Annotated in this window: 101 protein-coding genes and 1 riboswitch (1 of these 102 running past the window's edge); of the genes, 50 read left to right on the top strand and 51 right to left on the bottom strand. The window is 67.0% G+C overall.

The features are described from left to right. Positions 1-107 precede the first annotated feature (107 nt). Positions 108-929: an IclR family transcriptional regulator gene (locus JL37_RS13270; RefSeq protein WP_052097166.1), complete on the bottom strand. Its 822-nt coding sequence runs from the start codon at positions 927-929 to the stop codon at positions 108-110. Between the two features lie 123 nt (positions 930-1052). Here JL37_RS13270 and JL37_RS13275 point away from each other — a divergent pair, with 123 nt between their 5' ends. Beyond that, the gene (locus JL37_RS13275; RefSeq protein ID WP_231570339.1) at positions 1053-2234 is read left to right on the top strand and encodes a thiolase family protein; all 1182 of its coding nucleotides are present in this window, start codon (positions 1053-1055) and stop codon (positions 2232-2234) included. Between the two features lie 14 nt (positions 2235-2248). After that, complete coding sequence (locus tag JL37_RS13280) at positions 2249-2641, top strand: Zn-ribbon domain-containing OB-fold protein (protein WP_043544949.1); 393 nt, start codon at positions 2249-2251, stop codon at positions 2639-2641. Positions 2642-2735: 94 nt separating this feature from the next. Here JL37_RS13280 and JL37_RS13285 read toward each other — a convergent pair whose 3' ends face one another. The 6 genes from JL37_RS13285 to JL37_RS13310 are packed head-to-tail and all read right to left on the bottom strand — an operon-like array spanning position 2736 to position 9437. Then, on the bottom strand, positions 2736-3926 hold the full coding sequence (locus JL37_RS13285) for an iron-containing alcohol dehydrogenase (RefSeq protein ID WP_043544613.1): 1191 nt from the start codon (positions 3924-3926) through the stop codon (positions 2736-2738). A gap of 16 nt (positions 3927-3942) precedes the next feature. Then, positions 3943-5127, bottom strand: coding sequence for an acyl-CoA dehydrogenase family protein (locus JL37_RS13290; RefSeq protein WP_043544614.1), 1185 nt, complete (start codon positions 5125-5127; stop codon positions 3943-3945). 24 nt (positions 5128-5151) lie between these two features. Beyond that, complete coding sequence (locus JL37_RS13295) at positions 5152-5928, bottom strand: enoyl-CoA hydratase/isomerase family protein (protein WP_043544615.1); 777 nt, start codon at positions 5926-5928, stop codon at positions 5152-5154. 42 nt (positions 5929-5970) lie between these two features. Next, positions 5971-7176, bottom strand: a complete 1206-nt coding sequence (locus JL37_RS13300; protein ID WP_043544616.1) for a CaiB/BaiF CoA-transferase family protein — start codon at positions 7174-7176, stop codon at positions 5971-5973. Continuing rightward, the gene (locus JL37_RS13305) at positions 7173-8411 is read right to left on the bottom strand and encodes a CaiB/BaiF CoA-transferase family protein (protein WP_043544617.1); all 1239 of its coding nucleotides are present in this window, start codon (positions 8409-8411) and stop codon (positions 7173-7175) included. The genes JL37_RS13300 and JL37_RS13305 overlap by 4 nt, the downstream gene beginning before the upstream one ends. Positions 8412-8459: 48 nt before the next feature. After that, the gene (locus tag JL37_RS13310; protein ID WP_052097168.1) at positions 8460-9437 is read right to left on the bottom strand and encodes a tripartite tricarboxylate transporter substrate binding protein; all 978 of its coding nucleotides are present in this window, start codon (positions 9435-9437) and stop codon (positions 8460-8462) included. A gap of 291 nt (positions 9438-9728) precedes the next feature. Here JL37_RS13310 and JL37_RS13315 point away from each other — a divergent pair, with 291 nt between their 5' ends. Further along, positions 9729-10748, top strand: a complete 1020-nt coding sequence (locus JL37_RS13315) for a D-2-hydroxyacid dehydrogenase (protein ID WP_052097170.1) — start codon at positions 9729-9731, stop codon at positions 10746-10748. A gap of 86 nt (positions 10749-10834) precedes the next feature. On the opposite strand, the gene JL37_RS13320 is transcribed toward JL37_RS13315, so the two are convergent. From JL37_RS13320 to JL37_RS13330, 3 genes are all read right to left on the bottom strand, one after another. After that, positions 10835-11845, bottom strand: coding sequence for a tripartite tricarboxylate transporter substrate binding protein (locus JL37_RS13320; protein ID WP_052097173.1), 1011 nt, complete (start codon positions 11843-11845; stop codon positions 10835-10837). A gap of 80 nt (positions 11846-11925) precedes the next feature. After that, positions 11926-13113, bottom strand: a complete 1188-nt coding sequence (locus JL37_RS13325) for an acyl-CoA dehydrogenase family protein (RefSeq protein ID WP_043544618.1) — start codon at positions 13111-13113, stop codon at positions 11926-11928. 21 nt (positions 13114-13134) lie between these two features. Beyond that, positions 13135-14496, bottom strand: coding sequence for an MmgE/PrpD family protein (locus JL37_RS13330; RefSeq protein WP_052097174.1), 1362 nt, complete (start codon positions 14494-14496; stop codon positions 13135-13137). A gap of 214 nt (positions 14497-14710) precedes the next feature. On the opposite strand from JL37_RS13330, the gene JL37_RS13335 reads away from it, so the two are divergent. Continuing rightward, a complete protein-coding gene (locus tag JL37_RS13335; protein ID WP_043544619.1) occupies positions 14711-15505 on the top strand; it encodes an IclR family transcriptional regulator in 795 nt (264 codons plus the stop codon). A 156-nt stretch (positions 15506-15661) separates the two neighbouring features. Continuing rightward, positions 15662-19027, top strand: coding sequence for an autotransporter outer membrane beta-barrel domain-containing protein (locus JL37_RS13340; protein ID WP_052097177.1), 3366 nt, complete (start codon positions 15662-15664; stop codon positions 19025-19027). A 21-nt stretch (positions 19028-19048) separates the two neighbouring features. On the opposite strand, the gene JL37_RS29730 is transcribed toward JL37_RS13340, so the two are convergent. The 6 genes from JL37_RS29730 to JL37_RS13370 form a co-directional block, all read right to left on the bottom strand. Then, positions 19049-19858: a hypothetical protein gene (locus tag JL37_RS29730; protein WP_156124303.1), complete on the bottom strand. Its 810-nt coding sequence runs from the start codon at positions 19856-19858 to the stop codon at positions 19049-19051. 165 nt (positions 19859-20023) lie between these two features. After that, the gene (locus tag JL37_RS13350) at positions 20024-23245 is read right to left on the bottom strand and encodes a hybrid sensor histidine kinase/response regulator (RefSeq protein WP_231570340.1); all 3222 of its coding nucleotides are present in this window, start codon (positions 23243-23245) and stop codon (positions 20024-20026) included. A 57-nt stretch (positions 23246-23302) separates the two neighbouring features. Beyond that, positions 23303-24532, bottom strand: coding sequence for an EAL domain-containing protein (locus JL37_RS13355; protein ID WP_043544621.1), 1230 nt, complete (start codon positions 24530-24532; stop codon positions 23303-23305). 2 nt (positions 24533-24534) lie between these two features. Further along, entirely contained in the window at positions 24535-27303 is a 2769-nt protein-coding gene (locus tag JL37_RS13360) for an ATP-binding protein (protein WP_043544957.1), read from the bottom strand. A 150-nt stretch (positions 27304-27453) separates the two neighbouring features. Then, positions 27454-28104: a response regulator gene (locus JL37_RS13365; RefSeq protein WP_043544622.1), complete on the bottom strand. Its 651-nt coding sequence runs from the start codon at positions 28102-28104 to the stop codon at positions 27454-27456. Positions 28105-28229: 125 nt separating this feature from the next. Then, on the bottom strand, positions 28230-28475 hold the full coding sequence (locus JL37_RS13370) for a hypothetical protein (protein WP_043544623.1): 246 nt from the start codon (positions 28473-28475) through the stop codon (positions 28230-28232). Between the two features lie 198 nt (positions 28476-28673). Here JL37_RS13370 and JL37_RS13375 point away from each other — a divergent pair, with 198 nt between their 5' ends. From JL37_RS13375 to JL37_RS13430, 12 genes are all read left to right on the top strand, one after another. Further along, positions 28674-29798: a cupin domain-containing protein gene (locus JL37_RS13375; RefSeq protein WP_043544624.1), complete on the top strand. Its 1125-nt coding sequence runs from the start codon at positions 28674-28676 to the stop codon at positions 29796-29798. 88 nt (positions 29799-29886) lie between these two features. Next, positions 29887-30798 (top strand): fumarylacetoacetate hydrolase family protein, encoded by a 912-nt coding sequence (locus tag JL37_RS13380; protein WP_043544625.1) that lies wholly within the window; start codon positions 29887-29889, stop codon positions 30796-30798. Between the two features lie 51 nt (positions 30799-30849). Beyond that, positions 30850-32034 carry an ABC transporter substrate-binding protein gene (locus tag JL37_RS13385; RefSeq protein WP_043544626.1) on the top strand — a complete coding sequence of 395 codons (1185 nt, stop codon included), beginning with the start codon at positions 30850-30852 and terminating at the stop codon, positions 32032-32034. Beyond that, entirely contained in the window at positions 32031-32945 is a 915-nt protein-coding gene (locus tag JL37_RS13390; protein ID WP_043544627.1) for a branched-chain amino acid ABC transporter permease, read from the top strand. The genes JL37_RS13385 and JL37_RS13390 overlap by 4 nt, the downstream gene beginning before the upstream one ends. Continuing rightward, entirely contained in the window at positions 32942-33928 is a 987-nt protein-coding gene (locus JL37_RS13395) for a branched-chain amino acid ABC transporter permease (RefSeq protein WP_043544628.1), read from the top strand. Before JL37_RS13390 ends, JL37_RS13395 begins: the two co-directional genes overlap by 4 nt. Further along, entirely contained in the window at positions 33918-34688 is a 771-nt protein-coding gene (locus JL37_RS13400) for an ABC transporter ATP-binding protein (RefSeq protein ID WP_043544629.1), read from the top strand. Before JL37_RS13395 ends, JL37_RS13400 begins: the two co-directional genes overlap by 11 nt. Continuing rightward, complete coding sequence (locus JL37_RS13405; protein WP_043544959.1) at positions 34675-35367, top strand: ABC transporter ATP-binding protein; 693 nt, start codon at positions 34675-34677, stop codon at positions 35365-35367. Before JL37_RS13400 ends, JL37_RS13405 begins: the two co-directional genes overlap by 14 nt. A 98-nt stretch (positions 35368-35465) precedes the next feature. Further along, positions 35466-36239 carry a GntR family transcriptional regulator gene (locus JL37_RS13410; protein WP_043544630.1) on the top strand — a complete coding sequence of 258 codons (774 nt, stop codon included), beginning with the start codon at positions 35466-35468 and terminating at the stop codon, positions 36237-36239. Then, positions 36232-37116: an alpha/beta hydrolase gene (locus JL37_RS13415; RefSeq protein WP_043544631.1), complete on the top strand. Its 885-nt coding sequence runs from the start codon at positions 36232-36234 to the stop codon at positions 37114-37116. The genes JL37_RS13410 and JL37_RS13415 overlap by 8 nt, the downstream gene beginning before the upstream one ends. 31 nt (positions 37117-37147) lie before the next feature. Continuing rightward, positions 37148-38062 carry a LysR family transcriptional regulator gene (locus JL37_RS13420; RefSeq protein WP_043544632.1) on the top strand — a complete coding sequence of 305 codons (915 nt, stop codon included), beginning with the start codon at positions 37148-37150 and terminating at the stop codon, positions 38060-38062. Between the two features lie 154 nt (positions 38063-38216). Further along, positions 38217-39206 carry a tripartite tricarboxylate transporter substrate binding protein gene (locus tag JL37_RS13425; RefSeq protein WP_043544633.1) on the top strand — a complete coding sequence of 330 codons (990 nt, stop codon included), beginning with the start codon at positions 38217-38219 and terminating at the stop codon, positions 39204-39206. A gap of 43 nt (positions 39207-39249) precedes the next feature. After that, positions 39250-40194, top strand: a complete 945-nt coding sequence (locus JL37_RS13430) for a succinylglutamate desuccinylase/aspartoacylase family protein (RefSeq protein WP_043544634.1) — start codon at positions 39250-39252, stop codon at positions 40192-40194. A 184-nt stretch (positions 40195-40378) separates the two neighbouring features. On the opposite strand, the gene JL37_RS13435 is transcribed toward JL37_RS13430, so the two are convergent. The 3 genes from JL37_RS13435 to JL37_RS13445 all read right to left on the bottom strand — a co-directional run bounded on the left by JL37_RS13435 (position 40379) and on the right by JL37_RS13445 (position 43485). Next, positions 40379-40897, bottom strand: a complete 519-nt coding sequence (locus JL37_RS13435) for a lipocalin family protein (RefSeq protein WP_043544635.1) — start codon at positions 40895-40897, stop codon at positions 40379-40381. Between the two features lie 90 nt (positions 40898-40987). Continuing rightward, positions 40988-42559, bottom strand: coding sequence for a glutamate--cysteine ligase (gene gshA / locus JL37_RS13440; protein WP_043544636.1), 1572 nt, complete (start codon positions 42557-42559; stop codon positions 40988-40990). A gap of 32 nt (positions 42560-42591) precedes the next feature. Further along, the gene (locus tag JL37_RS13445; RefSeq protein ID WP_197064611.1) at positions 42592-43485 is read right to left on the bottom strand and encodes an alpha/beta hydrolase; all 894 of its coding nucleotides are present in this window, start codon (positions 43483-43485) and stop codon (positions 42592-42594) included. Positions 43486-43543: 58 nt separating this feature from the next. On the opposite strand from JL37_RS13445, the gene JL37_RS13450 reads away from it, so the two are divergent. Then, complete coding sequence (locus JL37_RS13450; protein WP_043544638.1) at positions 43544-44083, top strand: hypothetical protein; 540 nt, start codon at positions 43544-43546, stop codon at positions 44081-44083. Here JL37_RS13450 and JL37_RS13455 read toward each other — a convergent pair. Beyond that, the gene (locus JL37_RS13455) at positions 44073-44300 is read right to left on the bottom strand and encodes a helix-turn-helix transcriptional regulator (RefSeq protein ID WP_043544639.1); all 228 of its coding nucleotides are present in this window, start codon (positions 44298-44300) and stop codon (positions 44073-44075) included. The two genes, JL37_RS13450 and JL37_RS13455, sit on opposite strands and share 11 nt — an antisense overlap. Before the next feature lie 121 nt (positions 44301-44421). On the opposite strand from JL37_RS13455, the gene JL37_RS13460 reads away from it, so the two are divergent. Next, positions 44422-45318 (top strand): AEC family transporter, encoded by an 897-nt coding sequence (locus JL37_RS13460; RefSeq protein WP_043544640.1) that lies wholly within the window; start codon positions 44422-44424, stop codon positions 45316-45318. Between the two features lie 42 nt (positions 45319-45360). On the opposite strand, the gene JL37_RS13465 is transcribed toward JL37_RS13460, so the two are convergent. The 5 genes from JL37_RS13465 to JL37_RS13485 all read right to left on the bottom strand — a co-directional run bounded on the left by JL37_RS13465 (position 45361) and on the right by JL37_RS13485 (position 50029). Then, positions 45361-46368, bottom strand: coding sequence for an Ldh family oxidoreductase (locus tag JL37_RS13465; protein ID WP_043544641.1), 1008 nt, complete (start codon positions 46366-46368; stop codon positions 45361-45363). A gap of 10 nt (positions 46369-46378) precedes the next feature. Next, positions 46379-47335 (bottom strand): hydroxyacid dehydrogenase, encoded by a 957-nt coding sequence (locus JL37_RS13470; RefSeq protein ID WP_043544642.1) that lies wholly within the window; start codon positions 47333-47335, stop codon positions 46379-46381. 14 nt (positions 47336-47349) lie between these two features. Continuing rightward, positions 47350-48363, bottom strand: a complete 1014-nt coding sequence (locus JL37_RS13475) for a tripartite tricarboxylate transporter substrate binding protein (RefSeq protein WP_043544643.1) — start codon at positions 48361-48363, stop codon at positions 47350-47352. Between the two features lie 180 nt (positions 48364-48543). Next, a complete protein-coding gene (locus JL37_RS13480) occupies positions 48544-49719 on the bottom strand; it encodes a UxaA family hydrolase (RefSeq protein WP_043544644.1) in 1176 nt (391 codons plus the stop codon). Between the two features lie 28 nt (positions 49720-49747). After that, positions 49748-50029: a UxaA family hydrolase gene (locus tag JL37_RS13485; protein WP_043544645.1), complete on the bottom strand. Its 282-nt coding sequence runs from the start codon at positions 50027-50029 to the stop codon at positions 49748-49750. A 180-nt stretch (positions 50030-50209) separates the two neighbouring features. Here JL37_RS13485 and JL37_RS13490 point away from each other — a divergent pair, with 180 nt between their 5' ends. From JL37_RS13490 to JL37_RS13505, 4 genes are all read left to right on the top strand, one after another. Continuing rightward, entirely contained in the window at positions 50210-50965 is a 756-nt protein-coding gene (locus JL37_RS13490) for a GntR family transcriptional regulator (RefSeq protein WP_043544646.1), read from the top strand. Positions 50966-51054: 89 nt separating this feature from the next. After that, positions 51055-51136, top strand: a riboswitch (SAM riboswitch). Further along, complete coding sequence (locus JL37_RS13495; RefSeq protein ID WP_043544647.1) at positions 51126-52385, top strand: homoserine O-acetyltransferase; 1260 nt, start codon at positions 51126-51128, stop codon at positions 52383-52385. Its footprint overlaps the riboswitch before it by 11 nt. Then, positions 52382-52996 (top strand): methionine biosynthesis protein MetW, encoded by a 615-nt coding sequence (gene metW / locus JL37_RS13500; protein WP_043544648.1) that lies wholly within the window; start codon positions 52382-52384, stop codon positions 52994-52996. The genes JL37_RS13495 and metW overlap by 4 nt, the downstream gene beginning before the upstream one ends. Positions 52997-53139: 143 nt before the next feature. Further along, complete coding sequence (locus JL37_RS13505; RefSeq protein ID WP_231570341.1) at positions 53140-54351, top strand: muropeptide transporter; 1212 nt, start codon at positions 53140-53142, stop codon at positions 54349-54351. A gap of 200 nt (positions 54352-54551) precedes the next feature. Here JL37_RS13505 and JL37_RS13510 read toward each other — a convergent pair whose 3' ends face one another. Beyond that, positions 54552-55421, bottom strand: a complete 870-nt coding sequence (locus JL37_RS13510; RefSeq protein ID WP_043544650.1) for a universal stress protein — start codon at positions 55419-55421, stop codon at positions 54552-54554. 223 nt (positions 55422-55644) lie between these two features. Here JL37_RS13510 and JL37_RS13515 point away from each other — a divergent pair, with 223 nt between their 5' ends. Beyond that, a complete protein-coding gene (locus tag JL37_RS13515) occupies positions 55645-56283 on the top strand; it encodes a trimeric intracellular cation channel family protein (protein ID WP_043544651.1) in 639 nt (212 codons plus the stop codon). Between the two features lie 61 nt (positions 56284-56344). Continuing rightward, positions 56345-57088, top strand: coding sequence for a GntR family transcriptional regulator (locus JL37_RS13520; protein ID WP_052097216.1), 744 nt, complete (start codon positions 56345-56347; stop codon positions 57086-57088). Here JL37_RS13520 and JL37_RS13525 read toward each other — a convergent pair. The 4 genes from JL37_RS13525 to JL37_RS13540 are packed head-to-tail and all read right to left on the bottom strand — an operon-like array spanning position 57073 to position 60042. Beyond that, positions 57073-57852 carry a LamB/YcsF family protein gene (locus JL37_RS13525; protein WP_043544653.1) on the bottom strand — a complete coding sequence of 260 codons (780 nt, stop codon included), beginning with the start codon at positions 57850-57852 and terminating at the stop codon, positions 57073-57075. The two genes, JL37_RS13520 and JL37_RS13525, sit on opposite strands and share 16 nt — an antisense overlap. Before the next feature lie 13 nt (positions 57853-57865). Continuing rightward, positions 57866-58858: a biotin-dependent carboxyltransferase family protein gene (locus JL37_RS13530; protein WP_043544654.1), complete on the bottom strand. Its 993-nt coding sequence runs from the start codon at positions 58856-58858 to the stop codon at positions 57866-57868. Beyond that, a complete protein-coding gene (pxpB, locus tag JL37_RS13535; RefSeq protein WP_052097183.1) occupies positions 58855-59586 on the bottom strand; it encodes a 5-oxoprolinase subunit PxpB in 732 nt (243 codons plus the stop codon). Before pxpB ends, JL37_RS13530 begins: the two co-directional genes overlap by 4 nt. 24 nt (positions 59587-59610) lie before the next feature. Beyond that, positions 59611-60042 (bottom strand): VOC family protein, encoded by a 432-nt coding sequence (locus JL37_RS13540; RefSeq protein WP_043544655.1) that lies wholly within the window; start codon positions 60040-60042, stop codon positions 59611-59613. Between the two features lie 141 nt (positions 60043-60183). Here JL37_RS13540 and JL37_RS13545 point away from each other — a divergent pair, with 141 nt between their 5' ends. Next, positions 60184-61065: a LysR substrate-binding domain-containing protein gene (locus tag JL37_RS13545; RefSeq protein WP_043544961.1), complete on the top strand. Its 882-nt coding sequence runs from the start codon at positions 60184-60186 to the stop codon at positions 61063-61065. Here JL37_RS13545 and serA read toward each other — a convergent pair. The 8 genes from serA to phoB form a co-directional block, all read right to left on the bottom strand. After that, positions 61060-62259, bottom strand: coding sequence for a phosphoglycerate dehydrogenase (serA, locus tag JL37_RS13550; protein WP_043544656.1), 1200 nt, complete (start codon positions 62257-62259; stop codon positions 61060-61062). The genes JL37_RS13545 and serA overlap by 6 nt on opposite strands. Positions 62260-62397: 138 nt before the next feature. Then, positions 62398-62856, bottom strand: coding sequence for a DUF411 domain-containing protein (locus tag JL37_RS13555; protein ID WP_081955065.1), 459 nt, complete (start codon positions 62854-62856; stop codon positions 62398-62400). Between the two features lie 32 nt (positions 62857-62888). Beyond that, positions 62889-63872 (bottom strand): copper resistance protein B, encoded by a 984-nt coding sequence (locus tag JL37_RS13560; RefSeq protein WP_043544657.1) that lies wholly within the window; start codon positions 63870-63872, stop codon positions 62889-62891. 3 nt (positions 63873-63875) lie between these two features. Beyond that, complete coding sequence (locus tag JL37_RS13565; RefSeq protein WP_043544658.1) at positions 63876-65645, bottom strand: copper resistance system multicopper oxidase; 1770 nt, start codon at positions 65643-65645, stop codon at positions 63876-63878. 204 nt (positions 65646-65849) lie between these two features. Continuing rightward, positions 65850-67250, bottom strand: coding sequence for a heavy metal sensor histidine kinase (locus JL37_RS13570; protein WP_043544659.1), 1401 nt, complete (start codon positions 67248-67250; stop codon positions 65850-65852). Then, positions 67247-67966: a heavy metal response regulator transcription factor gene (locus tag JL37_RS13575; protein WP_043544660.1), complete on the bottom strand. Its 720-nt coding sequence runs from the start codon at positions 67964-67966 to the stop codon at positions 67247-67249. Before JL37_RS13575 ends, JL37_RS13570 begins: the two co-directional genes overlap by 4 nt. A gap of 54 nt (positions 67967-68020) precedes the next feature. Beyond that, a complete protein-coding gene (gene phoR, locus JL37_RS13580; protein WP_043544661.1) occupies positions 68021-69319 on the bottom strand; it encodes a phosphate regulon sensor histidine kinase PhoR in 1299 nt (432 codons plus the stop codon). 12 nt (positions 69320-69331) lie between these two features. Then, positions 69332-70030 carry a phosphate regulon transcriptional regulator PhoB gene (phoB, locus tag JL37_RS13585; RefSeq protein ID WP_006227196.1) on the bottom strand — a complete coding sequence of 233 codons (699 nt, stop codon included), beginning with the start codon at positions 70028-70030 and terminating at the stop codon, positions 69332-69334. 161 nt (positions 70031-70191) lie between these two features. On the opposite strand from phoB, the gene ubiE reads away from it, so the two are divergent. The 6 genes from ubiE (at position 70192) to rfaE2 (ending at position 76572) form a co-directional block, all read left to right on the top strand. Continuing rightward, complete coding sequence (ubiE, locus tag JL37_RS13590) at positions 70192-70968, top strand: bifunctional demethylmenaquinone methyltransferase/2-methoxy-6-polyprenyl-1,4-benzoquinol methylase UbiE (RefSeq protein WP_043544662.1); 777 nt, start codon at positions 70192-70194, stop codon at positions 70966-70968. Between the two features lie 179 nt (positions 70969-71147). After that, entirely contained in the window at positions 71148-72146 is a 999-nt protein-coding gene (locus JL37_RS13595) for a Tim44 domain-containing protein (protein WP_043544663.1), read from the top strand. 183 nt (positions 72147-72329) lie between these two features. Beyond that, positions 72330-72968: an SCP2 domain-containing protein gene (locus JL37_RS13600; RefSeq protein ID WP_043544664.1), complete on the top strand. Its 639-nt coding sequence runs from the start codon at positions 72330-72332 to the stop codon at positions 72966-72968. Positions 72969-72971: 3 nt separating this feature from the next. Further along, positions 72972-74525, top strand: coding sequence for a ubiquinone biosynthesis regulatory protein kinase UbiB (ubiB, locus tag JL37_RS13605; protein ID WP_043544665.1), 1554 nt, complete (start codon positions 72972-72974; stop codon positions 74523-74525). A gap of 181 nt (positions 74526-74706) precedes the next feature. Continuing rightward, the gene (locus tag JL37_RS13610; RefSeq protein WP_043544666.1) at positions 74707-75582 is read left to right on the top strand and encodes a ferritin; all 876 of its coding nucleotides are present in this window, start codon (positions 74707-74709) and stop codon (positions 75580-75582) included. A 501-nt stretch (positions 75583-76083) separates the two neighbouring features. Further along, entirely contained in the window at positions 76084-76572 is a 489-nt protein-coding gene (gene rfaE2, locus JL37_RS13615) for a D-glycero-beta-D-manno-heptose 1-phosphate adenylyltransferase (protein WP_043544667.1), read from the top strand. On the opposite strand, the gene JL37_RS13620 is transcribed toward rfaE2, so the two are convergent. The 6 genes from JL37_RS13620 to JL37_RS13645 form a co-directional block, all read right to left on the bottom strand. After that, positions 76569-77900: a TolC family outer membrane protein gene (locus tag JL37_RS13620; RefSeq protein WP_043544668.1), complete on the bottom strand. Its 1332-nt coding sequence runs from the start codon at positions 77898-77900 to the stop codon at positions 76569-76571. The genes rfaE2 and JL37_RS13620 overlap by 4 nt on opposite strands. 79 nt (positions 77901-77979) lie before the next feature. Further along, on the bottom strand, positions 77980-78660 hold the full coding sequence (locus JL37_RS13625) for a protein-L-isoaspartate O-methyltransferase (protein ID WP_043544965.1): 681 nt from the start codon (positions 78658-78660) through the stop codon (positions 77980-77982). Positions 78661-78761: 101 nt separating this feature from the next. Beyond that, positions 78762-79604, bottom strand: coding sequence for a bifunctional hydroxymethylpyrimidine kinase/phosphomethylpyrimidine kinase (gene thiD / locus JL37_RS13630; protein ID WP_043544669.1), 843 nt, complete (start codon positions 79602-79604; stop codon positions 78762-78764). Continuing rightward, positions 79601-80416 carry a thiazole synthase gene (locus tag JL37_RS13635; RefSeq protein ID WP_043544670.1) on the bottom strand — a complete coding sequence of 272 codons (816 nt, stop codon included), beginning with the start codon at positions 80414-80416 and terminating at the stop codon, positions 79601-79603. The genes thiD and JL37_RS13635 overlap by 4 nt, the downstream gene beginning before the upstream one ends. Before the next feature lie 150 nt (positions 80417-80566). Next, a complete protein-coding gene (locus tag JL37_RS13640) occupies positions 80567-81469 on the bottom strand; it encodes a cobalamin-binding protein (RefSeq protein WP_081955067.1) in 903 nt (300 codons plus the stop codon). 54 nt (positions 81470-81523) lie between these two features. Next, entirely contained in the window at positions 81524-83569 is a 2046-nt protein-coding gene (locus tag JL37_RS13645; protein ID WP_043544671.1) for a TonB-dependent receptor, read from the bottom strand. 448 nt (positions 83570-84017) lie between these two features. Between JL37_RS13645 and metH the strand changes: the two genes are divergently transcribed. Then, entirely contained in the window at positions 84018-87791 is a 3774-nt protein-coding gene (metH, locus tag JL37_RS13650) for a methionine synthase (RefSeq protein ID WP_043544970.1), read from the top strand. Positions 87792-87847: 56 nt separating this feature from the next. Here metH and iaaH read toward each other — a convergent pair whose 3' ends face one another. Both iaaH and JL37_RS13660 read right to left on the bottom strand, forming a co-directional pair. Further along, positions 87848-89311: an indoleacetamide hydrolase gene (gene iaaH / locus JL37_RS13655; RefSeq protein ID WP_043544672.1), complete on the bottom strand. Its 1464-nt coding sequence runs from the start codon at positions 89309-89311 to the stop codon at positions 87848-87850. A gap of 94 nt (positions 89312-89405) precedes the next feature. Then, entirely contained in the window at positions 89406-90176 is a 771-nt protein-coding gene (locus JL37_RS13660; RefSeq protein WP_043544673.1) for a class I SAM-dependent methyltransferase, read from the bottom strand. Between the two features lie 118 nt (positions 90177-90294). Between JL37_RS13660 and JL37_RS13665 the strand changes: the two genes are divergently transcribed. Next, complete coding sequence (locus tag JL37_RS13665) at positions 90295-91116, top strand: helix-turn-helix transcriptional regulator (RefSeq protein WP_052097184.1); 822 nt, start codon at positions 90295-90297, stop codon at positions 91114-91116. 7 nt (positions 91117-91123) lie between these two features. Here JL37_RS13665 and JL37_RS13670 read toward each other — a convergent pair whose 3' ends face one another. After that, complete coding sequence (locus JL37_RS13670; RefSeq protein ID WP_043544674.1) at positions 91124-91801, bottom strand: GntR family transcriptional regulator; 678 nt, start codon at positions 91799-91801, stop codon at positions 91124-91126. A gap of 166 nt (positions 91802-91967) precedes the next feature. On the opposite strand from JL37_RS13670, the gene JL37_RS13675 reads away from it, so the two are divergent. The 9 genes from JL37_RS13675 (at position 91968) to JL37_RS13715 (ending at position 101136) form a co-directional block, all read left to right on the top strand. After that, the gene (locus JL37_RS13675; RefSeq protein WP_043544675.1) at positions 91968-93695 is read left to right on the top strand and encodes an acetolactate synthase catalytic subunit; all 1728 of its coding nucleotides are present in this window, start codon (positions 91968-91970) and stop codon (positions 93693-93695) included. Continuing rightward, entirely contained in the window at positions 93692-94447 is a 756-nt protein-coding gene (locus JL37_RS13680) for a 3-oxoacyl-ACP reductase (protein ID WP_043544676.1), read from the top strand. The genes JL37_RS13675 and JL37_RS13680 overlap by 4 nt, the downstream gene beginning before the upstream one ends. A 41-nt stretch (positions 94448-94488) precedes the next feature. Further along, positions 94489-95445, top strand: coding sequence for a tripartite tricarboxylate transporter substrate binding protein (locus JL37_RS13685; protein ID WP_043544677.1), 957 nt, complete (start codon positions 94489-94491; stop codon positions 95443-95445). 66 nt (positions 95446-95511) lie between these two features. Then, positions 95512-96396, top strand: coding sequence for a branched-chain amino acid ABC transporter permease (locus JL37_RS13690; RefSeq protein WP_043544678.1), 885 nt, complete (start codon positions 95512-95514; stop codon positions 96394-96396). Next, on the top strand, positions 96393-97394 hold the full coding sequence (locus JL37_RS13695) for a branched-chain amino acid ABC transporter permease (protein WP_043544679.1): 1002 nt from the start codon (positions 96393-96395) through the stop codon (positions 97392-97394). Before JL37_RS13690 ends, JL37_RS13695 begins: the two co-directional genes overlap by 4 nt. After that, positions 97387-98106, top strand: a complete 720-nt coding sequence (locus JL37_RS13700; RefSeq protein WP_043544681.1) for an ABC transporter ATP-binding protein — start codon at positions 97387-97389, stop codon at positions 98104-98106. Before JL37_RS13695 ends, JL37_RS13700 begins: the two co-directional genes overlap by 8 nt. Then, positions 98093-98803 (top strand): ABC transporter ATP-binding protein, encoded by a 711-nt coding sequence (locus JL37_RS13705; protein ID WP_156124304.1) that lies wholly within the window; start codon positions 98093-98095, stop codon positions 98801-98803. Before JL37_RS13700 ends, JL37_RS13705 begins: the two co-directional genes overlap by 14 nt. 46 nt (positions 98804-98849) lie before the next feature. Then, positions 98850-100106, top strand: coding sequence for an ABC transporter substrate-binding protein (locus JL37_RS13710; protein ID WP_052097187.1), 1257 nt, complete (start codon positions 98850-98852; stop codon positions 100104-100106). 10 nt (positions 100107-100116) lie between these two features. Beyond that, positions 100117-101136, top strand: a complete 1020-nt coding sequence (locus tag JL37_RS13715) for a cyclase family protein (protein WP_043544682.1) — start codon at positions 100117-100119, stop codon at positions 101134-101136. A 21-nt stretch (positions 101137-101157) separates the two neighbouring features. On the opposite strand, the gene mutY is transcribed toward JL37_RS13715, so the two are convergent. Beyond that, positions 101158-102228 carry an A/G-specific adenine glycosylase gene (mutY, locus tag JL37_RS13720; RefSeq protein WP_043544683.1) on the bottom strand — a complete coding sequence of 357 codons (1071 nt, stop codon included), beginning with the start codon at positions 102226-102228 and terminating at the stop codon, positions 101158-101160. A gap of 169 nt (positions 102229-102397) precedes the next feature. On the opposite strand from mutY, the gene JL37_RS13725 reads away from it, so the two are divergent. Then, complete coding sequence (locus JL37_RS13725; RefSeq protein ID WP_043544684.1) at positions 102398-106018, top strand: indolepyruvate ferredoxin oxidoreductase family protein; 3621 nt, start codon at positions 102398-102400, stop codon at positions 106016-106018. Positions 106019-106259: 241 nt separating this feature from the next. Here the strand turns inward: JL37_RS13725 and glpK are convergent, their stop codons facing one another. Together glpK and JL37_RS13735 are read right to left on the bottom strand one after the other, a co-directional pair. Beyond that, positions 106260-107786, bottom strand: coding sequence for a glycerol kinase GlpK (gene glpK, locus JL37_RS13730; protein ID WP_043544685.1), 1527 nt, complete (start codon positions 107784-107786; stop codon positions 106260-106262). Continuing rightward, positions 107773-109227: a DHA2 family efflux MFS transporter permease subunit gene (locus JL37_RS13735; protein ID WP_043544687.1), complete on the bottom strand. Its 1455-nt coding sequence runs from the start codon at positions 109225-109227 to the stop codon at positions 107773-107775. Before JL37_RS13735 ends, glpK begins: the two co-directional genes overlap by 14 nt. Positions 109228-109325: 98 nt before the next feature. Between JL37_RS13735 and JL37_RS13740 the strand changes: the two genes are divergently transcribed. The 4 genes from JL37_RS13740 to JL37_RS29735 all read left to right on the top strand — a co-directional run bounded on the left by JL37_RS13740 (position 109326) and on the right by JL37_RS29735 (position 111786). Next, a complete protein-coding gene (locus JL37_RS13740; protein WP_008165355.1) occupies positions 109326-109514 on the top strand; it encodes a DUF3460 family protein in 189 nt (62 codons plus the stop codon). Between the two features lie 16 nt (positions 109515-109530). Next, the gene (locus tag JL37_RS13745) at positions 109531-110421 is read left to right on the top strand and encodes a ScpA family protein (protein WP_043544688.1); all 891 of its coding nucleotides are present in this window, start codon (positions 109531-109533) and stop codon (positions 110419-110421) included. Positions 110422-110465: 44 nt separating this feature from the next. After that, entirely contained in the window at positions 110466-111320 is an 855-nt protein-coding gene (panC, locus tag JL37_RS13750; RefSeq protein ID WP_043544689.1) for a pantoate--beta-alanine ligase, read from the top strand. A 115-nt stretch (positions 111321-111435) separates the two neighbouring features. Beyond that, on the top strand, positions 111436-111786 hold the full coding sequence (locus JL37_RS29735) for a response regulator transcription factor (RefSeq protein WP_052097189.1): 351 nt from the start codon (positions 111436-111438) through the stop codon (positions 111784-111786). A 128-nt stretch (positions 111787-111914) separates the two neighbouring features. Here the strand turns inward: JL37_RS29735 and JL37_RS13760 are convergent, their stop codons facing one another. After that, on the bottom strand, positions 111915-112685 hold the full coding sequence (locus tag JL37_RS13760) for a copper resistance protein NlpE N-terminal domain-containing protein (RefSeq protein WP_043544690.1): 771 nt from the start codon (positions 112683-112685) through the stop codon (positions 111915-111917). 202 nt (positions 112686-112887) lie between these two features. Between JL37_RS13760 and JL37_RS13765 the strand changes: the two genes are divergently transcribed. Next, complete coding sequence (locus tag JL37_RS13765; RefSeq protein ID WP_043544691.1) at positions 112888-113736, top strand: A24 family peptidase; 849 nt, start codon at positions 112888-112890, stop codon at positions 113734-113736. A gap of 52 nt (positions 113737-113788) precedes the next feature. Further along, positions 113789-114224, top strand: partial view of a dephospho-CoA kinase gene (gene coaE, locus JL37_RS13770; protein WP_043544692.1) — the 5' portion only. Its footprint extends 188 nt past the window's final position; the window shows 436 of its 624 coding nt (coding positions 1-436); the start codon lies at positions 113789-113791; the stop codon falls past the right edge of the window.

The following is a 114224-nucleotide window of genomic DNA, read 5'->3' on the forward strand; positions in this document are numbered from 1 at the left end:
CGGCACCAGCACCTTCATGCAATAGCTCCTTGCTCAAATGAACCCCAGGCCGCGATGCCGGCAGGGGGATGATTCCTCGACGCCGATACCGGCCGCCAACTGCGGGCTTACGCCTCGCCTTCTTTCGATTCCGCCTGCAGCTCGGCCTGGATATCGCGCAGCGTGTTGGTCAGTATCTCGATCTTCTCTCGGAGAAAACTGCCTGCCAGGCGCTTTCTCAAGGCCGAAATGCTCAATGCTCCGACGGGCAAGCCATGCCGGTCGAAGATCGGCATGGCCAGCGACAGGATTTCCTGCACTTCGAGCACTTCATTGATGAAGTAGCCCTTCTTGCGGGCATGCGCGATGTGCTCCCACATGGTGGCGACATCGAACCTTGGATAGTCGCGCTCCAGCCGCAGCTTGTTTGCCTGGTAGATGCGTTCGATCTCGTCATCCTCGAAGCAACTCAACAAGGCAACCGCGCCGCCGCCTACGTTCAAGGGCCGGTGCCGGCCGACGTCCGTAACGAAGGCCTTGACCGGGTACGCGCCTTCGGCGCGCGCCGCGCAGACGCCGTCGAAGCCTGACCGTATGGTCAGGAAGACCGTATCGCCCGTCGCTTCGGCCACCCGCTGCAGAAAGGGCAGGCAGACGTCCCGCAGGTCGAACTGCGGCGCCGCCGCCAAGCCCATTTCGTAGACCAGCGACCCCAGGAAGTACTTCTTGGTCCGGCTGTCCTGGCGGACCAGGCGTTCCGTGACCAGGGCCTGCAAGATCCTGTGCGCGGTCGGGCGCGAGAAATCGGCGGCCTTGTACAGATCCACCAGCCGCATTCCCGTGCGATTGTTCGTGGTGATCAGCGTCAGCAGCTTCGCGCAGCGATGGATCATCTGCGTGCCGGTGCGTCCCTCATCGATGACCGCATTATCGTCGAACCCTGCTTCCATTGCACTCTCCTGAATCTCACTTTGTAGACTTTCGCTTGTGGTCAAAACCCGCGAAGCGCCTAGATAATGGCGGAACAATATCCAGTTTTCAAAAAATAGTCCACATTGAGGGAGATTGATCAGGTGGCAACCGATACCTTGGACACCAGCACATCCGGCATTTCAGCCGTGGTGGGCATAGGCCACACCGATTGGGTGGAAGACTACAAGCGCGTGCGCAACGGCGAAAAGCCGCATGATTCCTATGGCTACGCGGCCCTGGCATTCAAGCGGGCGCTGGACGATGCCGGCATTTCGCGCGACGAGGTCGATGGCCTGATCGTCGGCCCCACGACGGCCTATGAGCGCATGGGAGAGATCCTGAACATCGATCCCCGCTGGGGCGGGCAGGCGGACGCCGTCCAGGCCGTGTTCCAGGCGGTCATGGCGATCAAGTCGGGCATGGCCGAAGTCGTGGCCCTGGTATACGGCAACGACCAGCGCTCGGCCGCGGTCCAGTACGGCGGGCCGGAAGCGATGGGCGGCGGGTCTTTCCTGTCGTACGTCTATCACAGCCCCTGGGGCCTGACGTCGCAGGGTGCGCTGTATGCGCTGATGTTCCAGCGCTACAAGCAACTGCACGGCATCGGCGACAGCGATCTCGGACAGGTTGCCGTGGGCCAGCGCCAATGGGCCAGCCTGAACCCGAACGCGATCATGCGCAACAAGCCGCTAAGTCTGGACGACTACCTTGCAGCGCCGTACATCGCCGAGCCGCTGCGTATGAACGACTACTGCCTCATCAATGACGGCGGTGTCGCGCTCATCATCATGGAAGCGAGCCGAGCACGGCGCCTTGCCAATAACAAGGCGGTGACCATCCACGGCCTGGGCCGCAGCGACCTCAACCATCACGCCACCAGCCTCGGGCCGCGCCTGATGGACTTCTATCTTCCGGCGCAACGCGGCGCGGCCGAGCAGGTATACGCAGCGGCGGGCGTGGGTCCCAAGGACATCGATGCCTTGATGGTGTACGACAGCTTCAGTCCTCACATCTTCTTCGCGCTGGAGGGCTTCGGCTTCTGCAATCCCGGCGAAGCGGCCAGGTTCATCGCCGACAACGGCATCGGCGTGGGCGGCAAGCTGCCCGTCAATACGCATGGCGGCCACATCTCGGAATCGTACATGCAGGGCTGGAACCACCAGATCGAGGCGGTGCGGCAGGCGCGGGGCAACGAGGGGAAGCGGCAAGTGCCTGACTGCCGCTTCGTGCAGTACGTATCGGACGTCGCTGGCAAGGCCATGTCCATTATTTATGGACAGTGAAGGAGGCCCGCACCATGAAAAAGAATCCCCGCTTGTACTCCCCCTATGACGCGCCCATGTGGGAAAGCATCGCCGAAGGCCGGATGAAGTTGCAGCGCTGCCCGGAATCCGGCGTATTCCGCTACCCGCCGGGTCCGATGTGTCCCGTCAGCCTCAGCATGGAGTATGAATGGACGCCCATCTCGGGCAACGCCAAGATCATCGCCTGGACGGTGTTCCATCGCCAGTACCTGCCGGCCTATCCCGCGCCTCACCTGGTGGTTGCGGTGCAGCTCGAGGAGGGCCCCATCATGGTGTCGTACATGGACCATGCCGACCTGGACAGGATCAAGCTGGATGCTCCGGTCAAGATGGTCTACGCCGATCATCCGGACGGCTACCGCGTGCCGAAATTCACGCTGAACTGAGGGCGCGCCAAACACAGGCCCGCCGCGCGTTTTGAACGCGTGGCGGGCTTTTTTTCGTCTGGAAGCCCAGGCTCTATTGCATGGCGCCGCGGGATCAGGCCGATTCCAGAAGAATGGCTTGAAGCCGATCCCGGTACAGGCTCAGTTCGCGCTTGCGATCGGCATTGAAATTGAACAGAGAAGAGGCCAGCGCCTGTTCGCGATCCTGCGCCGACACGCCTTCCAGCCGGTCGGGCAGGCCCAATTCCCGCGTCAGCGATTGCACCGCGTCGATCACGCGTTCGGGCCTGGCGGCATTCGCCGCGGGCAGACCCAACGCCACGCCCATCTGTTCGACGGCATCCGGGCACAGGTCCGCAAAATGCCGGATCGCGGAAGCCGTCATCAGTACGTGGGTGGCCCCCTGGTCCAGATGGGGGACGCAATTGAACAGGGCCGCGCCCAGGGCATAGACGGCACGGGCGATCCAGTGCGCGTCGAAGGGGCGGCCGCCGTCGTCTTCGTCCCGGTTCTGCAGCAGGGCCGCGGCGCACATGTCCAGGCGCGCCTGGACATCGTCGGGGTCCCGCAGGCGCGGCAAGGCGGCGCGCGACAAGGCATACGCGTGCAGGCGCGAAGCCTGGACCAGCGGATTGGCCTGGCGTACCGCTCCGATATTCATCAAGGCGCGCCAGTAGACGCCCAGCCCCGTCGACAACGCCAGGGAGGGCGGCGCGCTGGATAAGGCCTGGGTGTCCCAGAAGATCGCGGCGGGGCGGGTCTTGGGGTCGAAGAATTCCAGGCGCGGCCCCCCATTGCCGCGCCGCAGCGCGGCGCCGGCCCGGTGCTGGGCCGAGGTCGCGGCGGTCAGCACATTGAAGATCGGCGGCTTGGGCCGCCGCAGCCGGGGGCTCACGGGCGCGCCATGTTCCGGATACTGCGTGGCGAGCTGCGCGAGGTCTCCTCCTTCGCCCAGCGCCATGGCGATAACGCGCGTGCCCTTGAGGACGCTGCCCGCGCCGACGGCGACGAGCAGGTCGGCCTGGCACGCGGCGGCCTGCCGGACGGCCTCTTGCACGTCTTCCAGCGGAGCGTCCTTGCCCATGCGGGTGTATGCCCCCGCATAGCGATCGCCCAGCAGGTCGCGGATCCTGGCCAGCAGGGGCGTGCGCGTGGCCACGGAGTTGCCGCATACGACGAAGGCGCGTTGCGCGCCCAGCCGGGCGGCCTCGCGCGGCAACAGGCTCAGCGCGGCATCTCCCGAGTGAACGCGAACCGCGGGAGAAATGGAAGAGAATTCCGCCATGGCCGCCCCTTCTCCATCAAGCCGAGGGAATGCCGTTGCGCAGCAGTTCGCGCGCCACGACCCAGCGGTGCACTTCGCTCGGACCTTCCACGATGCGCATGACCCGGCACATCCGCGAGATGTATTCCAGCGGCAGTTCCTTCGATACTCCCATGCCGCCGAACAGCTGCATGGCGCGGTCGACCACCCGGGTAATCATCTCGGTTCCCTGCACCTTCACCATCGATCCATCGAGGCGGACGTCCTTGCCGGAGTCCATCTTCCAGGCCATCTGGTAGACCATCAGGCGGACCATCTCGATTTCCTGGTAGCTGTCCGAGATCCACCACTGCACGGCCTGCCGGTCGGCCAGCGGCGCGCCGAAAGTCTGGCGCGTATTGGCCTGCTCGATCATCATGCTCAGGCACCGCGTGGCCAGGCCCAGGCAGCGCGAGGCGATCTCAAGGCGGCGCACGCCCAGGCGCTTGGACAGGGGCGCGAAACCCGCGCCCACTTCGCCCAGCACCTGGCTGTCGTCCAGCTCGACGTTGTCGAAAACCACCTCGTAGGGGTGATATTCGCCGATCATCGGGAACGACGTCGGGATGCTCAGGCCTGGCGTGCCCTTGTCGACCAGGAATGCCGTGAATTTGGCGCGTTTGTCGGCCGCCGCGTCCGTCACGGCCATCACGATCATGAAATCGGCCCGGCGCGCGCCGCTGATCCACAACTTGGTGCCGTTGAGCACCCATTTGCCATTCTTGCGCTCGGCGCGCGTCTTGATGGCGGCGGCGTCGGAGCCCGCGCCGGGTTCCGACAGGGCCAGGCAGCTTTTCTTTTCGCCGCGCGAATACGGAAGCAGGTAACGGTCCACCTGATCGCCCTTGCACAATTCCTTGAGCATGAACAGATTCGGGCTTTCCGGCGGCAGCACGAACGGCACGATGCTGTTCTTGAGCTGCTCGATCACCAGGCACTTGGTCAGCATGCCCAGGTCCTGGCCGCCGAATTCCTCCGGCACGTCGATGCCCCAAAGGCCGATGCTGCGCGCCTTTTCCTGCAGCGTGGCTTCCAGCTCGGGCGGAATGAGGGCGGTGTCGGCAAAGCCGCGCTCGGCTTCGCGGCGGATGATCAATGCTTCGTGGGGAACCAGTTCCTCCTGGACGAAGCGCGCTACGGTATCGCGCACCATGCGCGACGAATCGGGTAATTCAAAATCCAATTTCTTCTCCTGGTGTTCTTTGGTCTAGCGGCCTTGGTAGACGGGCGGACGCTTCTCCTGGAAGGCGCGCCGTCCTTCGATGCGGTCTTCCGTGTCGCGCAGCAGGCCAAACACATAGCGTTCGTTGTCCAGCGCGGCCGGCAGGGGCATGTCGGCGCCGCTGGTAACCAGGCGCTTGATCGACCGCACCGACAAGGGCGCGTTCCGCGCAATGCGCAGCGCGATCTCGCGCGCCGTGGGCAGCAACTCCGCGCGGCTGACCACCTTGCTGACCAGGCCGGTGCGCAGGGCTTCGGCCGCATCCACGCGATCTCCGGTCAGCAGCATCAGCATCGCGTTGGATGCGCCGATCGCCCGCGGCAGGCGCTGCGTGCCGCCGGCGCCCGGGATGCTGCCGATGCGGACTTCGGACAGCGCGAAAATCGCGTTGTCCGAGGCGACGCGGATATCGCAGGCGAGCGCAAGCTCCATGCCGCCGCCCATCGCATAACCGTTGATGGCGCAGATCAGGGGCTTATCGGTATCCAGGCCTTCCAGCAGATGGTCGGAGTACGCGCGGCCGAACGTCAATTCGGCGAAGCTCTCCTTGGGAGGCATGGTCTTCTTCAGGTCGGAGCCGGTGCAAAAGGCCTTGTCCCCGGCGCCGGTCAGGATGGCGACTCGGATGTCGTCGTCCTCCTTGATGCGCTTCCAGGCCGCGTGCAGCTGGTTTCGCATTTCGGGGTCGATGCTGTTCATGGCCTCGGGGCGATTCAGGGTCAGCGTGGCGATATGGTCCTGGACGGCAATATCTAGTGCCATGGTCTATCCTCTTTGTGTATACGTTCAAATGGAGGCGCGGCCTCAGGCCAGCACGCCTTCCGCGCTCAATTTCTCGATCGCCGCATCGTCCAGCCCCAGCAGCTCCCGGCAGATTTCGGCTGTGTGCTGGCCCAGCAGCGGGGCGGGGGAAGACGGTTCGGAATACGCGTGCGAAAAGCGGTAGGGTGGCGAGTTATAGGTGCTGGGCCCCATTTCCGGATGGTTCAGCGTCACCCAGTGGCCGCGGGCGTCCAGTTGCGGGTCGTTCACCACGTCGCGGGCGTCGTAGACGGCCCCGGCCGGCACGCCGGCGTCCTGCAAGGCCTGCGTGAGGCCCGACATGTCTTGCGTTGCCGTGCGCTTCGCCACTTCGGCGTCGATGGCTTCGCGCTGCCGCAGTCTCCCTTGCATGGTGGCCCAATCGGCCTCTGCGGCAAGGCCCAGCACCGACGCCAGCCCTTGCCATTGGGCGTCGTCACAGACTTCGATGGCGATCCAGCGATCGTCTCCGGCGCAGGGATAGACGCCGCTGGGGGCATGGCCCGGCCTTGCATTGCCGTGGCGGGAGTCGATGGCGCCGTTGACCAGGTAGTTCATCAGGGAAGGCCCGATGAAGGCCAAGGTAGGCTCCATCTGCGCCAGGTCTATGAACTGGCCGCGTCCGGTCCGGCGCTGATGGCGCAGCGCCGCCAGGATGGCGAACGCCGTGTGGCCGGGATTGGGAATGTGGTCGGGATAGTTCGTGCCGGTTCCGGCAGGCTCGCGGTCGGGCAGGCCCGTCATGTGCTGTAACCCCGTCAGCGCGGCGATCGTCAGGCCGTAGCCCAGATCGGCCTTTTCGGGGCCCTCGGCCCCTTGCATGGACATCGAGGCATATACGATGCGTTCGGACAGGGACCGGACCACTTCGTAGCCCAATCCCAGCTTGTCCATCACCCCGGGAGTGAAATTGTTCGTCACCAGGTGGGCGTCGGCGATCAGGCGCCTGGCCATGTCCAGGCCGCGCGGATCCTTGACGTTCAATGTGATGCTGCGCTTGCTGGAATTGCGGTCCGCGAAATAGCCGCTGCGGTTGACGCCGGGCTTGCCGTCCTTGAACGGCTTCGTCACCCGCAGCGTATCCAGGCGCTGGGAGGATTCGATCTTGATCACGTCCGCGCCCAGGTCGGCCAGGATCTTGGTCGTATACGAACCCGCGCCTATCCACGAAAAATCGATGACGCGCACACCTGCCAATAATGATCTCATTGCACTGCTCCCTGCTGCCGCAGCGCCTGCTGCTGGTCCTGGGTGAATCCGGCCCAAGCCAGGACCTCCTGGGTATGTTCGCCAAGCTGAGGCGCCCGCTTGCGCAGCGCCCACGGCGTTTCGGATAACTTGTAGGGCGCTCCGGGCATGCGCAGCGTGGCGCCATGGGCGTCCGCCACGTCCACGAAGTACCCGCGGTATTCGCGTTGCGGGCTCTGGCAGATATCACGGGTATCGGAGATGGGCGCCAGGGGGATGCGGCGCTCGCGGCCCTTGGCGTGGAGCTCGGATTTCGTCAGCGAGCGCGCGAAGGGCGTGAAGATCGCGCCAAAGCGCTGCTTGGCCTCGTCCGTGACGAGAAACGCCTGGTCCAGCCAGCAAGGCTCGCGGAATTGTTCCGCGCCGGCCACGCCCTCGGCGATCAGCCAGTCGGTCGTTACGGCCCAGAACTTATTGCTGCCCACTCCGCCGGCCATCAGGTAGATATAACCATCGCGGCATTCGAAAACGCCGGTTCCCGCCAGGCGCTGCGTGCCCGCGTTGCGCTTGCGGATGGACCCTTCCAGGTCATAGAACTGGACCGCGTTCTCCATGCCCAGCACCACGCATTCCTGCATGGACACGTCGACGTGCTGCCCCGTGTTGCTGATCTCGGCGTCATATACCGCGGCCATCGAGGCCACGCCGGCGAAGACGTTGGCCGCGCCCACGGCCTGTTCGCCGCAAGCCACCATCGGCGCCGTGTCGGGATAGCCTGCCAGGTACATCATGCCGCCCATGCCCATGGCCGTGAGGTCGGTCGCCAGCCAGTGCGAGAACGGCCCTGACTGGCCGAACGCCGTAATGCTGGTCAGCGTCAGCGATGCATTGAGCTTGCTCAGCTCGGCAAAGCCCAGGCCGCGCCGGGCCATCACGCCAGGCTGTTCGCTTTCGATGACCAGGGAAGCCTGGCTGGCCAGCTTGCGGAATACTTCCTGGCCGGCTTCGGTATCCAGGTCCAGGGCGATGCTTTCCTTGTTCGTATTCTGGTACTGGAAGGTCAAGCTGGAGTCCGGGTCGTTCCGGCTGGCGATCCGAGGCTCGATGTGCCGGGTAGGCGCGCCTCCAGGGGGTTCGACCAGGATGACCCGGGCCCCCAGGTCAGCAAACAGCTTGCCGCAGTAATTCCCCAGGGGGCCCGCGACGTCAAGTACGGTGATGCCCGCCAGCGCGGCGGCATTTGGCGTCGATGTCATGTGATGTGTCCAGCTATGCGGAGGTCTTGCTTAAAGGCGTGGAAAAAATCATTGAACGTGGTAGATGCCGGCCTTCTTGGCGACGTCCGCCCATTTCTTGAGGTTGTCCTGGATGTTCTTGCGCTGTTCTTCAGGCGAGCTCGCGACGACGTCGTAGCCCAGCTCTTCGAGTTGCGTCTGGCGCTTCTTCAGGGACCTGACGATGGCCGCGCTGAGCGTTTCGACGATCTTCGGATCGGCGTTGGCGGGCATGTTGAAGCCGTACCAGGTATCGGAGTCGTAGCCCTTGAGGCCGATTTCGTCCAGGGTGGGGATGTTGGGGAACTGCTTGTTGCGCTGCGGGCTGCCGATGGCCAGGATGCGGATTTTCCCGGCGTCGACGAGTTGCTTGGCCGAGGCCGACTGGACGAACATCATGCTGATCTGGCCGCCCAGCAGGTCCGTCATGGCGGGTTCGCCGCCACGGTAGGGCACATGGAGAATGTTCACGCCGGCCATGCTTTTCAGCAGTTCGCCCGCCATGTGCTGGGAGCTGCCCAGGCCGGCCGATCCATAGCTCAGGCCTTCTGGGTTCGCCTTGGCGTGGGCGATCAGTTCCTGGGCCGTCTTGAAGGGGGAGTCCGAGCGCACGACCAGCACGATAGGCGCATTGACGGCGATCGACAGCGGCGTGAAGTCCTTGAGCGAGTCGTAGTTCAGCTTTTTGTAGATGGCGGGATTGACGGCCATGATGCCGTCGGTCGTAAAGCCGAACGTATAGCCGTCGGCAGGCTGGCGGCGCAGGAAGTCGGCGGCGATCGTTCCGCCCGCTCCGGGCCGGTTCTCGATGATCACCGGCTTCTTGAATTCCTCGCCCAGGTCCTTGCCCACCATGCGCGCGAGAGAGTCCGTGCTGGCGCCGGCGACGTACGGCACGATCAGTTTGATCGGTTCGGCGGGATAGGCGTCGGCCGCGGCCGCCTGGGCGGCGGATGCCAGGCAAACCGTTCCGAACAAAAGTTTCATCCAGTGCTTGATGGAAAACATCAATGTCTCCTGTTTTTTTGTTGAATTCACAAATGGACTGCTTATGACGATTGCACGCTCAGGCGCGAGCCGCGAAGCGTATAGATGTTAGGTAGACATCAACACACAAGCAATGTCTAAAAGACCACGATATGAACTAACAGACAAACGTTTTAGAAGAAACTCAGGAGAGGCGTGATTCGTTAATCTCACATAGCAGACTAAATTGGCGGGCGGCGTATGGACGTCGGATGGGGTCCTCGCTCAGAATCGATGGCTTCCCGCAACAGAACTTCCATCACGGAAACAGACATGTCGAAGCCCGTTCTCCCCTCGAAAGCCCGCGTGCTGGTTTCCGCGCACATCAAACGACAGGGAGGGGAGGCGATTGCCGGGCTGGCCGCCTCCAACGGCAGCGAGGTAACGCTCGTCGCGGCCGCGCCCGGCCTCGGCGCCCAAGAGCTGGACGGCATCGACGCGGCCTTTTTCAGCCGGGATATCCACGCCATGCCCGGACGTCCGCCCTCCAATGAAGAAACCCGCTCTTTCTTCCGCCTGCTGGATGCGTGCCCGAACCTGAAGTGGCTGCACATTTTTTCCGCGGGCTCGGACGGAAATGCATACCGGAAGCTCCAGGCCCGGGGCGTGGCGGTATCCACCAGTCCGGCCGCGAGCGGCAAGGCGGTGGCCACCAGCGCCCTGGCGGGCATCCTGGCACTGAACAAACGGCTGCCTTGGCACTATGCCAATCAACAGGCGCGGGCGTGGCGGGCCATGCCGGACGAGCTCAGTCCTCTGCCGCTGGACCGTCAGACCGCGGTGCTCGTCGGCACGGGGCACGTCGGCACGGTGCTGGCCACGTGCCTGCAGGCGCTGGGCATGCGCACGATCGGCGTCAACCGCAGCGGCAAGGCGGTCGAGGGTTTCGACGAAACCATGCCGCTGGGACAGCTGGACGGCCTCATCGGCTTGGCGGACTGGCTGGTCATCTGCTGCCCCTTGACGGATGAAACGCGTAACCTCGTCGATGCCGGTAGGCTGGCTGGGCTGAGGCGCGAGGCGCACCTCGTCAACGTGGGACGAGGCGGCATTGTGGACGAATCCGCGCTGATCGCAGCGCTGCGCGCGAAGCGCATCGCGGGCGCCTATCTCGACGTCTTCGAGAACGAGCCGTTGCCGGCCGAATCCGAAATCTGGACGCTGGACAACGTCATCGCCACGCCGCATTCCGCCGCCCGGATTTCGGATTTCAACGACCGGGTATTTGCTTGCTTTCTCGACAACCTGAGGCGCTGGCTGGCCGGCCGGCCGCTGGCGAACATCGCGGGGTGAGCCGGGGCCGCCGCAACGCGGCTGCCCGGCCACCCTTGGCGGCCAGGAACGCAGGGGGCGAAAAGCACGGCCGTCCCGGCACCGGTTCAATGGTCCAGCGAGATGTTCTTGAGCTTGATCACTTCGGCCCACATCTTCCGGTCGGCCTGGATCAGCGACGCATAATCCTGCGGGCTGCTCTTCTGGGGAAGCACGAATCCCAGATCGCTGAACTTCTGGCGGAACGCCGGATCGGCCAAGGCCTTGTTCATCGCGCCCGACAAGGTGGAGATGCGGTCGGCCGGCGTTGCGGCGGGCGCCATGAATCCATAGCGGACCGTCACGACGAAGTTCGGATAGCCGAGTTCCGCGAAGGTCGGAACATCCGGCAGCAAGGCCAGCCTTTCCTTGGACGCAACGGCCAGGGCGCGCACATTGCCAGCCTTGATCTGCGGCAGCGCCGATCCGACCACGCCGAACAGCGCCTGCACCTCCTTGGACACCAGCGCCTGCATGGCGGGCGCCCCGCCCTTGTAGGGCACGTGGGTCATCTGCACGCCGGCCATCTGGTTGAACAGCTCGCCCGAGAGGTGGAACGTGCCGCCGGTGCCCGTGGACGAGAAGTTCAGCTTCCCCGGATGCGCGCGCGCATACTCCACGAACTCCTTGAGATTCTTCACGGGCAGCGATGCGTTGATCAGCATCACCAGCGGCAAGTCGCTCACCAGCCCGATGGGAGTCAGGTCCTTGTCCGGGTCGTAGGACAGTTTCTTGTACAGCAAGGGATTCAGGACCGCCGTGGAGTCGGATGCCAGCATGAACGAATATCCGTCGGGTTTGGACCGTGAGACATGGAGCGCGGCAATAATGCCGTTCCCTCCGGTCCTGTTTTCCACCACGACGGTCGAATCCAGTTCGCGCGCCATGCGTTCGCCCATGGCGCGCGAGATCAGGTCCGTCGTTGCGCCCGGTTCGTAGGGCACGGTCAACGTTATGGGACGGCTGGGGAAGGTATCGGCGACTGCCGTTGCCGCGTACCCATATCCGAGCATCACCCCGGCGGCCAGACCCACCAGCCGCCGAATCCCCCTGGATTGCCAGGACCACTTCTTATGCATTGTTGTCTCCTTCAAAGCGTGGCCGCCGCATGCCTCCGCCGCGGAAGGCCACAAAAAAGCCACCAGGCGAGGGGCCCGTTTTATTGTTGTGGAAGGCCGTTGCGCAGCAGGTCCCGCGCAATCACCCAGCGATGCACTTCGCTGGGCCCCTCGACGATGCGCAACACCCGGCACATGCGGGCGATGTATTCCAGCGGCAGTTCCTTGGACAGGCCCATGCCGCCGAAAAGCTGGATGGCCCGGTCGGCCACGCGCTGGATCAGCTCGGTGGCCTGCACCTTGACCATGGAGCCGTCGCGCCGGAAGTCGGCCACGCCCTGGTCGATCTTCCAGGCGAGCCGATGGATCAGCAGGCGGACCATTTCGATTTCCTGGTAGGTGTCGGAAATCCACCATTGGATCGCCTGCTTGTCCGCAAGGGGAGATCCGAAAGTCTGGCGCGTGTTGGCCTGTTCGATCATCATTTCCAGGCACCGGCTGGCCAGCCCCACGCAACGCGAAGCGATATCCAGGCGGCGTATGCCCAGCCGGTTGGTGAGCGGCACGAATATGTTCCCCACTTCACCCAGGACCTGGCTGTCTTCCAGCTCCACCTCATCGAAGAACACCTGATAAGGATGGAATTCGCCGATCATGGGATAGGAAACGGGGATGCTTACGCCGGGAGTCCCTTTGTCGACCAGGAATGCCGTCATGCCGCCCCGCGATCCGAGCTTGGGATCCGTGACCGCCACGACGATCATGAAATCGGCGCGGCGGGCATGGCTGATCCACATCTTGGCGCCATTGAGCACCCATTTCCCATTCTTCCGCTCTGCCCGCATCTTGATGTTGGCCGCATCGGAGCCGGCGCCGGCCTCCGACAGCGCGATGCAGCTCTTTTTCTCGCCGTTGGCGTAAGGCAGCAGGTACTTGTCGATCTGCGGCCCTTTGCACAGCGCTTTCAACAGATGGAGATTGGGGCTGTCGGGGGGCGGAACGAAAGGCACGATCGAATGCTTGAGCTGTTCGATCACCACGCACTTCGCCAGCATGCCGAATTCCTGGCCGCCGAATTCCTCGGGCACGTCTATGCCCCACAGGCCCACCTCGCGCGCCTTTTGCTGAAGCGTGGCTTCCAGCTCGGGCGGAATCAACGGATCGTCTCCCATGCCGCGCTCGGCTTCGCGCCGGATGATCAGGGCCTCATGCGGGATGAGTTCGCGCTGGGTAAAGTTCCGGACCGTGTCTTGAATCATCCGGGTGGTGTCGGGCAACGTGAAATCCATATCTGTTCCTAGCTCCATGCCTCATGCTTGAATTTGGTCTTCCTGGCGTCCGATCGAGAGAAAATCCTCGATCCGAGCCTGCGGGCCCGAGGCGATCGCCAGCTGCGCGGCCACATCTGCCTGCATGCCGGCCCAGCCGTAGCAGTCCGTGGCCTTGGCCATGAGCGCCTCGTCCGTCAGGGGCAGGGCCGCCGAGCCGCGCAATGCGTCGACCTTGCGCTCGATACGCTTGCCGTCGCGGGTATGCAGGCGCACCAGCGCCCAGCGCGGAAGGATCGAGTCGCCTTGCGTGCTGCGTCCTTGCACATGGGGCAGGAACTCCTGGATCGCCGGGCGCTGCACGCTCTCGTCCGTGAAGGTGGCCAGGCCGATATGGCCATCCAGCAGCGCGGCGGCAACCGCGTATTCCAGGCTGAACTTGCCCTGCAGCCCCGTCGTCGGCCGGTGATGGATAAGCGGAACCAGCGCGCCGGGGCTGGTTTCGATTTCCACGCGCTCCACCTCCGGCAGCGCGATGCCAAGCTCGGCATGCAGGTCCAGCAGGCCGTCCAGGGCCCTGTGGGTCGCATAGCACAAGGGATATTTCTTGACTTCCAATCCGCTCGAGGCCAGTTCCAGCGGGGCCTCGCCCAGCGCCGCCAGCGCCGCCGAGAGATTCTGCCCTTGCCCGTAGAGCGCGGCGTAGCCTTGCTGGGCGTCCATGGCGTCGGGCGACGAGGTGAAGCCCGCCTGCGCCAGCCGGGCGGCGCGTATCGCCGCTGCGTTGGCATGGCCGGCCTGGAACGACTTCGCGTCCGAGCCGAAATTCGCGCGCGTGCCGGCCGCCTGGGCGACCGCGATGCCGATGGCGTGCGCGGTCTGTTCCGCGTCCAGCGCCAGCAGATGGGCGCACGCGGCCGCCGCGCCGATGATGCCGATGCTGGCGGTGACGTGCCAGCCTTTTGCGTAGGCGTCGACGGCGGCGGCCTTGGCCAGCTTGCACATCACCTCGAAGCCCACCACATAGGCGGATTGCAGCCGCCCCATGGCGATGCCGTCGGCCTGCGCCAAGGCGGTCAGCGCCGGCCACAGGACCACGCTGGGATGGCCTCGCAACGGCGAGGTCACGTCGTCGTAATCGAGCACATGGGCGGCTACGCCGTTGTAGAACGCCGCCGCTTCCGGCGCGGCGCGTCCGGCGCACCCCCACAACGACGCGCCGCTGCCGGCGCCCAGCGTTGCGAGATAGGCCAGGGCGCGCACAGAAGCGGGTTCGTTCTTGCCGGCAACGCCCACCGCATAGGTATCCAAGAGGGAGCGCGCGCAATCATGGCGCAGCGCCGGGGTCAGGGCTTCGGCGTCAAATGCCGCGGCGAATGCCCCAATCTGTTCAGAAGGCGTCATGCAGATCTTTCCTGGTGTCCAAGCCTTCGGCCGGTATCGGGCCGAGGCGTCTTCGTCATTCGCTCCGCGTACAGGCCCCACGAAGAAAGGCGCGGCGGCATATATCGCAGTAGTCCATAATTTGGACTACTTTGGACTGGCTAAGCATTTACTCTACCCAATACGAGCGGATAGGTCGCATAATTGCTCGGCCATAAGGTCCATATAGTGAAAAATGTCGAACCACACCGAGCGCGGCGCCAATAGTGGTACCCAGGTCCTGCAGCGGGCAGCCGCGCTGTTGCGCCTGATCACGGCGAACAACCGCCTGGGAATGCGCTTGACGGACCTGCACGCTTCGAGCGCCATAGAAAAGCCCACGGCCCACCGCATCCTGCAGGGGCTCATCGCCGAACAGATGGTCCGGCAGGACAATGCGAACAAGCGCTATTACCTGGGGCCGGCCATGTATGAAATGGGGCTGGTCGCGGCCCCCAGGGTTGCGTTGCGCGACATCTGCCTGCCTCATCTCCAGGCGATTGCGGAGCAGACCGGCGACACGGTATTCCTGACGATACGCTCGGGGTTCGATGGCTTATGCATCGATCGGGCCGAAGGCGGCTTTCCGATCAAGGCGTTCGTCCTGGACATAGGCCGGCGGAGGCCGTTGAACGTGGGCGGGGGCAGCCTGGCAATACTGTCGACGCTGCCCGAGGCCGAAATCCAGCGCATATGCAGCGCCAACGCCGATCGCGTCAAAGCGAACTTCCCACGCTACAACACCGCGGACCTGCTGCGCGACATTGCGGCGTCGCGCGCGCGCGGCTACGCCCTCAAGGATGTGCTGGAGATACCCGAGGTGCGTTCCGTCGCCGTGCCGATATGCAGGCAAGACGGGGAAGCCATCGCCGCCATCAGCGTAGCCACCCTCAAGGCGCGCCTGGACGATGCGCGCGCGGCCACCGTGGCGGGCTGCATCGCGCAGGCCGTCGCGCAAATAGAAAAGCGGCTGGGCGACGGGCACCCATGAATCTTTTTAAGAATATTCCTATGGTTTACGTCCTACGCGGCCAGCACCATGAAGGCTATTGCAACGTACTGCTACCATCCGGTGCGTAAATAGTCCACTTCAGGTTGTCCTGGATTTGTATGGGCCCGGCTCGGATGGGAGCCAAGGAAACCCTCCATGCAAATCAAGCTCAGCCCCATCATGATGGGCCTGCTCGCTGCTGCCCTGCCTTCGGCGCTCTGGGCGGCGGAGCGGGGCCAGGTCCTTGTTTCAGACCCCGCCGGCGCGACCCACGTCACGCTGGATCCCGGCGATACCGTCACCTACGCCGACACCGGCGCGGCGATTGACGTCTCCGGCGCCGGCAACACCGTGAGCGGCGGCCAGATCACGATCACGGCCGGTTCGGCATCGAAGAACACCGTGGGCGCGCGGGCGAAGTCGGGGGGATCCATCACGCTGACCAAGAGCGTCATCAAGACCCTGGGCACCGGCCAGTATGCCCACGCGCTGCACGCGCAGGGCGCGGGCAGCGTGATCGAGGCCACAGACGCCGAGATTTCGACGCAGGGCGGATACTCCTACGGCGCCTATGCAGAGAATGGCGGCAAGGTCATCCTGGACGGAGGAACCATCGCAACGGCCGCCCATGGCGCCTACGGGCTTGCCGCCGAGGGCGCGAGCGCCAGCGTCGCGGCCAGGAACCTGGGCATCACCACGACCGGTCTGAACACGCACGGCGTCCATGCGGGCAAGAACAGCACGGTCACGCTGGAAAACGTGAAGATCAAGACCAATCCCAGCGGCTATGGACACGGTTTGTACACCAGCGGCGCGGGATCGCTCATTTCGATTCGCGACACCGAGGTCGATGTCGGGTCCGGCATGGGCGTGCAGATGGATGGCGGGCGCTTCGAAATGGACGGAGGAGCGCTGCGCACCACGGGCGGATATGCCGTCATGCTCAGCGGGTTCTATGGCGCGCCGGCAGCCACTGCGACCATCCGCAACGCCACGCTCTCCGCCACTGGCGGCTACGTCTATGGCATCAATATCAATGGCGAGGGCACTTCGGCCACGCTCGAAAACGTTTCGGTTTCCGCCGCCGGCACCACCGGTGGCACCGGCGTCTGGCTGCCCGCCGTCGGCACCTCCCTGACGGCGCGGCGCTTCGACATCGCGGCATCCAATCTGGGCATCGACACACGCGCGGGAACGGTAATCCTGGAGGACGGCTCCGTGACGACGCAGCGCGGCAATGGTCATGCGCTCTATGCGTCGCGGGAGTATGGCAGCACTGCCACGGTCACGGGCAGGAACGTCAGGATCGAGACGTTCGGCAATAGCGCGGTAGGCGCGCTGGTCAGGGCCTCCGGCGCCGGAATATCGCTGGATGGCTCTTCCGTTACGACGCATGGCGAAGGAGCCTATGGCCTGTTCGCCAGCGGCAACGGCGCCTGGCTGTCCACGCTCAATACTTCCGTGACCACCGAAGGCGCTTCCGCCACCGGCTTGTCCATGAGCAACCGCGCCGAAGTCACGCTGGACAGCACCCGCATTTCTGTTTCCGGCGCCAATGCGCGCGGCATCTGGAGCTACACCACCAGCACGGGGGTCGACAACGCGGTCACGCTGAAGAACGGTACGCAAATCAGCACCCAGGACGGGGCCGGCTTGCTGGCCAGCGGCGGCGGCCATACGTTCACGATCGAGGATTCGGGCGTCACCGCGCGCGCGGGCGGCATGGAGGAGGGCGGCATGCTGCTGCATGGGCGCGCCGTCACCATCACCAGCGGCGGCGTTTCGACCGTCATCGAGACCGAGCAGGTCAAGCTGGATGCCACCAACTCCGTGCTGACGGGCGATATCGTCATGGAAAGCGGCATCGCCGACATCTCCCTGAAGAACGGTTCAGTACTGACGGGCGCCTCGCTCGAACGCGACGCCGGCCGGGTCAACAGCCTGTCGCTGGATGGCTCCAGCTTCTGGAACGTCCGTGGAGATTCGTCGCTGGGCACGCTGAACAACGCCGGCACCGTGGCTTTCTCCGCGCCGGCGGGCGGCGCCTTCAAGACGCTGACCGTCAACAACTACGCGGGCGGAGGAACGCTGGTGCTGAACACGCGCCTGGGAGACGACAGCTCGCCCACGGACCGGCTCGTGATCGACGGCGGTACGGCCTCCGGCAACACCGCGCTGCGCATACTGAACGCGGGCGGAACGGGCGGACAGACCCAGCAGGGCATCCGCGTGGTCGAGACTATCAATGGCGGCACCACGGCGTCGGACTCGTTCCGGCTGGACGCGGGGTCGACCGGCTACCGCTCCAGCTCCGCCACCCTGGCCTTGAACGGCTACGACTACAGCCTGGTGCGCGGCGGCAACGGCGGAGCGGAACCCGACTGGTACCTGACGTCGGAATACACGCCACCCGTGGAGCCGCCTGTAAAACCTCCCGTGGAGCCTCCGGTGACCCCTCCCGTCACGCCTCCCGTCACGCCGCCGGTCGGCCCCATCGCTCCGCCGGAAATCCTGCCTCCGCCGGTGGCGCCCGCTTTTCAGAACGTATCGCCGGAAAGCGGCGCCTACCTGGGCAACCAGCGCGCCAGCACCCGCCTGTTCACGCATAGCCTGCGCGACCGCGCATCGGCCTATCGCGGCGCGCCCGATGGGACGTCCGACGGCCGCGGCGTCTGGGCGCGGGCACAAGGCCGTCACGATGGCGGGATGAGCATGCGGCAGGGCCAGGTCGACATCGATACCGACAGCGGCATCCTGCAGCTGGGCGGCGATCTGCTGCGGGCGCCTCTCGGGCAGGGCGGCGCCGCGTACGCGGGTTTCATGGCGGGTTATGGCGAAGCGCGCACCCGGTCCATGTCCACGCTGATGCTGCCGGGTTCAGGCGCCAAGACGCACGCCCGGGCGCGCGGAAAGGTGTCGGGCTACTCGGTGGGCCTGTACGCGACGGTGTATCAGGATGACGCGAGCCGTCTGGGCGCTTACGCGGATACGTGGTTGCAGTACGGGCGCTATTCCAATCAGGTGAGCAGCGAACTGGGCTCCACGCGCTATCACTCCGATGTGTGGTCGGCGTCGCTGGAATCGGGCTATGCGCTGGCTCCCTTCCCCAAGGACTCCGCCCTGGGCGGCCTGGTGGTGGTGCCCAACGCGCAAGTGGTCTACAGCCGCTATGACGCGAACGACGCCACGCTCCAGGGCACGCGCATGCGCAGCGGCAGCGACAACGCCTGGACCACGCGGGTGGGGGTGCGCCTGACTCCAGGCGCGAAGCCCGGAGAGGCGGCGCCCGCGGTGCGCCCGTTCCTGGAAACCAACTGGCTGCACGGCAATGGAGATGCGTCGGTCCGTATGGGAAACAGCACGCTGGACGCGGTGCCGTCGCGTAATGCGCTGGAGCTCAAGCTGGGCGCGGAGGGCCAGGTCGGCAAGGCAGTGCAGGTGTCGGGCCACGTTTTTGGCCAGGCAGGCAATGATAGCCAGCGCGGCTACGGCGGCATGTTGAACGTGCGCTACAGCTGGTAGCGGCCCTTTGCGGCGGCCCCGCTAGGGATAGCGGGCGCCGACCCGGAACGTGCGCCAGTTGTCTCCGCCGAGGGTGAGCAGGGCCTTCAGGCTGCTTGAGCCCATCGGCGGAGACAGCACGCTGCCCAGGATGCGCAGGTCTGGAAACAAGCGCATCCAGTGCAGATCGTGAGCATGGTTCACGTTGGAAACCAGCAGGGGAAGCTTGGCGACTTCGGCGCGTTGCACCAGCTCGATGAACCGGCTGCGCAAGGAAGAGAATTCGGAAAAATCAGGGGGAGCCTTGACGTGCAGGCCCGTGACCTGCAAGGCGCCGTGCGCGCTTGGCCCGCCCCGGGCCATGGTGGGGGTCAGCCTGATGCGCAAGCCGATATTGAATTCAGCGTAGCAGGAGAACAGGTGCGACCGCGCATGCAGATGGGAAACCAGCGGTGCATGGAAGGTGACGAGCCTTGCGGGGTACGCGGCATTGGCGCCGAAGCGTTCTTCCTGCGCCGGGTTGGGGTTGGCGAGCAGTTCGGTTCCGTCCAGGGCCAGGCCGCTTGACGCGCACAGCTCCGCCGCGGACCAGCTTATGCTGGAAAGGTCGCCGCCGCAGTCCAGCGTAAAGGGTATGTGCTCGTGGAAAGAGCGAAAGAACGCAAAGGCTTCACGGGCGAGGCGCGCAGGCCGGCCGGGTATGTGGCGCCGCCACGCATGGCGGGGGCTGGCGACAGCGTACTCGAGCACCAGGCCGTCGGCGGAGAATATCGGTTGGAAGCTCAGCCCTTCCATGGCAGGGCCTGCCGGGGACTCCGCCGTGGCGGCATAGTGGTGCACTAGGGATTCCATTGATCGCATCTGCCAGCAACCGATCGGTTATGGATGATGCCGCGACCGCGGCACGCATGCGATACAGGAGGCTGAGCACGTGGGAAATGAAAATTCTAGTAACCGTGGGCTTGCCCTTCTATGGGAATATTCTCAATCTGGGGCCAGGCATGACGGCGCGCGGAGTCACACCGCCGCCAGCATGGCTTTCATGTCCGCGATCAGCGCCGCCAGGCTCTGTTGGGCCGCGGCGCTGAGGCCGTCATTGCGCAACTGGTTCTCCACGCGCTCGGACTGGTTCTGCAGCTCGGTGAGCTCTACCGCGGCCAGGCCGCCGCGCATGCGGTGCAGCACGGCGCGCAGGTCGCGTTCGCTTGCTTCGCCGGCCGCCTTTTCCAGCTTGTCCAGGTCCTGGTTCATGGTTTCCAGGAAAATCGCGCGATACCTGGCGGGGATGGAGGGCGCCTTGCCGGGGGCGGCAGGGGACGTCTCGGCCGCTTCGGCCGCCTGCGGAGAGGCGGCGGGCTGGGCCTGCGCATCGGCGTGGGGACGCAGGCGGCGCCATAGAGAGCGGAGTTCTATCGGCTTGACCAGCCAGCTGTTCATGCCGGCGGCCATGCAGCGCGTTTCCTCTTCCTTCATGGCATTGGCCGTCACGCCGATGATGGGCACGGTAACGCCTCGCGAGCGCAGCGTGCCAGCGAGATCGTAGCCGTTCATGCGCGGCATGTTCACGTCGGTCAGCACCAGATCGAAGGGCTCGATGCTCCACATGGCGAGCGCCTCGGCGCCGTCCGGAGCGATCACAACCCGGCAGCCCAGCTGTTCGAGCTGATCGCGGATGGTGACCTGGTTGATGGGGTTGTCCTCGGCCACCAGTACGCGCAGGTTCAGGGGCGTGTAGGCCGCCGGGCCGGAATCCTGCGGCTCTTCGGCGGCGCCGGACATCAGGCGCTCGATGGCCTGGCCGATGCCCAGCATAGAATGCCGGTCCGCTTGCGGGCGATGCTTGCCCAGCGTATCCGCGCCGCCCGCGACGATGAGCGGACCGGCCCACTCCGCGGGCCTGGCATGGCTGGTCAGGAGCACGTCGACAAGCACGCCGTCCAGGCCGCCGTCAGGGTAGGCATCGGCCGGCACGATCGTCGTGTGGGCTCCCCAGCCCGTCAGCCATTGGCAGATGTTCTCGCTCAATTCCTTGCGCGGGCTGCGCACGTGCACGTTGAGGCCTTGCAGTTGGGGCGGGTTGGAGGCGGGCGGCTCCGCTTTTTCCAGTTCGATCTCTACCGAAAAGCTGCTTCCCAGCCCCGGCTCGCTGGTGACATTGATCGTGCTGCCCATGAGCTCCGCCAATTTGGCGCAGATGGACAGACCGATGCCGGCCCCCCGGATGGTGTGAGAGCCGCTGTCGATCTGGTAGAAGGGTTCGAACAGGCGGACCTGCTCTGCGGGGCCGATGCCCACGCCGCTATCGACCACCTGCAGGCCGAGCCGTGCCTTGCCGCCGGGAATCTCCTCGGCCCGCAGCCGGGCAATGACGTGGCCGGATTCCGTGAACTTGATGGCATTGCTCAGGAGGTTGCTGAGGATCTGGCGTATCCGACCGCCGTCGCCTTTCACGCATTCCGGCACCGCCGTGTCGACACAGCTGTAGATGATCAGGTCTTTCTGTTCGGCCATGCTGGCATAGGACGCCACCGTGCCCTGGAAGAGTTCGCGCGGGTCGAAGGTGTCGATTTCCAGGGCCAGCTGGCCGGACTCGATCTTGGTGATGTCGAGGATGTCGCTGATCAGTTGCTGGAGGATCACGGAGGAAGTCTGTATGCGGTCGACGTGACGCCGCTGCTCTTCGCTCAGAGGCGTCATGGCCAGCACCTCCAGCGTGCCGAGCACGCCGTACAACGGGGTGCGGATCTCGTGGCTCATCGTGGCCAGGAAAGTGGATTTCGCCTCGCTGGCCTTGTCGGCCTGCTCCTTGGCCAGGGCCAGGGTGCGCTCCATTTCGGCGCGCGCGCTGATATCGGCGAAGGCGCACAGCACCACGTCCTGCTTTTTGTAGCGGGTAGGCGCGAAGGTGACGAACAGCGGTCGGCCGTCGTAGGCGAGAAAGGTCTCGATGGTGCCGGCCGCGCCGGATCCCAGCGCCTGGCGCAGCAACTGGTTGGCGTCGGGCGAGTTGTGCAGTTCGCCGCCCGGCTCGATGCCCAGCCATTGGGAGGCCAGCGCGTTGCTGAACACTACTTTTCCGTCGGGGCGGGACAGCACGCAGAGCGCGACGGGGGCCGTGCCCAGCACCGCGCGGTTGAATTCCTCGTTTTCGACGATCTCGCGATGCGCCGCCTCGGCGGGCTGGAGGACCCGCCGGTTGTACCAGCGCAGGTAGGCTGCGCTCAGGGCCAGGCCCAGGATGAGCAGCAGCAGGGCGCCGACGGGCAGCCACATGTTGGCGCCGAAGAAGCTGCCGTACGTCAGCTTGTAGTAGCCCGTCCAGGTTCCGGATCTATCGGTGATCTTGAGGACGAGGCCGTCGGAGAAGTAGTGCAGGCCGTCGCCCTCGGGCAGGGGCGGCGGGGTCTTGCCGATCAGCAAGCCGCTGCCTTGCCGGGCCAGCCAGAACTCGTCGTACAGGGGCTCGTTCAGGACTCTTTCGGAAATGTTGATGCGATCCCTGTTGAGCAGGGTCGCGGCGTAGACGTTGCGCCGGGTTTCCGGCGCCTCGTTCGCCAGGCCCAGGGGCAGGCTGCTGGGCATCATGCCTATCATGGCATTGGGCAGCTCCGGGTCCTGGATCCATTCGATCCGGCCCGGCGTATCGAGCCGCGATTCGTCCGGGTCCGCGCCGCCCGCCTTGGCCATGACCGCGTCGACCACGGTCATGAAGGCGCGGCGCGTGAGAGGCTCGTAGCCCGAGTCCGTGGCCACTGCGGGGACGCTGAGGCTCACCCCCTGGCTGGGCGAGATGACGAACACCGGCGCCGCGGGGAAATACGACGCGGCCCAGTGGCTGGAGTAGAAGTCGGACAGGTAGGGCCCGATGCCTTGGAAAACGCCATTGCTGACGGGGCAGGCGTCCGGCCGTTGGCAAAGCAGCGAGAACGGCATGGACGCCAGCGCGTGCTGGCCTTCGAAGAAGCGCCACGCTGGAGGATCGAACCCGGCGGCCTCGCTGACGCTGGTGGAAGACACCAGATCATGGGAGTCGGGCCGCCTCGTCTGCGTGTGCAGGACGCGCAGCATGCGCTCCTGCGCGTTGATGTAGCCGACGAGAATCGAGAAATCGATGCGGAATTTGTCTTCTTCTTCCTGCAGGATGCGCTGGCCGCCCCAGTACAGGGCGCCGGCCAGCACTATCACGAGCGGCAGGATGCCGAACAGCGCGGTATTCAAGCGGCGGGAAGCGCGCGTCACTTTTCTTAGCGGCGTATCCAGTTTCATAGATGATGTGGGCCGATCTCGCGCTAGGGTTTAGTGGGGCGGAGTGCAAGTGGAAAAGTAGGGGTTGGGCTCGTTGGCCAGCAAGCGGCTGAATGCCGACACGTCGACGGCGGCGGAAATCAGGTAGCCCTGCGCATAATCGCAGCCGATCTGGCGCACGAATTGCAGGTCCTGCATGGTTTCCACGCCCTCCGCCGTCACTTGCAGGCCCAACTGCCTGCCCAGCTGCACGGAGGATACCAGCGCCGCCGCCCTGACTTCATCCTTCGCCGCGCCGCAGACGAACGCGCGATCTATTTTCAGTTCCGTGAAGGGGGTTGAGATAAGGCTGTACATCGTACTGTAGCCTTTGCCGAAATCGTCTTGCGACAATCCGAATCCCTTCAGCCGCAAGCGGCTGGTGCCCATATAGTATTGCCCGGCGCCGACCGTCATGTCGTCTTCCAGAAGCTCGAACGTCACGTCTTCGGCCGGAAGCCCGGAGTTGGTGACCATATAGTAGAGCTCGTCCGGCAGTTGCGGCCTGTCGAGCAGGGAGGTGGGAAGGTTGATGGAAATGGGGATGCGATACCCCTGGCCCCGCCAGGTGCGATAGGCCTTCAGCCCGTCTTCCAGCATGCGGATCAGCAGGTCGTGGTCCAGGCCGTAGTCGCGCAGGGTTTTCAGGAACGACGAGGGCATCATCAGCCCCAGTTCCTGGTGCTGCCAGCGCACCAGGGCTTCGGCGCCCACGATCTGCCCCGACGACAATGATTTCTTGGGCTGGAACCACGCCCGGATGCTGCCGTCGCGCAGCGCGCTTTCCAGGCTGTGCCTGTCGAGCAGGCTGCTGGCACAGTCCGTGCGGGGAGCGCTGAAGTGGGCGCCGGCGGGAGTTTTGCGCAGCAGGCCGGCGGCAAGGCTGTCGATCTGCTCGTGCGAAACAGGCTTGACGAAGGCGCCCAGCACGGCAAGGCCTTTTTCCTTCGCCATCAGGCTGATGCTGTTGGCCATGCGCCGGGAGCAGCCGGTCACGATGGCGAGCATGGGGGTCAAGTCCTGGCGGGCGAGCTCATGGATGAACTGGGCGCCGTCCATGACGGGCATGTTCACGTCCATAACGACGAGGTTGTAGCCGTCGTCCCGGATGCTCCGCAGGGCATCGCCCGCGCTTTGCAGGGTGTCCACGTGGCTGAATCCAGCCTCTTCCAGCATGTCCTTCAGGTGTGCGCACTGAAAAGCATGGTCATCCAGAACGAGCACTTTGTAGGCAGACAACATATTCAGTTCAGATCCTCAGCTAGGTCATGCAATGTTTGCGCCAGGACGAGGATGGGCAGGGGCTTGAGCAGCACCCGGTCCATGCCCGCGTCCAGGCCCAGGCGGGCGGCTTCGGGCGCCGCGCTGGCGGTCAGGCCAAGGATGGCGCCGGCGTAGCCGAGCTTGCGCAGCGAGCGCGTAAGCTCGTAGCCGCCCATCATCGGCATGTTGAGGTCCGTGAGGACGACATCGTGGTCCAGGGCCTTCCAGTGCCTCAGGGCTTCGTTGCCGTTGGAGACCATCGTCGCCGTGCAGCCGAGGTGCTCGAGCTGTTCGCGCAGGATGATCTGGTTGATGACGTTGTCCTCGACCACCATCACGCGCAGACCCAGCGAAATGCGCTGCACGTGGGCCTGGCCCAGCGCGGGCCGTTCGATGCCATCCTGGGCCATGCGCACGGCCCGGCCTATGCTGACCGGATTGAAGGTGCTTGCGATGCCGGTCTTGGACACCGCGGCGACGAGGGTTTCGTGGCCGGAGCCCGGCGCCAGCACGCGCACCCGGCCATGCTTCCAGCGGGGCTCCTGCGGCGCGGGAGGCCAGGCCTGCACGAGCACGGCGTCCTCGCATTCGAGCGTGTCCGCGTATCCGCGGTAGGGCATGGCCACCGCGCCCCATTGGTTCAGCCAGGCGCACAGGTTGGCGACGACCTCGGGGACAGCTCCGTCGACATAGACCGGGCGCCGCCGCAAGGCGACGGCCGCCGCCGAGGGCGGCGCATCGAGCGTCAGGGTGAAGACGATGCTGGTGCCCAGGCCTTCCTCGCTGACGACGGAGAGGGAGCCTCCCATGAGGTCGGACAGCCGCCTGCAGATCGCCAGGCCCAGGCCCGTGCCGGAGATGTCGTGCTCCAGGCCGGCGTGGGCGCGGAAATAGGGTTCGAAGAGTTGGGCCTGGGACGAGGCGGGAATGCCCACGCCGGTGTCCGCGACCTGGAACCGGAGCGAGATGCGGCCATGGCTTGGCTCCGCCGCGGAGGCGCGGACCACCACGCGGCCGGCTTCGGTGAATTTCACCGCATTGCTGACAAGGTTGTTCAGGACCTGGAGGATGCGGGTCGGGTCTCCGAGGACGGCGGCTGGCACGTCTATGTCCGTGACGGCGTAGATGAGCAGCCCCTTGCCTTGCGCCCGGGCGGCGTAGTTGGCGACGACGCGTTCCAGGACGTCGGCAGGGGAGAACTCCGCGATGTCCAGTTCCTGGCGCCCGGCTTCGATGCGCGACAGGTCCAGGGTGTCGTTGATGGTGCGCAGCAAGGTCGAAGAGGATTGCTGGATGGTGTTCAGGTATTGCTGCTGCTGGCCGCTCAGGCCCGTCAGCGCCAGCAGCTCCAGCGTGCCGACGATGCCGTACAACGGGGTGCGGATTTCATGGCTGATCGTGGCGAAGAACATGGTTTTGGCTTCGCTGGCCTTGTCGGCCGCCAGCTTGGCCTTTCTCAGCGTGCGCTCGATTTCCTTCTGGCTGGTGATGTCGCTGATGCCGCAGAGTACGACGTCTTCGGATTGGTAGGTCATGGCGGCGAACGTCAGGCAGACGCTGCGCCCGCCCGGCAGCGTATATTCGCGACCGCCCGTTGCGGTGGTGGCGTGCCGGATATCGTCGCGCCAGCCGCCATGTTCGTCGAGCAAATGGCGGGCGGCTTCGTTGGACATGATCACTTCGCCGTCGGCGCGGCGGACCAGGCTGAGACCTACCGGCGCGACCTCGATGATCTTGTCGTTGAGCGCGACGCTGTCCGCCAGGGCCTGGTACTGCTGCAAGGCCGGCTCGACGAGCTTTTTCTTGATGTGCCGGACCGCCAGCAGCACCACGGCCATCAGGAGCAGGCAGATGGCGCCGGCCGTCCAGAACGAGGCCGAGCCATGGCGCAGGACGTCGCGCAGCGGCACGTAGTAGGCAAGCTTCCAGCCAGCTTCGCCCACCGATTTGACCAGGACCAGGTTTTCGGGAAACCAGGCGCCGCCCTGGAATCCGAACGAATCCTGCCCCAGGCGCGACGCCATGGGGGCGATCATCGTTGGCAGCGGGCCGCCATGCAGGGCAAGCCGGCTGTTGCTGTCGTAGAGCGCGTAGCTGCCGCCGTCGCTCGCGCATTCGGCCGCGATGACCGCGGCGATGCCGTCGACCTCCAGGCCGATCCAGCTGCGCTCCCGGCCCGCGGTGTCGAGCGGGGTATAGAGGAAGAAGCGGTCCACGTCGTCCATGGGAGGCCGCAGCCAGACGATGGGCGCGCGGCCGTCGGGGCCGGGGCTGGGGTCGCGCAGGGCGAGGGTTTCCGACAGCCAGCGTTCGGTGCGGGGCGAGATGGGCGCCGGCGGACGCCGGGTTTCCAGCGGCAGGCGCTGCGAGACGGGTTCTTCCGCAGGGGCATAGACGATGCGGGCATTGGCCGCGACCACGTCGGCGCGGTCGCGCGGCGTCAGGACTAGCGCCCATTCATAGCTGTCGTCTTGCTTCAGGAGCGGGGTGACGCTGACCTGCCTGGTTTCACCAAAGGTATTCGGGGTGCGCGCGGACGGCATGCGGTCGGTGTTGCGCACCGACGAACCGGCCACCGACCTGAGCAGCCCTTCGCGCTGGTCGAAATAGACCTGCGCGTTGTAGGCCGCGGCATTCATCCGGCGCCGGTACCTGGAGACTTCGTCGCTGAACGACCAGTACAGGGAGAGCGCCGTACCCACCAGGATGCACGCAAGCAGCGCTACGGCAAACAGGTGCAGTAGAAGCATGGGCAGGCCGGGCGCGGCGGGCCCCGGCTTCCGGAAGAGGCGGGGAGCGACAATCATGCAACGATGATAGGAGTCGCGTCCGTCCCAAAAAACCAGACGATTCTTAAAAAATAGCCTCAGGGCGAAGCTGGGACGTGGCTGGCCCCGGGCCTATTGGAACAACCCGCTTTCCATGCAGAAGGCAACCAGCTCCTGATCGGTCTGCACGTTCAGCTTGCGCATGGCGGAAGCCTTCTGGCCGCTGATGGTCTTGACGCTGCGTTTCAGGTTTTCGGCGATCAACGTGACCGTTTCCCCGCGCACGAAATGCCGGAGCACCTCGAATTCCTTGGGCGAGAGGCTATTGATGCAATCGCCGATGGGGTTGCGCTGGACGCCCGCCAGGTGGTCGCGCCCGAACCCGGGCGGATAGTATTTTCTTCCGAGGCGCAGCATGGATAGCGCGGTGACGATCTCGGCCAGGTTGTCGCGCTTGAGGACCACGGCGGCGACGCCGGCATCGTAGAGCGCCGATATGATCATCGGATTGGATACCATGGTCAGCACGACTATCTGCAAGTCGGGGTGCCGCCGTATCAGGTATTTGATCAGGCGCATGCCATCGCCATAGGCGTCGTCGCCCGGCATGGAATAGTCGGTGATCACCACGTTGGAGTGGTTTTTTTCCAGGTGCGAGATGAGGTCGGTCGAGCTGGAGACGGCTCCCGTGACCTCGACGTAAAGAACCGTGTCCAGAAGATCGCGTATGCCCACCAGGACGAGGGGATGGTCGTCCGCCAGGACAATTCGAAGTTTATCCATTGAGGAAGCAGAAAAGCGGCGTGCAACGGGACGCCGAGCCCATCGCAAATTCTGCATCAAGACGTGGACTTAAGCTAGGAGCGCGAAGGGCAAAGGGCCGCCTGCGGGGCGCGGCCCTTCCGCCTTCAATCGTCCAGCGCGGGCACGGTTCCGATCTGGGCAAGAATGCGCGGCGATTCCATGTCGCCGGTTTCCTTGTCGATGAGGACCTCATAGGCGGCGACGCCGGCGAACTTCGAGGCCATGGAATTCGCGATCCGGATGGCTCCGAATTCGCTGCTGGCGGGGCGGATTTCGCCAGGAGCCACGCCGTTGGCGGCGGCGCGGTAGGGGACGACGATGTATTGGACGAGATGAGCAGCTTCTGACACAGGACTCTCCTGGACGACAGTTTTTCGGGCGAGCGAAATGTATCACGGAGTACTGTATTTTTGTACAGTATTGTTTGGCGCTGCGCCAATAATTTTCAACCGGCCTGGGAAAACCCCTAGCGCGCGCTCGTTGCCCGAATTTCGACTCGCCTCTATTATTTTCGAAAATATTTAAATTTTTATAAAAAGAGGCAAGGGATGGAAGCGAACCGCTATGACGCGTACCGCGAGGACACCATAGGCCGCGCCAATGTGGCCGACTCGCCCGAGCTCATCGCTTACTACCAGGAGCTGGCGCGCCTGGAGACCGGCGCCCTGTGGACGGTGGCGAACAAGATCGAACCCTGGGCGCCGCGCTCGGTCTCGGTGCCGGTGGTGTGGCGTTACCAGGACCTGCGCGGCCACGTACTGCGTTCGGCCGAGCTGGTTTCACCCGAAGAGGCGGGCCGGCGCGTGATCTACCTGAACAATCCGGGCCGGCGCGACGTGGCCGCCGCCGTGGGCTGGCTGTATTCGGGCCTGCAGGTCATGAAGCCGGGCGAACTCGCTTCCGCCCACAAGCATTCGCATTCGGCGCTGCGCTTCATCATGGAGGGGCGGGGCGCGTTCACCGTGGTGGACGGCCACAAGATGACGTTGGGCGCGAACGATTTCGTGCTGACGCCCAACGGCACCTGGCACGAGCATGGCGTGGCCGAGGACGGCACCACCTGCATCTGGCAGGACGGCCTGGATATCCCGCTGGTCAATGCGATGGAAGCGGGCTTCTACGCCGTGCACCCCGACCTGAACCAGACCGTGACCTATCCGGTGGACGACACCACCGCCGCCTGGGCCAACGCGGCGCTGAGGCCGCAGGTCTCCGGTTGGACCAAGCCGTATTCGCCGCTTTTCAAGTACGAATGGGAGCCCACCTACGAGGCGCTGCGCCGCTATGCGCGCACCACCGCCGGCAGCCCCTACGACGGCATCCTGCTCGAATACGTCAACCCGGCCACGGGCGGCCCGGTCATGCCCACCATCGGCGCCAGCATGCAGCTGCTGCGCCCCGGCGAGCACACCAAGGCCCATCGCCACACCGGCAGCTTCATCTACCAGGTGGCCAAGGGCAGCGGCTATTCCATCATCGACGGCAAGCGCTATGACTGGACCGAACGCGACATCTTTTGCGTGCCCTCATGGGCCATCCATGAACACGTCAACCTGTCGTCCAACGACGACGCCTGCCTGTTCAGCTTCAACGACCTGCCCGTGATGCGCGCGCTGGCGCTCTACCGCGAAGAAGCGGTCAAGGAAAACGACGGCCACCAAGTGCTGATCTAGCGCCGCCAAATCCCTGCCGAATTTCTATCCGCCGCGCGGGCGCTGTCCGCGCGCCTGACTCAACTCGTCCTGAATTTATGGAGTTCTTATGCGCTTGGTAACTTTTCGCGCCCATCCCGCCGCCGCTGCCCGCCTGGGCGCGCTGGCCGAAGGCTATGTGATCGACCTGGCCCTGCTGGGCCGCGCCGGCGGCGTGGACCTGCCCGACGACATGCTGGCCTTCATCGACCTGGGCCCCGTGGCCGTGGCGCAGGCCAGCAAGCTGATGGAGGCCTATCGCGGCAACTGGCCCGTGGGCAGCGCGCTGCCGCAGGAAAACGTCAAGCTGCTGGCGCCGATTCCGCGCCCGCGCAAGAACATCTTCGGCATCGGCCTGAACTACGTGGAGCACGTGGCGGAGTCCAGCCGCACGCTGGATACTTCGGCCGACCTGCCCAAGCAGCCGGTCATCTTCTCCAAGCCGCCCACCACCGTCATCGGCCCGGGCGACGCCATCGAGCACAACGCCAAGATCACGCAGCAGCTGGACTGGGAAGTGGAGCTGGCCGTGATCATGGGGCGGCGCGCCTCGCGCGTGGCCGAAGCCGATGCGCTGTCCTACGTGTTCGGCTACAGCGTCATGCTGGACATGAGCGCGCGCGATTGCCGACGAGCCGGCCAGTGGATCTACTCCAAGGGCCAGGACACCTACGCGCCCTTCGGCCCCTGCATCGTCACCGCCGATGAGATCCCGGATCCGCAGGTGTTGGATCTGTGGCTGACGGTCAACGGCGAGAAGAAGCAGGGCTCCAATACCCGGCACATGCTGTTCAAGGTGCCGTTCCTGATCTCGGACATCAGCGCAGGCATCACGCTGGAACCGGGCGACATCATCGCCACCGGCACGCCGGAAGGCGTAGGCGCGGGCCGCAAGCCGCAGGAATGGCTGTGGCCGGGCGACGTGGTGGTGGCTTGCGTGGAAGGCATCGGCACGCTGCGCCATCCGGTGGTGGCGGTCTAAACCGCCCGGCCGCCGGGGGGCGGCGGGCAACGCAGTCTCCAAGGGGAAAACATGATCAAGAAACAGATATTGGGCGGCGCGTTGTCCGTCGCGTTGGGCGCCGCGGCGTCGATGGGGGCGGCGCACGCCGCGGACCCGGTCAAGATCGGCTTCATCGCCACCTTGTCCACGCCGGCGGGCTACATCGGCGAAGACGAGCGCGATGCGTTCAACCTGGCCATCAAGCAGGGCGGCGGCAAGCTGGGCGGCGTGCCCGTGCAACTGGTGATCGAGGACGACGGCCTGAAACCCGCCAACGCCAAGCAGGCGGCCGATCGCCTGCTGCAATCGGGCGTCAAGCTCTATACCGGCGTCAACTTCTCCAACGTGCTGGCGGCTGTCGTGCCCAGCGTGGTGAAGTCCGGCGCGTTCTACGTCAGCCTGAATCCCGGCCCGTCGAACTTCGCGGGCGAGAAGTGCGATCCCAATTACTTCGTGGCCTCCTACCAGAACGACGCCTTCCACACGGCGGGCGGCGTGGCGGCCAACGAGCTCGGGTACAAGAAGGTTGTGCTGCTGGCACCCAATTACCAGGCGGGCCGCGACGCCATCGAAGGCTTCAAGCGCACGTACAAGGGCGAAGTGGTCGCCGAGATCTACACCAAGCTGGACCAGTCGGATTTCTCGGTGGAGCTGGCGCGCCTGCGCTCGCTGGCGCCCGACGCCATCTACCAGTTCCATCCGGGCGGCACGGGCATCAACTTCGTCAAGCAATATGCGGCGGCCGGGCTGAACAAGAGCATTCCGATGCTGATGCCCAGCTTCTCGATGGATGCGCGCATGATCCAGGCCACGGGCGACGCGTCGGCCGGCGCTTACATCACCGGCATCTGGTCGCAGGACTTCGACAATGCGCAATCCAAGGCCTTCGTGCAGGCCTTCAAGGAGGCCTACGGCCGCGTGCCGACGGACTACGCCATGCAGGCCTACGACACCGCGCAGCTGATCGGCGCGGGCCTGAAGGCCACCGGCGGCGACTTGTCCAAGGCGGCGGAGTTCCGCGCGGCGTTGCGCAAGCCCGAGTTCGCGTCGCTGCGCGGCAAGTTCAGCATGAACACCAACCAGCATCCGATCCAGGACCTGTACCTGATGCGCATCGAGAAGGAAAGCGACGGCAGCCTGTCGCCGAAGCTGGTCCGCAAGCTGGTATCCGATGATAAGGATGCCTACGCGCAACTTTGCAAGATGCCGTCATGACGCTCCTGTTTGAACAGCTGCTCAACGGGCTGCAGTTCGGCGCCATGCTATTCATGCTGGCGGCCGGACTGACGCTGATCTTCGGCATCATGGGCGTGGTCAACCTGACGCACGGCTCGTTCTACATGGTGGGGGCGTATTGCGCGGCCTACGCCATCGGCACCACCGGCTCGTTCCTTGCGGGCGTGCTGGCGGCGCTGCTAGGGGCGGGCCTGTACGGCATTTCGGTCGAAGTGCTGGTGATACGCAAGCTCTACAAGCGGGATCACCTGTACCAGGTCCTGGCCACCTTCGGCCTGCTGTTGTTCTCCAACGAAGCGGTCAGCCTGATATTCGGCCGGCGCCCGCCGCTGGTGGGCATCCCCGGCTTTCTGGAAGGCGCGGTGACGCTGGCGCCGGGGTTCCAGTATCCGTTGATCCGTCTGTCCTTCATCGCCATCGGCGCGCTGGTGGCGGTGAGCCTGTGGTGGCTGGTCAACCGCACGCGCATCGGCATGCTGATCCGCGCGGGCGCCGACGATCGCGAGATGGTCGACGCGCTGGGCATAGATATCCGCAAGCTCTACACGCTGGTGTTCGGTCTGGGAGCTCTGTTGTGCGGGCTGGCCGGCGTGATGGCCGCGCCGCTTCTGGCTGTGGAAATCGGCATGGGCGAACGCATCCTGATCACCACCTTCGTGGTCATCGTGATCGGCGGGGTCGGTTCGGTGCGCGGAGCCTTGGCCGGCGCCTTGCTGGTGGGCATGGTGGACAGCCTGGGGCGGGCCTTCCTGCCGCAGCTGTTATCGACCATGTTCTCGCCGGCCACGGCGGACCCGCTGGCAGCAGGCCTGGCTTCGGCCAGTATCTATGTGTTGATGGCGATCGTGCTGATCGCCAAGCCGGGCGGGCTGTTCCCGGCGCGAGGATGAAGATGGCATACACACTTACGAATCGCGCCCGCTGGGGGCTGGGCGGCCTGGCGGTGCTGATCCTGCTGCCGGCCGCGGCGCTGGCCTCGGGCTCGCCGTTCCTGATCGGCGTGGTGACGCGCTTCCTGATCTACGGCCTGGCCGCGGTCAGCCTGGACCTGGTGATCGGCTATGGCGCCATGGTCAGTTTCGGCCACGCCATGTTCTTCGGGCTGGGCGGCTATGCGGTGGGCATCATTGCGTTTCACACTGCGGAGGCCGGTCCGATCTTCGGCTGGGCCGGCAGCAATGCCGCGCTGGTGGTGTGGCCGATCGCGCTCATCGTGTGCGCGCTGGCGGGCTGGCTGTTCGGCTATCTGGCGCTGCGCACGCGCGGCGTGCAGTTCATCATGATCACCCTGGCGTTCGGCCAGATGGTGTACTTCGTGCTGGTGTCGCTGCAGTTCTACGGCGGCGATGACGGCCTCATGATTCCGCAGCGCAATGAGCTGCCCGGCATCAATCTGGAAAGCCCCATGGTTTTCTACTATGTATGCCTGGCGCTGCTGACCTTGTGGACGCTGCTGTGCATCCGCGTCACCAACTCGCGCTTCGGCATGGTGCTGCAGGCGCTGCGCCAGAGCGAGCGGCGCGCCATCAACCTGGGCGTGGCGCCCACGCCGTACCGGCTGAGCGCCTTCGTGCTGTCGGCGGTGGGCACGGGTCTGGCCGGCGTGCTGTGGGCCAACTATGCCGGGCTGGTGACGCCCGACATGGCGGCATGGACCAAGTCCGGCGAACTCATGGCCATCGTCATCCTGGGCGGCGTGGGCACCTTGCTCGGCCCGATCGCGGGCGCGGCGGTGTTCCTGGGGCTGGAACAGATGTTGTCGTCGTTGACCGAACACTGGCTGCTGTACATGGGGCCCATCCTGGTGCTGGTGGTGCTGTGGGGCCAGAAGGGCCTGTTCGGCAAGCTGCTGGAGACGCGCCATGCCGATTGATGCAAGCGCGAGCCTGTTGCGCCTGACGCAGCTGCGCAAGGCCTTCGACGCAGTGGTGGCCACCAACGGTGTGGACCTGGACGTGCGCGCCGGCGAGATCCACGCCATCATCGGCCCCAACGGCGCGGGCAAGTCCACCCTGATCGCGCAGATCTGCGGCGAGATCCGGCCGGACTCCGGCACCATCCACCTGGACGGGCAGGACGTGACCGCGCTGCGCGCTTTCGAGCGCGCCCGTCTTGGGCTGGGCCGCTCGTTCCAGATCACCGAGCTGTGCCAGGAATACACCGCGCTGGAGAACGTGATCCTGTCGCGCATGCTCAAGGGCGGCCGCGCCTTCCAGGCCTGGTCCAATCCGCGCCATGACGCGGCGCTGAAGACCGAAGCCATGCAGTGGCTGACGCATGTGGGGCTGGAGGACCGCCGCCACGTGCGTTCGGCGGACCTGGCGCACGGCGAGAAGCGGCAGCTGGAGCTGGCGGTGGCGCTGGCGCGTTCGCCGCGGCTGTTGCTGCTGGACGAGCCCATGGCCGGCATGGGACCCGAGGAATCGGCGCGCATGACCCGGCTGCTGCAAGGCATGAAAGGCGACTACGGCATCCTGCTGGTGGAGCACGACATGGACGCGGTCTTCGCACTGGCCGACCGCATCAGCGTGCTGGTCTACGGCCGCGTGGTGTTCAGCGGCTCGCCCGAGGAAGTGCGCCGCCATCCGGAAGTGCGCGCCGCCTATCTGGGAGAAGAACATGTTGAAGGTTGAAGGGCTGACGGGCGGCTACGGCTCCAGCAAGGTCCTGTTCGGCATGTCGTTCGAGGCCAGCGAGGGCGAGGTGATCTCGCTGATCGGGCGCAACGGCATGGGCAAGACCACCACGATCAAGACCCTGATGGGCATGCTGCCCGCCACGGGCGGCGCGGTGCAGTTCCGCGGCCGCACGCTGGGCCGCTCCGCGCCCAGCAGCGTGGCGCGTCTGGGCGTGGGACTGGTGCCGGAAGGCCGGCGCGTGTTCGGATCCCTGACGGTGCAGGAAAACCTGGTGGCGACTTCGCGCGCCGCGGCGGGCGGATGGGATCTGGAGCGGGTCTACACGCTGTTCCCGCGCCTCAAGGAGCGCCGCGGGCAGTCGTCGCGGACCCTGTCCGGCGGCGAACAGCAGATGCTGGTGGTGGGACGCGCGCTCATGACCAACCCCAAGCTCCTGATCCTGGACGAGGCCACCGAGGGGCTGGCCCCGCTCATCCGCCAGGAGATCTGGCGCTGCCTGCGAGCGCTGAAGGCCGAAGGGCAGACCATCCTGGTCATCGACAAGAACCTGCCCGAAATGGCGACGCTGGTGGACCGCCACTACATCGTGGACAAGGGCCGGGTGGCCTGGTCAGGGCGGCCGGCGGAACTGTCTGCCCAGCCCGAGCTGGCCCAGCGTTACCTGGGCATATGAGCGGGCCGCGCGGCGCGTATCGCGGCCCCGGGGGCGCGGGTAGAATGGGCCGCCTGCGCGCGGATACGCGCCCCGGCCGCTGACATCTGGAGACCATCTTGAAGCCTAGAATCAAAGCTTCCCGCCAGGACGATCCCGGATCGGACGGGAGCGCCGGCATTGAGGAAATCACGCTGTCCGAGCAGGTCTACCGCCTGCTGCGGCGCGACATCATGCGCGGCGCCTTCGCGCCGGGCCAGTCCCTGCGGCTGGAGTTGTTGAAGCAGCGCTACGGCAGCAGTTTTTCGCCCATCCGCGAAGCCCTCAACCGCCTGCGCAGCGAGCGCATGGTCATCAGCACCACCTCGCGCGGTTTCAGCATCGCGCCCTTGTCGGTCGAGGAAATGTGGGACGCCTGTGAAACCCGCATCCTGATCGACTGCGACGCGCTGCGCCGCTCGCTGGCCAACGCCGACGACGCCTGGGAAACGCGGCTGGTCGGCGCGTACCACGCTCTGACGCTGGCCGCGCAGCGCGCCGAGGGCGCCGCAGAGCCTTCGGAAGAGCTGGACGAACTGCTGGAGGCGCGCCACCTGGAATTCCACCACGCGCTGATCGGCGCCTGCCGCTCCCACTGGCTGCTGGACCTGTCCACCCAGCTCTATGCGCAGACCGAGCGCTACCGCCGCCCGGCGCGCGCCGGCGCGACCGCCTACGGGCCCGAACGCAACGTCGACGACGAGCATCGCCAGTTGCTGGACGCCGCCATCTCGCGCGACGTGGAAGGCTCGGTCGCCATGCTGGCCGCGCACTACCGCAAGACCGCGCAGTTCATCGAACGCATCATTTCCGAGCCCCAATCGCAGCCTCAATCGCAGGCCAGGCATGCATAACGCCGACATCGATCTCTTCTTTCCTTCCATCGCCGAGCGCGAGGTGCAGTACAACGCGCGCGAATCGGTGCCGGATTTCGACGCCTGTGTGCGCCGCTACGCCGAGTCCTCGGCCCGGGTGCGCGCGCGCCGCCCCGGCGTGCTGGACCTGCGCTACGGCATGGGCCAGGATGAACGGCTGGACTTGTTCCTGCCCGCCGCCTCGCAGGCGCCTGCGCCGCTGTTCGTGTTCATCCACGGCGGCTACTGGCGCGCGCAGCGCAAGGAAGACGCGCCCGTGATGGCCGAGGCCTTCAACGCGGCGGGCGCCGCCGTGGCGACGCTGGAGTACACGCTGGTGCCCGAGGCCACGCTGGGCGAAGTGGTGCGCGAAGTGCGTTCCGCGGTGGCCTGGCTTTACCGCAACGTGGCGGCCTACGGCGTGGATCCTGAGAGGATCTACGTCAGCGGCAGTTCGGCCGGCGGCCATTTGGCGGGCATGTTGGCCGCGCCGAAATGGCAGGCGCGCTATGGCGTGCCGGATGACGTGATCAAGGGCACGTTGGCGCTCAGCGGTCTGTTCGATCTGCGGCCGCTGTGCGACGTCCTGCCCAATACTTGGTTGCAGCTGACGCCTGAGCAGGCGGCGCACCAAAGCCCGATCTTCCATCTGCCCGAGCGGGCGGGTCCGATGCTGCTGGCCGTGGGCGGGCTGGAGACCCAGGGCTTCAAGAACCAGACGGCCGCGTACGAAGCCGCCTGGAACGCTGCTGGGCTGGCTTCCACCCGCATCCCGACGCCGCAATGCAACCATTTCGATCTGGTCAACGAGCTGGAAGATCCGGACAGCGACCTGACCCGCGCCACCCTGGCGATGATGGGCCTGGACGCGAAGTGAACAGTCGGCCGATGGCGTAAGCTTGACGCCCATGGCCGACCTGAAACTCCTTGAAGACCTGATTGCCCTGGCGCAGACCGGCAGCTTCGTGCGCGCGGCCGAGCTGCGTCACGTCACCCACCCTGCATTCGGCCGGCGCATCCGCGCGCTGGAGGCCTGGGCCGGCGCCCCGCTGGTCGAGCGCCAGCGCCAGCCGGTGATCCTGACGGCCGAGGGCGAAGCCTTGCTGAAGACGGCGGCCCAGGTGGTGGAGCAGATGGGGCAGGTGCGCCACCGCATCCGCAGTTCGAGCGCGGGCGGCGAGGCCGTGCTGCGCATCGCCACCGGCCGCAGCCTGGCCCGCACGCTGGTGGCGGACTGGATCGCGCGCTTGCGGCTCCGGGCGCCCAAGGTGCTGGCCGAGGGCGCCCAGGTCGAACTGTCCACCGGCATGATGCAGGACATGGCGGCCCGCCTGGAACAGGGCAGGGTGGATCTGTTGTGCTGCTACGAGCACCCCGCGCTGTCGGTGCAACTGAGTCCCGGCCGGTACCGGTACATGACGCTGGGGACCGACAAGCTGGTGCCCGTGAGCCAGGCGGATTCGCGTGGGCGCGCGCGCTATGTCCTGCTGGAAGGCGGGCTGGCCGCGCCGCTGATCACCTATGCGGGCGGGCTGGCGATGGAACGCATCGTGGGCGACCGCCTGGAGACCACGCCGTACTCGCTGACGCCGTTCCTGCGCAGCGATTCGCTGGACGCCGCGCATGGCGCGGTCGCCAAGGGGCTGGGCGTGGCCTGGCTGCCCTGGTCCATGGTGGCGGCGGACTGCCGCCGGGGCGCCCTGGCCGCCCTGGGCGGGCGCAGCGATGAAATCGCGTTCGAGGTGCGGCTGTACCGTTCGCGCGCCCGGCTGTCGGATCTGGCCGAAGCGGTCTGGGAAGCCACCGCGAATCGCAAGGCCTGAGGGCCGGGACGGAACGGCAAGCCCGTCTTGTGCCTAATTGGCACTGTAATGTGTTGATTCAGCACGGGCAGCCCCGCCCGCGGGGCCGAGAATAGCTCCCGACACTTCAAAGAGACGGCGACGCCGTCCAGACCAGCACCCCAGGGAGAAAACCATGAAATCCGTCCAGCACCCGCTGCGCGGCGCGCTCGCCGCGCTCTGCGCCACCGCGGCCCTCGCCGTCTCGCCGTCCGCATTCGCCGATTACCCCGACCGCGCCATTTCGTTGGTGGTGGGCTATCCGGCGGGCGGCAGCGTGGACCTTACCGCCCGCCTGTTCGGCGAAGAGCTGGCCAAGCGCATGGGCCAGAGCGTGGTGGTGGAGAACGTGGGCGGCGCCGGCGGCACCATCGGCGCGCAGCGCGTGGCGCGCGCGGCGCCCGACGGCTACACCCTGCTGCTGGGTTCCACCAACGAAATGGTGATCGCCCGCATGATCAACAATGCGGTCAAGTACGACAGCGTGAAGGACTTCACGGCGCTGGGCGTGATCGCCTCGCAGCCCATGCTGCTGGCCGCCAGCAAGAACTCAGGCGTGAAGACCGCCGCGGAATACCTGCAAAAGCTACGCGGAGCCGCGCCCGGCAGCTTCAACTACGGTTCCTCGGGCGTGGGCACGACCCTGCACCTGGCGGGCGAAATGATCAACCAGTCGACGTCGACGCGCGCCGAACACGTGCCGTACCGCGGCGTGGCGCCGCTGGTGACGGACCTGATGAGCGGCCAGCTGGACTATGGCATGCTGGTGCTGTCCTCGGGCCTGCCCCAGGTCCGCGGCGACAAGATCGTCGCGCTGGGCGTGACCGAGAAGAAGCGTTCGCCGGTGGCGCCGGACCTGCCGGCCCTGGCCGAGACGCCCGGATTCGAATCGGTCGACATCAGCGTCTGGTTCGCGCTGTACGGTCCGGCGGGCCTGCCCGAGCCGGTGGCGGCCAAGCTGCGCACCGCGCTGGCGGAGACGCTGAAGTCGGAACAGTTCCGCGCGAAGATGCAGGAAGCCGGCGGCCAGCTGGCGCAACCCGGCCTGGACCCGGTGGCCTACCAGGCCGAAGAAACCAAGAAGTACGGCGCCCTGGTCAAGGCCGCCAAGATCGAAGCCCAGTAATCGCCGCGCGCACGCGGCACAGCAAATCAGCGGACGACGTTTCATGGATTTCAAGCTTTCCACTCCCGACCTGGGCGCCGAGCGCGCCGGCAACACCGGCACCCCGGGCGTATGGCATTTCGATTCGGGGGTAGAGGGGCGGGCGTTGATGGTGTCCGCGTTGGTGCATGGCAATGAGCTGTGCGGCGCCTGGGCGCTGAAGGACCTGCTGGCGGCGGGCCTGCGGCCGCGCCGCGGCAGCCTGACGCTGGCGTTCTGCAACCTGGAAGCGTTCGACCGCTTCGACCCGGCCAGCCACGATGCCTCGCGCTTCGTGCAGGAAGACATGAACCGGGTCTGGAGCGCAGCGCGCCTGGACGATCCGGCCACGGCCGACCGCCGCCGCGCGGCGGAGCTGCGGCCCTGGGTCGAGCGCGCGGACTGGCTCCTGGACCTGCATTCCATGCATGAGCCGGGCGAGCCGCTGCTGCTGACCGGGCTGCTGCCGCGCAATATCGCGCTGGCGCGGCGCTTGAAAGCGCCGCAGCATGTGATCGTGGACGCGGGCCACAAGGACGGCGTGCGCATGCGCGATTTCGCCCAGTTCGGCGACCCCGCGCGCGAGGACGCCTGCGCCTTGCTGATCGAATGCGGTTTCCATGGCGATCCGGCCTCGCGCGGCGTGGCGCGCGACATGGTGGCGCGCATGCTGGTCGAATCGGGCGTGGCCGACGCCGCGGACCTGCCGTCCGGCTGGCTGCAGCCCGAGCCGGCGGCGCAGCGCGTGCTGGAGGTGACGGACGCCGTGGTGGCGCCGTCCATGGACCTGCGCTTCTCGGAGCCCTGGACCGGGCTGGAGACGCTGGACCGCGCCGGAACCGTCCTGGGCTGGGCGGACGGCGAGTCCATCGTCACGCCCTACGACCGCTGCACGCTGGTCATGCCCTCGCTGCGCCAGCTCAAGCCGGGCGTGACGGTAGTGCGGCTGGCCCGGGACTACGCGGGCTGATCCAAGGGGCACAACGCCCCGCGGCGGGCAGCAAGCGAGCGAGGCTCGCGCAGCGTGAGGGCAGTTCTTCCCGGGGCATCTCCCGCAAGAATAGCGGCGCCGCCGCCGGGCCGCCCCAAGGCGGCGCAGCCCCCTCGGGGGGCAGCAAGCATGCGTAGCATGCGCAGCGTGGGGGCCCTTTCCTCTACTTTTGGGGCGTGTAGCGCAGTTCGTCCAACTGGTAGCCTTGCGCCTTCGCCGCCGCGAGCGCCTTGTCGAGTTCTTCCTTCGGCAATTGCGGAGAGCGGGACAGGATCCACAGGTATTTCCGGTCGGGCGTCCCGACGACCGCCCAGCGGTAGTCCGGATCCAGGCCGATCACCCAGTAGTCGCCCTTGAACGGTTTGAAGAACGAGACTTCGAGCTTGGCATTGTTGCTGCCGTCCAGGACCGTGGCGGTGCCCGAGGCGGAATCGATATCGCCATCCTTGGTGCGGCAGCGATTATTGACGCCGACGGTGCCGTCGGGGTGCAGGGTGTATTCGGCGGTCGTGTCTCCCACGCAGTCGCGTTGGTAGAACATGGGGAAATTCGCGATCTCGTACCACATGCCGGCGTAGCGTTTCAGGTCCACCGATTCCACGGTCTGCATGGGCGGCGCGGCATGGACGATCCCCGCCACGCTGGTGGCCAAGGCCAACAGGAATGTTGCTGTGCGGCGCATGGGGAAAACCTCCTGAGGTGACAAAGCGCTCCGCGCCGCCCGGAGGTGGCGCGGACCAAAACCCTAACGATACGCCTTAATCGACGCGCCTTACCCGCGGGGCGCCTTCAGCGCCGCGTGGTAGCGGGCGACATAGGTATCGAAATCCTCCGTATCCGATTGCTCCAGGCGCAGCTGTTCCGCGACGGACTGCGCGGCGGCCTGTTCGTAGGCTGAGGCCAGGTCCGCCGGCAGGGCCTGCGAACGCAGCGTGTCCGCATGCTTGCGGCTGAGGTCCAGCGAATAGTCGTGGAAGGACAGGCCGCTTTCGGTCAGGGAGGCCAGCAGGCGGGCGGACGGCGTGGAGTCCGGGTGGTCGAGCTTGGCGCGCTGCGCCGCCAGCGCTTCGGCGTAGGCGCTGCAGTCCAGGGCCGAGTCGAACAGGGCGGCATAGGGCGCGATCTGGTCCAGCAGTTCGTGGCCCCATTGGGCCAGGCCGATGGACTGGCCTTCGCGGTCCAGCGTCAGGCCGGGCTTGCGGCCTTCCTTCACGACGGTCGAGAAGTTGTCGGCGCTGCGCTGGCAGTAGCCGTTGGCGGGGAAGAAAGGGCTGTCGGATGCGGCGCAGAAAAGCAGGAAGGCATCGACGAAGCGGCTGGTGGCGGCTTCGATGCCGACGGGCGAATTGGGATCGATGTCCAGGCAGCGGACTTCGACATACTGCACGCCGCGTTCGGCCAGAGCCGTGATGGGACGCTCGCACCGGCCGGTGGCGCGCTTGGGGCGGATGCTCGAGTAGTACTCGTTTTCGATCTGCAGCACGTTGGTGTTGAGCTGGATCCATTCGCCGTCGCGATGGGTGCCGATCTTCTGGTAATCGGGCCAGGGTTGCGTCACGGCGGCGTACAGCCGGCCCAGGAACGTGTCCAGGTCGTTGTAGCAGAGCTTGAGCTGCGATTGCGCCTTGTTCTGGTAGCCCAGGTCGCTCATGCGCAGGCTGGTGGCGTAGGGCAGGTACAGCGTGCTGTCGTCCAGCTTGCGCAGCGGATGCTCGCGCCCGCGCAGGAAGTCGCTGGACAGCGCCGGGGCGGCGCCGAACAGGTACATCAGCAGCCAGGAATAACGGGTGAAGTTGCGGATCAGGCCGATGTAGCCGCGCGAGCGGCGGTCCTGGACGGTGCCGGGCTGCGTATCGAGCACCGACCACAGCTCTTCGGCCAGCGAGAAGTTGTAGTGCACGCCCGCGATGCATTGCATCGTCTTGCCGTAGCGCACGGCCAGGCCGCGCCGGTACACGTGCTTGAGCATGCCCGTATTGGATTTGCCGTACCAGGCGATGGGGATGTCGGCCTCGGGCGGCAGCGTGGCGGGCATGGACTGGTTCCAGATCAGCTCATGGTCCAGCACGCCGTAGACATGGCGGTGGGTGTTCGTCAGCTCTGCCAACAGCGCGTCGACGTCCGTATGCGTGCCCGTGATGAGTTCGAGCAGGGATTCGGAATAGTCGGTGGTGACGTGCTCGTTGGTCAGCGCGGAGCCCAGCCCGGCGGGATGCGGGGTGCGGGCCAGCAGGCCTTGCTCGTCCACGCGCAGGCCTTCTTTCTCGATGCCCCGGAGGGTCTGGGTCAGCAGCGAGCGGTTGGCCTCTAGGCGGGAGAGTCGGTTGGCGGCGGTATCGGTCACGGATTCTTCTCGTTTGGGTCTGTCCGCGGATTTTACGGGGTGCCAGCCTCCTGTGCCGAGGGAGCCAATACTGGGGACAGGGACAATGCCTGCGCCGTGCGCGCCAGCCATTCGTCCAGGTCGGCATAGACCGGATCGGCGATGGGCGCGGTTTCATTGAAAATCTCGTGCCAGGCGGTGTCGTACCAGCGCAGCGTCAGCAGTTCGGCGGGCGCGCGCTGGGCAAACTGGCGGCTGCCCTCGGCGGCCACGATGGAGTCGTCCCCGGCCACCATCAGCAGGGTCCGGCAGGGCAGCGCCGGGGCTTCCTGCAGGGCCGCCCGGCCTTCTTCGTCCACGAAGCGGGCCAGCCGGCCGGTCATGCGGCGGCGCACGAGAGGGTCGGAGCGGTAGGCCCGCACCACGGCGCGGTCATGGGAGATCCGGGCGGGGGCCAGCCCGTGCGGAACCCGCAGGTCGGGCGCGTGCAGGGACATCCAGGTCAAGGTGCGGCGGACCCACAGCGGCACGTTGACGACGAACGGCGGCGAGCTGAGCACCAGCGCGTCGATGTCGGCCAGGCCCCGCTGGGCCATCCGCACGGCGACCAGGGCGCCCAGGCTGTGCGCCAGCACGATGGGCGACCGCCCCTGGATCCGGGTCCAGGCCTGGATCCGTTCGACCGCGTCCACCACCAGGTCGTCCTGCCGCTTCAGGGTCGCGGGCCGCCCGCCCGAATGGCCATGGCCCCGGTGGTCATGGGCGCCGACGATCCAGCCGCGGGCCGTCAGCCAGCGCGCCAGCCGGTCGTAGCGGCCGGCATGCTCGCTCAGCCCGTGCAAGAGGTAGATACTGGGAGTGCCCGGCCCGGCGAGGGGCGGGGCCACGTTGGGGGCGGCCCGCCAGACATAATTGGCCAATGGGGTGCCGTCGGGCGCGGGGGTCATGGAAATCGGCGACAATTTCTGGCTTCCTCGAAATGAATAGACCATCGGGTCCTCGGTAATGACGATTTCATCGCTGTTTCGTTTCATGTTCAAGAAAGCCGGCGCTGCCGCGGGGCTGGCCCTGCTGGTGGCCGCCTGCTCGCCCAGTTACAACTGGCGCGAAGTGGACGTGGCCGATGGGCACGTGCGCGCGGCGTTCCCGGACCGGGTCATGACCGACACCCGGGATCTGAAGCTGGATTCCCACACCCTGCGCTTCACCCTGGCCAGCGCCAGCGTGGGCGAGGCAGTCTTTGCCGTCGGGTCGGCTCCCCTGCCGCCGGACATCGCGGCGGATCCGGTGGCCAAGCGCGCGCTGGGGATGGCGCTGATGCGCTCGCTCTATACCAACATGCAGGCAATGCCGCCCATGGAATGGCCCGCCTACGGCGAAGTGATCGAAGTGCATGGCAAGGCCGTGGGCAAGCCGGGATGGCTGCAGGCCAAGGTATGGGTGACCGACACCATGCTGATCGAGGCCGTGGCGGCCGGCACGCAGGAAAGCCTGCCGGCAGAACGGGCGCGCGAATTCCTGCGCTCGGTCGTCGTCAAGCCGTGAGGGGTTCGAGCAGGCCGCGCTGCAGGGCCTCGACCGCCGCGGCGCGCCGGCCCCGCACGCCGAGCCTGGCGCAGGCATTGCGCAAATGGAAGTTCACCGTGCTTTCGCTGACGCCCAGGATGCGGGCGGTTTCCCAGCTGGTCTTGCCCAGCGCGGCCCATCTCAGGCAGGCTGCTTGGCGCGCCGAAAGTGGCGCGTTGTTGGGCGTGACGGACATGGCGGCTGGGGCGGGAAGCCTTTCAGTTGACGGGTTGCCTCATGCTGCGGTCCGCGTCGCCGGACCGGCAAGTAACGATGCCTCGGCGCATCAGTTTTCCTATCTTTGACGGAATAGTCGTATGCCTGCCATCGCGCAGTTCTATTTCTCGGCCATCGTGCTGATGCTGCCCCTGCTGTCCTGCGTGGGGGTGGGGGTATTCTGGGCCAAGCGCGACCTGCCGTTCGGCGGTTCCTTCGTCACCACGCTGGTCACGTCGGTGACCACGCCCGCGCTGGTGTTCCACACCTTCGTCACGACCCACCTGGACGATCGCGCGCTGGCCGACGTGGCCGTCGCGACCTTGCTGGCGCTGTTGCTCTGCGCGGCGGGATGCGCGTTGTGGCTGAAGGCATGGAAGCTGCCGGTGCGCACCTTGCTGCCCACGGCCTTCCTGCCCAATGCCGGCAACCTGGGCCTGCCGATTTCGCAAATGGCGTTCGGCGACGCGGGCCTGTCGGTGGCGGTGGCGTTCTTCGCGGTGAACTCCTTCGTGATGCACACCATCGCCGTCCGGCTGCTGCCGGGGGTGAATACCAAGGGCAGCTGGAAAAGCCCGATCCTGCTGGCCTCGGTGGTGGCGGTGGCGATGCGCATGCTGCACGTGCCGGTGCCCGAATGGGTGGTCGAGACGTCCCGCATGCTGGGCGCGGTGACGGTGCCGCTAATGTTGCTGAGCCTGGGCCACGCGCTGGCGCTGATCCCGTCCAACGGCCTGCGGGATGGCGCCAAGGTCGCGGTCGTCCGGCTGGCCGTCGGATTGGCCGCGGGCCTGGCGGTGGTGTGGGCGCTGGACCTGGAGCCGGTGCTGGCGGGCGCGCTGAGCCTGCAGATGGCCATGCCTTGCGCGGTGGTCAGCTACATGTACGTGAAACGCTACACGCCGCTGGGCGACACGGCGGCCGGCGCGGTGCTGGTATCGACCGTTGCGTTCCTGCTGCTGGCGCCGGTGATGTTGTGGTTGTCGCGGACGGCGTGACGGGCTGCGCGCAGGATGCGGCGGCGCGACCGCCTTTGCCGTTCAGCCCGCGCCGGCCATTTCCCTAAGCTGGGCCATCAGCGCGTCCGGCAGGTCGACCCCGTGCTTGAGGGCCGCGTCGCGCAGCTTGCGGCGGCGCTCGCCGGGCAGGCGCACCCCTTCGTCCTCGAGCATGGCCTCGACCAGCGTCTCGACCCGGTCCAGATAGGCGTCGTTGCCGGCCAGGGCGCCAGGGTCGATGGCCAGGAAGGCCTGGCCCAGCTGCGCCGGGCCGCCATCGTCCACGAAGAACGATTCCGTTTCGAATCCGAAGTGTGCGCCGGTCAGCGCGCAGGCCAGCAGCTCGACGATGAGCGCCAGCATCGCGCCCTTCACGCCGCCGGCGGGCAGCATGCTGCCCGCCAGGCCGGCCTTGGGATCGGTGGTTGGCTGGCCGTCGGCGTCCAGCGCCCAGCCCAGGGGGATGGGCTGGTTGTCGCGGGCGGCGATCATCAGCTTGCCGCGCGCGACCTGCGACAGCGACAGGTCGATCACGAGGCGCGCGCCGCCGCGGCGCGGGAAGACCGCGGCGATGGGGTTCGTGCCGAACAAGGGGCGTTTGCCGCCCCAGGCGGGCATGGCCGCCGGCGAGTTGCTCAGCGCCAGCGCCACCAGGCCGGCATCCGCCAGGGCTTCCAGGTGATAGGCCGCCGCGCCGAAATGGTGGCTGTTGGCGACGCCGACGAAGGCCACGCCGTGTTCGCGCGCCCGTGCCGCAGCCTGCTCCACGGCCAGCGCGCATGCGGGAAACGCCAGGCCCGAGCCGGCGTCGATCAGCGCGGCTCCGCCGCGCTCGTGCACGATGCGGGGCACGGCCGAGCCGATGGCGCGGCCGGCGCGCAGATGGCCGGCGTAGAACGGCACGCGCGACAGGCCGTGGGAGCCCAAGCCCTGGCTTTCGGCATGGACCAGCGCGCGGGCGGTGCTGTCCGCCATCGCGGGGTTGGCGCCGGCGGCCGCCAGCCCCGCGGCGGCGAGGAGTTGGAGTTCGTCCAGATAGATGTGAGCCATATCCTTCCTGTCAGGGGGCGGTGGCCGCCGCAGCCGCGGCGCTGCCGGTAAGGGCTATTGTCACACCGGCGGCCACCATGTCGGAAACGCGGGTGTTGGCTTCTTGCGTCAAGCCGGCGATGTGGGGCGTGAGTATCAGGTTGGGCGCTCCGGCCAAGGGGCTGCCGGCGGGCAGGGGTTCCTGGTCGTACACGTCCAGCGCCGCGCCTCGAAGCAAGCCGGCGCGCAGCGCCTGGGCCAGCGCGGCTTCGTCCACGATGCCGCCGCGCGAGGTATTGACCAGCACGGCGCCTGGCCGCAGGCGCGCGATGCGGTCTGCGTTCAGCAGATGTCGGGTGCCTGGCGTGAGCGGCAGGTGCAGCGTGACGGCGTCGGCCTGCGCCAGCAATTCGTCCAGCGGCATGGCGGCGACGCCGGTTTCCTCCCAGGCGGGATGGCCGGGCGGCAGCGCCGCGTCGCAGCCGATCACCCGCATGTCCAGCCCGCGCGCCAGGCGGGCGGCCAGCCGGCCGATGCCGCCGAAGCCCACGATGCCCAGCGTGCGGCCCTGCGCTTCCAGGCCCTGCGACAGCGCGGCGCGCGGCCATTCCCCCGCCGCGACCGCCGCCGAAGAAAAGTAGGCGCCGCGCAACAGCGCCAGCACCGTCCCGATCACGTACTCGGCGACGGCCCGCGCATTGGCGCCGGTGGCGGGTACCACCGCGATGCCGCGCGCGGCGCAGCCGTCCAGGTCGATATTGTCCAGGCCCACTCCCAGGCGGCCCACGGCCCGCAGCCGCGGCGCCGCTGCGAGCAGCGCGGCGTCCACCTGGCTGCGGTTGCGGACGATGAGGCCGTCGGCGTCGCCCACCGCCTGGAGCAGCGCTTCGCGCTGGTCCACCAGTTCCGGGGCGTACCGCACATCGAACCGCTGGCGCAGTGCTTCGATGGCGGGCGTGTCCATGAATTCCGAAATGACGATACGCATTGGCTTTTCCCGGCTCAGGCGACCTGGATGTTGGCGTCACGGATGATTTTTGCCCAGCGGTCTACCTCCGACTTCAGGTATTTGCTGAACTCTTCCGGACCGCGCGGTTGAGGTATGAAGCCCAGCTGCAGCAGCGCCTGCTTCATCGCCGGCTGCGAGATCTGGGCGACGATGGCGCCGCCGATGCGCTTGACCAGTTCGGGGGGCGTGCCCGCCGGCGCCAGCACGCCGGTGAAGTTCTCCACGATCAGGTCGGGCAGCCCGGCCTCTTTTACGGTGGGCACGTCGGGCAGGTCCGCGCTGCGTTCGTGGGTGGTGATGGCGAGCGCGCGCAGCGAGCCGTTCTTCACGTGAGGCAGCGATTCGGGATAGTTGGAGAACACCACGTCGAGGTGGCCGCCGATCAGGTCCGTGAGGGACGGCGCGCCGCCCTTGTACGGGATGTGCATCATGGGCAGGCCGGTGAGCTTCTGGTAAAGCGCCAGGGTCAGGTGCGGAGGCGTGCCGTTGCCGCTGGAGCCGGCCGACAGTGATTTCGCGCGGGCGGCCTTCGCCAGGTCTGCCATGCTCTTGATATCGCTCTTGGCGTTCACCACCACCATGATGGGGGACGAGGCCAGGCCCGCCAGGGGCGTCAGGTCGCGGGTCAGGTCGTAGCCGGCCTTGCCGGCGAAGAGCGTGACGTTGGCCGCGTGCGTGAGCGTGATCGCCAGCCATGAGTAGCCGTCGGGCGCGGCATGGGCGACGTGCGCCGCGCCGATGTTCGCGCTGCCGCCGGGCTTGTTCTCCACCACCACGTTCCAGCGCTCGGCGTCGCTCAGGGCCTTGCCCACCTGGCGCGCGGCCACGTCGGTGAGCCCGCCGGGCGGAAAGGGAACCACATAGTTGATCGGCCGCTCCGGCCAGGCGCTTTTTTGCGCCAGCGCCCGTTCCCACGGCGTCAGGGCACAGAGGCCGGCGGCGCCGAGGGCGCCGAGCAGGCGCCGGCGTTGCGCGGCGTCCGGGGTGAGATCGTGTTCGCTACTCATCTGTCTTCCTCCTTGGGTGGCGCCCGGGTAGGAATGCAACCGCCTGTGCCGCCGTGGCGGAAATCGCCCGGGTCTGCTGTTGTTGTTGCGATGGTGCTGCGGGGAGTGCGGGATGATGCCGCGTGCAGGACGGCGCGTCCGCAATCCTTCCTGCGGACGCGCCGGGGGATGCACGCCTGGTCAGGCGCTTTCGAAGATCCGCGTCAGGACGAACTCTCGGTGGCCCAGCGCCTCGGCCGCGGTCCAGCGGCCGTTGGCGGTGGCCAGCATGCATTCCAGCAGCTTGTCGCCCGCCTGGCCCAGGTCGATCTCGCGCTGCAGCAGGCCGCTGGTGTCCACGTCGATGTGTTCGGACATGGTGCGCACGGTGCGCGGGTTGGCGCAGATCTTGATGACGGGCAGGATTGGGTTGCCGATCACGTTGCCCTGGCCCGTGGGGAAGAAGTGCACCGCGTAGCCCGAGGCCGCGCACAGGGTCACCATTTCGGCCGCCGCGGAAGACGAATCCATGAACCACAGTCCGGGGCCGTCGGGGATCTCGGCTTTGTCGAGCACGCCGTCCACGCGGCATTGCTTGCCGATCTTCTGGATATTGCCCAGCGCCTTTTCCTCGATGGTGGTCAGCCCGCCCGCGATATTGCCCTTGGTGGGCTGGGACTCGGACAGGTCGCTCGTTTTCCAGCGGTCGATCATGTCCTGGTAGCGGTTGAACATGAACATGAAGCGTTCGCGCACGGCGTCGTTGGCGCAGCGTTCGGCCACGATGTGCTCGCCGCCGGTCAGTTCCGAGGTTTCGCCGAACACCAGCGTGGAGCCCAGCGCGTAAAGCTTGTCGAAGGCGTTGCCGACGGTGGGGTTCGCCCCACAGCCCGAGGTGGTGTCGGACTCCCCGCATTTGGTGGAAACCCACAGATCGGCGATGGGGCATTCGGTGCGCCCGAGCGCGGTGGCGTAGTGCACGAATTCCTTGGCGCAGCGCGAGGCGCGCATGATGGTGTCGTGGTCGCCGTGCAGTTCGATGCTGAATCCCATCACGGGCTTGCCGGTGGCGGCGATGCCGTCCACGACGCGCTTGGTCCAGCCTTCCTCGATGCCGATCACCACCACGGCGGCGACGTTGGGATTGCAGCCGGTGCCGATGAGCGTGCGGAAGTGCAGTTCCAGGTCCTCGCCGAACTGCAGCCGGCCATAAGGATGAGGCAGGGCGAGGGTGCCCTTGATGTTGTTGGCCACGGCTTCGGCCGCGGCATTGGAAATATCGTCCACGGGCAGGACGATGACATGGTTGCGGACGCCGACGCGGCCATTGTCGCGGCGGTAGCCCTGGAAGGTGGTCGAGGCGTTGATGACGGACATGGTGAGTTCCTGTTGCGGAGTGGCGGGCTTACCAGCGCTTGGTCTTGATGTTGTGCACATGGGCGTGCTGGCCGGCCTGGATGGGCGCGACCACGCGGCCGATATCGACGCCGTACTTGAAAACGGTGTCGCCGACGGCCATGTCTTTCATCGCCACCTTGTGGCCGATCGGAATGTCCTGCGAAGCGCGCACGTGGATGATCTTGTCTTCATCCATGATCCAGGCGTTCAGTTCCGTTCCGGCTGTGACGCCTTCCACCACGGCGACCGCCACCGTGTCCTTCGCATCGTGCAATACGGCGTGAATCATTTGTCTTCCTCTCTTGGGCTTGGGCGCCTGCCGGACGGGGCGGGCGCGGATCGCTACGGCAAGGAAATCTTAGGGCTCGATTTCATGCATGTCAACTAAATCATATATATGAATTGTATGACTTGAGAAGGTTCCGTCCCCGCCGCTACACTGTGGGCTCCTGATTTTTGCGATGCACCCATGAACACCAGCCTGTCATCGACTGTGCCTCTTGGCAGTCCCCTGTACGCGCAGGTCAAGCAGGCCGTGCTGGCCGCGCTGGCGCAAGGCGAGTGGAAGCAGGGCGAGGCGATCCCGCCTGAAAAACTCCTGGCGGAACGCTTCGGCGTATCCATCGGCACCTTGCGCAAGGCGATCGACGAGCTGGCCGCCGAGAACATCCTGGTGCGCCACCAGGGCCGCGGCACCTACGTGGCGGTGCATACGCGCAACCATCATTTCTTCAAGTTCTTCCGCATCGTCCGGCAGGACGGGAACAAGTCCTATCCCACGACCGAGCTGCTGCGCTTTCGGCGGCAACGGGCCTCGGCCATCGCGCGCGAAAAGCTGGATCTGCCCGCGGGCGCGATGGTGTTCGAGTTCACCAACGTGTTGTCGCTCAACGGAGACGTCGTCATGGTGGACGAGCTGTGCCTGCCGGAATCGTGCTTTCCGGGCATGACGGAGGCGCATTTGCGGGACCGCGCGAGCACTCTGTATGCGCTGTACCAGGACGTTTTCGGCGTGAACGTGATCGCGACCGACGAGCGCCTGCGCACCTGCCTGGCCGAACGCGTGCAGGCGCGGGCGCTGGGCGTGGCCGAAGGCAGCCCCTTGCTGGAGATCCGCCGCGTCGCCTTTTCGTACAAGCGGCAGCCCGTCGAATGGCGCATCTCGCGCGTGAATACCGAGCGCTACGAGTATCTGGGCCAGGAGCCCTGGGTGGCCGGCGCCTGACCTGCCGACGCGACGCCGTGGCGGCAGGGCGGGGCAAGGTCCGCTACGGCGTCCCGCGCAAGCAGTGCTAGAATTCCTGCCGCAGTACTCAAATTTTCGGCGCCGATTTGCCTGATCCGCTTGCGGGCGCCTTCCAATAAATCCAGCTAAAGAGGTCCGTATGACCACTCCTGCCCAAAATTTGGCCGGTGATTCGGCCAGCGGGTTCGTTCCCGCAACCATCACGACCGCCGCTGCCGCTGATCCCGGCTCCGTCGGTCTCGTCGCTCCCACCTTCATCCGATTCGATGAGCCGCTGCCTCTGTCCAGCGGCCAGTCGCTGGCCGCCTACGAGCTCGCCGTGGAAACCTACGGCACGCTCAACGCCGAGCGCAGCAACGCCGTCCTGGTCTGCCACGCGCTGAATGCTTCGCACCACGTGGCCGGGCAGGCGGCGGACAATCCCTCCGACGTGGGCTGGTGGGACAACATGGTCGGCCCCGGCAAGCCGGTGGACACCGACATCTTCTTCGTGATCGGGGTCAACAACCTGGGCTCCTGCTTCGGTTCGACCGGCCCGGCCAGCATCAACCCGGAAACCGGCAAACCCTGGGGCGCCGCCTTCCCGGTGCTCACCGTGGAAGACTGGGTGCGCGCGCAGGCCCGGGTCGCCGACCATTTCGGCATCGAGCGCTTCGCCGCCGTGATGGGCGGATCCCTGGGCGGCATGCAGGCGCTGAGCTGGGCCATCACCTTGCCCGAGCGGGTCGCCCATTGCGTGGTGATCGCCAGCACGCCGCGGCTCTCTGCGCAGAACATCGGCTTCAACGAAGTGGCGCGCCGGGCCATCATCACCGATCCGGATTTCCACGGCGGCGACTACTATGCGCAGGATGCCGTGCCGCGCCGCGGCCTGTCGGTGGCGCGTATGATCGGCCACATTACGTATCTGTCCGACGACGACATGGCCGAGAAGTTCGGCCGCGCGCAGCGCGCGCCCGCCGAGAACGGCGCATACCGCTACGGCTACGATGTCGAATTCGAGGTGGAGTCGTACCTGCGTTACCAGGGCGAGAAATTCACGCGCTATTTCGACGCCAACACCTATCTGCTGATCACCCGCGCGCTGGATTACTTCGACCCGGCCCGCAACACCGGCGGCGACCTGGCCCGGGCGCTGGCGCCGGCCAAGGCGGATTTCCTGCTGGTGTCGTTTTCGACCGATTGGCGCTTCCCGCCGGAGCGCTCCCGCGAGATCGTGCGTGCGCTGCTGAAGAACGCCAGCCCCGTCACCTACGCCGAGATCGACGCCCCGCATGGCCACGACGCGTTCCTGCTGGAAGACGCCCGCTACCATGCCGTGGTTCGCGGCTACTACGAACGCATCGCGCGCGAGCTGGGCCTCGGCGCGGCGGCCCAGACCGAAGGACGCTCCGAATGACTCCCGTGACTCCCCGCCATGCGCACAGCGTCCTGCGGCCCGACCTGGCGCGCATCGCAAGCTGGATAGAGCCCGGCAGCCGCGTGCTGGACCTGGGCTGCGGCGACGGGGCGTTGCTGGCGCACCTGCGCGACCACCGCCAGGTGAGCGGCGCGGGCGTGGAATTGGACGACACCTGCGTCATCGCCTGCGTGCGGCGCGGCGTCGAAGTCATCCAGCAGAACCTCGAGGACGGCCTGGCGCTGTTCGACGACAAGCAGTTCGACACCGTGGTGCTGTCGCAGACCCTGCAGTCCATGCACCGCACCGAGCACATCCTGCGCGAAATGGCGCGCGTGGCGCGGTTCGGCGTGGTGTCGTTCCCCAACTTCGGCTATTGGCCGCATGGCTGGTCCATCCTGCGCGGCCGCATGCCGGTGACCGGCCAGATGCCCTACCAGTGGTACAACACGCCGAATATCCACCTGTGCACGCTGCGCGACTTCGAGCAGCTGGCCGGAGAACTGCGCCTGGCCATTCTTGAACGCGCCACCTTCAACGAAGGGCGCGAAGTGAAGCTGTTCCCGAGCTGGCGCAGCACCCTGGCGGTATACCGTTTCGCGTCGCCCTGACATTCCGACACGCATCCTCCCGGCGGTGCGGGCGAACAGGCCCTAAAATGCCGCAAGCCCGCGGCGCCCGCCTGTAGCGCCGCGCCGGTGCGTTACAGGAGACCGTCATTACCGCAGCATCCAACGTCTACACCAGCCCCCGCGTGGCTCCCTTGCTGGTCCTGGGCTTTGCCAGCGGATTGCCTCTGGCCCTGACCAGCGGCACCTTGCAGGCCTGGGCCACCGTGGAAGGCGTGCCGCTGCAGCAGATCGGTTTCCTGACCCTGGTCGGCACGGCCTATACCCTCAAGTTCCTGTGGGCTCCCTTCGTGGACCGGTACGTGCCGCCCCTGCTGGGCCGGCGGCGCGGCTGGATGCTGCTGACCCAACTGCTGCTGGCCGCCGCCATCATGGCGATGGGCGCGCTGTCGCCGTCGTCCGCGCTGCAGCCGCTGGCGCTGCTGGCCGTGCTGGTGGCCTTCCTGTCCGCCACCCAGGACATCGCCTTCGACGCCTATTGCACCGACGTGCTGCGCAAGGAGGAGCGGGGCGCGGGCGCGGCCATCAAGGTCATGGGCTACCGGCTGGCCATGATCGTGTCGGGCGGGCTGGCGTTGATCCTCGCGGACCAGTGGATAGGCTGGGGCAATACCTATGTGCTGATGGGCGGCCTGATGCTGCTGTGCGCATTGGCCACGCTGTGGGCCCCGGAGCCCGAGCACGTCGCCAGCGCGCCGCGCGACCTGCGAGCGGCGGTGGGCGAGCCGTTGCGCGAGTTCTTTTCGCGGCGCGGGGCGCTGGCCGTTCTGCTGCTGATCGTGCTGTACAAGCTGGGCGATGCCTTTGCCGGCGCTTTGTCGACCACCTTCCTGATCCGCGGAGCGGGATTCTCCCCCACCGAGGTGGGGACCGTGAACAAAGTGCTGGGGCTGGCGGCGACCATCATCGGCGCGCTGGCCGGCGGATCGCTCATGTCGCGCTGGGGCCTGTACCGTTCGCTGATGGCCTTCGGCCTGCTCCAGGCGGTATCGAACCTGGCCTACTGGCTGATCGCCGTGAGCCCGAAGAGCGTCTGGCTGATGGCCACGGGCGTGGGGATCGAGAACCTCTGCGGCGGCCTGGGCACCGCATCCTTCGTGGGGCTGCTGATGGCGCTGTGCCGCCAACGGTTCTCCGCCACCCAGTTCGCCCTGCTGTCGGCGCTATCGGCCGTGGGCCGCACCTACCTGGCGGGCCCGCTTACGCCGCCGTTGGTCGAGCATATGGGCTGGCCGGGATTCTTCCTCCTGACCGTGGCGATCGCCTTGCCCGGCCTGGTGCTGCTGCACCTGCTGCGCGGCACCATAGAAACCATGGAAAAGCTGGGCGACTCGTAGGATGGGTGGAGAGCGAGAGGCTCTGCGCAAGTGCTCCGCCCTTCAGCGCTCGCAACCCATGCGGCCATGGACAGACTGTGTGCTTCTTCGGCCGAAAGACAGCCTATTGCGGCGGCATGGGTTCCGCGCGTCGAGCAACTGCGTTCTAGCCCAGGAACTCTCGCGCTGCACCCATCCTACGGTTGATCCGCTGGCTGTGCTTACTCTTCGCCGACCAGCCGCACGATGAGCACATCGCTGGGCAGGGATTCCAGCAGCCGTTCTGCCACGCTGCCGATGGCGGTGCGCAGGATGCCGGTGCGGCCGTGCGTGCCAGTCACGACCAGGTCGGAGCGGTGGTTGAACGAGTATTCCGACAGCACGGTCTCAGGCTGGCCGCATTCCAGCACCACCTTGGGAGCGGCCACGTTGGCCAGTTCCGGCGTTTCGGCGGTGAACTCCTGGGCGCTCTGTTCGGCGGCCTTGTAGAAGTTGCGCGTGACGGCCTCGTCCGGCACGTTCTTGCCCTGGAACGGCACATCGTAGGCGTGGAAAAGCGTGAGGTTGGCGTTCGGCACCAGTTGCAGCGCGGCGCGCAGGGCCTGGCGCGAACCCGCGGAGAAGTCGGTGGCCACGAGGACGTCGCGATACGGCCTGCGCGGACGGGTCTTGACCACGAGCACCGGGTGGCGGGCCTGGCGGGCCAGCTTTTCGACGGTGGTGCCCAGCAGCAGCCGGCCCAGCGTCTCGTCGCGAGCGATGCCGGTGACGATCAGCGAGCAGCCGTAGCTGTCGGCCGTTTCCATGATGCGCGCCAGCGGATCCCCGCTGACCACCACGACTTCGGTCTGCACGTCCGCGGCGGCCAGGTCTTCGGCCAGTTCGCGCTCGGCCAGGGCCTTGTGGTCGCTCGACAGGCGGCGCCAGACCGGCGTGGTCAGTCGTGCCGGCGTGGCATGGGATTCCATGACATGCAGGACGATGAGCTTGGTATTGAGTTCCTTGGCCAGTTGCAGCGCGCGATCCAGGGCGCGGTCGCCGCGCGCGCTGAGGTCGGTTGCCAACAGGATGGGACCAGTTTGCTGTGTCATTACGTTATCTCCCGGGTATGGCCGGACCGACGGCTCCCGCATCCGTGCTCTCCGGCCGTTCCGCCCTTGCGGGCATGTCCCCATTGTCTCGCTGCTGGCCGGACCGGGGCTTGATCGATATCAACGCAATGTTCAGCGTAAGGGATGACGCGCACTCAGGCAATGGCCGCCCTCCGGAGGCCAGGCTCAATACAATGGAGCCTGCCCAATTCCCGTCCGTCCCATGTTTTCCGATATCTCGCCTGCCCTGCTGCATACGCTGTACCTCGTCGCCATCGTGGCCGAAGCCATGACCGCTGCGCTTTCGGCCGGCCGGCGCGACATGGACTGGATGGGCGTGTGCATCATCGCGTGCGTGACCGCGCTGGGCGGCGGGTCGCTGCGCGACGTGCTGCTGGGGCACTACCCGCTGACGTGGGTCATCCATCCCGAATACCTGTGGATGACGGGCGGCGCCGCGATCGTGACGGCGCTGATCGCGCCGGTCATGCGGCGCCTGCGCAGCCTTTTCCTGCTGGCGGACGCGCTGGGCCTGGTGGCGTTCACGGTCATCGGCTGCCAGGTCGCGCAGCTGATGCAGCTGCCGATCACCGTGGTGCTGATCAGCGGCATGATCACGGGCTGCGCCGGCGGGGTGCTGCGCGACGTGCTTTGCAACGAAGTGCCGCTGCTCTTTCGCAAGGAGCTTTACGCCAGCGTGTCGGTGGTGACCGGCGGGCTGTACCTGGGAGGGCAGGCGCTGGGCCTGTCCGCCAACGCCGCCGTGCCCATCGCGCTGGCCGCCGGCCTGGCGGTGCGCCTGCTGGCATTGCGGTTCAATTGGCAGATGCCGAAGTTCGTCTACCGCGACGACTGGGATTGAGCGCCGGCAGCGGGCGCAACAATTTTCCTATTTGTGTTTCAAGAAATTTCTAGTATCTTGGCTGGGTTACATACTACGCATCACGCAGCACAAGGGGAGCCGATTGGACGTCAAAGCGCCCGCCACGATTCCATATTTCCTACAGGAACAGATTCGTGAACTGATAGTGGACGGGACTATCCGCCCCGGCCAGCCGCTACGGGAACAGGAACTGGAGCAGCGTTTCGGCACCAGCCGCAGCCCTATCCGGGAAGCGCTGCGCCTGCTTGAACTGAGCGGCCTGGTCACGCACGTCCAGCGCAAGGGCTTCCGGGCCACCCTCTACACGGAAACGCAGATCAGCCATCTGTATCTGCTGCGCGCGGAACTCGAGGCCTATTGCCTGCGCCAGGCGGCCGAGGCCGGCAGCGTGGAGCCGCTGGTGGATGAATTGAACCGCCACGATGCGGCGATCGCTGCCGCGCTGGCCAGCCGCGACGTGCGCGGCTGCATTTCGGCGGCATGCGAATTCTATCTGGCCGCAGCCCGCAGCACGGGCAATACGCCGTTGGCCGGCATGCTGAGCAAGCTGTACGAACAGATCGAGCCGCTGCGCTATCTGCTGGCCAAGCGGTCTATGGAATCCAGCGCCATCCATGCCTGCACCCGCGGCATTGTCGACGCGATGGCGGCGCGGGACATCGAAGTCGCGGCGCGCCTCGCGCGCGATTATCTGGCCGACGTGCTGCCGGCCGTGGTGGAAGCGTACCGGGACGCCGCGCTGCAAGACGCGGAAGACCTGGCGCCGCGCTACGGGCGGGCCTGAGGCCGGGGCGGAGTAAGCACTTCGATGCCGGCCTTTTCCAGGGCCTGGCGTATGCCGTTGGCGAAGACCAGGGCGTTGGGCTGGTCGCCGTGGATACAGAGGGTATCCGCCTGCACCGCCACGTCCTTGCCGTCCACCGAACGCACCTTGCCTTCGCGCACCATGCGCACGACCTGCGCGATCGCCCGGTCCACGTCTTCGATCATTGCGCCGGCGCGCGTGCGCGGCGTGAGCGAGCCGTCGTCCTGGTAGGAGCGGTCGGCGAATACCTCGCTTGCGGCGGTCAGGCCGATGGCGCGGGCCGAGTCGATCAGCTTGCTGCCCGCCAGCCCGTACAGGACCAGCGAGGCGTCCACGTCTTTCACGGCCTGGCAGATGGCGCGCGCAAGGCCCTCGTCCTTGGCGGCCATGTTGTAGAGGGCGCCGTGCGCTTTGACGTGGTGCAGCCGCGCGCCTTGCGAGGCCGCGACGCCTGCCAGCGCGCCGATCTGGTAGACCACGATGTCGTAGGCCTCGTCGGGGCTGATCTGCATGACGCGGCGGCCGAACCCGACCAGGTCCTGCAGGCCGGGATGCGCGCCCACGGCCACGCCCTGCTTGAGGGCGGCGGCCACCGTCTTGCGCATGGTGGCCGGATCGCCGCCGTGGAAGCCGCAGGCGATGTTGGCGGAGCTGACGTACTGCAGCACCGCCGCGTCGTTGCCCATGGTCCAGGCGCCATAGCTTTCGCCCATGTCGCAGTTCATATCGATGCGGGTGGTCATAGCGGTTTCCTTTCTAGGCGAGAAGCGCGCGCAACGGCGCAAGCGCGTCCTGCAGTTGGGAGAAGGCGCGTTCGCGCTCGCTATCCAGGCGCTGCGCCTCTTCCAGCGGTACCGGCTGGAAGCGCAGCGCCTGTCCGGGAGCGCATTGCGCCAGGATGGGCAGGTCCACCGTGGCGATCTGCGCGATCTTGGGATAGCCGCCGGTGGTTTGCCGGTCGGCCATGAGAATGATGGCTTCGCCGCCCGAGGGCACTTGCACGGTGCCGAAGCAGGCGGCCTCGGACAGCATCTGGCGCGGCTGGGTCATGGACAGGGCCGGGCCCAGCAGGCGGTAGCCCATGCGGTCGGATTGCGGGCTGATGCGGAATTCCGATGCGGCGAAAGCCTGGCGGGAGGCTTCGGAGAATTCCTGCCAGTGCATGCCCGGCAGGAAGCGGATGGCGTCCCGGCGCTTGGGGCCCAGCGCCGCCGGCAGGTAGACACGCAGCTGCCAAAGCGCGTCCTGAAGCGCGTCCAGGTCGCGGCCGCCGGCCAGCGGGGTTCGCAGCGGGAGTTGATCGCCCTTGGCCAGCGCGCGCCCTTGGAAACCGCCGAAGCCGCTGCGCAGGTAAGTGCTTTCACTGCCCATCACGCGCGGCAGGGCAAAGCCCCCATGCACCGCCAGGTAGCCGCGCACGCCGACGGCGGGCCGGGAGCCGAAGGCCAGCGTGTCGCCTGCCCGCGCGACCAGGGGACGGAGGACGGGAATGTCCCGGCCGTTCAGGGTGGCGCCGAGGTCGGCGCCCGCCAGCGCGAAGCATGTGGACGCGTCGAAGCGCAGGGTGGGCCCCGTCAGCGTCATTTCCAGCGTGGCCGGGTCGCCCTGGTTGCCGGCCAGCGCGTTGGCGAGCCGGTGCGCGCGTTCGTCCATGGCGCCCGCGGCCGGGATGCCCTGGTGCTGATAGCCCTCGCGGCCGCGGTCCTGGAAACTGGACAGCATGCCGGGCTTGATCACCGCAATGCTCATCGCCGGGCCTCCCGGATGCGGTTGAATTCCTCGGGGCTGATGGGCACGAAGCGGACGGAGTCGCCGGGCTGGAGCAGGGCGGCAGGGTCGCGGCCGGGATCGAACATGGTCAGCGGCGTGGTGCCGATGATGTTCCAGCCGCCCGGCAGCCGGTTCGGATAGATCACGGTCTGGCGGTTGGCCACGGCCACCGCGCCGACCGGAACGGCGGTGCGCGGAGACGGGCGGCGCGGGATATTCAGTTTTTCGTCGTGCACGCCCAGGTAGGCGTGGCCGGGCGCGAACCCCAGCATGAACACCATGCTGCGGGGCTGGCTGTGCAGCTGGATGACGCCCTCGGGTGTCAGGCCGGCGGCCTGGGCCACCTCGTCCAGGTCGGGACCATATTCGCCGCCATAGCAGACGGGGATGTCGACCTCGCGCCCGCCCGAGTCGTCGGCCTGGATGCCTTCGGCCAGCAACTGCCCGATGCGGTCGGCCAGCTGGGCGTAGGCCGGGCCTCCGTGCGGGCCGGGCCGGTAATGCACGGCCACCGCAACGAACGAGGGCACCACGTCGGTCACGCCGGGCAGCCGCGCGTCGCGCAGCCTGGCGGCCGCGGCCAGGCAGGTCCTGCCTACCGAGGCGTCGATGCGATCGCCAAAGGAAACGATCAGGCAGCGGTCACCCTGGGGCAGGATGCGCCAGGAGGTTTCGGCCGGAGAAGGGGGTTCTGATATTGCGTTCAACGACACGAAACCTGTAGGGACGGATTACTTGGCGAACAAAGAATCCATGTTCTTGAACGCCTTGAACTCCAGCGCGTTGCCCGACGGATCCAGGAAGAACATGGTGGCCTGTTCGCCGACTTCGCCCTTGAAACGGATGTAGGGCTCGATGACGAATTCAGTGCCGGCGTCGGTCAGGCGCTGGGCCATGGCTTCCCATTGTTCCATGGAAAGCACCGCGCCGAAATGGCGCACGGGCACATTATGCGAATCCACGGCGCTGGTGGCGCGGTGGCCGCATTCGCTGGGCGCCAGGTGGGCCACGATCTGGTGGCCGTAGAAGTTGAAATCGATCCATTCGGCCGAGCTGCGGCCCTCGGGACAGCCCAGTTTTTCGCCGTAGAAGGCGCGGGCTTCGGCCAGGTCGCGGACCGGGAAGGCCAGGTGGAATGGAGGCAGGTTGGTTTGAGCGGTCATGAAAGGCTCCGGGACAAAAGTGACGATGGGACTGCGGGCCGCCGCGAGCGCGGACAGGCTTGGCATCGGGGATTATTTTATGAATTGTTTTTTTGATCGAAAAACGATATTTTTTGTGTCTTAGCATCGAAAAAATTGATCGTGATCAAAGAATTCAAGACCTTCATCGGCGTGGCGCGCAACGGCACCTTCACGGGGGCGGGCGCCCAGCTGGGACTGACCCAGTCCGCCGTCAGCGCCCAGATCAAGCGCCTGGAGGAATACCTGGGCGTGGCCCTGTTCGAGCGCAGCGCGCGGGCGGCGGTGCTGAACGCCAATGGCCGCGAGATGCTGCCCCAGGCGGAAGAGCTCGTCGCCATGGCCGAGCGCATGGTCACCACGGCAGGCGCCGGCCACGTCAGCGGGTCTCTGCGGATCGGAGCCATTGCCTCCGTGCAGCAGGACCTGCTGGTCCGCGCGCTGGGCGAGTTCAGGGCGGTCTATCCGGACGTGCGCGTGCGCGTCGTGCCGGGCGTGTCGCTATCGTTGCTGGGCCAGGTGGACGCGGGCGAGGTGGACATGGCGATGCTGATCCGGCCGCCCTTCGCGCTGCCGCCGGAACTGGGGTGGCAGCCGTTGATGCGCGAGCCGGTGATGCTGGCCATTCCCGAGTCCATGCCGGCCGGGCCGTGGCGCGAATTGCTCGCGACCCAGCCTTTCATCCGTTACGACCGGGCGTCGTTCGGCGGCCGCGCCGTGGATATTTTCCTGAAGAAGCACCGCATCGCGGTGCGCGAAGCGGTGGAGCTGGACGAAATCGAGGCCATTGCCGGCATGGTGCGGCATGGGCTGGGCGTGGCGCTGCTGCCGCAATTGCGGCAGCTGGACACGGCGGGCCTGCGGTTGCTGACGCTGGGCGAGGACGCCTTCCACCGAGAGATCGGCCTGATCGGACGCCTGCCCTTCGAGGCGGGCGGCGTGCGGGAAAAAATGGCGGAATGCCTGGCGTCGGCGGCGGCGGAACCCGCCGCCGGGCCTCTATAGCTTGTCGCAGCGGACCGTGATCGGGTGGTCGCGCAGCGTGGTCATGACGATGTCGTTCACCTCGCCCTCCACGTCCGTGATCACGTAGCCGATCTGGCCGCGGGTCTGCAGGGTCTGGCTGATGATGTTCAGGCCATGCTGCGCCATCAGGTTGTCCAGCGTGCCGAGCGCGCCCGGGGCGTTGCGGTGCACGTGCAGGATGCGCGTGCCGCCGGCCTGCTCCAGGTAGGGCAGTTCGGGGAAATTGACCGCGCCCTTGGTGGTGCCCGCCTGCAGGAAGCGCACCAGCTTCTCGGCCACTTCGCGTCCGATGTTCTCTTGCGATTCCTGCGTGCTGCCCCCGATGTGCGGGGTCAGGATCACGTTGGGCATGCCGATCAGCGGGCTGGCCAGCGGTTCGTCCGGGCCCTTGGGCTCGGTGGGGAACACGTCCAGCGCGGCGCCGGCCAGGTGGCCGGACTTCAGGGCGGCGTGCAGCGCCTGGATATCCACGACCGTGCCGCGCGAGGCGTTGATCAGGATGGAGCCACGGCGCATGCGCGCGATGGTGTCCGCATTCATGATCTTCTCGGTGGCCTTGCCGCCGGGAACGTGCAGGGTGACGACGTCGGACTGCTCCAGCAGCTCGTTCAGCGTGCCCGCGGGGCGGGCGTTGCCCAGCGGCAGCTTGGCCTCGACGTCATGGTAGATGACGCGCATGCCCAGGCTTTCGGCCAGGGTGCTGATCTGCGAGCCGATGTTGCCGTAGCCGACGATGCCCAGCGTCTTGCCGCGGGTTTCGAAGGCGCCGGAGGCGCTCTTGTCCCAGTGGCCCAGATGCACGCGCGCGTTCTTTTCGGGGATGCGGCGCAGCAGCAGGATGGCTTCGCCCAGCACCAGCTCGGCGACCGAGCGAGTGTTCGAGAAGGGCGCGTTGAACACCGGGATGCCGCGCTGCATGGCCGCGTCCAGGTCGACCTGGTTGGTGCCGATGCAGAAGCAGCCCACGACGCGCAGGTCGGGGTTGCCGGACAGCAGGCTGGCGTCCAGGTGCGTGCGAGAACGGATCCCCGCCACCTGGGCGCCGCGCAGGGCGTCGCTCAGTTGGGCCGGCGGCAAGGCCGCGGCGTGCGTGACGATGTCGGTGTAGCCGGCGGCTTCGAAAACGGCGCGGGCGCTCGGGTGGATATTCTCGAACAGGACGATTTGTGCCATGACTGCCTGGGGAGGGGTGGGGAAACGCGTTTTATTGATTGTGGCGTATTTTTGCTGCAGTGCAAGGAGTAGCCATTGGGCCGGTGTGGATGAATTGTTTCAGGAACGGGGCCGTGGCACCGGCCCGTTCCTCGCGCATCAGCGATAGGCCTGGAAAACCTTGGCGCCTCCCTGCTTGTCCACCAGCACCACGTCGTGCGGCGTTTTGCGGCCGCCGTATTCCGGGCCGTCCATGCCGGGCGAGCCCAGCGGCATGCCCGGGGCGGCCAGGCCGGCGGCGTCCGGCTTTTCCAGCAGCAGGCGGCGCACGTCGCTGGCGGGCACGTGGCCCTCGATGGCGTAGCCTTCCACCGCGGCGGTGTGGCAGGAGCCGTAATCCGCCATGCCGGCGTTGCGGCGGATGGGGCCGGTGTCCTGGACGTCATGGGTGGTCACGGCGAAGCCGTTGTCGCGCATGTGCTTGACCCAGTCCTCGCAGCAGCCGCAGGTGGGCGTTTTCCAGACCTCGACCTTGGTGGGCGTTTCGGCGGAGGCGAGCGCGGGCGCGCACAGGGCGGCGGCCAGGGCCAGGCGGCGGGTAAGACGGGAAACGTTCATGATGCTCCGTGCAAGAGTCGTGGACATAGGGCTCAGAACCAGAAGCGCACGCCCGCCATGACGGACGTCTGGGACCTGCTGGCGCCGGCGTCCGATGCGTAGCGCGCCGTCTGGCCGAACTTGCGTTCAAAGGATACGCCAATATAAGGCGCGAACTCGCGGGTGACTTCATAGCGCAGCCGCAGCGACAGCGAGCCCTCCGACAGCCCCGAACCGATGCCGCGTTCGGGATCGTCCTTGCCGTAGAGGCTGGCTTCCAGCTCGGGGGTGAAGATCAGGCGCTGCGTCAGCAGCAGGTCGTACTCGGCCTTCAGCGCCAGCGCCGTGCGGCCGGACGAACCCGCGTAGCCCGTGGCCTCGAGTTCGATGTTGTAGGGCAGGACGCCTTCGATGCCGATGGCCGCCCAGTTGCGCTTGGGCCCGCTGCCGATGTCGCGGCGCGCGCCCAGCTGCAGGTCCCAGAAGGGCGAGACGGCATGGCTCCAGAAGGCCTCGACCTTGCCGCCCGATCCGCCGCCGTTCTCGCGTTCGCCCTCGCTCTTGACCAGCAGGCGGTCGGTGGCGGTGCCGAACCAGAAGCGGCCGTCCCATTCCTGGGCATATTGCCCATCGCGGTTGCGGGAAACGCCGAACTTGTCGAACAGCACCTGCCAGGTCGGCGAGTTGTCCATCATGTGCGGATGGATGCCGTAGCTGTCGTAGCCGCGCTCGCCCGAGCCATCGCCGCCCGGCAGGCTGCCGATGGGCGGGGCGGCTTGCGAGCCGCCGTCCATCGATCCGTGGTCCATGGCGGGCGCGGCGCCGTGGTTCATCGACCCATGGTCCATGCCAGGCATGGAGCCGTGGTCCATCGGGGCAGGCGCCGGAGCGGCGTCGTGATTCATCGAACCATGGTCCATCCCGGGCATGGCGCCGTGATCCATCGGGGCAGGCTGGGACCAGGCGGCCGGGGAGGCCAGCGCGGCGGCCAGCGCGCAGGCGCGCAAGCGTTTGATTTGGCGATTCATCGGTTTCATCGCTTACTCCACCACGACCGCCCTGAACATGCCGGCCTCCATGTGATACAGCAGGTGGCAGTGGTAGGCCCAGTTGCCGCGCGCATCCGCGCTGACGCGGTAGCTCAGCCGTTGCGCCGGGTTGAGGGAAATGGTGTGCTTGCGCACCTGGAAGGCGCCGTCCGGCGATTCCAGGTCGCTCCACAATCCATGCAGGTGGATGGGGTGCGTCATCATCGTGTCGTTGACGAGCACGAAGCGCACGCGCTCGCCGTAACGCAGCACGATGGGTTTGGCGTCCGAGAACTTCACGCCATTGAAGGACCACATGTAGCGTTCCATGGTGCCGGTCAGGTGCAGTTCGATTTCGCGGGACGGATTGCGGTTGTCCTCGGGCTCGCGCATGGACCGCAGGTCCGCGTAGGTCAGCACGCGGCGGCCGTTGTCGCGCAGGCCGACGCCGGGATCGTCCAGCCGCGTCGACACCACGTCGGGCAGCATGGAGTTGCTCACGCCGCGCTCGGTGGGGTAGGGGTGCCTGACTTCCACCATGCCGCCTTGGCCCGCGCCGGAGCCGTGGCCGCCGTGGTCCATGCCCGGCATGGCGCCATGGCCGCCGCCTGCCGCCATGCCGGGCATGTCGTGGCCGCCGCCGCCCATGTCGTGCGCCATGCCCATGTCCATCATGCCGAGCAGCTGCACGCGATCGACGGCGGGGACCTCGGCCTGCATGCCGGCGCGCGGCGCGAGCGTGGCGCGCGCGTAGCCCGAGCGGTCCATGGCCTGAGAGAAGATGGTGTAGGCGCGCTCGTCCATGGGCTCGACGATGACGTCGTAGGTCTCGGCCACGCCGATGCGGAACTCGTCCACGTCCACGGGGCGCACGTCCTGGCCGTCCGCGGCCACCACGGTCATTTTCAGCCCGGGGATGCGGACGTCGAAGTACGTCATCGCGGAGCCGTTGATGAAGCGCAGGCGCACGCGTTCGCCGGGCCGGAACAGGCCCGTCCAGTTGCCGGCCGGCGTGACGCCGTTGGTGAGGAAGGTATAGGTGGCGCCGGACACGTCCGCCAGGTCCGACGGATTCATGCGCATCCGCTCCCACATCAGCCGTTCCGACAGCGCGGCGCTCCAGCCCTGGTCCCGGGCCTGGGCGCGCAGGCTCTCGATGCTGGGCTGGATGCGGTTGTAGTAGTCCGGCATGATCTTCAGCTTGTTGAAGAGCCGCATGGGATCTTCATCGGTCCAGTCGGACAGCAGCACCGTGTAGTCGCGGTCGGAGGCGATGGGATCGCGGCGGCGCGGGTCGATGACGATCGCGCCGTACAGGCCGGTCTGCTCCTGGAAGCCGGAATGGCTGTGATACCAGTACGTGCCGCTCTGGCGCACGTCGAAGCGATACGTGTAGGTCTGGCCCGGGTCGATGCCGGGAAAGCTCAAGCCCGGCACGCCGTCCATCTCGGTGGGCAGGAGGATGCCGTGCCAATGGATGGAGGTCTGTTCGCGCAGGCGATTGGTGACATGCAGCGTCACCGTGTCGCCTTCGCGCCAGCGCAGCAGCGGAGCGGGCAGCTGGCCGTTCACCGTGGTGCCGACGCGGGCCGCGCCGGTGAAGTTCACGGGCGTTTCGCCGATCTCCAGATGGAATTCGGTGCCGCGCAATTCCGTGGCGGCGGCCGGTGCCCGCGCGGGGGCGGCGAGCGCCGCGCGCCAGCTGCCCAGCGCGGCCAGCGCGCCGCCGCCGGCCAGGCCCTGCACGAAGCGGCGGCGGGAGAGGGGATGAGAAGCTGTCATGTCGGGTCCGTGCGGCGAGCGGCGTTTACAGCACCGACGCCGCGCCCTTCATGTCGGCGGCGTGCGCGGCGCCCGCGCTGATCGTCAGGGCCAGGACGACGGCCTGGGTGGTGCGGAGCAGAGTGCCTTTCACGCGTATCCTTGGTAGTTGGGACGGTGATGGCACTGTAGGAAAATGGCGGTGACCCTATCCTGTCGCCAACATTACATTTTCGTAATGTTGGCCGCCGCGGCGGGGCCGTCGGGCCCGCGCAAGGTGATGCCGATGACGGTGCCGCGCGCGTCTGAGGCGGCGTCCACTTCGCCGCCATGCATGCGGGCAATGGCGCGCACGATGGCCAGGCCCAGGCCGTGGCCCTCGCTGCGCGGCGCGCGCGCCTGGCCGGAGCGGAAGAAGCGGTCGAAGATGCGGGGCAGGTCGGCGGCCGGGATGGGAGTTCCAGGGTTGCGCACCTCCACCCGCGCGCCGGCCGGCGAGGCAAAGCAGGCCAGCACGATTTCGCCGCCCCGGGGCGTGGCCTTGATGGCATTGGAGATCAGGTTTGCCAGCGCGCGGCGCACCAGCCCCGGGTTCGCGGCGACGGTGGCGTCGCCCTCGCAGCGCAGGCCCACCCCGTGTTCCTCCAGGGTGGCTTCGTAGTATTCCGCCACGCGCCGCGCCTCGGCCGCCAGCGATACCGGCGCCAGATCCGCAGCCCGCTCGCCGCGGTCGGCGCGCGCCAGGAACAGCATGTCGTTGACCAGGGTCTTCAGGTCTTCCAGTTCTTCCAGATTGGATTCCAGCGCGTCGCGCAGTTCCGCCGCGTCTCGGGGCGAGGACAGCATGACCTGGGCGCCGTTGATCAGCGTGGCCAGCGGCGTGCGCAGTTCGTGGGCCACGTCGGCGTTGAAGCCCTCCATCTGCTGGTAGGCCGATTGCAGCCGTTCCAGGGTCCGGTTGAAGGAGCGCACCAGCTCGTGCAGTTCGCGGTCGGTGTCTTCGAGGGGCAGGCGCCGCGACAGATTGTCGGGCTGGATGCGCGCCGCCTGCTCGGACAGCCTGCGCGTCGGGGCCATGCTGCGGCGCACGGCCCAGGCGGCCAGCACCACCGTCGCGCCCACCCACAGCGCGCAGATCAGCAGCAGGGCGGTGCCGTAGGCATACAGGAACTGCGAGCTGGTGCGCGTGCTGACGGCCACGGTCAGCTGCGCGCCGGGCAGGATACGGTCGTTCATGTCCACCCGCAGGCCGCGCATGCGGTCGCCGTCCGGGGCCTGCAGCACCACCTGCCTGTCAGGCAGCGTCTCCAGCGTTTCCGGGGCGGCGCTGCCGTAGACCACCTTGCCCTGGGCATCCATGATCCAGATCCCCAACTGGCCCTCGCCCGCGCGCATCTGGTCGAAGGTGGCGGCCAGGTCCTGCAGGCCGCTGGCGCTGTTCTGCATGTCGATCAGGTGGTCGATCAGTTCCAGCTTGCCGCTGACCTCGGTGATCTCCTGGCGCTCCACTTCGCGCTTCAGCGCCCAGAACAGCGTGGCGCCGGCCAGGCTGGATACCAGCAATGCGATGGCGCCGAGCAGCACGGTCAGGCGCGCCTGCATGGAGCGCATGCGCGGCGGTTTCATGCGGGGCGGCCACCCTCGGGGCGGCCATCCGAGGGGCGGCCGTCCGCGGGGCGCGATTCCAGCACGTAGCCCATGCCGCGCACGGTATGCAGCAGTTTGGCGTCGTAGGGGTCGTCCAGCTTGCCGCGCAGACGCCGCACGGCGACGTCGATCACGTTGGTGTCGCTGTCGAAGTTCATGTCCCAGACCTGTTCGGCCAGCGTGGTGCGCGACAGCACCTGGCCCTGGCGACGCAGCAGCAGCGCCAGCAGGCTGAATTCCTTGGCGGTCAGGTCCAGCCGCCGCCCGGCCCGCTGGGCGCGACGACGCGTCAGATCGAGCTCCAGGTCGGCCAGTTTGAGCACGGTGGGTTCCTGCATGCGCCCACGGCGCAGCAGCGCCTGCACGCGCGCCAGCAGCTCCGAGAAGGCGAAGGGCTTGACCAGGTAGTCATCGGCCCCGCCCTCCAGCCCGCGCACGCGGTCTTCCACGGCGTCGCGCGCCGTCAGCATGAGGATGGGAGTGTTCTTCTGCGCGCGCACGGAGGCCAGGATGCCGAAGCCGTCCACGCCCGGCAGCATCACGTCCAGCACGATCAGGTCATAGGCGCCTTCCAGCGCCAGGTGCAGGCCGTCCACGCCGTCGCGGGCGAGATCCACGACGTGGCTTTGTTCCGACAGCCCTTTCTTCAGGTAGTCGGCGAGTTTGGGTTCGTCTTCGATGACCAGGATGCGCATGGCCGAAAATTTACCACCGCGCCGCGGGCGCGGCGCGGGTGGGCGCATCGGAGGTCAGGCCGCGGCGACGCGGTCGGGCGGAAAGCGCAAGGCGAACACGCTGCCCTTGCCCTGCTCGCTGGTGATCAGCAGCTCGGCGTCATGGCGCATGGCGATGTGCTTGGTGATCGCCAGCCCCAGGCCAGTGCCTCCCACTGCGCGCGAGCGGCCGCGATCCACGCGGTAGAAGCGCTCGGTCAGGCGCGGCAGGTGCCGGGCGGGAATGCCGATGCCGGTGTCCTGCACGCTATAGCGCGCGCCGCCGTCTTCGTCGCGCTCCCAGCGCACGGTGATGGTGCCGCCGTCGGGCGTATAGCGCACGGCGTTGGTCAGCAGATTCGACAGGGCCGAAGCCAGCTCGGTTTCGGCGCCCAGCACGTCCAGGGTTTCGTCGACGTGCCACTCCAGCACGTGTCGGCCGCCGGACAGCGCCTCGATCTGCTGGCGCGCCTTTTGCAGCAGGGCGCTGATATTGACGGCGCGCGGGTCGGTGCCCGGCGAGGACTCCAGCGTGGACAGGGTAAGAAGGTCTTCCACGATCGCCTGCATGCGCTGGGCCTGCTCATGCATCATGTCTACGTACTGTTCGCGCTGCTCCGGGGGCAACGCGTCCGCGGGCATGTCGCGCAGCGTTTCCAGGAAGCCCGCCAGCACCGTCAGCGGCGTGCGCAGCTCGTGCGACACGTTGGCGACGAAATCGCGGCGGGTGGTTTCCAGGCGTTCGATCTGGGTGACGTCGCGGGTGATCAGCAGACGCTGGTTGCTGGCATAGGCCGTCAGCTGCATCATCATCAGCCGTTCCTGGCCGTTCTGCCCCAGGCGCACCAGAATGGGCTCCGGCCAGGCCGCGCGGTGCGCGTATTCCACGAATTCGGGCGCGCGCAGCAGGTTCAGCAGGTTGTGGCCGCGGTCGGCGGGCAGGCGCAGGCCCAGGTGCTGGCGGGCCATGCGGTTGCACCAGTCGATCTGGAAATCCTCATTGAGGGTCACCGCGCCGTCGGGCAGCGCCTGGGCGGCCGCCAGCATGCCGTGCATGGTGTTCTGGGTTTCGGCCAGTTCGCGGGCGCGGGCCCGGGTGTAGCGGTACAGCGGGGCGAGGATGTCGTCCCAGGGGCCGACGGAGGCGGGAGGGGAGGTATCGGGGTTGTTCGCCCAGCGGGAGACCAGGTGCAGCCGCCAGCTGCGCCAGACCAGCATGGCCGCCAGCGCGGCGCTGAACAGGATCCAGCCCGTCGGATCTCCGATGAGCCATTGGGCGATAGACGCCACGATCGCCCACAGGGCGATCAGGAAAAGGGTGCGCAGCCAGATCATCGTGCGGGAGTTTTACCGCGTCGGGAGCTGGGCAGTAAACCGGTAGCCGCTGCCGCGGACCGTTTCCACGTGCGCGTCGTGGCCGCTGGGCTCCAGCGCCTTGCGCAGGCGGCGGATATGGACGTCGACCGTGCGTTCCTCCACGAACACGTGGTCGCCCCAGACCTGGTCCAGCAGCTGCGAACGGGAGAACACCCGCTCGGGGTGGGTCATGAAGAAATGCAGCAGGCGGAACTCGGTGGGACCGATCTGCAGCGACTGGCTGTTGCCCGACAGGCGATGCGTCACCGGATCCAGCTTCAGGCCGCCCACGTCGATCACGTCATCGGTGAGCTGGGGCGCGCGGCGGCGCAGCACGGCCTTGATGCGGGCCATGAGCTCCTTGGGCGAGAACGGCTTGGTAATGTAGTCGTCGGCGCCGGCTTCGAGGCCGTCGACCTTGTCCTGCTCGGAGCCCTTGGCGGTCAGCATGATGACCGGCACGGCCCGGGTACGCTCGTCGTTGCGCAGCTTGCGCGCCATGGCGAGGCCGGAGGTGCCGGGCAGCATCCAATCCAGCAGGATCAGGTCGGGGAGTTCGGCGCGGATCAGGGTCTGGGCCTGGTCGGCGTCGAAGGCGCGCAGCACCTTGTGCCCGGCGAAGGACAGGTTGACGGCGATCAGTTCCTGGATGGCGGGTTCGTCTTCGACGACGAGGATGGTGCTGGACATGGCGGATTTGGCACACTTCTGAGCGCCGGCGCGGCGCGAACATTGCGATAGTATGGCCGCAATATTTCAGGTATGTGACCGCGGCGGGCCCGTGGAGGCGCCCACGGCCCGTTTTCAGGGGACCAATAGGCTACCATTGAGCGATATATCGGGAATTCACCATGCAAAACCCCTCCGAATCGCAACATTCCGCGGATTCCGCCTCGCCATCCACCCATTTCGGCTTCCAATCGGTGCCGGAAAGCGAAAAAGCCCGCAAGGTCGCCGAGGTCTTCCATTCGGTCGCCCAGCGCTACGACGTCATGAACGACTTCATGTCGGCGGGCCTGCACCGCGTCTGGAAGGCCTTCACGATCGGCCGCGCCGCCATCCGCCCTGGCATGAAAGTGCTGGACATCGCCGGCGGCACGGGCGACCTGGCGAAAGCCTTCGCCAAGCGGGCCGGCCCCACGGGCGAGGTCTGGCTCACCGACATCAACGATTCCATGCTGCGCGTGGGCCGCGACCGCCTGACCGACGCCGGCCTGCTGGTCCCCGCCGCCGTGTGCGACGCCGAGCGCCTGCCTTTCCCTTCGGGCTATTTCGACCGGGTCAGCGTGGCCTTCGGCCTGCGCAACATGACCCACAAGGACCGCGCCCTGGCCGAAATGACCCGGGTGCTGAAGCCGGGCGGCAAGCTGCTGGTGCTGGAATTCTCGCGCATCGCCAAGCCGCTCGCGCCGGCCTACGACTGGTACTCCTTCAACGTGCTGCCCTGGCTGGGCAAGAAGATCGCCAAGGACGAGGCCAGTTACCGTTACCTGGCCGAGTCGATCCGCATGCACCCCGACCAGGAAACCCTGGCCGACATGCTGCGCACGGCGGGCCTGGAGCGCGTGCAGTACTTCAATCTGACTGCCGGCATCGCCGCCTTGCACGAAGGCGTGCGGCTGGGCTGAACGCCAGCGGTTTCGGCAGATTTCGCCGCCCCTCGCGGAACTTGTAGGGCGGCGTCTTGTCCGTTATTCTTACGGTATTCAGATTCTTGTAAGAAAAGTCGCGACCAAGGCCCCGCGATCCGCGGGGCTCCCTGCTGCTCGGGGCGGCAGGGGGCGCGAGTACGAGGGAGCAAAAACTCATGTCCAAATTCTGTCTTTCGCGGTTTGTCGCCGCGGCGCTCATCGCCATTTCCGGCGCGGCGTTGGTGACGGCGTCGTTCGACGCGGAAGCCCGGCGCGTAGGCGGCGGTTCCAGCCTGGGCCGTCAATCCACCAATGTGACCCAGCAGCGCCAGGCCACCACGCCTCCGGCCGCGGCCAACAATACGGCCGGCGCCACGGCTGCGCCCGCAGCCGCCGGCGCGGCCACGGCCGGCGCCGCTGGCGCGGCGGCCAAGAGCGGCGCCTCGCGCTGGCTCGGCCCCATCGCCGGCATCGCCGCCGGCCTGGGCATCGCTGCGCTGCTGTCGAGCATGGGCCTGTCGGGCGCCTTCGCCGAGTTCCTGTCGTCCGCGCTGCTGATCGGCCTGGTCGTGTTCGCCATCATGTTCATCGTCCGCCGCCTGCGCGGCGCCGCGCCCCGCACCGCCACGCAGAGCGCGTTCGGCGGCGCGAACAACGCGCCCGCCGGGCAGCAGCAGCAACCGATGTGGCGCGAATCGCTGAAGCCCGCCGCGGCTCCCGCGGCCGCTCCTGCCGCTGCCGCCGCCGCGCCGGCAGCCGTGCCCAAGGTCGGCGAGGACAACAACTGGTTCGTGCCGGGCGACTTCGATACGCCCAACTTCCTGAAGCAGGCCAAGGAACAGTTCGTCCGCATCCAGGGAATCTGGGACAGCGGCAGCACCGACCGCCTGCGCGAGTTCCTGACCGACGACCTGATCATCGAACTCAAGCCGCAGCTGGCCGAGCGCGGCGCGGCGCCCAACAAGACCGAAGTCGTCCTGTTGAACGCCGAGCTGCTGGGCATCGAAACGGTTTCCGACGGTCACCTGGCCAGCGTGCGCTTCTCCGGCATGCTGCGCGAGGCGCCGGGCACCGAAGCCTTCCGCTTCGAGGAAGTCTGGAATCTCTACAAGCCGGCCTCGGGCGGCTGGCTGCTCGCCGGCATCCAGCAGATCCCGGTGGATTACGCCAGCTGAGGCTGGCGGACCGGGCAGAACCGCCCTCCGTTGGGGGTGCCGCAAGGCATCCGCTTGAACCGGCCCCACTAGGGGCCGGTTTTTCCATGTCCCTGCGCAAAACACGCTCTCATCTAACCCGTTACACTCCCGATTTACCCATCAAATCCGGCAACCCGCCCCTGCGGGCCGTTGCAAACCGTCATGCTGCCTTTTTCGTTCCTGCCCACTCCTACGCGGTTGGCTGTTAGCGCGCTCAACGCCCTGTTGCGGCGCGAGGACTGGGCGCGCGAACGCCTGGCCCGGCATGCCGGCAAGACGGTGCGCTTCGCGCTGGGCGGCTTCAGTCTGGGCCTGACGATCGACAGCGAAGGGCTGGCGGCGCAGGCCGACCCGGCAGTGGTGCCCGACGTGACCCTGACCGTCGCGCCCGAGAAGCTGCCCCTGCCGCGCCTGGGCGCGGACCGCGATGCGCCGGATTTCGCCGAGGCTACCCATATTTCCGGCGATGCCGCGCTGGCCCAGGTGGTCGCCGACCTGTCCAAGCAACTGCGCTGGGATCCCGAGGACGCGCTGGCCCGCGTGGTGGGCGACATTGCCGCGCTGCGCATCGTGGGCGGCGCCCGCGCCGCGGCCAATGGCGCGCGCACGGCCGGGCAACGTCTGGCCGGAAACGTGTCGGAATACCTGTCCGAAGAAAGCGGCGTGCTGGCGGGCCGGCCTGCGCTGGAGCAATGGCGGCTGGACCTGGCCGAACTGAACGCCAGGGCCGATGCCCTGGCCCGATCGGCGGCCGCGCTTCAAACCCGTCTGGCCGCGGCCGGCGCAAAGCGGGGCGCCTGATCCATGTTTCCCCTGCTGCGCCTTGTCCGCATCATCCTGGTTTCGCTGCGCTACGGCCTGGACGAGCTGGTGCTCTCCAGCCTGAACCACCCGCTGGCCACCTGCCTGCTGCGCGTCATCCGCCTGGGCACGCGCCCGCGCAAGCCGCGCGGGCTGCGGCTGCGCCTGGCCCTGGAGTCGCTGGGCCCCATCTTCGTGAAGTTCGGCCAGGTGCTGTCCACCCGCCGCGACCTGATCCCTGCCGACATCGCCAACGAGCTGGCCCTGCTGCAAGATCGCGTGCCGCCGTTCCCCTCGGCGCAGGCGGCCGCCTGCATCGAGGCGGCGCTGGGCGCGCCGCCCGAAAAGCTCTTCGCGCAGTTCGATGTGGATCCCGTGGCTTCGGCCTCGATCGCCCAGGTGCACTTCGCCGTGCTGCATGACGGCCGCGAGGTCGCCGTGAAGGTGCTGCGCCCGGGCATGCTGAGCATCATCGAGAAAGACCTGTCGCTCTTGAAGGTGGTGGCCCGCATCATCGAGCGCCTGGGCCCCGATGGCCGGCGCCTGAAGCCGCGCGAGGTCGTGGCCGAGTTCGACAAGTACCTGCACGACGAGCTGGACCTGGTGCGCGAGGCGTCCAACTGCAGCCAGCTGCGCCGCAATTTCGGTCCGGAATCCGGCCGCGGCGACATGCTGATCGTGCCCGAGGTGATCTGGGAATACACGGCTTCCACGGTGTTCACCATGCAGCGCATGTACGGCATGCCGGTGGGGCAGGTGGACCGCATGCGCGAGGCGGGCATCGACATCCCGACCCTGGCGCGCACCGGCGTCGAGATCTTTTTCACGCAGGTTTTCACCGACGGCTTCTTCCACGCCGACATGCATCCGGGCAACATCTACGTATCGGACCGTCCCGAAACGCTGGGCAGCTACATCGCCCTGGATTTCGGCATCGTGGGGTCTCTGTCGGAGTTCGACAAGAATTACCTGGCGCAGAATTTCCTGGCCTTCTTCCACCGCGATTACCGCCGGGTGGCGCAGCTGCACATCGAGTCGGGCTGGGTGCCCCCCGATACGCGCGAAGAAGAGCTGGAGGGCGCGGTGCGCGCCGTCTGCGAACCCTACTTTGACCGGCCGCTGTCGGAGATCTCGCTGGGGCAGGTGCTGCTCCGGCTGTTCCAGACTTCGCGCCGGTTCAATGTGGAGATCCAGCCGCAGCTGGTCCTGTTGCAGAAGACCTTGCTGAACGTCGAGGGCCTGGGCCGGCAACTCGACCCGAACCTGGATCTCTGGAAGACCGCCAAGCCCTACCTGGAGCGCTGGATGCGCCAGCGCGTCGGGATCAAGGGCTTGCGGCAAAGCCTGGAAAAGGAGGCCGCGCAGTGGTCGCAGATGCTGCCTGCCTTGCCCAGGCTGGTCCATGACCACCTGAGCCGGCCCAATGTCTCGCCAGCCCTGCTGGCCGAGATGGCCCAGCTGCGGCGGGCGCAGGAGCAGAACAACCGGCTGGTTGCAGCGCTGGTTGGCGTCGTGGCTCTTGCTGTCGGGGTCGCGATATGGGCGTTGACCCGGTAGGCGGCGCGATGATCTAGACGCCTGCTGTCATGTTTCATTCATGAAACGGTCATCATAGCTTCGCGGGAGACGGCGAAAAATAGCGCTGCGGCGAATGGTTGCAGCGCTCGCGCCGATCAGTCGCGCGCGCCATTCACTAATTTCCATAGCCCCATCAGCGGGACGAATACAAGGGCAGAACATGCTTTATCCTGAACTCTTCAAGACCATGGAAGCCGTGCGCTGGAACATGGCGCATGACATTCCCTGGGGCGACTTCGATCGCAGCAAGCTCTCCGACGAGCAGGCGCACACGATCAAGATGAACGCCATCACCGAATGGGCCGCTCTGCCGGCCACCGAAATGTTCCTGCGCGACAATCGCGGCGACAGCGATTTCTGCGCGTTCATGTCGGTGTGGTTCTTCGAAGAGCAGAAGCATTCGCTGGTGCTGATCGAATACCTGCGCCGTTTCCGTCCGGATCTCGTGCCGACCGAGGAAGAGCTGCACAACGTGCGTTTCGAGTTCGACTCCGCGCCCGAGCTGGAAACGCTGATGCTGCATTTCTGCGGCGAAATCCGCCTGAACCACTGGTACCGCCGCGCCGCCGAATGGCACACGGAACCGGTCATCAAGTCCATCTACAAGACCGTGGCCCAGGACGAGGCCCGCCATGCCGGCGCCTACCTGCAGTACATGCGCCGCGCCCTGCACGACCGCGGCCAGGATACGAGCGAGCAGGCGCGCCTGGCGTTCTCGAAGATCGGCGTGCTGATGGCGTCGGCCGGCCGCACGCAGCAGGCCCTGCACCCGACCAACCTGCACGTGAACAAGGACCTGTTCCCCAACGACACCGTGCAGTCGCGCCTGCCGGAGCCGGGCTGGCTGGAGCACTGGCTGGACACGCAGATCCGCTTCGACGGCGTCTGGGAGCAGAAGGTCATCACCCGGATTCTGCACATCCTGTCCAAGCTGATGGACCGCAGCTTTGAAACCGTGAAGGACCTGAACCGCTACCGCAAGGAAATGTCGGCGCTGATCGTGCCGAAGGAAAAGAAGATTCTTACGCCTGCGTAAGCCTCCGGCCTCCTTCTCCGTGTGTCTGACCAGCCCTCTTCTCCGTGTGTCTGACACCCGTACGAGATAGCTGGGCAAGCTGGAGATAAGCTTCCCGGGTAAGCCTCCTCCTCCGTGTGTCTGACACCCGTACGAGATAGCTGGGCAAGTTGGAGACAGGCTTCCCGGGTGTCAGACATCCAAGCCTCCTCCTCCGTGTGTCTGACACCCGTACGAGATAGCCGGGCAAGTTGGAGATAAGCTTCCCGGGTGTCAGACATCCGGCCGTATCCAAGTCGGTGTCAGACACCCGGGAAGGGCAACTTCCATCGGGCCTGCATCTCGTAGGGGTGTCAGACACTGTGTCAGACACCCGGGAAGGGCAACTTCCATCGGGCCGGTATCTCGTAGGGGTGTCAGACACTGAGTCAGACACCCGGGAAGGGCAACTTCCATCGGGCCGGCATTTCGTAGGGGTGTCAGACACTGAGTCAGACACTGTCGCCGCAGTACAATCCCGCCATGCCTGCCGCCCGTTTCGAATCCAAGGTCCTGTCCCGCGACGAATGCGTCGCCGCCGTCGCCGAAGGCCGCTATCCGCGGCCGTTGGTGTTCACCAACGGCGTCTTCGATATCCTGCACCGGGGCCACGCGACCTATCTGGATCAGGCGGCTCAACTGGGCGCGACCCTGGTGGTGGCGGTGAACACCGATGAATCGGTGCGCCGCCTGGGCAAGGGCGCCGAACGCCCCTTGAACCGCATGGAAGACCGCGCCGCCTTGCTGGCCGCGCTGGGCTGCGTGACGCTCGTCACGTCCTTCCACGAAGATACCCCCGAGGCCTTGATCGCGCAGCTCAAGCCCGACATGATCGTCAAGGGCGGCGACTACGACATGGAGAAGCTGCCCGAGACCGCTCTGGTCAAGTCCTGGGGCGGAACCGCCGTGGCCATTCCCTTCGAATTCGAACGCTCCACCACGGCCCTTGTGAGGAAAATACAAGGCGCCTAGCGCGGCTCCCGCAGCAGGCGGTTGATCGCCTCCAGGTCCGTTTCCGCCAGGATGCCGCTCGTGGCTTTCAGCCGCAGGCTCGCCAGCACGGTGCTGTAGCGCGCCAGCGCCAGGTCGCGCTGGGTGGCGTAGAGCTGCTGCTGGGCATTGAGCACGTCCAGGTTGATGCGCACGCCGACCTCGTAGCCGGTGCGGTTGGCCTCGACCGCGGCGCGGCTGGATTTCTCGCCGGCTTCCAGCGCCTGGATGCGCGCCAGGCCGCTGGTGACTCCGGTGTAGTACTGGCGAGCGGCCTGGACGGCCTGGCGGCGCGCCGCCTCGTAGTCGTGGCGCGCCTTCTGCTCCAGTTGCACTTTTTCGGTGACCTGCGACGACACGCCGCCACCCGCGTACAGCGGAATGGACAGCACGACGCCGATCGTGTTGTCGATCGGCTTGCCCGGCGCGGCGTTGCGCATGACCGCGTCGCTGGCGCTGCCACTGGTGGCGCGCAGGTTCAAGGTGGGGTAATGGCCGCTCTTGGCGATCTGGATTTCGCGTCCGGCGATGCGCGTCAGCAACTGGGCGCGCAGCACATCCAGGCTGGACGCCTCGGCCTGGGTGCTCCAGTCGGCGACCCGGGCGGGCTGCGGGGCGGGCAGCTGCACGCCGTAGGGCAGCTCGGCCAGCGCGCCGGGAGGCGTGCCGATGATCTTGGCGAGCTCGTCCCGGCGCACTTCCAGGTCGTTCTGCAGCCGCAGTTCCTGGGCCACCACCAGGTCGTAGCGCGCCTGCGCCTCGTAGGTATCGGTGATGGTGGCGTTGCCCAGCTCGAAATTGCGCTTGGCCGATTCCAGCTGGCCGGCCACGGCGGCCTTTTCGGCCTCGGTCGCGGTCAGGGTGTCCTGGGCGTAGAGCACGTTGAAGTAGGCGTCGGCCACGCGCAGCAGCAGGTCCTGGTAGGCCTGTTGCAACTGCACTTCCACGTCGGCCACGACCAGCTTGGATTGCTCGTAGTTCTGCCAGCGGCCCCAGTCGAACAGGGGCTGGGTCAGCGAAAGGTCCCAGACGCCGCGTCCGCCGCTGTAGGCGACGCCCAGGCCGCGGGTGCTGCGGGTTTCCTGGTAGGCGCCGCCGGCCTCGGCGGAAATCAGGGGTAGAAGCAGGGAGCGGGCCTGGGGTTCTTTTTCCAGGCCGGCGCGGTAGTTGGCGCGCGCGGCGGCGTAGATCGGGTCATTGCCCAGCGCCGACTGCCAGACCTGGATCAGGTTCTGCGCGCGCGCGAGGGTCGGGCCGACGCTTGCGGCGCAGGTAAATACCAATAAAGCCGTAAGCAATCGGACGCGCATGATTTTCAACGATACGCCGGGCCGCCGTGGACGCCGCCGGCCCTGCGGGGTTGCGGACGCAGGGCGGCAGGGTTGGGACTCAGAACTTGAACTGGGACACCGTGACGCCGCGCAGCGGCTTGATGACCGTTTCGAACAGGTTCACCGTTTCGAAGCTGGCCGCGGTGGTGCGGGTGATGCGACAGGCGGTCATGACGGGAGCCTGGCCCACGACGACGACCAGGCGGCCGCCCACGCGCAGCTGGTACTTCAGCGCGTCGGGCACGGTCGGCACGGAACCCGTGACGAGGATGGCGTCGTATTCGGTGGAGCCCCAGCCGTTGCGGGCGTCGCCCGTTTCGACCTTGACGTTGGTGACGTTGTTCATCTGCAGGTTCTGCTGAGCGAACGTCACGAGGCGGCTGTCGATCTCGACCGAGGTGACCTGCTGCGCCAGGTAGCCCAGCAGCGCGGCCTGGTAGCCGGAGCCGGTGCCGATCTCCAGCACGCAGTCGGACTTGGTCAGCAGCAGTTCCTGCGCCAGGCGGGCTTCCACCTTGGGCGCGAGCATGGTCTGGCGCGTGTTGACCGCGTTGATTTCAAGCGGCAGTTCCAGATCGGAAAACGCCATTGCGCGCAGGGCCGGCGGAACGAATTGTTCGCGGCGCACATCGAACAGCGCTTGCAGCACGTTGGCGTCCAGAACGTCCCAGGGGCGGATCTGCTGTTCCACCATGTTGAAGCGGGCTTGTTCTACGTCGGGCAGGGTCGAAGCGTTCATGACGGTCAGAAAAAACAGAGGAATCAACTGACCATTGTACCGATTCGTAGCGTACTGTGACGCGCCGCCCCGCCGACAGATGTTTCAGCCGCCGCTTGCGCCTACCACCAGGCGTGGAAGTGGTGGACGGGGCCGTGGCCGGAACCCACCGACAAGCGCTCCGCGTGGCGGATGGCCTCGGTCAGGTAGGCCTTGGCGCGGCGCGCGGCCTCGGGTACGTCCCCGGTTTGCGGCAGCAGCGCGGCCAGCGCCGCCGACAGCGTGCAGCCCGTGCCGTGGGTGTTGACCGTGGCGATGCGGTGGCCGGGCAGCTCGATCATCCGGTCGCCGTCGTGCAGCAGGTCGATCGTGTCGTTGCCGGGCAGGTGGCCGCCCTTGACGAGCACCCAGCGTTCGCCGGAATGCGCCAGCTTGTTGCGCAGCCGTTCGGCCACGCGCCGCATTTCCTTGACGGTCTCGACCGGCCGCTCTTCCAGCAGCACGCCGGCCTCGGGCAGGTTGGGCGTCAGCAGGGTGGCCTGGGGCAGCAGGGCCTCGCGCATGGCGCCCACGGCGTCGCGCTCCAGCAGCAGGTCGCCGCTCTTGGCCACCATGACGGGATCCAGCACCACGTGGGCCGGGGTCCACTTGGCGAGCTTCTCGGCCACGACCTGGATCACCGGGTGCTGGCCCAGCATGCCGATCTTGACGGCGTCGATGCGCACGTCCTCGAACAGCGTGTCGATCTGCTGGCCCACGAAAGCGGGCGGCACCGCCGAGATGCCGGTGACGCCGCGCGTGTTCTGCGCGGTCAGGGCCGCGATGACGGAGCAGCCGTAGGCGCCCAGCGCGCTCATGGCCTTCACGTCGGCCAGGATGCCGGCGCCGCCGGAGGGGTCGACGCCGGCGATGGTCAGCGCATTCGGAATGGGACGGCCGCCGGCGGCCGGGGCGCGGGAGCTCATTTGGCGCCGCCGCTGGCCGGGCCGGCCGTGATCAGGCCTTCGGTAGGCGAACTGGGGGCGCCGCTGTACAGCTTTTTGGGCATGCGGCCGGCCAGGAAGGCCTCGCGGCCGGCTTCCACGCCCTTCTTCATGGCGCTGGCCATCAGGATGGGGTCGCGCGCGCCGGCGATGGCGGTGTTCATCAGGACGGCGTCGCAGCCCAGTTCCATGGCGATGGCGGCGTCCGAGGCGGTGCCCACGCCGGCGTCCACCACGATGGGCACGCGGGCCTGTTCGATGATGAGGCGCAGGTTCCAGGGGTTGAGGATACCCATGCCCGAGCCGATCAGCGAGGCCAGCGGCATCACCGCCACGGCGCCCAGGTCTTCCAGCATGCGGCACTGGATGGGGTCGTCGGTGCAATACACCATGACCTTGAAGCCGTCGTCCACCAGCGTCTTGGTGGCCTTCAGCGTTTCGGGCATGTTGGGGAACAGGGTGTGCGGGTCGCCCAGCACTTCCAGCTTCACCAGGTCATGGCCGTCCAGCAACTCGCGCGCCAGGCGCAGCGTGCGCACGGCGTCGTCGGCGCTGTAGCAGCCGGCGGTGTTGGGCAGCAGGGTGAATTTCGAGGGCGGAACGTAGTCCAGCAGGTTGGGTTCGCCGGCGTTCTGGCCGATGTTGGTGCGGCGGATCGCGACGGTGACGATCTCGGTGCCGCTGGCGTCCAGCGCCGCGCGGGTCTGTTCGAAGTCCTTGTACTTGCCGGTGCCGACGAGCAGGCGCGACGAATAGGCGCGCCCGGCGATGGTGAGAGTGTCTTGAGTGGTCATGGCGGTGTTTCAAAGGGCGGGTGCGCACCATGCGAGGCCCGCGGGGACTGGCGTATCGTTGCACGAATGATAAAGCACGACGCGTATCGGCAGACGCATCCGGCGGAATACCGCGTTCCATAATTTGAAGATGGCGGCATGGAGGCCGGGTCAGCGGCGCAGGCGGTCCAGGTCGGCGCAGAGGATCTCGGCCGCGTCCAGCAGGCGCGGCCCTGGCCGGTACAGCGCGTCCGCGTCGATCCCGTACACGTGGCCGAGCCGGGCGGCTGGCAGGCCCATGGTCTGCCAGGCCGCGAGGTTCCTGGGAGTGTCCTCCGGCCGGCTCACGCCCGCCAGCACGGCCTCGGGGCGGGCGGCCAGCACGCTCTCCAGCGTGACCTGCGGCGCCACGACGGGAGCCTGCCCGAAGACGTTGACGCCGCCGCAGGCGCGCAGGGCGTCGCTGACGATGCTGGAGTCGTTCAAGGTGAAGATGGGATCCAGGCCGGCCTGGACGAATACGCGCACAGGCCGGCGCCCCGCATAGCGCGCCTTCAGGGCGTCGAGCCGGGCGCGCATGTCCCGGGCGGCGGCCCGCGCCTGGGGTTCGGTGCCGAACAGGACCCCCATCCGCTCCACGGCGTCCGGGATGGCCGCCAGGGTGGGGGGATCGCTGTAGAAGACCGGCACGCCCAGCTTGTCCATGACGCGCACGAGCGGCTCGGCGGGCGCCGCCTGCCAGGCGATCAGCAGATCGGGGCGGGCGGCGGCCACGCGTTCGGGGTCGGGCTGGGTGCCGTCGCCGATCACCGGCAGGCGGCGGGCGGCGGGAGGGTAATCGCTGCCGCGGATGGTGGCGGCGATATGGTCGCCCGCTCCCGCGGCATAGACGAGCTCGGTGGCGTGCGGGGCCAGGGTGACCGCGCGCCTGGCGGGCGCGGCCAGGACGACCTCGCGGTTGCGGTCGTCGACGACCCGGATGCCCGGGCCGGGCGGCGCGCCGGCCGCGCAAGCGGCGCCCAGCGCCAGGATCAGCGCCAGGCCGGCGGTTGCGAACGCGCGGTCAGGTGTCATGCAAGGGCCTCGATAGCGCCGGCCCGGGAGGGCCGGCGGGTCGGAGGACCGCGATCAATAACGCAGCGTGAGCGATGCGTAGAAATTGCGGCCCGGGGCGGGATACAGGCTGTAGTTGGCGACGGGGCCCAGCATTTCGAACGAGGCATTGCCGCCACGGATGCCGTAGGTAGCGTACTGGCGGTCGAAGATGTTGTTCACGCCCACCGCGCCTTCGATGTTGCGGGTGAATTTATACGCCAGCTTCGTGTTGAACAGCACGTAGGCGTCGAGTTGCTTGTCGAACTGGTTGGCCTGGTCGTTGTCCATGCGCGACTTGCCCACGTATTGCGCCGTGACGTTCCACAGGAAGGCATCGGTGGGGCGCCAGGTCACGCCGGCGTTCGCCAGCCACTTGGGCGCCAACGGCACGGTCTTGCCCGACAGGTCCACGCCGACGTAGGTGCCGGAGCGGAACTGCGCTTCCATCCAGGTCAGGTTCGCATCGAGCGTGAGACTGCTGGAAATCGCTGTGTGGCCTTCCAGCTCGATGCCTTGGCGGCGGGTCGGATCCAGGTTGGTATTGGCGCCGGTGCCCGGACCCCACATGCCGTCGGCCAGCGGGTTGTACTGGATCTCGTTGGTCAGGTCGGAACGGAAGTACGACAGGCGGGCGCTGCTGCTGGCCGATTGCCAGGTCACGCCGATTTCCTTGTCGGTGGACGTCTGCGGCGCCAACGGGGTCTGCACCGACAGCAGTTCGTCGGCGTTGGGCAGGCGGAAGCTGCGGCCGACCTTGCCGTACACGCCGAAGCCGGCGGGCAGGTCCTGGCGCACGCCGAGCTGCCAGGCGGTGAGGTGGTTGCTGCGGTCGGAGGGCGTGCCCGTGCCCGAGATCACTTCCAGGTCGTCGGAGGCGTACTGGCGGCGCACGCCCATCGTCACGTAGGTGCTTTCGGTGGCGCGGACCTGGCCTTCGGCGAACAGGCCATATTGATGCTGGCGCGACTGCCACTTCGACGGCTGGAAATCGTAATAGGCATTCTGGTTGGCGGTGGTCTTGGCTTCCTGGCCGTCGGCGCCGAAGACGATGCTGTGGCCGCCGTCGATCGGCAGGCGGTAGCGCACGCTGGCGATGTTCTCTTCCAGCTTCTGGTCGCGCAGGATGTCGCCGAAGCCGTCGTACGACAGGCCGTCCAGCTTCTTTTCGCGGGTCGACAGGTCGGCATACAGGGTGCCGGCGCCGATCGCCTGCTCGAGCTGCAGGCCGAAGGTGGTGGTGGTGGTCTTGACGTAATCGATATCGTTCTTGGAGCCGCGCGGATCGTCCTGGTATTCGTTCACGCCCGTCGTCGGGTTGATCGTGCGCGGTCCGGGCAATTCCAGCTTCTGCGTGGTGGTGCGGCCATACAGGCGGATCGAGCCGTCGTCATGGCGGAAGGTGATGCCGCCGCCGCCGCCCTCGCGGCGTTCCCCGCTGTGGTCGCGGTAGCCGTCGGTGTGCAGCGACTGCATGTAGGCGTCGACGCCCACTTTCTCGTTGTTCAGGGCCACGGCGGCGTCGTACTGGCGCAGGCCGTAGCTGCCGAAGGTGGCCGTCGCGCGCGCGGTGACCGGCTCCTTGGCGAAGTCCTTGCGGGTGATGATGTTGATCACGCCGCCGGTGGTGCCGCCGCCGTACTGCACCGAGCCGCTGCCGCGCACGATCTCGATCCGCTCGACCTGGTCCAGCGGCACCACGCCCAGGCCGGGCGCGGACAGGTCGTTGGTGTTCTGCTTGACGCCGTCGATCAGGATCAGCGTGTTGCTGGCGCCGGTGATGCCGAAGCCGCGCAGGTCCACGATGGCGTTGTCGCTGGAGCCGGTGGTGTTGACCAGATGGATGCCTGCCTGCGTCGACAGCAGGTCTTGCATGGTGCGCGCGCTGCTGGCCTCGATGTCCTTGGCGGTGACGACCGAGATGGACACCGGCAGCGTGCGGCCGTCGCCCGGCACGCGCTGGGCGGTGACGGTGACCGCGTCGAGTTCTGGAGTGGGGGAAGCGTCTTGCTGGGCGGCGGCGATGGCCGGAGCGGAACAGAGCAGGGCGCCGGCATAGCGCCGGATGGAGCGGGCTTTCATCTACGTAACCTCGATGCGACCCGCGACCCCGCAGGTCATTCACGATGGGAGGACGTCCAGCGCCGCAAGCGGGGCGATCGGGGCCCGGCGGGCGGCAAGAGTGGACGTCCTGACTGGCGAACTGGCCGGTATCGGGCTGCCATGGGCGCGTCGCGCGCATGGGGACCGTTGCGGGGGCAGCACAGGCTGGAGCCGGGAGGGGCGGGCGCCTTGTGGGGCCCTGCCGTCCTGCGGACATCTTCCTGTTTCCCGTTTACCTTTCGCACGCTGCCTGCAAGTGTTGCGTTCTTGCATGCGCTCTGCGCCGAAAGCACCGGTTCGGGGCCGAAACTGTATCACCGGGAGGCGAGGATTAGCCCATTTTGTTACGATCAAGGCTTGTTTTTCCGGCGTTTTTCGCTTTTTAGCCACATTGCGCCGCCGTCGCCAACTCCATCCGGACCTGCCCGTGTCGTATCCCCGCCTGCCGTACCCGCCCGAAGCCTATACCCAGGGCGGCGAATTCGCCCGCCTGCTGGGCAAGCGCATCCTGATCCTGGACGGGGCCATGGGCACCATGATCCAGCGTTACAAGCTGGGCGAGGCCGATTTCCGCGGCGAGCGCTTCGCCGCTCACGGCAAGGACCTGAAGGGCGACAACGAACTGCTTTCGCTGGTGCGTCCGGACGTGATCTCCGAGATCCACCGCCAGTACCTGGAGGCGGGCGCCGACGTCATCGAGACCAATACCTTCGGGGCTACCTCGATCGCCCAGGGCGACTACGACCTGCCGGAACTGGCCTACGAGCTGAACCTGGTGTCGGCCCGCCTGGCGCGCGAGGCCTGTGACGCCTACAGCACGCCGGACAAGCCGCGCTTCGTGGCCGGCGCGCTGGGCCCTCAGCCCAAGACCGCCTCGATCTCGCCGGACGTGAACGATCCCGGCGCCCGCAACGTCACTTTCGAAGAACTGCGCGCCGCCTACGTCGAACAGCTCAACGGGCTGCTCGACGGCGGCATCGACATCGTCCTGATCGAAACCATCTTCGATACCCTGAACGCTAAAGCTGCCATCTACGCCACCGAGGAAGTGTTCGAGCAGCGCGGCATCCGTCTGCCCGTCATGATCTCCGGCACCGTTACCGACGCTTCCGGCCGCATCCTGTCCGGCCAGACCGTCGAGGCCTTCTGGAATTCGGTGCGCCATGCGCGCCCGGTCACCATCGGCCTGAACTGCGCGCTGGGCGCGGCGCTGATGCGCCCCTATGTGGCCGAGCTGTCCAAGATCTGCGACACCTACGTCTGCGTCTATCCCAACGCCGGCCTGCCCAACCCGATGGCCGAAACGGGCTTCGACGAGACCCCGGCCGACACCTCGGCGCTGCTGGAGGAATTCGCGCGGGCCGGCCTGGTGAACATGTCCGGCGGCTGCTGCGGCACCACGCCGGACCACATCCGCGCCATCGCCGAGAAGGTCGCCACGCTGACGCCGCGCGCAGTGCCCGAGATCCCGGTCAAGACCCGGCTGTCGGGCCTGGAGCCCTTGAACATCGACGAGGACACGCTGTTCGTCAACGTGGGCGAGCGCACCAACGTCACGGGCAGCAAGATGTTCGCCCGCCTGATCCGCGAGGAAAAGTACGACGAGGCGCTGGCGGTGGCCCGCCAGCAGGTCGAGAACGGCGCGCAGATCATCGACATCAACATGGACGAGGCCATGCTGGATTCGGTCGCGTGCATGCACCGGTTCCTGAACCTGATCGCCTCCGAGCCCGACATCGCGCGCGTGCCGATCATGATCGACAGCTCCAAGTGGGAAGTCATCGAGGCCGGCCTGAAGTGCGTGCAGGGCAAGCCGGTGGTGAACTCCATTTCCATGAAGGAAGGGCTGGAACCCTTCCGCCACCATGCGCGCCTGTGCCGCCGTTACGGCGCGGCCGTGGTGGTGATGGCGTTCGATGAGCAGGGCCAGGCCGACACGCTGGAGCGTCGCAAGGAAATCTGCGGCCGCGCTTACAAGATCCTGGTCGAGGAAGAGGGCTTCCCGCCCGAGGACATCATCTTCGATCCGAACGTCTTCGCGGTCGCCACCGGCATCGACGAACACAACCACTATGCCGTGGACTTCATCGAAGGCACGCGCTGGATCCGCGACAACCTGCCCCATGCCCGCATCTCGGGCGGCGTGTCCAACGTCAGCTTCTCGTTCCGCGGCAACGAGCCGATGCGCGAGGCCATCCACACCGTGTTCCTGTACTACGCGGTCAAGGAAGGCATGACGATGGGCATTGTCAACGCCGGCCAGCTCGGCGTGTACGCCGACCTGGATCCGAAGCTGCGCGACCTGGTCGAGGACGTGATCCTGGACCGCCCCGAACCCGTGGGCAAGACCGAGGCCGACGACGAGCGTTCGCCGACCGAGCGCCTGGTGCAGTTCGCCGACAGCGTGAAGGGCTCGGGCGCCAAGAAGGAAGAGGACCTGAGCTGGCGCAACGCGGAGGTCGAGCAGCGCCTGTCGCATGCGCTGGTGCACGGCATCACGGCCTTCATCGTGGAAGACACGGAAGAGGTGCGCCAGAAGATCGCCGCGCGCGGCGGCCGCCCGATCGAGGTGATCGAAGGCCCGCTGATGGACGGCATGAACGTCGTGGGCGACCTGTTCGGCGCGGGCAAGATGTTCCTGCCGCAGGTGGTGAAATCCGCCCGCGTGATGAAGCAGGCCGTGGCCCACCTGATTCCTTTCATCGAAGAGGAAAAGCGCCAGATCGCGGCGGCCGGCGGCGACGTGCGCGCCAAGGGCAAGATCGTCATCGCCACCGTCAAGGGCGACGTGCACGACATCGGCAAGAACATCGTGTCGGTGGTCTTGCAGTGCAATAACTTCGAAGTCGTGAACATGGGCGTGATGGTGCCCTGCGCGCAGATCCTGGAAAAGGCCAAGGAAGAGAACGCCGACATCGTCGGTCTGTCCGGCCTGATCACGCCCAGCCTGGAAGAAATGGCCTACGTGGCCAGCGAAATGCAGCGCGACGAGTACTTCCGCAGCCGCAAGCTGCCGCTGATGATCGGCGGAGCCACCACCAGCCGCGTGCACACCGCCGTGAAGATCGCGCCCAACTACGAAGGCCCGGTCATCTACGTGCCGGACGCCAGCCGATCCGTGGGCGTGGCGACCAACCTGATGTCCGACCAATCGGAAACGTACCTGGCCGAACTGGCCCAGGAATACGAAGAGGTGCGCCGCCGCCACGCCAACCGCAAGGCCACGCCCATCCTGCCGCTGGCGGAAGCGCGCGCTTCGCGCCCCGTGATCGACTGGGACGCCTACACGCCGCCGCGCCCGAAGTTCATCGGCCGCCGCACGTTCAAGAGCTATGACCTGGCCGAGATCGCGAAATACGTGGATTGGGGCCCGTTCTTCCAGACCTGGAGCCTGTTCGGCCCGTTCCCGGCCATCCTGGACGACAAGGTCGTGGGCGAGCAGGCGCGCAAGGTCTACGCCGATGGCCAGGCCATGATGAAACGCATCATCGAGGGCCGCTGGCTGACCGCCAACGGCGTCGTGGGCTTCTATCCGGCCAACAGCATCAACGACGAAGACATCGAGATCTACAAGGACGAGACGCGCAGCGAAGTGCTGTTCACGTACCGCAACCTGCGCCAGCAGGGCGCCAAGCGCGAGGGCGTCAGCAACAAGTCGCTGTCGGACTTCATCGCGCCCAAGTCCAGCGGTAAGCTGGACTACATCGGCATGTTCGCCGTTACGGCGGGCCTGGGCATCGAGAAGAAGGAAGCGGAATTCGAAAAGGCGCTGGACGACTATTCCAGCATCATGCTGAAGTCGCTGGCCGACCGCCTGGCCGAGGGCTTCGCCGAGTGCCTGCACGCCCGCGTGCGCCAGGACCTCTGGGGCTATGCGCCGGACGAGGCCCTGTCCAACGACGACATGATCGCCGAGAAGTACGTGGGCATCCGCCCGGCGCCCGGCTACCCCGCCTGCCCCGAGCATGTGGTGAAGACCGACATGTTCCGCGTGCTGGACGGCACGGACATCGGCATGATGCTGACCGACAGCTACGCCATGTACCCGGCTTCCAGCGTTTCCGGCTTCTACTTCAGCCATCCGCAGTCGCAGTACTTCAACGTGGGCGTGATCGGCGAAGACCAGTTGCAGGATTACGCCGCGCGCAGCGGCCGCAGCATCGAGGACCTGAAGCGCACCCTGGCGCCCAACCTGGGCTGAACGGGGCGCAAGGCAAGGCCGGCCTGAGGGGGCCGGCCTTTCTTTTGCGAAGGGCGCTAGCGCGGCGGCCCGGCCAGCCGGCCCAGCACGGCTTCCAGCGTCAGGCCGATCGCCAGGATCTTCCTGTCTTCGCCGGGCAGGCCGTCCACTTCCAGTCCCACGGGCAGGCCTTGCTCCGAAAGGCCCGCGGGCACGCTGAGCCCGGGCAGGCCGGCGTTGCTGCCCGGATCGACGTTGCGGGCGAGCCGGGCGAAGTTCTCGAGGCTGCTGGCTTCCGGCGCGGATGCCATGGGCATGACCGGCGACGTGGGAAACAGCAGGCCGTCGAGCGCATGCTCCTGGAATGCGCGGCGGTAGACGCCGATGAGCTCGCCGCGATGCACGGCCATGGCGCGTTCGTACAGCGGCTGCAGCGGCAGCAGCTCGCCGGACGGCGTGGGCAGGACGCCCGGCATGATCAGGCCGTCGAAAATCGCTTTGACGTCCGGGCTCGATATCTGCGCCGCTACCTCTTCGACGCTCACCCCGGCGCCGTAGCGCTGAAGATAATCCGCCAGGTCCGCCTTCTGTTCGTACAGGCAGACCGGCATGCCGACCGCGGCGTTGCTGGCCTCCAGGCCCGGCATGTCCAGTTCCACGAGCTGCACGCCCGCGGCGCGCAGCCTGGCGAGGGCGACGTCCGTTGCCGCCTGCACCTGCGGGTCCAGGTCCTTCCAGAAATACGCATGCAGGCCCAGCCTCAATCCGCTTGCCGGCAGGGGCGCCAGGGCCTGGTCGTCGCCGGCCAGCACGGCGTCCAGGAGCACGATGTCGTCCATGCAGTTGGCGATGGGGCCGGGGGTGTCGCGCGTGTGCGAGATAGGCGTGATGCCCGCGCCGTCATACCGCCCCACCGACGGCCGGAAGCCGGCGGCGCCATTCAATGCGGCGGGCAGGCGCACCGAGGCGCCCGTGTCGGTGCCCAGCGCGGCGGGCGCCAGGCGCGCGCCCACGGCCGCGCCGCTGCCCGAGGACGAGCCGCCGGCGATGAGGCGGGCGTCGTAGGCATTGCGCGTGCCCACGCTGTTCTCGCCGGGAAACGCGGTGTTGTAGCCAGACACGCCGAACGCCAGTTCGTGCATGTGGGTCTTGCCCACGATGACGGCCCCGGCTTCGCGCAGACGCCGCACCACGGGCGCGTCCTCGGCCGGGCGGAACTGCCTGAGGGCGGGCGTGCCCGCCGTGTTGGGCAGGCCTGCGACGTGGATGTTGTCCTTGATGGCGATGGGCACGCCGACCAGCGGGCCGGCTGGTCGGCCGCCCTGGGCGCGCGCCGCGTCGCAGGCGGCGGCCTGGGCGAGCGCGCCGTCCCGGTCCACGGCGATGAAGGCGTTGAGGTCCTCGCGGGCGGCGATGCGGTCCAGGCATGCCTGGGTCAGCGCGACGCTGGATAGGCCGCCTTCGCGGATCAGGGCGGCCGCCTGCGTGACGGTCAGGCCGGCCAGGGATTCGGCGGGCGGCTGCTTGGAGGGGTCGGACATGGCGCTTCCTTGTTGTACGGTTTCCGGGTCATCCGTATCTATACAAGGCCGGCGCCGAGGCTGTCGAGCGCGGCGCCCTGCCGGGGGCGCGGATTCAACCCGGCTTTTTCACCACGATGGTGGCCGTGTCGCTGGTGAAGGAGCCGTCGTCCCGCACCTCGAAGTGCGCGCGCACCACATCGGGTGCGATGCCGAACATGTGGCGCAGCGCCGCCACCAGCGTGTCCGGCGTGCGCATGCGGGTCACCCAGGACTGGAATTCCAGGGGCAGGCGGCGAGGCTCCAGGCCTTGCAGGGTGAAGCCGGCCTCGGTCAGCATACGGGTCCATTCGGCAACCGAATAGTCGCGCACGTGAGAGGTGTCGCGCAGCACTTCGATCGTCTGCAGCCAGGTGTCCAGCAACGGTTCGCCCGGCGAGACCACGTCGGCGAACACGGCGATGCCGCCAGGCTTGAGCACGCGGAAAGCCTCGCGCAGCCCGCGCCCGGCATCCTGCCAGTGGTGGGTGGAATAGCGCGACATCACCAGGTCGAATTCGCCGTCGTCGAAGGGCAGGTATTCGGCCTTGCCCTGACAGGTGGCCAGGTTGGCCAGACCGCGCTTGGCGGCTTCTCCGGCGACCACGTCCAGCATCTGCTGCGACAGGTCATAGGCGGTGACGTGCTGGACCCGGGGCGCGACATGAAAGCTCACGTGGCCGCCGCCGCAGCCCAGGTCCAGCAGGCGCGCGCCGGGATGCTGGCCGGCGATGCCGGCCATTTGCAGCAGGTCCTCGCCCTGGGCGTGCACCGCGCTGGTCAGGTAGGCGGTGGCGCGCGGGCTGAACTGGCGGTCGACGGCGTCGTCGTGCGTGCTGGAAGTCATGGAAATCCTTTTGGTTGCGGAAAGCGGAAAAAAACAGCGGGCCCGCTCGGAAGTAAGGGGTGCAGGCGCTAAGATAGGCGGGCCGCTATACACGTACAAGCCCATTGCTGATCCTGGTATGACTACTTCCCCCCAGCCCGGCGCCGCCGGCCATGAAGGTTCCCGCGTGCGCCGTCAGGCGCTGGGCGAGTTCGTGCGTAGCGCGCGATCCCGCATCACGCCCCAGATGGCCGGTCTGCCAGAAGGCATGCGCCGGCGCACCCCCGGACTAAGGCGCGAAGAGGTTGCCCAGCTGTGCGGCATCAGCGTGACCTGGTACACCTGGATCGAACAGGGACGGGAGGTCTCGGTATCTCCTTCGGTCTGGTCGCGGATCGCCGGCGTGCTGCAATTGGCGCGCGCGGAGCGCGCCTATCTGTTCGATCTGGCCGACTGCGCCGATCCGCAGCATCCCCGCGACGACGCGGGCGGCGTGCCAGGATCCTTGCAGGAATGCGTGAATGCCATCAATGCGCCGGCGTACGTGCTGGACCGCGCCTGGAACGTGCTTGCGTACAACGAGCCGCTGCGCGATCTTTTCGACGATTGGCCCAGGCGCGATGCCGAGCCCAACCTGCTGCGCTACATCTTCCTGGATCCGGCCGCGCGCGAGCTGGTGGTGGATTGGGACCAGCGCGCCCGCCGGGTGGTGGCGGAATTCCGGGCCGACGCGGGCGCGCACCTGGACGAGCCGGCGGTGCTGGGGCTTCTGGACGGCCTTGGCCGGCAAAGCCCGGTATTCGCGCATTGGTGGACGCGCCACGCGGTGGTGGAGCGCGAGGGCGGCGTGCGCGAATTCCAGCACCCGTTGCGCGGCAAGCTGGCCTACCAGCAGATCACCTTCCGCCTGGCCACGCATCCGGACCTGAAGCTGGTGATGCTGCTGGGGGCCGGAGCCTAGCGGGAGCCTACTTCACCAGCCCGTGTTCAGTGAGGTAGCGGATCAGGAATTCGCCGTGGCCTTCGATGTCGCGCCGGATCTCGCGCACGACTGCCTCAGTGTCGCCGGCTTCGAGCGCGGCGATGATGCCCTCGTGCGGGTGCCCGTCAGGCAGGACCGGAAAGGGCGGGGTGTACAGATAGGACAAGTATGAAGCCGTCTGCACCCACAGGTTCTCGATCATCGACAGCAGGTGCGGCATCCGCGCGGCCGAGTACAGCGCGAAATGGAAGTCGAAATTGCGCGCCAGCACCGGAGCCATCAACTGCTGCCGGCGGCTTTCCATCAGGCTGGCGTGGATGGCCCGCAGCTCGGCGATCAGGGCCGGGGTGGCATGGGGCACGGCGCGCCTGGCCGCGAAGCATTCGAGTTCCAGCCGGATGCTGCGCAATTCCTGCAGCTGCGCCACGGTGAGTTCGGGCACCTTGACCGATTTACCGGGGCTGAGCGTCAGGGCGCGTTCCGACACGAGTTGCAGCAATGCCTCGCGCACGGGGGTCTGGCTCACGCCAAGAGAGTCGGTGATCGAGCGCAGCGTGATCGTGTCGCCCGGGCGCAGCTCGCCCATCATGATCTTCTGCTTGATTTCACGATAGATGCGGGCGGTCATGTTTTCCCGCTGCATCGGCGCCAAATTGATGGTCATCCTGTGTTTCCTGGTCGGCCGGCCGCAAGGCTCGGCGCGGGGCGGCCCGCGCTAGGCGATTCTACCGTTCTCCCCAGCGCCACATTTTGTATTTTGTAAAAAATAAAATTATTGACCGGCGGCATTGTCACCATCTATATTTTATAAAATATAAACAGGAGACGAGATGTCGACGCTGCACCCCCTGGCCGCACCCGGCCTGACCAACCACGGCACGGTGGCCCACCTGATCGCGAAGGCGCTGATCCGCCACGGCGTAACCCACGTATTCGGCCAGAGCCTGCCCAGCATGCTGCACCTGGCCTGCGAAGAGCTGGGCCTGACCCAGGTGGCCTACCGCAGCGAGAACGCGGGTGGCTACATGGCCGACGGCTACGCCCGCATCACCGGCAAGCCCGCGGTCGTGACGGCGCAGAACGGTCCAGCCGCCACCCTGCTCGTGCCTCCCCTGGCCGAGGCCCTGAAGGTGTCCATCCCCGTGATCGCGCTGGTGCAGGACGTCAATCGCGACCAGACCGATAAGAACGCCTTCCAGGAGTTCGATCACATCGGCCTGTTCTCGTCCTGCACGAAATGGGTGCGCCGCGTGACGGAGGCCTCGCGCATCGAGGACTACGTGGACCAGGCTTTCGCAATTGCCTGCTCGGGCCGTCCGGGTCCGGTGGCGCTGATGCTGCCCGCCGACCTGCTGAACGAAGCCGCGGCCGCGACGCAGCGGCAGGCGAGCCTCGGGCATTTCCCGCTGGACCGCAGCGTGGCCGCCGGCGAGGCGGTCAAGGCCGCGGCGGACTTGATCGCCTCCGCAAAGCGCCCGGTGGTCATTGCCGGCGGCGGCGTGCACGTCTCGGGCGCCGCCCAGGCGCTGGCCGCCTTGCAGCACGCTGCGCACCTGCCCGTGGGCACCACCGTGATGGGCAAGGGCAGCACTGACGAACGCCACCCGCTGTCGCTGGGCGTGGTCGGCTACTTCATGGGCCCCAACGGCGCCAGCCGCGATCTGCGGCCTTTCATCGCCGACGCCGACGTGGTGCTGCTGGTGGGCACGCGCACCAACCAGAACGCCACGGATTCCTGGAAGCTCTATCCTGAGAACGCCCGCTACATCCATATCGATGTCGACGGCGGCGAGATCGGCCGCAACTACGAAGCGCTGCGCCTGGCGGGCGACGCGCGCGAAACCCTGCTGGCGCTGCAGCGCGAACTGGCAGCGCGCGATCTGTCGGCCGCGCAGGCGCGCCGGGCCGGGCTGGAGGCGGCCATCCAGGCCGGCCGCGCCTCTTCATGGGAGGCGTCGAGCGAGGTCCGCCTGTCCAACCAGCAGCCGATCCGTCCGGAGCGCCTGCTGGAGGAAATCCGCCAGGACGTGGATCAGGACACCATCGTGGTCGCAGACGCCAGCTACTCGTCGATCTGGATCGCCAACTACCTGACCTCGCTCGCTCCGGGCATGCGTTTCCTGACCCCGCGCGGCCTGGCCGGCCTGGGCTGGGGCTTCCCGATGGCCATGGGCGCCAAGGTCGCGCGGCCAGACGCCCACGTGATCTGCGTCGTGGGCGACGGCGGCTTTGCCCACGTGTGGGCGGAACTCGAAACCGCCCGCCGCATGGGCATCAAGGTCACGCTGGTCGTGATCAACAACGGCATCCTGGGCTTCCAGAAGCACGCCGAGAACGTGAAATTCGGCGCCCATACCTCCGCGGTGCATTTCCACCCCGTGGACCACGCCGCGATCGCGCGGGCCGCGGGCTGCCTGGGCGTGCGCGTCGAGGCGCCGGCCGATCTCGCTGGCGCATTGCGCGAGGCGCGCGGCGCCGAACTGACCACGCTGATCGAAGTCATCTGCGACGAGAACGCGTTCCCTCCCATCACGTTCTTCACGGCGGGCCAGGCATGAAGCGAGATCCGAGCAAAGTCGCGCTGGTGACCGGCGCGGGCCGGGGCATAGGCCTGGAGCTTGCGCGCCAGATGCTGGCCAAGGGCTACCGGGTGCTGGCGGTCAGCCGCGAGGGCGTGGATGCGGCGCGGCTGGGCGGCCCGTCCGCCCAACTGCGCACGGAGCGCGCCGACGTGACCGACCATGCCGCCATGCAGGCGCTGGTGGACAGCGTGCGCGGGGCCTGGGGCCCGGTGTCGGTGCTGATGAACAACGCGGGCATCTCGCCCAAGCAGGCGAACGGCAATTCCTCCGGCATCCTGGATATCACGCCCGCGGAATGGGACCAGGTGCTGCAGGTGAACCTGACGTCGGTGCTGCGGCTGTGCCAGATGGTGCTGCCCGCCATGCGTGAACAGGGCTGGGGGCGCATCGTCAATGTGTCCTCGCTCGCGGGGCGGGCCAAATCGCTGGTGGCCGGCGGCAGCTATATGGCGTCCAAGGCGGGCGTGCTGGGCCTGACCCGGGCCATCGCCGCCGAGATGGGGCCCTACGGCATCACGGCCAACGCGGTTACGCCGGGCCGCATCCTGACCGAAATGGCGCAGCAGGCCGCGCCCTCGGTCAACGAGAACTACGCGGCGCAGATTCCCGCGCGCCGCCTGGGCACCCCGGAAGAGGTGGCCGCCGCGATGGTGTTCCTGGCGGCGGAGGAGTCCGGATTCATCAACGGCGCCATTCTCGACATCAACGGCGGCTTCTACATGCCCTGAGCACGCCGGCCCGCAAATAAGAAACCCAACAGGAGACAAGTATGAAAGCAGCATCATTGCTGGCGGCGTTCGCGGCCGCGGCGTTGTGCACGGCGGCCTCGCCGGCCCTGGCGTGGCCGGACAAGGAGGTTACGCTGACGGTCAATTACGGGGCGGGCGGCAATACCGACGTCGCCAGCCGCGAACTGGCGCGCGCGATGGAGGCGGACCTGGGCCGCTCCGTGGTGGTGTTCAACCGGCCCGGCGCGCTCGGCACGATCGGTCCGGCCTACGTGGCCAAGCAGGCGGCCGACGGCTACAACCTGGGCGTGGTGACGCTGTCGTCCATCGCCATCATGCCGCACCTGATGACCATTCCCTACACCTCCCGCGATTTCGAATTCGTGGCGGCCTACGGGCGCTACCGTTATGGGGTGGTGGTGCGGGCGGACTCTCCCTACAAGAGCGTGGCCGACCTGGTCGCCGCGGCAAAGCAGGGGCCCGGCATCTTCTTTGGCGCGCCGTCGGCGCCCAACAACCTGGCCATGTTCGACCTGGGCCGCGTCACCGGCGCCAAGTTCGAGCAGGTTTCCTACAAATCCGGCAGCGAAACGGTGGCGGCCTTGCTGGGCAAGCAGGTCGACGCCATCGTCCAGAATCCCTCGGATGTCACCAGCTACATCCAGTCGGGCCGCTTGCGCCTGCTGGCTTCCGCCAGCCCGATCCGCTGGCCGGAATTCCCCGACGTACCCACGCTGAAGGAAGCAGGATACGACGTGGAGATCGATTCATGGCTGGGATTGGCGGTGCCGAAGGGCACGCCGGAGTCGGTCCGGACGCGCCTGGAACAATCCGCCAAGACGGCTGTGGCGAGCGACCGCCTGCAGCAGACCTACAAGCAGTTGGGTGTGGACCCGGTGTGGATGTCGGGCCAGGACTACGCCAGGATGGTCGATACCACCTACGAGCAAATGGGCCGCGCCATCAAGGCCGCGAATCTGCCGCGGATGACTAACTAGGTTGATAGGCCGGCCCGCGCGCATGCCCATCGACGGGCATGCGCCGACGCGTGCTCGGGAGAGGAAATGGATGTTCTGATTCAACTGGCGCTGTCGGGGATACTGCTCGGCGGCGTGTACGCGCTTGGAGCCATGGGGCTGAACCTCATCTTCGGCGTGGCCAAGGTCGTCAATTTCGCCCATGGCGAATTCTTGATGATCGGCATGTACGCGGCGTTCTGGCTATGGAAGCTGGCGGGGCTGGACCCCTACTGGGGGGCGCCGCTCATATTCCTGGCGGGCGCCGCGATCGGCGTGGCGTTCTATCTGGGGCTGATCCGCTACACGATCTACCGCAGCGAAATGACGCAGGTATTCGCCACGCTGGGCCTGGCCCTGGTGCTGCAGAACCTGGCGCTGATGCTGTTCTCCGCCGATTACCTGACCGTGCAGGTGTTCCCGCCGGCGCAGGAGTCGATTGCGTTGTTCGGCGGACACGTGAGCAGCACGCGGCTGGTGTCCTTCCTGTTCGCGATGGCGGCCATGGCCTTGACGATGCTGTTCATCAAGCGCACCTACATGGGCAAGGCGATCGAAGCCGTGTCGCAGGACCTGTCGGCGGCCCGCCTGGTGGGGATCAACATCAACAAGACGCTGGCCGTCGCCTTCGCGCTGGGCATCGGCCTGACCACGCTGGCCGGCGGCGTGCTGATACCCAGCTTCTATGCCTATCCCTCGGTGGGATCCAGCTTCGTGCTGATCTCGTTCGTGGTGGTCGTGCTGGGCGGCCTGGGCAATGTCGCGGGCACGCTGGCGGGCGGCATTATCCTGGGCCTGATCGAGACTTTCGTCGGCTACCTGGAGCCCGACCTCAAGGAGGCGACCCACTTCGTGCTGCTCATCCTGTTGCTGTCGTTCCTGCCCAATGGCCTGTTCGGCGTAAAGGGCGCGGAAAAGGAGGGTCTGAAATGAACATGCACTGGCTGGAATGGCGCAAAGGCGACGGCGCGGGTATCGCAATCATGACGGCTGCGGCTCTGCTGCTGCCGCTGGCGATCAGCGATCGCTTCTATCTCAATCTCCTGTTCCTGGTCATGCTGTACGCGGGCCTGGCTTCCGCCTGGAACCTGCTGGGCGGCTATGCGGGGCAGTTCTCCCTGGGGCACACCGCCTTCTTCGGCATCGGCGCGTACAGCTCGACGCTGCTGTACACGATGGCGGGAATCAATCCCTGGCTGGGCATGTTGGCCGGCATGGCGATTTCCGTGCTGCTGGCCTTCCTGATTTCCTACCCCGTATTCCGGCTGCGCGGCGTGTTCTTCGCCATGTCCACCATCGCGGTGGGCGAGACGGTGCGCATCGTGCTGCTGTGGCTGCGCCGCAAGGCCGATATCCCATACGGGATCACTATCGACTACCAGCCGGGGTTCGGGCGCATGATCTTCGCCGAGCCGCGCAGCTACGCCCTGCTGGCCGGCTGCTTCATGCTGCTGGTTTGCGCCGTGGTCTACGCGCTGACGCGCAGCCGCGTCGGTTACTACCTGCGGGCGGTGCGCGACAACGAGGAGGCGGCCCAGGCCAGCGGGATCGACCTGCGCCGCTACAAGCTGATCGCTTTTCTGGTCAGCGCGGCCTTCACCTCCGTGGGCGGCACGTTGATGGCGCAGTACGTCCTGTACATCGAACCGGCCACGGTCTTCGCCACGTCGATTTCCATCGATCTGGCGCTCATGACCATTCTGGGCGGCGTCGGCACGCTGCTGGGGCCCGTGCTGGGCGCCGTGATCGCCTTGCCGTTGCAGGAATTCCTGCGCGACTGGCTGGGCAACGCGGGAGCCGGCGCGCACCTGGTGGTCTACGGCGCCCTGTTGATCGTAATCGTGATGCTGCTGCCGCAGGGCGTGATCGGAGCCTGGTCGGCCCGCCGCGCGCGCAAGGTGGCTGTCAAGGAGGCGGCAAGCGATGCTTGAAGTCGATCGAGTCGAAAAGCGGTTCGGCGGCCTGATCGCCGTCAACCAGGTCAGCCTGAAGGTGGATGAGGGCGAGATCGTGGCCCTCATCGGCCCGAACGGCGCTGGCAAGACCACGCTGTTCAACCTGGTGGCCGGGGCCTTGCCGTGCGACGGCGGATCCATCCGCTTCCGCGGTCGGGCACTGGCCAGCCTGGACGGCCCGCGCATCTGCCGGGCGGGACTGGCGCGCACGTTCCAGATTCCGCAACTGTTCCCTTCCATGAGCGTGGTGGAAACCGTGCTGGTGGCCGCGCTGGGGCATACAGCCGACATTGCGCAGGCCCGCGAGCGCGCCCGCGCCGTGATCGCCCGCGTCGGCCTGGCGGGACGCGAGGAGCAGCTTGGCGCCGCGCTGACCATCAGCGGCAAGAAGCGCCTGGAGATTGCGCGGGCGCTGGCGACACGGCCGGGCCTGATCCTGCTGGACGAAGTCATGGCCGGTCTCAACCAGCCGGAGGTGCTCAAGCTGCTGGACCTGATCCGCGAACTGCGGGCGGACGGCATGACGGTGGTCCTGGTCGAACACAACATCGAGGCGGTGCTCAATGTGGCCGATCGCGTCGTGGTCCTGAACCAGGGCCAGAAAATCGCCGACGGCTTGCCGCGCGATGTGCTGCGCCAGCCCGACGTGGTTCGCGCCTATCTGGGAGACGACTATGTCCTTGCTTGAAGTTCGCCGGCTCGAGGCCTCCTACGGCGATAGCGACGTGCTTCTGGGGGTGGACCTGGACGTGGGCCAGGGCGAGGTGGTCGCGATCGTGGGATCCAACGGGGCGGGCAAAACCACGCTGATGCGCGCCATCGCTACGCTGATCCCCACCAGGAGCGGCACGGTGAAGCTGGACGGCAAGCCAATGGAGGGCGCGTCGACCCACGATGTGGTCGCCAGCGGCATGGTCTACGTGCCGGAAGGACGGCGGCTGTTCCCGCGGCTCAGCGTGAGGACCAACCTGGAGCTGGGCGCTTTCACGCCGCATGCGCGGCCCCAGCGCGAAGCCACGCTGCGCACCATCTTCGAACTGTTTCCCGTGCTGAAGAACCGGGCCGGCCAGATGGCCGGGACCCTGTCCGGAGGCGAACAGCAGATGTGCGCCATCGGCCGCGGCCTGATGGCCCGGCCCAAGCTCCTGATGATCGACGAGGTGTCGTTGGGTTTGGCGCCGGTGATGGTGTCCAAGGTGTACGAGGCGATCGCGGAAATCCGCAGGCTCGGCACCACGGTGATGCTGGTGGAGCAGAACGTCCGCCAGGCCTTCAAGGCGGCAGACCGCGGCTACGTGATCAATCACGGCCGGGTGGCGGTCAGCGGGGCCAGCGGCGAGTTGATGGACAACCCGGAAGTTAGAAAAGCATACCTGGGCCTCTGAGGCTTCGGGGACGGAATCCGCCTGATGCGCGGAACAGGAGACAACCATGAAGAAAGTCAGGAAATTGCTGTTGAACACGGTCTGCGCCGCCATGCTGTCGGCAGGCGCCAGCGCGCATGCCGACATCAAGGTGGGCGTGGTGCTGCCCTTGACCGGGCCCTTGGCCTCGCTGGGCAATGACGTGAACCGCGGCTTCGAGCTGGCGCGAGATCTCGTCAACGAAAAGGGCGGCGTGGCGGGGGAGAAGGTCGTGCTGCTCACCACCGACGTGCCTGGCTCCAACGAAGCGGCGTCGCAGGCGATGCGCCTGATCAACCGTGATGGGGTCAAGGTGCTGGTGGGTTCGTACGCCAGCTCGATCTCCTTCGCGGCCAGCCAGGTCGCGGAGCGCAACGGCGTCATCTATGTCGAACAGGGCGCCGTGGCCGACGACATCACGCGCCGCGGCTTCAAGAACCTGTTCCGGTTCATCTATCCGGCCAGCGAACTGGGCAAGGGCAGCGCCCAATACGCCACCGACGTCATCCTGCCCAAGCTGGGCGTTCCGCTGGACAAGGCGCGCGTGGCGATCCTGAACGAGGACAGCTCCTATGGTTCGGCCGTTGCCGACGGCGCCCGCAAGTGGCTGAAGGAAAAGGGCGTGCAGATCGTCGACGAGTCGAGCTACAGCTACAAGACCACCGACCTGTCATCGCTGGTTCAGCGGCTGAAGTCCAGTAATCCCGACGTGATCGTGGCATGTTCCTATACGCCCGACGGCATTCTCTTCTGGCGGCAGGCCCGTGAGGCCAACCTGAACGTCAAGGCCTTGATCGGCAATGGCGGCGCCCACAATATCCCTGATTTCGCCGAAGCGCTGGGCGACGACGTCAATGGCGTATTCAACGCCGGCACGTCGGCCTACTTCAATGATGCCGGCCTGACGCCCGAGGCGGCGGCGCTGTTCAAGGTGTTCCACGAGCGCTATGAGCAGAAGTTCGGCCGCAAGCCGTCCGCGCATTCCGCCATGGGATTCAACGCGATGTGGGTGTTGCTGTCCGACGTGCTGCCGGCCGCCGGCGGCGTGGACCCGGACAAGGTGCGCCAGGCATTTCTGGCATTGGACAAACCCGTGGGTTCCACCATCGTCGGCTGGGGCGTGAAGTTCGATCCCAAGACCGGCGAGAACACGCGCGCCTTCCCGATGGTGGACCAGTGGCAGGGCCGGCAGATCCGCACGATCTGGCCCGCCGAATTCGGCGTGACCGAAAAGATCACCTATCCGCTGCCGGCCTGGGGCCAGCGCCAGAACGTCGGACAGTAAGGGGGGCAGGATGAACCAGCGTTGGAAAAAAAGGCCGCCGGGCTCCAACTGGGGCGAGTTTGGCGCCGACGACGAATTGGGCCGCCTGAACCTGCTGACCGCCGAGAGACGCGTGCGGGCGGCTGGCGAAGTGCGCGCGGGCGTAGCCTTTTGCCTCAGCTTGCCGCTGGACCTGCCCGGGGGCACGGCGCTCAATCCGAACCGCCTGCCGCCCCGCAGGCACGTGGCCACCAGGAAACGCGGCCTGTTCAGCGTCAACTACCCCTTGCGGCTCGAAGACGCCCGCTACGTCGATTGCTCGAGCGACGATTCGGTGACGCTCTACACCCAGTATTCAACCCAATGGGATGCGCTGTCGCACGTTGGGCAGTACTTCGACGTCAACGATGACGGCATTCCGGTGCCGGTGTACTACAACGGCTTCCGCGCCGGGGTGGACGTGATGGGGCCCACGGAGCAGTCGGAGGCCCGCGCGCATCGCCTGGGCATCGAGAAAATGGCCGAGACCGGCGTCCAGGGGCGCGGCGTCATGCTGGACTTGCACGCCCATTACGGAGACGCCAGGACCTACGTGGGGTACGACGCGCTGCGGCGCGTCATCGACGCGGACAGGGTGGAAATCCAGCCCGGCGACATGCTGTGCCTGCATACCGGCTTCGGCCAGAAGCTGATCGACATGGGAGGGGATCCCGATCCGCATGTGCTGCATAACAGCTGCGCGGTGCTGGACGGGCGGGATGAGCGCCTGTTGCGCTGGATCGACGAAAGCGGGATTGCCGTCCTGATCGCCGACAATTTCGCCGTCGAGGGGTATCCGTACGAGAAGAACGATTGCCCTCAGTGCGAGGGGCTGCCGCTGCATCAGGCTTGCCTGTTCAGGCTGGGCATCCACCTGGGCGAGCTTTGGTACCTCACGCCGCTGGCGCAATGGCTGCGGCAAAACGGCCGCAGCCATTTCATGCTGACGTGCCCGCCGCTGCGCCTGCCCGGCTCCTTCGGCTCGCCGGTGACGCCGGTCGCCACCGTCTAGGGCGTGGCTCCTCGGTGGCGTTCAGTCCCTGAACAAGCCGCCCTGCATGCCGGCCTCGACCAGGCCCAGAAGCAGCTTCTTCACGGGGGCGGGCAGGGCCGTCGAGGCCAGTTGGTCGGCGGGCACCCAGCGCTCGGGAAGCGCGGACTCGCGCAACCCGGCCGCCCGCACCGGCACGAGCCACGGCCGGATATGCAGGCGGTAGTGCGTGAAGGTGTGGGCGAAGGCGGCCAGTTCGAAGCGTTCCTCGGGTTCCAGGCCCAGCGCGCGGGATGCGCTGTCCGGATCCTGGGCCGTATCGAATTCAGGCAGGCTCCACAGGCCGCCCCAGATGCCGGGCTCCGGCCGTTGCTGGAGCAGGAAGGCGCCCTGATGGCGCAGCACCAGCATACAGGTCTCGCGTTCCGGAATGGCCTTGCGCGCCTTGGGCGTGGGCAGTTCGGCCTGGCGCCCCTCGCGCCTGGCCACACAGCTGTCGGCCACGGGGCATTTGCCGCAGGCGGGCTTGCCGCGCGTGCAGAGCGTGGCGCCCAGGTCCATCAGCCCTTGCGTATAGGCGCCCATGTCCAGTCCGGGCGCGGCCTCGACCTGCGCATCCGCCAGCGCCCACAGCCGTTGCTCGACTTCGCGCTTGGCCGGATCGCCGGCGATGCCGAAATGGCGGGTGAACACGCGCTTGACGTTGCCGTCCAGGATGGGCGAACGCTCGCCATAGGCGAACGCCGCGATCGCCGCGGCGGTGGAGCGGCCGATGCCGGGCAGCGTGGCGATGGCCTGCGCCGTGGGCGGAAAGCGGCCATTCCAGTCGCGCGCGATCTCCTGGGCGCAACGGTGCAGGTTGCGGGCGCGGGCGTAATAGCCCAGCCCCGCCCAGTAGGGCATTACTTCCTCCTGGGCGGCCGCCGCCAGCGCGGCCACGTCCGGGAAGCGCTGCAGGAAGCGGTCGTAGTAGGGGATGACCGTGGCGACCTGGGTCTGCTGCAGCATGATCTCGGATAGCCAGATCCGGTAGGGGTCTCTGGTGTTCTGCCAGGGAAGATCGTGGCGGCCATGCTGGCGTTGCCAGTCGACGATGCGTGGGGCGAAGTCCATGGCGGCAATTATCGCATCGCCCTATTGCCGGGGGTGGGGCTACCGGTTACAACCAAGGGAAAACAGAAGCGCGCCAGCGCCCGGAATTCACGTCCCCTGCTCGCCCGCGTGCGCTTCAAGAGGGTGTCGCGCGAAGCCGGCGGGGGTTCCAGGATCCCTCGGAGCAGACATGAACGCCCCTCTCACGCCCGCCATCCGCGCGGCGCTTGAATCCGTCCAGCTGGACGACAAGTACACCCTGGAATCCGGGCGCGCCTGGATGAGCGGTATCCACGCCCTGGTCCGCCTGCCGATGATGCAGCGCATGCGCGACCTGAAGGCCGGATTGAACACGGCGGGCTTCGTGTCCGGCTATCGCGGTTCTCCGCTGGGCGGGGTCGATCAGAACATGTGGAAGGCGGCCAGCTACCTGAAGGCGCACCACGTCGAGTTCCAGCCCGGCATCAACGAAGACCTGGCCGCCACCGCGGTATGGGGCTCGCAGCAGGTCAATCTGTTCCCGGGCGCCAGGTACGACGGCGTGTTCGGCATGTGGTACGGCAAGGGGCCCGGCGTGGACCGCTGTGGCGACGTCTTCAAGCACGCCAACGCGGCGGGCACCGCGCGCCATGGAGGGGTGCTGGTCGTGGCGGGGGACGACCACCCGGCCAAGTCCTCCACGCTGCCGCACCAGAGCGACCACATCCTCAAGGCCTGCATGATCCCGGCGCTGTTCCCCTCCAGCGTCCAGGAAGTGCTGGACTACGGGCTGCACGGATGGGCGATGAGCCGCTACGCGGGCGTATGGGTGGGCATGAAGTGCATCACCGACATCGTCGAGGTGTCCGCCTCCGTGGACGTGGATCCGCAGCGCGTGCAGATCCTGCTGCCCGACGATTTCCAACTGCCCGCCGACGGCCTGAACATCCGGCTGGCGGATACGCCGCTGCAGCAGGAGGCCCGCCTGCTGGACTACAAGCTCTATGCCGCCCTGGCCTACGCCCGCGCCAACCGGCTCAACCGGGAACTCTGGGACGTGCCGCAACGCGACGCCCGCTTCGGCATCATGACCTCCGGCAAGGCCTATCTGGATACCCGCCAGGCGCTGTCGGACCTGGGCCTGTCCGAAGCCGTCTGCCGGCGCATCGGCCTGCGCCTGTTCAAGGTGGGCATGGTCTGGCCGCTGGAGTCCACCGGCACGCAGAGCTTCGCGGAAGGCCTGGACGAGATCCTGGTTGTCGAGGAAAAGCGCCAGGTGCTGGAATACCAACTGAAGGAAGAGCTGTTCAGCTGGATCGGCAGCGGCAAGAAGATCCCGCGGGTGGTCGGCAAGTTCGACGACAAGGACGGCGGCGAATGGTCGGTGCCCCAGGGCAATTGGCTGCTGCCGGCGCACTACGAGTTCTCGCCCGCCATGGTCGCGCGCGCGATCGCCGCCCGGCTGCTGCGCTTCGAACTGCCCGAGGACGTGCGGGCCGGCATCGAGGCGCGCCTGGCGTTCATCGGCGAGCGCGAACAGGCGCTGGCGCGCCCGCGGGTGGTCGAAGAGCGCAAGCCGTGGTTCTGCTCGGGTTGCCCGCACAACACCTCGACCCGCTTGCCGGATGGGTCGCGTGGGATGGCGGGCATAGGCTGCCACTATATGGTCAGGTGGATGGGCCGCAGCACGGATGTCTTTACGCAGATGGGCGGAGAAGGCGTGCCCTGGGTGGGCCAGGCGCCGTTCACCGACGAAAAGCATGTGTTCGCCAATCTGGGCGACGGCACCTATTTCCATTCGGGCCTGCTGGCGATACGCGCGGCGGTGGCGGCCAAGGTGCCCATCACCTACAAGATCCTGTTCAACGACGCGGTGGCGATGACGGGCGGGCAGCCGGTGGACGGCCCGCTCAGCGTGCCGATGATCAGCCGCCAGATGGCGGCCGAGGGCATAGAGAAAATCGTCGTGGTGACGGACGATCCCGCGAAGTACGGGCAGATCGAAGGTCTGGCGCCGGGGGTGCCGGTGAAGCACCGCGACGAACTGGACGCGGTGATGCGCGAGCTGCGCGAGCATCCCGCGGTGTCGGTGCTGATCTACGACCAGACCTGCGCCACCGAGAAGCGCCGCCGCCGCAAGCGCAACGCCTACCCGGATCCGGCGCGCCGCGTGCTGATCAACGAGCGGGTGTGCGAAGGCTGCGGCGACTGTTCGCAGAAGTCGCATTGCCTGTCGGTGGAGCCCCTGGATACGGAGTTCGGCCGCAAGCGCAGGATCAACCAGTCCAGCTGCAACAAGGATTTCTCCTGTCTGAAGGGCTTTTGCCCAAGTTTCGTGACGGTGGAAGGCGGCCAGCTGAAAAAGCCGCAGGCCCTGGCGCAGGACGGCGCGATCGACGAGGGCGTGCCGCATCCGCCCGCGCGGGGGCTGGAGCAGCCTTACGGGGTCTTCATCGCCGGGGTGGGCGGCACGGGCGTCGTCACCATCGGCCAGTTGCTGGGCATGGCCGCGCACCTGGAAGGCAAGGGCTGTTCGGTGTTGGACATGGCGGGCCTGGCGCAAAAGGGCGGCGCGGTGTATTCCCATGTGGTTCTTGCACAGGCGCCGGACCGCCTGATGAACACGCGGGTCGCCATGGGCGAGGCCGATCTGCTGCTGGCCGGCGACCTGGTCGTGGCCACCAGCATGGAATCCATGGCGCGCGTGAGCCCGGGCCGTACGCATGTCCTGCTGAACAGCGATACCGCTCCCACTGCGGCGTTCGTCGGCAATCCCGATTGGACGCTGCCCGGCGCCAGCCTGACGGCGGACCTGCAGGCTGCCTGCGGCAAGGATAATCTCTGCACGGTGGATGCAGCCGCGCTGGCCGTGGGCCTGCTGGGCGACGCGATCTACGCCAATCCCCTGATGATGGGCTATGCCTACCAGAAGGGCTGGATCCCGTTGTCGCAGGAGGCGCTGCTGCGCGCCATCGAGCTCAACGGCCAGCAGGTGCCGAACAACATCTCCGCCTTTGCCTGGGGGCGCCGCGCGGCCTACGACCTGGCTGGTGTGAACCGACTGCTGGCCAACGGGGGCGCGCCGTCAGCGCACCCCGAGGGCATCATCGAACTGAAGCGTCCGCGCGCGGCCAGTCCGGTGGTGGCGTTGAAGAAACCCGCGGGAGAACTGGAGCAGCTGGTGTCCGTGCGCAAGGACTTCCTGACCGGCTACCAGGACGCCGCCTACGCCAGGCAGTACGCCGATCTGGTGGACAAGGTGGCGCGCGCGGAGCGCGAGGCCACCGGCACCAACCGGCTGGCGCTGGCGGTGGCGCGCGGCTACTTCAAGCTGATGGCCTACAAGGACGAATACGAAGTGGCGAGGCTGTATTCGGACGGCGAGTTCATCAAGCAGGTGGTCGAGCAATTCGAAGGCGACTGGAAACTGCGGTTCCACCTGGCCCCGCCTCTGTTTGCGCGGCGCGACAAGGACGGCCACCTGATCAAGCGCAGCTACGGCCCGGGCATGCTGCGGGCTTTCCGCCTGCTGGCCAGGCTGCGCGGCCTGCGCGGCACGAAGCTCGATATTTTCGGCTACACGGCGGAACGCCGCGCCGAACGCGAACTGATCCGCGAGTACCGCGAGACGCTGACGGCGATCCTGTCCAAGCTGAACCGCGGGAACCTGGACCGGGCCGTGGCCCTGGCCAGCCTGCCCGAGGAGATCCGGGGTTATGGGCACGTGAAGGAGGCCGCGATGGAAAAGGCCGCGGCCCGCAGGGAAGAGCTGCTGAAGGAATTCAGCGCGACGGTGGTGCCGATAGGCGGAGTGAGGGTGGCTTGTGTCTGACACCCTTACGCGATGCTGGTACGGGCTGCAGAGGCGTTCCCGGGTGTCTGACACGTTGCCGGGTGCCTGACACTTTTGGGGGAAGAGTTTGCTGGCCATGATTGTGTCTGACACCCGTGACCAGTTGCTTCAAGCCCGTGGCTTCTTCTCGTAAGGGTGTCAGACACGAGCCCGTGGTTTCTTCTCGTAAGGGTGTCAGACACTGACCTGCGGCTTCCTGCCGTAGGGGGGCGGACGCTGCTCACGTGCCCGCGTTCGCGGACCAGCCCTTGGACAGTTCCACGGCCTGGCGCCACCGTTTCATCCGGGCGTCTCGCACGGATTGGGGCCAGGTCGGCTCGAAGGTGCGTTCGGCCTGCCATTTCGAGGCGAACTCGTCCTGGCCGGACCAGAAGCCCACCGCCAGGCCGGCCAGGCCGGCGGCGCCCAGCGCGGTGGATTCGGGCACGCGCGGGCGCACCACGGGCACGCCCAGCACGTCCGCCTGCATCTGCATCAGCAGGTCGTTGCGGGCCGCGCCGCCGTCCACTCGCAGTTCGGTCAGCGCGATGCCGCTGTCGGCGTTCATGCAGGTGAGTAGCTCGGCGCTTTGCAGGGCGATGGATTCGAGGGTGGCGCGGGCGATGTGCGCGCGGGTGGTGCCGCGGGTCAGGCCCACCAGGGTGCCGCGCGCATAGGGATCCCAGTGCGGCGCGCCCAGGCCGGCGAAGGCCGGGACCATGAAGACGTCGTCGGTGCTGGAAACGCTGGCCGCCAGGGATTCGATCTCTTCGGAGCGCTGGATGATGCCCAGGCCATCTCGCAGCCATTGCACGGCCGCACCCGCCACGAACACGCCGCCTTCCAGCATGTAGGTGGAATTCCAGGCGCTCTTGCCGGGCCGGGGCAAGCCCCAGCCGACGGTGGACAGCAGGTTGTTCTGCGATTGCACGGGCTTGTCGCCGACGTTCATCAGCATGAAGCAGCCGGTGCCATAGGTGTTCTTGGCCATGCCGGGGGTGAAGCACGCCTGGCCGAAGGTGGCGGCCTGCTGGTCGCCCGCCACGCCGGCGATGGGAATGGCGCCGCCCAGCCATTCGGGCAGCGCCTCTCCGACCACGGCGCTGCTGGGCGCGATCGCGGGCAGCACGCTGCGGGGGATCTTCAGCAAGGCCAGGATCTCGTCGCTCCAGTCCTGCGTGTGCAGGTCGAACAGCATGGTGCGCGAGGCGTTGCTGGGGTCGGTGCTGTGCACCGCGCCGCCCGTCAATTGCCAGATCAGCCAGGTGTCGACGGTGCCGAAGGCCAGTTCGCCGCGGTCCGCCATCTGGCGGGCGCCGGGCACGTGGTCCAGCAGCCAGGCGAGCTTGGTGCCGGAGAAATAGGCGTCCAGCACCAGGCCGGTCCGGGATTGCAGGAAATCGGCGTGGCCGTCCTGGCGCAGCTGATCGCACATCGGCGCGGTGCGGCGGTCCTGCCAGACGATGGCGCGGGCCAGCGGGCGGCCGGTGGCCCGTTCCCAGATCAGCGTGGTTTCACGCTGGTTGGTGATGCCGATGGCGGCGATGTCGGCCGCCGTGGCGCCGGCGTTGCGCAGGGCCTCGCGGGCCACGTCCAGCTGGCTGTTCCAGATTTCGCCCGCGTCGTGCTCGACCCAGCCCGGGCGGGGGTAGTGCTGGCGGAACTCTCGTTGGCCGACACCGCGCACGACGCCTTCGCGGTCGAATACGATGGCTCGGGAGCTGGTGGTTCCTTGGTCCAGGGCCAGGACAAATTCACTCGTCGTCACTTTGTTTTGCGCCGTTCAGGTGTGCCCCGGCCAGAGGGTCGAGGCGTCCAAAGGAGAAGGTCGAAGCCATGCACAGCACGCCGACCACGATGAAGCCGGCGACGACGTCCCGTATCGCCAGCGTCTCGGCGCCGCGCAAGGACATGCTGATGTTCAGCGTGACCGCGGCCACGCCCACGCCCAGGCTGATGCCGAGCTGCTGCGCCATGGCGGCGAAACTGCTGGCGCGGCTCATCTTGGCCGGGGGAATGTCGGCATAGGTTAGCGTATTTACCCCGGTGAATTGCAGCGAGCGGAAAAATCCGCCGACCAGGAGAATGGCGATCATCAGCCAGACCGGCGTGTCGGGCGTGAAGGCGCCGCAGACCACGATGAACACGCCGGCCAGCACCGCGTTCACGGTGAGGACGCGGCGAAAGCCGAAATGGCGCACGATGGGCGTGGCGACGAATTTCATCAGCAGCGCGCCTGCCGCGCTGGCGAAGGTGATCAGGCCAGCGGAGAAGGGAGTGAGCCCGAAGCCCACCTGCAGCAGCATGGCCAGCAGGAAGGGCGTGGCGCCCACGGCGAAGCGGCACAGGTTGCCGCCTAGCGTGGCGATGGCGAAGGTGGGGATCCGCATCAGGGAAAGATCGATGATGGGATGTTCAGTACGCCGGGCGTGCCAGCCATACAGCAGGCCGCAGGCGATGCCCGTGGCGATCAGGCCGAGCAGCATGGGCAGCGGCATTACGTCGCGGCCGATGGCTTCGAAGCCGCTGACCAGCGTCGCCAGGCAGATGGCGCTTAGCAGGAAGCCCGGCCAGTCCAGGCTGGGCGTGCCTTCCTCGCGGATTTCCGCCACGTAGCGCAACACCAGGAAGATGCCCAGGACGCCGATCGGGATGTTGATCAGGAAGATCCAGTGCCAGGACATGTAGGTGACCATGAAGCCGCCCAGCGGTGGCCCGATCACCGGCCCCAGCAGGGCGGGGATGGACAGGAAGGACATGGCCTTGAGCAGGTCCTGCTTGGGCACGGTGCGCAGCAGGATGATCCGGCCCACGGGCACCATCATCGCGCCAGCCATGCCTTGGACGACGCGGGCCAGGACCAGCTGCGGCAGGTCCTGGGACAGGGCACAGGCCACGGAGCTCAGGGTGAACAGGCCGATGGCGGCCACGAACACCCGCCGGGCGCCGTAGCGGTCGGCCGCCCAGCCGCTGACGGGCACGAACACCGCCACGGACAGCAGATAGGAAGTAATGGCCACGTTGAGCCGCACCGGGGTGGATCCCAGCGCCCGCGCCATGGCCGGCAGGGCGGTGGCGACCACCGTGGCGTCCAGCATCTGCATGAACAGGGCGCAGCCGACGATGAAGGGGATCATGCGCGCCGCGCGCAGCGCTTCCGGGGTGGGTGACGGAGCGGGATGGGCTGCTGCTGCGGATTCTGCGGACATGGCGGGAGGGGGCGTTGGGTGCCGCGAGATTGTAACGCCGGGGGGGAGGCCGCCGTGAAGTAAACTCCCCATATCCGAAACCCATTGAAATTGGTGTCATGGCGACCAACTACGAATCCGAGATCACCCTTTTCCTGAAAGACTACAAGCAATCGCACCCTGGCACCGAAGAGCGCCAGCGCGAGGGCCGCGCCCGTCTTTGGGACAAACCGCAGGACTCGGAGCTGCTGGAAGGCTTCCGCGCCGCCCGCGTGCCGCAAAAGCCGTACGTATACCAGGCCGATTGAGTCCATTGCGGCAACCATGGCCCAAAACGCTTCCGTCCCGGGCGACGCCCTGGCCGCGCTAGTGGAACCGCCCGTCGACAGCACACCTGACACGATCGACAGCGTTGCGTACGCGCGCCTGTACGGCGAACCGCTGTTCCAGATGCCCACGGACCTGTACATCCCGCCGGATGCGCTGGAAGTGTTCCTGGAAGCGTTCGAAGGGCCGCTGGACCTGCTGCTCTACCTGATCCGCAAGCAGAACTTCAACGTGCTGGACATCCCCATGGCGGATGTCACGCGGCAGTACCTGTCGTATGTGGAGCAGATCCGCATCCACAACCTGGAGCTGGCCGCCGAGTACCTGCTGATGGCGGCGATGCTCATCGAGATCAAGTCGCGCATGCTGCTGCCGGTCAAGAAGACCGACACCGGCGAAGAGCCCGAGGATCCCCGCGCCGAACTGGTGCGCCGCCTGCTCGAATACGAGCAGATGAAGCTGGCGGCCCAGAAGCTGGACGCGATGCCGCAGCTGGGCCGCGATTTCGTCAGCAGCCAGGCGGTGGCCGACCTCAGCGTGGAGCGTATGCTGCCGGAAGTCAGCGTGGACGACCTGCGCGCGGCCTGGGCCGACATCATGAAGCGGGCCAAGCTGAACCAGCACCATCACATCACGCGAGAACAGCTGTCCGTCCGCGACCACATGACGCACATCCTGCGGCGCCTGAACGACGTGCGCTTCATGGAGTTCGGCGACCTGTTCATGGAGCGCGTCCGCGAAGGCGCGCCCGCCGCGGTGGTCGTCGTGCATTTCATCGCCATGCTGGAGCTGGCCCGCGAATCGCTCCTCGAGATCACGCAGGCGGAGCCCTACGCGCCCATCTACGTCCGCCTGGCCTATACCAGCGTGGCGGCGGTCGCGGCCTGAGCCCGGCAGGGCCAGGAAACGCCGTCCATCCCCGGAGAGTCCCCTTGAAAGTCGTACACACCATCCAGGAATTGCGAGATCACCTGCGCGGGCAGAACCGCGTGTCGTTCGTGCCTACCATGGGCAACTTGCACGAAGGCCACCTGGCGTTGATGAAGCTGGCGCGCCAGCATGGCGATCCTGTGGTGGCCAGCATCTTCGTGAACCGGCTGCAGTTCGGCCCCAACGAGGATTTCGACCAGTATCCGCGCACGCTGGCGGCCGACATCGAGAAGCTCGAGCGTGAGCGCGACGTCTACGTGCTGTTCGCGCCGAACGAGCGCGAAATGTATCCCGAGCCGCAGAATTTCCGCGTGCAGCCTCCCGACGACCTGGGCGACATCCTGGAAGGAGAGTTCCGCCCCGGTTTCTTCGAAGGCGTGAGCACGGTGGTGCTGAAGCTGTTTTCCTGCGTGCAGCCGCGCGTGGCCGTGTTCGGGAAGAAGGATTACCAGCAGCTGATGGTGGTGCGCAACATGTGCCGCCAGTTCCAGTTGCCCGTGGACGTGCTGGCGCACGAAACCGTGCGCGCCGATGACGGGCTGGCGCTGTCCTCCCGCAACCGCTACCTGAGCGACGCCGACCGCGCCGAGGCTCCCGCGCTGTACGCCGCGTTGCAGCGCCTGGGCCAGCGCCTGGCGCAGGGCGAACGCGACGCCGCCGCGCTGGAGCGCGAGGCAGTAGACGGCCTGGCCCAGCGCGGCTGGCAGGTGGACTACGTGGCCCTGCGCCGCCAACGCGACCTGAAGCGTCCCGAAGCGGCCGACCTGCAGGCCGGCGAGCCCTTGGTGGTGCTGGCGGCCGCCAAGTTGGGCAGCACCCGCCTGATCGACAACCTGGAGCTGGCCTACACGGCCTGACGCCATGCCTGGGAGAGGGGCGTTTATGTCCCTCCCCTGGCAGAATTGCCAGCTTCCCGCAGGAAGCGGGGCCGGGCAGACTCGCTGCAATCTTACGTTGCAGGAGACATGCCACATGCAAATCCCACGCCCCGATCTCGAAGCCGTCCTGTCTTCCCTGACGCCGCGCGAACGGCAGATCGTCGCCTACGTGGCGGCCGGCAGCCCCAACAAGGTCATCGCCATCGACCTGGGCATTTCGCTGCGCACAGTCGAGGCCCACCGCGCCCGCATCTTCACCAAGCTCGACGCCCGCAACGCCATGCAGCTGGCATGCCGGCTGTGCGCGCATGGGCGCTCGGGCGCATCGCCCGTGCCGGGCGGCCGTTGCCAGAAAAGCGGCCTGCTTGCTCCGGCCGCCATGCTGCATGAACAGCCGCAGCCCGAATACGGGCAGGCGCGGGCCGGGCCGGGCGCCGAGACCTGATGTCCATTCTTATCCCCGCGCGGCCGGCCGGGCATGGCGCGCCCAAAAGAACCGGGCCTGGCGAACGGGTCGTCCGCCAGGCCCGGGGCCTGCGCATCGGGTCGGCGGCGATTGGCCGCCGCCAGGAATCACGGGCACTTGGGCGCGCTTGCCTTGGCCAGTTCGTCGATCGGATCCAGGTCGGGCTGGCGGGTCAGGTTGTAGTTCAGGTTGGGCGTCTTGCCGCCAATGGAGCGCACGCGCAGCACGTTGTTGGCGGCCACCAGGAATTCCACCCGGGCGTTGCCCTGGCCGTCCATCAGGATGACGCGCGGCGGGCGTTCGTCGGTGGCGTCCCAGCAGCCCTGTTCGGCAACCGGAGGGCCCTTCTTGGGGTCGTCTTCCAGGTAGGCCGTGCGGCCGCGCCAGCGGCCATTGGGGGCCAGAGTCAGCGTGACGCGCTGCGCCGTGCACTGCATGGCGGGCGAGAAGCACGGCAGCGTGCCCATATAGGTTTGCGGCTGGGGCACCAGGTTGTGCACCGCGGCGTTGGGCACGGGCGCCGGAGCCGCCGGGGCGGAGCCTCCGCCGGAACCGCCGCCTTCGGTGTTTTCCGGCACGGCCTGGCCGTCTTCGGTGGTCTGCGCGCCGGCGGCGGCCTGCTGGGCCTGGTTCTGCGGCTTGCGGGCATCGGGCTTGAGCGCGATCTGCACCTGCGAAGGCGCGCGGATGACGCTACGGTAACCGGCGCCGGAGCCCTGGTACTGCGCGTCGGTCACGGTGCTTTCCGCCGGAGGGTCGTAATAACCTTCCGTTTTCTGCTGGGCGCAGCCTGCCGCGCCCAGTGCGGCGCCCGCCAGCAGCAGCCCCATGACGCTGAGTTTGCGGGGGCGGGTAACGATGTCGACGCGCGCGGTCATGGCAGCTTATCCGTGAATTGAGTCTGTCTCCGATTTTACGCACTTATGCGAAGATTCGGTACGTTCCCTTAGCCGCTCTTGGGCGTAGCCCGCACTTTATGCACAATTTACGACAAGGCCGCCGGCGGCCCGTCTTCCATTGCGTTCCCGGCCGCGCGGGCGCTGCGCCGGCGCGCGCGCTCCGTCCGCACGGATGACGGCGATGCGGCACGTGTTCGATCTGCCCCTGGGGCTGTTCATCGGTCTGGCGGCGTTGGCGGGCCTGGCGGTCGGCAACTGGCTGACGACCCTGACCCACCGGTTGCCGCGCATGATGGAACAGGAATGGCAGGCGCAATGCCAGGAGGCGGCAGGCCATGCCCGGTCCACGAACCGCTACGGCCTGTTGTCGCCGGCCTCGCATTGCCCGGCGTGCGAAGCGCCCGTATCCGGCTGGCGGCGCCTGCCCCTGCTGGGCTGGCTGTTGCTGCGGGGGCGCTGCGCCGCCTGCGGGGCGGCGATAGGCTGGCGCTACCCCGCCATCGAGCTGCTGAGCTGCGTGCTGTTTGCCGCCTGCGCCTGGCGTTTCGGCGCCACGCCCCTCGCGCTGTGCGCCATGGGCCTGTCCGCCGCGCTGGTGGCCCTGGCCTGGATCGACTTCGAATCCACCTTGCTGCCCGACGCGCTGACGCAGCCGCTGCTGTGGGCGGGCCTGCTCGTCAATTTTTCCGATGCCTTCGCCAGTGTGCGGATGGCGGTTGCCGGCGCCGTGGCGGGCTATGTCTTCCTGTGGGTTATCTTTCATGTATTCCGACTGCTGACCGGGCGCGAGGGCATGGGCTACGGCGACTTCAAGCTGCTGGCCGCCCTGGGCGCCTGGTTCGGCATCGAGGCCCTGCCGGTGCTGCTGCTGAGCGCATCGCTGCTGGGCGTGCTGATCGGCGGATTGCTGACGCTCAGCGGGCGCGCCAGCCGCGGGCAGCCGCTGCCTTTCGGCCCCTACCTGGCGCTGGCGGGCATCGTGACGCTGCTGGCGGGCGGGCAGGAGGGTATCTGGGAATGGTTGGGCTAGCGCGGCCGGCGGGCGCCACGCGGGGGCCACCGGGCAACACAGGACGGGCGGTATGTTCAAGATCGGGCTGACGGGCGGTATCGGATCGGGCAAGACCCGCGTGGCGGACATGCTCGCGGAGTGGGGCGCCTCGCTCGTCGACACCGACGAGATCGCGCGCGAACTGACCGCCGCGAACGGCGCCGCCATGCCGGCGATCGAACGCGAATTCGGCGAGCGGGCGCTGACTCCCGACGGCGCGCTGGACCGCGCATGGATGCGCGAGCAGGCCTTCTCGGATCCGCAGGTACGCCAGCGGCTGGAAGCCGTGCTGCACCCCGCCATCGGGCAGGAGACCGAGCGCCAGGCCCGCGCGGCCACCGGGTCGTACCTGGTCTTCGTCGTGCCTTTGCTGGTGGAGTCGCTGCCGCGCTGGCGTCCGCGCCTGGATCGCATCTGCGTGGTCGATTGCGACCCCGACACCCAGGTGGCGCGCGTGCGCTCGCGCA

Source organism: Achromobacter sp. RTa (assembly GCF_000757485.1).
Taxonomy (GTDB): Bacteria; Pseudomonadota; Gammaproteobacteria; order Burkholderiales; family Burkholderiaceae_B; genus Achromobacter.

Bases quoted from the DNA above. Each gene is read 5' to 3' on its own strand.
- JL37_RS13270 (WP_052097166.1), bottom strand. From the start codon at position 929: ATGGAAGCAGGGTTCGACGATAATGCGGTCATCGATGAGGGACGCACC.
- JL37_RS13280 (WP_043544949.1), top strand. From the start codon at position 2,249: ATGAAAAAGAATCCCCGCTTGTACTCCCCCTATGACGCGCCCATGTGG.
- JL37_RS13285 (WP_043544613.1), bottom strand. From the start codon at position 3,926: ATGGCGGAATTCTCTTCCATTTCTCCCGCGGTTCGCGTTCACTCGGGA.
- JL37_RS13295 (WP_043544615.1), bottom strand. From the start codon at position 5,928: ATGGCACTAGATATTGCCGTCCAGGACCATATCGCCACGCTGACCCTG.
- JL37_RS13300 (WP_043544616.1), bottom strand. From the start codon at position 7,176: ATGAGATCATTATTGGCAGGTGTGCGCGTCATCGATTTTTCGTGGATA.
- JL37_RS13305 (WP_043544617.1), bottom strand. From the start codon at position 8,411: ATGACATCGACGCCAAATGCCGCCGCGCTGGCGGGCATCACCGTACTT.
- JL37_RS13310 (WP_052097168.1), bottom strand. From the start codon at position 9,437: ATGTTTTCCATCAAGCACTGGATGAAACTTTTGTTCGGAACGGTTTGC.
- JL37_RS13315 (WP_052097170.1), top strand. From the start codon at position 9,729: ATGTCGAAGCCCGTTCTCCCCTCGAAAGCCCGCGTGCTGGTTTCCGCG.
- JL37_RS13320 (WP_052097173.1), bottom strand. From the start codon at position 11,845: ATGCATAAGAAGTGGTCCTGGCAATCCAGGGGGATTCGGCGGCTGGTG.
- JL37_RS13325 (WP_043544618.1), bottom strand. From the start codon at position 13,113: ATGGATTTCACGTTGCCCGACACCACCCGGATGATTCAAGACACGGTC.
- JL37_RS13330 (WP_052097174.1), bottom strand. From the start codon at position 14,496: ATGACGCCTTCTGAACAGATTGGGGCATTCGCCGCGGCATTTGACGCC.
- JL37_RS13335 (WP_043544619.1), top strand. From the start codon at position 14,711: ATGTCGAACCACACCGAGCGCGGCGCCAATAGTGGTACCCAGGTCCTG.
- JL37_RS13340 (WP_052097177.1), top strand. From the start codon at position 15,662: ATGCAAATCAAGCTCAGCCCCATCATGATGGGCCTGCTCGCTGCTGCC.
- JL37_RS29730 (WP_156124303.1), bottom strand. From the start codon at position 19,858: ATGGAATCCCTAGTGCACCACTATGCCGCCACGGCGGAGTCCCCGGCA.
- JL37_RS13355 (WP_043544621.1), bottom strand. From the start codon at position 24,532: ATGTTGTCTGCCTACAAAGTGCTCGTTCTGGATGACCATGCTTTTCAG.
- JL37_RS13360 (WP_043544957.1), bottom strand. From the start codon at position 27,303: ATGCTTCTACTGCACCTGTTTGCCGTAGCGCTGCTTGCGTGCATCCTG.
- JL37_RS13365 (WP_043544622.1), bottom strand. From the start codon at position 28,104: ATGGATAAACTTCGAATTGTCCTGGCGGACGACCATCCCCTCGTCCTG.
- JL37_RS13375 (WP_043544624.1), top strand. From the start codon at position 28,674: ATGGAAGCGAACCGCTATGACGCGTACCGCGAGGACACCATAGGCCGC.
- JL37_RS13380 (WP_043544625.1), top strand. From the start codon at position 29,887: ATGCGCTTGGTAACTTTTCGCGCCCATCCCGCCGCCGCTGCCCGCCTG.
- JL37_RS13385 (WP_043544626.1), top strand. From the start codon at position 30,850: ATGATCAAGAAACAGATATTGGGCGGCGCGTTGTCCGTCGCGTTGGGC.
- JL37_RS13390 (WP_043544627.1), top strand. From the start codon at position 32,031: ATGACGCTCCTGTTTGAACAGCTGCTCAACGGGCTGCAGTTCGGCGCC.
- JL37_RS13395 (WP_043544628.1), top strand. From the start codon at position 32,942: ATGAAGATGGCATACACACTTACGAATCGCGCCCGCTGGGGGCTGGGC.
- JL37_RS13400 (WP_043544629.1), top strand. From the start codon at position 33,918: ATGCCGATTGATGCAAGCGCGAGCCTGTTGCGCCTGACGCAGCTGCGC.
- JL37_RS13405 (WP_043544959.1), top strand. From the start codon at position 34,675: ATGTTGAAGGTTGAAGGGCTGACGGGCGGCTACGGCTCCAGCAAGGTC.
- JL37_RS13415 (WP_043544631.1), top strand. From the start codon at position 36,232: ATGCATAACGCCGACATCGATCTCTTCTTTCCTTCCATCGCCGAGCGC.
- JL37_RS13420 (WP_043544632.1), top strand. From the start codon at position 37,148: ATGGCCGACCTGAAACTCCTTGAAGACCTGATTGCCCTGGCGCAGACC.
- JL37_RS13425 (WP_043544633.1), top strand. From the start codon at position 38,217: ATGAAATCCGTCCAGCACCCGCTGCGCGGCGCGCTCGCCGCGCTCTGC.
- JL37_RS13430 (WP_043544634.1), top strand. From the start codon at position 39,250: ATGGATTTCAAGCTTTCCACTCCCGACCTGGGCGCCGAGCGCGCCGGC.
- JL37_RS13435 (WP_043544635.1), bottom strand. From the start codon at position 40,897: ATGCGCCGCACAGCAACATTCCTGTTGGCCTTGGCCACCAGCGTGGCG.
- JL37_RS13445 (WP_197064611.1), bottom strand. From the start codon at position 43,485: ATGACCCCCGCGCCCGACGGCACCCCATTGGCCAATTATGTCTGGCGG.
- JL37_RS13450 (WP_043544638.1), top strand. From the start codon at position 43,544: ATGACGATTTCATCGCTGTTTCGTTTCATGTTCAAGAAAGCCGGCGCT.
- JL37_RS13455 (WP_043544639.1), bottom strand. From the start codon at position 44,300: ATGTCCGTCACGCCCAACAACGCGCCACTTTCGGCGCGCCAAGCAGCC.
- JL37_RS13460 (WP_043544640.1), top strand. From the start codon at position 44,422: ATGCCTGCCATCGCGCAGTTCTATTTCTCGGCCATCGTGCTGATGCTG.
- JL37_RS13465 (WP_043544641.1), bottom strand. From the start codon at position 46,368: ATGGCTCACATCTATCTGGACGAACTCCAACTCCTCGCCGCCGCGGGG.
- JL37_RS13470 (WP_043544642.1), bottom strand. From the start codon at position 47,335: ATGCGTATCGTCATTTCGGAATTCATGGACACGCCCGCCATCGAAGCA.
- JL37_RS13475 (WP_043544643.1), bottom strand. From the start codon at position 48,363: ATGAGTAGCGAACACGATCTCACCCCGGACGCCGCGCAACGCCGGCGC.
- JL37_RS13480 (WP_043544644.1), bottom strand. From the start codon at position 49,719: ATGTCCGTCATCAACGCCTCGACCACCTTCCAGGGCTACCGCCGCGAC.
- JL37_RS13485 (WP_043544645.1), bottom strand. From the start codon at position 50,029: ATGATTCACGCCGTATTGCACGATGCGAAGGACACGGTGGCGGTCGCC.
- JL37_RS13490 (WP_043544646.1), top strand. From the start codon at position 50,210: ATGAACACCAGCCTGTCATCGACTGTGCCTCTTGGCAGTCCCCTGTAC.
- JL37_RS13495 (WP_043544647.1), top strand. From the start codon at position 51,126: ATGACCACTCCTGCCCAAAATTTGGCCGGTGATTCGGCCAGCGGGTTC.
- metW (WP_043544648.1), top strand. From the start codon at position 52,382: ATGACTCCCGTGACTCCCCGCCATGCGCACAGCGTCCTGCGGCCCGAC.
- JL37_RS13510 (WP_043544650.1), bottom strand. From the start codon at position 55,421: ATGACACAGCAAACTGGTCCCATCCTGTTGGCAACCGACCTCAGCGCG.
- JL37_RS13515 (WP_043544651.1), top strand. From the start codon at position 55,645: ATGTTTTCCGATATCTCGCCTGCCCTGCTGCATACGCTGTACCTCGTC.
- JL37_RS13525 (WP_043544653.1), bottom strand. From the start codon at position 57,852: ATGACCACCCGCATCGATATGAACTGCGACATGGGCGAAAGCTATGGC.
- JL37_RS13530 (WP_043544654.1), bottom strand. From the start codon at position 58,858: ATGAGCATTGCGGTGATCAAGCCCGGCATGCTGTCCAGTTTCCAGGAC.
- JL37_RS13540 (WP_043544655.1), bottom strand. From the start codon at position 60,042: ATGACCGCTCAAACCAACCTGCCTCCATTCCACCTGGCCTTCCCGGTC.
- serA (WP_043544656.1), bottom strand. From the start codon at position 62,259: ATGGCACAAATCGTCCTGTTCGAGAATATCCACCCGAGCGCCCGCGCC.
- JL37_RS13555 (WP_081955065.1), bottom strand. From the start codon at position 62,856: ATGAACGTTTCCCGTCTTACCCGCCGCCTGGCCCTGGCCGCCGCCCTG.
- JL37_RS13560 (WP_043544657.1), bottom strand. From the start codon at position 63,872: ATGAAACCGATGAATCGCCAAATCAAACGCTTGCGCGCCTGCGCGCTG.
- JL37_RS13565 (WP_043544658.1), bottom strand. From the start codon at position 65,645: ATGACAGCTTCTCATCCCCTCTCCCGCCGCCGCTTCGTGCAGGGCCTG.
- JL37_RS13570 (WP_043544659.1), bottom strand. From the start codon at position 67,250: ATGAAACCGCCGCGCATGCGCTCCATGCAGGCGCGCCTGACCGTGCTG.
- JL37_RS13575 (WP_043544660.1), bottom strand. From the start codon at position 67,966: ATGCGCATCCTGGTCATCGAAGACGAACCCAAACTCGCCGACTACCTG.
- phoR (WP_043544661.1), bottom strand. From the start codon at position 69,319: ATGATCTGGCTGCGCACCCTTTTCCTGATCGCCCTGTGGGCGATCGTG.
- phoB (WP_006227196.1), bottom strand. From the start codon at position 70,030: ATGTCCAGCACCATCCTCGTCGTCGAAGACGAACCCGCCATCCAGGAA.
- ubiE (WP_043544662.1), top strand. From the start codon at position 70,192: ATGCAAAACCCCTCCGAATCGCAACATTCCGCGGATTCCGCCTCGCCA.
- JL37_RS13595 (WP_043544663.1), top strand. From the start codon at position 71,148: ATGTCCAAATTCTGTCTTTCGCGGTTTGTCGCCGCGGCGCTCATCGCC.
- JL37_RS13600 (WP_043544664.1), top strand. From the start codon at position 72,330: ATGCTGCCTTTTTCGTTCCTGCCCACTCCTACGCGGTTGGCTGTTAGC.
- ubiB (WP_043544665.1), top strand. From the start codon at position 72,972: ATGTTTCCCCTGCTGCGCCTTGTCCGCATCATCCTGGTTTCGCTGCGC.
- JL37_RS13610 (WP_043544666.1), top strand. From the start codon at position 74,707: ATGCTTTATCCTGAACTCTTCAAGACCATGGAAGCCGTGCGCTGGAAC.
- rfaE2 (WP_043544667.1), top strand. From the start codon at position 76,084: ATGCCTGCCGCCCGTTTCGAATCCAAGGTCCTGTCCCGCGACGAATGC.
- JL37_RS13620 (WP_043544668.1), bottom strand. From the start codon at position 77,900: ATGCGCGTCCGATTGCTTACGGCTTTATTGGTATTTACCTGCGCCGCA.
- JL37_RS13625 (WP_043544965.1), bottom strand. From the start codon at position 78,660: ATGAACGCTTCGACCCTGCCCGACGTAGAACAAGCCCGCTTCAACATG.
- thiD (WP_043544669.1), bottom strand. From the start codon at position 79,604: ATGAGCTCCCGCGCCCCGGCCGCCGGCGGCCGTCCCATTCCGAATGCG.
- JL37_RS13635 (WP_043544670.1), bottom strand. From the start codon at position 80,416: ATGACCACTCAAGACACTCTCACCATCGCCGGGCGCGCCTATTCGTCG.
- JL37_RS13640 (WP_081955067.1), bottom strand. From the start codon at position 81,469: ATGACACCTGACCGCGCGTTCGCAACCGCCGGCCTGGCGCTGATCCTG.
- JL37_RS13645 (WP_043544671.1), bottom strand. From the start codon at position 83,569: ATGAAAGCCCGCTCCATCCGGCGCTATGCCGGCGCCCTGCTCTGTTCC.
- iaaH (WP_043544672.1), bottom strand. From the start codon at position 89,311: ATGTCCGACCCCTCCAAGCAGCCGCCCGCCGAATCCCTGGCCGGCCTG.
- JL37_RS13660 (WP_043544673.1), bottom strand. From the start codon at position 90,176: ATGACTTCCAGCACGCACGACGACGCCGTCGACCGCCAGTTCAGCCCG.
- JL37_RS13665 (WP_052097184.1), top strand. From the start codon at position 90,295: ATGACTACTTCCCCCCAGCCCGGCGCCGCCGGCCATGAAGGTTCCCGC.
- JL37_RS13670 (WP_043544674.1), bottom strand. From the start codon at position 91,801: ATGACCATCAATTTGGCGCCGATGCAGCGGGAAAACATGACCGCCCGC.
- JL37_RS13675 (WP_043544675.1), top strand. From the start codon at position 91,968: ATGTCGACGCTGCACCCCCTGGCCGCACCCGGCCTGACCAACCACGGC.
- JL37_RS13680 (WP_043544676.1), top strand. From the start codon at position 93,692: ATGAAGCGAGATCCGAGCAAAGTCGCGCTGGTGACCGGCGCGGGCCGG.
- JL37_RS13685 (WP_043544677.1), top strand. From the start codon at position 94,489: ATGAAAGCAGCATCATTGCTGGCGGCGTTCGCGGCCGCGGCGTTGTGC.
- JL37_RS13690 (WP_043544678.1), top strand. From the start codon at position 95,512: ATGGATGTTCTGATTCAACTGGCGCTGTCGGGGATACTGCTCGGCGGC.
- JL37_RS13695 (WP_043544679.1), top strand. From the start codon at position 96,393: ATGAACATGCACTGGCTGGAATGGCGCAAAGGCGACGGCGCGGGTATC.
- JL37_RS13700 (WP_043544681.1), top strand. From the start codon at position 97,387: ATGCTTGAAGTCGATCGAGTCGAAAAGCGGTTCGGCGGCCTGATCGCC.
- JL37_RS13705 (WP_156124304.1), top strand. From the start codon at position 98,093: ATGTCCTTGCTTGAAGTTCGCCGGCTCGAGGCCTCCTACGGCGATAGC.
- JL37_RS13710 (WP_052097187.1), top strand. From the start codon at position 98,850: ATGAAGAAAGTCAGGAAATTGCTGTTGAACACGGTCTGCGCCGCCATG.
- JL37_RS13715 (WP_043544682.1), top strand. From the start codon at position 100,117: ATGAACCAGCGTTGGAAAAAAAGGCCGCCGGGCTCCAACTGGGGCGAG.
- mutY (WP_043544683.1), bottom strand. From the start codon at position 102,228: ATGGACTTCGCCCCACGCATCGTCGACTGGCAACGCCAGCATGGCCGC.
- JL37_RS13725 (WP_043544684.1), top strand. From the start codon at position 102,398: ATGAACGCCCCTCTCACGCCCGCCATCCGCGCGGCGCTTGAATCCGTC.
- JL37_RS13735 (WP_043544687.1), bottom strand. From the start codon at position 109,227: ATGTCCGCAGAATCCGCAGCAGCAGCCCATCCCGCTCCGTCACCCACC.
- JL37_RS13740 (WP_008165355.1), top strand. From the start codon at position 109,326: ATGGCGACCAACTACGAATCCGAGATCACCCTTTTCCTGAAAGACTAC.
- JL37_RS13745 (WP_043544688.1), top strand. From the start codon at position 109,531: ATGGCCCAAAACGCTTCCGTCCCGGGCGACGCCCTGGCCGCGCTAGTG.
- JL37_RS29735 (WP_052097189.1), top strand. From the start codon at position 111,436: ATGCAAATCCCACGCCCCGATCTCGAAGCCGTCCTGTCTTCCCTGACG.
- JL37_RS13760 (WP_043544690.1), bottom strand. From the start codon at position 112,685: ATGACCGCGCGCGTCGACATCGTTACCCGCCCCCGCAAACTCAGCGTC.
- JL37_RS13765 (WP_043544691.1), top strand. From the start codon at position 112,888: ATGCGGCACGTGTTCGATCTGCCCCTGGGGCTGTTCATCGGTCTGGCG.